Here is a 115,343-nt window from a genome sequence, read left to right on the forward strand (position 1 = left end):
CAGAGCATCGTCGGGCAATTGTGGCTTCAGAAAGTCTGTCGTGATCCACGGTGCCAGAAACTGCTCTTCGCGCGTCACGGCGTGAATTCTGCGAGCCTCGGGCGGAACGACCGCTTCACCTGCGTCGGGAAGAAGCGTCACCGGGCAGCAGAAATACAGCTCCAGAAATTCGGCGCTGAGTTCCACGATTTGGCGTTCTGCGGGTGCAAAATCACCAAGCGGTTGCACGTAGATCACGTTCCGGCCTGCAGTGGGACGGATCGGATCAGACAAAGCGTACTGAGCCAAGCTTTGACCAGGCTCAACGACCGTTGCACGCCAGTCACCGGCCTGCGGATCGCCGGCCGGCTGGTGAAGCGATGCCAGGCATTCCGTTGCACATCGGACGGCGCGATCCTCTGCCGAAAGTCGATAGCGTGAAATGACCCGGTCAACGCCGGACAGCATGACTACAACACGGTCCGCAATCGCCGGCGCAAACGGAATCATTGCCATCAACAGCAAAAGTCGCAGATTGCGCATGGAATCAGCCTCCGGTGGGGGTTGAGTTCCAAGCCTATGTCACGCGGGTCGGGGTGAGTTCGGAAATCTCACGAAGACGATTCTGCAGCGAATGTCCTTCAGGCGCGCTGCGCGACCGGCGCTGATCCAGCGCTCCGCGTGCCGTCGCGGAAACTGTCGGCAGACAGTTTTCCCAATGGCAAATTCATCTCGCGGGACAGGCGTCTGCTTGTCTACACGCGCACGAACCAGCGGTTGCGATACAGCCAGAACGCGATCAGCCAGAACACGACAAACGTCGCCGTCGGCAGCGTGACTCGCCCGAACACGTCGTGATCCAGGATCCCCGGACCAAACACGCTTTCCAGAAATCCGGCACAGTGAGTTTCGACGATGTGGCGACCGGTCCACGGACGAAGCATTTCTCCCAGCAGGTACATCACCAGGGAATTCATCCCCACAACGACCAGCGGAAACGCCAGTTTCTTCAGCGGCAAAACGTCAAACAGCAGAAAGAACCCGGCCAGCATCCAGATCACGTAGCCGCCGCTGAACAGAACCCAGGACGGAGTCCAGATACGTTTTACAATCGGGCAGACGGTGTGATGCGCCAGAATTCCAAGGCCAAGGCACAGCGCACCCGCAACGATCAGAATTAGCAGCTTGCGGCCCGACGTGCCGTTGGTCAGCAGCAACTGGCCGCACAGGATTCCCAGCACAGCCGTGCCGATCGACGGGATGAAATTCAGCGTCGTATAGCCGCCGCGGTTGTAGGTATACGGTTCCGGGTTGGAAAAGAACCATTGTCTGACAAGACCCGGTTTGTCGGCCGGTGCGATGTTGACCTCGTCAGTGGGCGTGTCATCCGACGTCTTTTCATTGTCCCCCGCCGGCGGATCGGTTTTCGGCGTGCGAAGTTGTGGCAGCAGCCACTGATCGAAGCGGAAGGCAATGTTGGCGTTTTTCGACCAGGGAGCGAACCGGCCTTCGAAAATTTCACCTTCATCCGCGCTGGCGCTGTAGGCGGCGTAGTCGTGATCGGCGGGAGGAGGATTCAGAAAAAAGAACAGCCAGTAACCGACAAGAATCGCCGCGAACGCTCCCAACTGAATTCCCAGTCGGCGCCCCAGCAGCAGATAGGCGAAGAAGTATCCAAGGCCGATCTGGGCCAGAACGTTGGGAAAGATCCAGTTCGTGCGAGCGTTGTTCAGCGAATAGAGAAAGACGCCCAGCAGCACCAGAATGACGGCCCGAATCGCCGCGTGCAGCATTCGACCCGCGCGAGATTCGCCCATGGCTTCACGGCGAGCGTAGGAGAACGGCATCGCCACGCCGACCATGAACATGAATGCCGGCTGGATCAGATCCCAGAACGAGACTCCCATCCAGCCAAAGATGCTTTCCCAGGCCGGATGGTCGAAGTGAAATCCCAGAGCGTGAAAGAATTCGTAGTTGCACGTGTTCCACGCGGCGGAATCCGGCGGCAGTTTCGAAAAGTCCGCCAGGCCGAAACCTTCGGCGGCCAGCATCGTCATGATAAAGCCGCGAAATGCGTCCAGCGAAACCAGACGTCCGGCAGGTTTCTTCTTTTCTCGTCCCGAACGGATCGACGCCGAATCCGGAGTCCCGGAGGAAGAACGCGACGGGCCGGAGGGAGGTTGCAGCGGATAAGTGTCGGCCATGAATAACTCCGAAGCGCGGATGTGCGGGTTTCGAAGAGATTCAGACTATCCGATGGACCGTCGCGATAACACGATCGGCGGGCAGGAATTCGACCTTCGAGTTTTCGAAGAGCGGCCCGACAGCGAGAACGCTCCGGATACGCGGCGGGCGGACGCTCCGTTTGCCTCGCGGCGACTGAAAGCAGATTCGGAATTTTGCGTTCATCAACGCACCGGACCCACGAAGACGCTTCCGTCATTCGTGGGTCCGTATGGAGTTCCTGCTTTCGGCCTACCGTCTGCACGACGGGCCGCTTATTCCAAGCATCCGCCGCACGACTGGACGGAAGTTCGGTGACGGGACTATGGACTGGCGATTGCGTCGACCTGCGACTGCAGCGAGGCTGCGCGGGCGTTGGCGTCGTCGGCCGTGTCCTTGGCGTCGATCGCCAGAACGATGCCGGCGATTCCCAGACCGACTCCCAGCAGCGTGCCGAGTCCGGCGCCGCCCATCTGTCCGCGAACGACTTCGCTGTCGGAAACGATCGCCGGATTCTTGAGTGCGGACGGTGGAGCCTGTTCTTCATTCCAGAACCGAAACGCGGCGGCACCGTGAGGCGCAGCGACGACATGCAGTCCGGGTCGCAGTCCGCGAAACCGAACATCGCCGGATTCGTCCGTGACGGCCTTGGCAACAGTCTTGTCGGCGAAACGAACCTGCACCGGCTGATTCGCCTGGGCAACACCCTGGCCGTCAACAATCTTCATTTGCAGCAATCCGTCCGCCTTCAACTGAACATCGCGGACAACCGGTTTCGGGTCAGCGGATGCTTCATCCGCATGACACGACACCATTGACAGTGGTTGTGAAAGCACCAGGGCAGCGGTCAGGGTCAAGCGGACAAGCTTCGTCGGAAGAGGCTGTGTGAGTTTCATTTTGTGAAGTTCCTTCTTCAGGACAGCAGCGGATAGACAACACGCTGCAACGGGCCTCTGATCAGCGTGCCACGTCAGCGTAGTGAAATCTGAAATCGGCGAAAATATGAACCAACGCCTTTTATGACTAATGGTTGACGGGTGATTGCCCACTCATTGAATGATCCGGGGGCTTCTCCGGCAGATACTGCCAGAAGGTACGTCTTCAGCAGTTCACGCGACGCCGGAGAGCCGTTCATCAGGTAGGTAATCCAGGCCCAGCTATCGCGATAGTCGTCGGCGTCCATCTGATCGGCGGACGGAATCTGTTCCAGCCGCTTCAATCCGGGAGTCCAACCCATTCGCGACTTCCATTTGGTTCCCGCCAGGCGCTGGGAGGCAGCTCGGGCGTCCGGGGCTTCTTCGAAATACTCCGCCAAACCCTCATCCATCCACAGCGGAACATAGGGCAGCGCCTGGTGCAGCAGGGCGTGAGTGAATTCGTGCCGCAGATCGGTAATCAGAGCCTGGCTGCGATAAGCGTAGATCTGAAACACATCGCCGTTGCGATAGAAGATGGCTCGCCGCCGGGCACTTTCGGGAATGCTGTTGGCCAGGTGCGTCCGATATCCCCGCGCGGAGGAAAACAGAATGATCTGAATCGGTCTGGCAGGCGGCGGAAGTTCCAGTTTCTGACGGATTTCGTCAGCGACGGACTGCAATTCGGTCAGCACGAAATCCACATCAATGCCGAATTCGGAGAACACCTCAATCTGCCCGCGGCGTTCATGACGTTCCCAATCCGCGTTGGCCGGACCGGCGACGGAAAGCCGGGCAGCGGACACCAGGCTCCAAAGCAGCACATGCCGGATCAGTCGCGACGCTTTTGAAGGCTGTGGTTGAGCGTTCGCCATGATCTCTGTCGCCCGGCGGGCACTTTCGTAAGAAGGTCGGATGTCGATCCGGCGTGTCATCCGGAAAATTTCCGTTCGAATCGAACACCATTCAGCGACACGGTGAATCACGTCGGTGTCTCGGAAGTCGGCGGAGACCGTCAACGTGATTTTGTCCTGCCACAGCAGCCGAAGCAGTGTCGTCAGGCAGCGCGGCGACGGTACTTCGTTGTCAGCCGGGCACTAGTTTTCACCAGCCGGCAGAATACGTTGTCGCAGGTGCGGGCGATCCGGCTCAGCCACGGTCGGGAAATGTGAATTCCGCGGGGAACAATCGTTCGTCCGTTATAGTCGAGGTATCGCATGTCATCGCTGTCCGACTCAGCAAACACCGCCAGACGTGCCGCATTGGTCGGGTCCAGGGCAGGCAGGTCCTGTCCCAGCATGTTCAGAAACTCATCCATCGTTTGCGGATTGTGCGAGACGTTCAACTGGTCATAAAACGACGGTCCCAGGGCGATGACCGGTTTCCTGAGCCAGCACGCTTCGACGGTCACTGTCGAACCGAACGTTACCACCGTGTCGCTCCATTCCAGCAGCGCGTAGGTGTTGGCCGTGTCGGTCGGATAGTAGACAACGGTGTTCGGCAGCGCATCGATGGCGCGAAACGGAGTCGTGATGTCACCGGCGATGTCTGCCTGGTTCGGATGAAACCGAATGCAGAACAGATATTCGGGAAACCGGCGACAGGCAGCTTCGACCACAGTGGCGTAGTCGGGAAACGGCGATCTCCAGTCAGGTCCCAGAGATTCGAATTCGTCCTGGCTGCTGAGAAACACGGAGATCTTCTTTTTGAACCGACCGGCGTCGGGCGGCGAAAATTCGGAAGCGTGCTTCTTGGCATACTTGTTGTGAGCGGGCTGGCGTCGGCGGGCGAAATACGCTTCAGCGGCTTCGACGTCTGCCGGATGGCTCAACACACGTTTCTGAATCGCCCTGCGATCGTGAGCCGTATGGCCACGGAAGATGATGGGCTGTTGCCGCGCCGTGATTTCCAGCGTATTGAACGGCAGCCCGGCGGACCTTGCGGCGATCAGACAGAACCGCGAACAGGCCTGACGACCGTTGAACACTTCCACGCGGTCAGGCTTCCGCTGCTGCAGCACGCGTTTCATGGAGGTCAGCAGACCCAGCGTCGTTTGAAAGTAACGCTTCTTGATGGCACGAATTATGGGATTGCGCGACGTGTCGCCGGGCAGTTGCCGGAACGTAGACGTCACGCCGCTCTGAACACCTTCCGCCAGGTCCCGCAGTTCCGTCCACGACACCGGCGACGCCGATTCCTCAGCGGCCGGCGTCTTCAGCGGAACCGTCGTCAACCCGGCTTCTGCTGCGGACTTTGTGACACAGGAACGGCAAATGAAGCATGTTCCGGGGCTGCCGGCGAAATTCACGGCGCAGGTGCCGCCGCGGCTGTCGCAATACGTCAGTACGACTTCGCTGCCTGCGTCCTGGAGTTCTTTGGCGCGGGCAATGGCCATCAGAATGTGCTTGCGCCACAGCGGATAGGCCGCATGGATCACGACTTTTTCCCTGGTCGCGGTCACGGGCCGGCTGTTGGAGGTTTCCATTCCTTCATCCCTGGTGAACGACTAAGAACCCCTATCAAAACCTGCGAGAGCCGCGACGTTTGTGGTTGCGTTTCAGGCAAGAAGTGAGAAGGAGACGGGAAATCCCGTCGACGCCGAGCGCCGCCGCCGCCTGAGACGCAACCACAAACGTCCCGAAGGGTTGTGACGACAGCAGCCGATCTGCGGCGTCATCACTCCTCGACGACATTTGTCGCCTCGTCATTCTTCCTTGCATCTCGACTACTGTCGCCACAACGCGGCCTCGGAGGTTTTGTTAGGGGTTCTAATTTGTTCCGCCGTGCAATCGCTGCTGGAGAAGTCACGCAATTCGCGGTTTCAAGCTGCGTTCAGCGGCAGTTCAGCAAGAGACTTCGCTGGCGACGGTGATCTTGTGACGCCTGTGATGCGATCGTCGAGTCCGTTGCCGCAGACCGTATGACGAAGCCGCCAGCGCCCGTCGCCATCCTTTCCCCACAGATGTGGTGAACGGAAGCGGTCGGTCAGTTCATGAAATCGTTCCGGCTTCATGCCGATGTAGTCCATGGTTTCGTCGAAGTAGCGATCCGGAAACTCGCCGTCAAAGCGGCTGACAAGAGCCACACCTTCGTCGCGCGTGATGTGTCCGTTGCGGATCTCCTGAGACGCGTCGTAGGTGGCTCGTCCGATGCCGAACTTTGTGTACGTCGTGTAGTAGTGCAGATCGTCGATCTTGTCGTCGATGCTGTTGTACTTGCTGTAGGTACCCTGAGTTCGAAAGGGCCGAGCCCGGAAGCCCGTGTTTTCGACAGCGTAGTAATAGACTTCCTGCGGTGTCCATTTCAGGTAGTAGCCAAGGTAATGAACCTGCACGTCGGTGCGTGTCAGTTCATCAGCCTGAGCCGGCAGGAAAGACATCAGATCGCTGAGCGGAACGTTGTATCGTTCGGTCAATTCCCGAATGGAAACTCCGCCCAGATAGATTTCATCCAGGTTTTGAAATGTGTGCCAGGAGCGGTCTCGCAGACTGGAGGCGGTATCGGCGATCGGATTGCCGTATTCCGCTTCGTTCTCGCCGTAAAACACCAGCGGAATTCCCAGCCGCGCGGCCAGCTTCGGTGCCAGATTTTTCTGTCCCAGAATGAATGTCTGGAACGGATGGAACAGGTTCTCGATCGACAGCCGTGTCAGCAGTTTCATCACTCGCCCGTTGCGAGTGAAACTGATGTTGTCGAAGCCGCCAAGATCCAGCCAGTTCTTCCAGTTCTGATAGCCGTAGTCCGTGTAAAGAATGGGCGGCCAGGTGACCGTCAGCGGATTCATCCCGTACCGGTACTTCAGCATGTGAGACTGAAAGGCGCTGTCCTTTCCTCCGCTGCCCGGAACGATGCAGTCATAGCTGCCGTCTTTGCTGCGGTGCTTTTCCAGCAGTCGCAGCAGTTCCTCTTCGCGCTGATGCCAGTCAATTCGTTCCTTTTGATCGGCCACGCGGCAGGCGTCGCAGACACCGGCACTGTCGAAGGCCAGCGTCGTTTTCCGGGAATGAATCGTGTGCCGAAATTCCACAGCGGAGGTCGGACGCTGATTCGACATCACACAGCGATTACAGAACCTGACGTCAGCCGGAAGGCCATAGTACGTCTCAAGTCCGAGTGCCATTGAAGCGTCCTTTCTTCATTCCGGCGTCGGTGTGTTTCGTTCCAGCGCGGCCGAGCCTCGCGTGCCACAGAACGTCTGTTGCGGCAGCCTCGCCCTCCCAAACGTTCGGTCGCAACATCGCACTCATCTAACGACGCCTGAGAGAGCATTAATGTTTCGCGGGTTGCCGCGAAACCGGTTCTGGTTGGCCCGGAGCGGAACGGTCTGACAATTCGCGAGCCCAGTTTTTCAGAATTCGCAGACCCGCACCGGCACTTTTCTCCGGATGAAACTGGACGCCAAGGATATGGCCTCTCCGCACGGCGGAGCAATACCGAATCGAACCGTACGTCGTCGACGTCAGGACGTCAGCCGAATCCGCGGGCACGGCGCAGTAGGAATGGACGAAGTACATGAACTCGTCGTCCGCAATTCCTTCAAGCACCCGATCGGCGACGCCTGAATTCGAACGAGCGACCGGATTCCAGCCAACGTTCGGGACTCGCAGCCGTCGCCCGGCCAGCGTCTGATCGGGAATTCGGCGAACCGTTCCCGGCAGAATCCCCAGACCTTCGTGCCGCCCGAACTCCTCGCTTTCGTCAAATAGCAACTGCATGCCCAGGCAGATTCCCAGCAGCGGTTTTCCCGAAGCGGCAAAAGTTCGCAGCGACGAAATCAGGTTCAACTCCCGAAGGCTCTCCATGGCGTTTCCGAACGCGCCGACGCCGGGAAGAATAATGCCGTCAACCGAATCAAAACTCTGTGGTGACGATGACACGACGGCGTCGATTCCAATGCGCTGGCAGGCCTGTCGGATGCTGAACAGGTTGCCCAGCCGATAGTCCACAATCTGAATCCGAAGCGTGGTCATGCTGGACTCACTTCACAGCGTACCGAGACTCCGGCAGCAGCCAGTTCGCGTTTGAGCTGCTGCAATGTCGTGGACTGAATCCGTGTTGTTCCGCGACCGCTTTTCAGGAATTCGGTATTGCCTTCACCGGGAACGCAGCCGTCGCGGGCGATGTGCCGCAACGCGTCGTAGTGCAACAGGCTGGCGACGGTGACGGCATCAACATTCGCGGCTCGAATGACTTCGATGACATCCGCCGGTGATCCGGCGCCTCCGTGAGCAATCACGGGAATCGAAACGCGGGCCGCGATGTTTCGAGTCAGTTCCAGATCAAAGCCGTCACCCGTGCCGTCTCTGTCGACGGAGGTCGCCAGAATCTCACCGGCGCCCAGTTGTTCGACGGTGGCTGCCCATTCAATGGCGTCGATGCCGGTGTGCTCGCGGCCGTTGTCCGTGTACGCAAGATACGTCGCGTCCGGCTGACGAATCGCCTCAATGGCGACCACGATGGTCGAAGCCCCGAATCGCCGCGCTGCCTGACGAATCAGCTCCGGATCCCGAATGGCAGCGGTATTGATGGCCACCTTGTCCGCTCCCGCAGCCAGCGCCGCGGAAATGTCGCCCAGAGTTCTCAGGCCGCCGCCGACAGTCAGCGGAACAAAGATCTCCTGCGCTGTACGGGACACAAACTCCAGCAGACTGTTCCGCTGGTACAGGCTGGCGACGACGTCCTGATAGATCAGTTCGTCGGCTCCCGCTTCGTAGTAGTATCTGGCGAAATCTTCGGGCCTGCCGAGCACGCGCAGGCCTTCCAGGTGAATCCCTTTGACAAGATTCGGGCCTTTGATATCGAGCCGCGGAATTACGCGAACAGTGCTCATGGCGGACTCTGAACCGGGGCGGCCGTAGCGCGGTGGAAGGTCAGAACGACCGGCGCTGAGTCCTTCCGATCAATTTGTCGAATGCTGCGGTTCAAGTTCCGTTCCGTATCCGGCAGTTCTGACGGGGACCGTATTTTCAGAGTCATGTTCGGCGGCCACGTCGGTCGCTCGTTCGCGCTGCAGGATCATGTCCTGCAGAGTGTCGTCCAGTTGTTCGGAGAACCGATCGGCCGCGCGTTCGTTCAGGTGAGTGATGTCCGTGTAGTCCGCCATCGTGTAGCCGGAATCGAAGGTGCAGTCGACGACGATCGTGTCGCGGGATTCATAATGCCGCAGAAAGTTCATGAATTCCGCAAGCTGCTGTCGGTCGTAGACCCGCTGTTCTTCCGGACGGATCGGCAGCAGGCACAGGAACACCGTGATATTTCGTTCCCGGCAATGCTGCAGCATTTTTTCGAAGTACTTCACCTGCAGCGGCAGTCGCTCGGTGCTGCGCTGCACGGTGTCGGTGGCAGACGCCGTGCCCGGCATGATGTATTGCCCGTTCGCTTTGAAGAATGGGCGACCTTCCGACGATGCGAACAGGTGCTTCGGATTCAGCCCGCGGAAGAGCCCCGGTCGCACCCACCTTCGTTTGTGCCAGAACGGAAGTGCAGGAAAGTCAGCCGCGTAGGCGTCGTCCAGCAGCGTCGAGTAAACATAGTTCCTGCGGTCGGAATGAAAACTGAACTGAAAGAAGTCGACGCCGGCAATCAGATAGCGAAACGACTTGCCGTGATCGTCGAGCCATTTCAGCTTGTAGTACATCTGGTTGAACGAATCGTCGTCGTGCGAAAAGTTGCAGGCCGGCATCGAGAAGCGATCGGGGTTGAGTCCGCGGTAGATTCGCGAATTCCCCAGCATCAGCAGTTCGAAGTCACGACTGGCCGCGTTTTCGAACGACATCCGGATCTGCTTTTCGACGCTGGGACCTTTGGCGTTTTCCAGAAGCTGCTGATGAAACAACAGTCCGAACGGCAGCCACGCGATCAGCGGGCAGAAGAAAAATGTCGCGGCTTTTCGAAGAAACCGCGCAATATCCTGAGTTTCCGGATCCCGCATCGAAGTGTATTCAGAAGTTCGCGTTCAGAACTGAAAGTAGATGAACTGCTGCTGTTCGCCGGCCATCGCCGTGATGGCAACGCAGATTCCGTAGTACAGCGCCCAACGCAGCGGGCGCGGCCAGCCGAACCCCAGGTCGGCAATCGCGAACGGCTGTTCGCGGCCGCGCCATTCCAGCAAAACGAAGAGTCCCGTGATGGCAACCACGTCGAGCGGAAACACTTCCGGCCATTCGAAAGCGGCTGGCGTGAAGATTCGGGCGATGTAGCGAATCGCGTGAGTAACGGATTCCGCCCGGAAGAAAATCCATGCAAAGGTTGTCAGACCAAACGTCACACACATCGCGGCGATTTCGCGAACCGCCGGAAACATCCGGCCCGCGGCCACAACATCCGTATGGTGCCGGTTGCGTTTCAGCAGCATCAGCGGCAGAAAATAGAGAGCGTTGAGTGCTCCCCAGGCAAGAAATGTCCAGTTGGCGCCGTGCCACAGGCCGCTGACCAGGAACACGACAAATACGTTCCGGATGGCCATTCCGGTGCCGCAGCGGCTGCCGCCCAGCGGAAAGTAAAGGTAGTCGCGGAACCAGGTCGACAGCGAAATGTGCCAGCGTCGCCAGAACTCCGCGATGTCGCGGGAAAAGTACGGACAGGCAAAGTTCCGCATCAGATCGAATCCAAACAGCTTCGCCGTTCCGATGGCGATGTTGGAATATCCCGCGAAGTCTCCGTACACCTGAAAACTGAAGAACAGCGCTCCGGCAATCAGCGTGCTGCCGCTGTATCCGTCGGAATTATTGAAGACGGCATTCGCGCAGACGGCGCAGTTGTCGGCGATGACGACTTTCGTGAACAGTCCCCACAGGATCTGCCGCAGCCCGTCGACTCCCGTGCCGTAGTCGAAGTTTCGTCGCTGGTAGAACTGCGGCAACAGATGAGTCGCGCGTTCAATCGGCCCGGCCACAAGCTGCGGGAAGAAGCTGACAAACGCGGCAAATGCCAGGAAATCGCGAGTGGGCTCCAGTTTCCGGCGGTACACGTCAATTGTGTAGCTCAGTGTCTGCAGCGTGTAGAAGCTGATGCCGACAGGCAGCACAACGTTCAGGGCCGGCGTGTGGATCTCGCGACCGAAAAACGCGAAGGCTCCCGCAAAGGAGTCGACAAAGAAGTTGAAGTACTTGAAAAAACCCAGCAGACTCAGATTGACAAGCACGCTGATCCACAGCAGCAGCGCCCGGCGGCGCGGCGAATCCGTCTGTGCCAGTCGCAGCCCGACCACGTAGTCAACCAGCGTACTGAAGGCGATCAGCGCCAGAAAGCGGTAGTCCCACCATCCGTAAAACAGATAGCTGGCGGCGGTGACGAAGAAATTATGAGCCTGCAGATGCCGCCGGATCGGGCTCCAGTACACCAGAAAGACGATCGGCAGGAAGATGGCAAAGTCGACGGAATTGAACAACATCTCAGCGATCTCATCCTTGAAACCGGCTCGTCGGACGCGGTGCAGCGTAGGACGTGCGGCAGATGCGGATCAAGATCAAGTGCAAAACGCAGTGAAGCGAGACTCGGTCCTTGAACGCGTACCCGGCGGTGTTTCGTACGATGGCGTTCCAAGGCCGTCGCCACCGCACAGACGGCCTTGGAACGCCATCGCACAGGTAGCTTCTCATCTTCCGCTCGCCTTGGGTCGGTTCCGGCCCGGGCTCGAAGATCGACTTCACGATCAGCAGACGTAAGAATCATCTGGTCGCGCCACTGCAAACGCATTGGCCCGCAGCAGGGAAGGGTTGTTGCAGTTGACGACTCGCCATGCACCTTTGTGCCAGGACGGACTCGATGTTTCTCAGATCATGCAGGCACTTGCGGTGTGATCACCTCGCGGCAGTGACGCTGCTGGTGATTCATGCCGGATTGCTTGCCTGGTCCGCGACAAAGCACTCGCCGACTGCTCAGGAACCGCAGTCTCTCGTCGCCGGACTCAGCCACTGGGAACTCGGCGACTTTCAACTGTTTCGAGTGAATCCGCCGCTGGTCAGAATGGTGGCGGCTCTGCCTGTGATCGCCGCTGGCTACGAAAGCGACTGGAGCAAGCTCAAACCGGGAATCGGCGATCGGCCCGGCTTTGATGTCGGCAACGACTTTGCCGCTGCGAACGGTGAACGGACTTTTTGGCTGATCACGATCGCGCGCTGGGCCTGCATTCCATTCAGCCTGGCTGGCGGAGTTTCCTGTTTTCTGTGGGCCAAAGAGCTGACCGGTCGGCCGACGGGAGGACTGATCGCACTGTTCCTGTGGTCGTTCGATCCCAACATTCTGGCCCACGGTGAATTCATCATGACGGACTGCGCGGCGGCGGCGTTCGGCGTTGCGGCCGGGTATGGTTTCTGGAGATGGCTCAGACGACCGAACTGGCAGCGGGCGGTTGTCGCAGGCATCCTGCTCGGACTGGCGCAACTGACGAAAACCAGTTGGATTCTCCTGTACGCGTTGTGGCCGGCGGTCTGGCTTTGCTGGTCGAGGTTCGGCCGCCACCGAGAGCTTCCGCAATCCGACGGGGCATTTCCGGGCTTTCGGATTCAGTCAGGTCAACTGGCGGTGATTCTGCTGATCTCCGTCTACCTGCTGAATCTGATCTACGGCTTCGACGGAACACTGACTCCGCTGCGCGAGTTCCATTTCGTCAGCCGGGCACTTAATGGCGCAGACCAGACGGGACAGGTCGGAAATCGATTTCGGGATTCTGTTCTGGGACATATCCCGGTGCCGCTGCCGCTTCCCTACGTGGAGGGGATCGACATCCAGAAAAGCGATTTCGAAAAGCCCTGGCGATCTTTTCTCCGCGGCGAATGGAAACCTGGCGGATGGTGGTACTACTACCTCTACGGATTCTGCGTCAAGACGCCACACGGAACGCAGCTTCTGTTTGTCATTGCCGTGTTGACGACTCTGGTGGGATTGTGCCGGCGAAAGTCTGCCGCCCGGTCGCATGCCGCGGTGCCAGCGTCTGATCTGGCAGTCGTGCTGTTGCCGCCGATCGCACTGATAGCGCTGGTCAGTTCGCAGCTCGCGATGAACCTTCACTTTCGCTACGTCCTGCCGTCAACGGGTTTTCTGTTTGTCTTCATTGCCGCAACGTTTGTTGGTTTGCTGCCAAAACGGATCGAAGCCGAACCGCCGGGTCGGTGCTGAACGCAGCCGCGGTGGAAAATGGCGAATATGGCCGGCAGCAAAGTGCTGCAACTTACGTTTTCGATTGACTTCCAGAGTCAGAATCCGATTCGGCTAAATATTTTGGAATCTCTCTCCTGACTCTTGACGAATTAGGCACGATTGCTAGTGTGTGAAAGGGCGGCAATCACTCGTACGGACAGCAGGACAGCAGGACAGCAGGACAGCCTGCTATTAAGGCATCAACCGTCGCTCTCCACATGAAAAAGCCTTCAGGATGGTGCGGCTTGCTCAAATCACGCTCGTTGCAGCCCTGGCAGCGAACCTGCTGTCGACGCTGAGCGTCTATCCGCATCAACTGGCGTACTTCAACGAACTTTCGGGCGGTCCGGAAAACGGACCCGCTCATCTGCGCCACAGCAGCGTAAACTGGGGTCAGGATCTACTGAGTGTTCGTGAATGGATGGCAAGCAACGGGATTCGTGACGACGAGGTCTACATCAGCACTGGCTGGCCCGGGCATATCGAAGCGCTCATTCCCGGGGCCGACAGAATCTCTGATGACAAAATTTCCTGGGTGATCGTGCCGGCCGGGACTGGGTTCCACAACATACAGTGGGGCGACAGAGCGGTGAATGACGGCGCGACGCAAATCGGCGGCGCGACGCTGGCCTTTCCGCGTGACACATTCGAGGCGATTCGGAATCGTCCGGCAGATTCGGATTCTCAATAGAGGTGGATTCAAAATCGGGACTGGCTCCCGTCGGGCGCGAGACACATCTGCAAGTTCCAGGGTGCCTGTCCCGGTTTTAAAATCTGCGTGCCTGCGAAATCACTGACTGGCATAAGCTGTAAGGAGGAACCTGTGAGTTGCCGCCTTCGCTGTATCCGGCTGTCCCTTCGCTTTTCCTGTGCGGCAGGCTTCATCATCGGTCTTTCCGCCATCACAGGATGTGAGGGGCAAAGCACCGTTGTGTCGGATCTGCCAGGTCTCAGACAAGCCCGCCTTGAAGCCTCGCAACTTTCGTTTGGCGAAGTCGATGCCACGCGAGACTTTGAATGGACAGTTCGACTGGCGAATCCGTCTGATAGCCCCATTGCCGCAAAGTTGAGAACGACCTGCGGATGTGTTTCCGTGGAACCCGAATCGATTCTCGTGGCTCCGCATGATCACGTGGATGTCGTCATGACGCTTAACCTGACGCCACGCGATGCCGCAACAGTCAACGTCCCGCAGTGGGATTTCAGTGCGGTGCTGTTTGCAGACGATGAGGCGCGCCCGGGTTCGGCCGCCGGCCGCTGGGAAATCAGGGGCACTGTCAACAATCCACTGCAGTTCGACGATCCGAATCCGCATTTCGTGGTCCAGACAGACGAACCAGCCTCTGCTGCACGTCAGAGCGGCCTTGGCACATTCGCTTTTCGTTCGCACGCAGCTCTGGAACGGGTCGAAGTCATGCAGACAGCAGGCGAGACGGGCCTGTATTCGGCTGAGGCCATCATGAAGTCGGCGAGCGATGGCACGGTGCGGCTCACGTTCCGCGACGACGCAGACCTGCCGATCGGAGAATTCCCGACGGACGTGCGGCTGAACTGCTTTCCGGCAGACGGCGGAACAGTCATCGAACGCACCGTGCCGATTCACGTGACCGTCCGTGGCAGATTCGAGATCACTCCTCGTAACATTGTCATCGGTTCGCAGCAGGCCGGCTCTGACGCAGGCACAACGGTCGTCGTGACGCCGCGCGAGAGCTTCAACTACGAAATCGTTTCACTGACTTGTGCAGATGAGTCCATCGCCGCGGAGGCCGTGCCTCGCTCCGACTCGCGACAACCGACGACTGTGGTCGTCCGGTATGGCGAGCCGCCGGAAACGGACAATGGTGCGGTCGGAAAAACGTACCTGAATGTGGTGTTGGTGCTGGAAAACGGGACGACGGAGGCACGTGCCATTCCGGTGATCGTCCTGCCATCAGCCCGGAAAAAGGCGGTACCCGTGTCAAACGAATCCGGAGCGGTGAACAGCGGCGGACGTTCGTTCGTGCACTTGTGAGTTGATGAAGCATGGTGAAGTGGTTTCGCCGTGCAATTGTTTGTGGTTACTGCAGAAGGAGCAGTCTGATGCGACGACAGTTTCTCAGTCCCCGTTCGATGAAGTTCTGGTGTTCTGCCGTGGTGGTGGCGACTTTGGGCGTGCTCGGCGCATCCAATGCCTTCACAGATTGCAACGACCAGACGTGCATTGAAGCATGCAAGGCGCATCCCACTTGGTGCTGGAATACAGGCGTCATGGGGGGCGGGACGTCCGGAGTAAAGTTCTTTACAGACAATACCTTTACCGTAGTGCAAAAAGTCGCCTTGGTGAAATGTGTTGAAAACGGCGATCACGAGGATGGAACTCCAGCCACACAACGCGCAGTGTGGTACAAAGCCTACTCGTCGTGTAGCTTGGATTGTCCGAATAATGCAGCGACCAAATGGACGACCGGGTCTGTCGGAGCGACAGTGCCATTCGGCGATGACAACGGAAATTGGACTATCGAGTGTGAAATCTGAACGCCACCGGAACATTTGGTGTGCCGTACGCTCCATGACATGCTGCACACCTTGCAGTTGTGGCAGATACCCGTTGCGATCCAGCCACGTCCGAACATGATTCCGTGCAGATGGTGACCCGCCAACTCTAACAACTTGCCAACCGCGGCGGGTTATGTGTGCTATGCTCGCGAGCTTGCCTCATATCCACCGCGGTCGGATTGTGTTCCAGATTCAACCGGGCGAAAATCGCGGTCGTGCAGCGTAACCGTCTCAGCCGGCATCTGCAGCGGCGACCTTGTCGGTGAACACCCGAAGGCCCGCGAATCAACTCTTGCCCTGGATTTTAACGTGAACGATTCCAGAACACAGCCCTGCGAAGCCAGACGGGAGTCCGGCGACGCGGGCTTCTTGTGTCTGTCGATCGGCATATTGCACGATTCGAAAGGTGTGACTGGCGACATTCGTGCGATCCGCTGATTGTCGTGTCAGTGAGCCTTCGCAATCGCCTGGAGGATACCCATGTCGACTTACGAAACACCGAAGCAAATTCCAATGACAGCTATCGCTTCCATGCCTGGACGAGTTCGCCGGTCCGCAGTTGTAACGGCACTGGTGTTGCCGCCCGCGGGCAACTTCCGAAGGAATCCCCCACTTGCCGGCATTCTGTGGGGCGTACTCGCCGGTATCTATCTTACCATGCAAAGCCCGCTCTGCGCTGCAACAGAGATCGACGACATCCTGGCTGCCTGGGACGCACGTGCGGAGAGCGTCAGCTCCGTACATCTTAAATGGACGTCGATAGTGACAGATTTGTATTTTCCGGACGGTCCGATTCGGTGTCCGGGAGAATATGCATTTGACCGGGAGGGTCGCTATCGGTTCGATTTGGATAACTTATCCTCGGACGTTCGCGACATGACGCGCGTTTACGTTAAGAATTCCAAAAGAGTTTATGATGGGCGTCGCAGTGTCGTCTTGTTTGGGCGTTCGGGCAGACCAGATAATTACTTTCCCACCGCTTTTATCGGAGAAGCGAGCCCCAGTTTCGAAGGCGATTTCCGGATTTGGCCCGTCCTATTGCTATATCAACCGCTTGATAAAGATCATGGCATCTTCCAGCGAAGCCAACTTCGGTTGAAGGACAGCGAAGTTGTGGACGGCGATACAAGGTGCCTGGTTCTTACCGCTGGCCTGCTTGAGCTGTGGGTGACAGCCGATGAACACTATCTTCCTGTGAGATGCGTGCAGAAGCAGAGTAAAACAAGTGACTCTGCTTCACTGGAAGCACGAGTCAGCTACTTGAGAGATGTCAACGAGTCGTGGTATCCCGGCAGTTGGGTGCTTCTCCGTTATGGAGGCGACGGCGAAACGGTTATACACTCATCAGACGCCATTGTGGAAAGCGTCGCGATCAATGAGACACTGCCGGAGGAACTGTTTCAGATCACCGAATTCGAAGACGGAACATGGATCAGTGAAAGCGTCAATGGTGAAAGGACTGTCCAGATCGTCCGCGACGGACGTCCCAACAGACGTGTACGACGGCGAGTTTACCGGCGACAATTACGAGTATCTCTACAACAGCGAACCACCGGAGCATCTCGTCAGACATGCTGAGGCAGTTGCCCCACCGTCGTCGATTCGAAGCTGGCTGATGATTGGGATCAACGTCCTGCTGGTGCTGGGCATTGCTGCCTTCTTTCTCCGACGCCGGCACCGGCCGTCCGGAATCGGCAACGAATGAGCCGCCCGCGCGCCACGGACGTTCGTTCGTGCGGTGGTGAGTTGATGAAGCATGGTGAAGTGGTTTCGCCATGCACGTGTTTCTGGTTCCTCCAGAAGGAGCAGTCTGATGCGACGACCGTTTCTCAGTACCCGTTCGGCGAAGTTCTGGTGTTCCGCGCTGATCGTGCTGACCTTGGCGATGTTCGGTGCAACAAGTGCGTTCACGGCATGCAACGACACAAGCTGCACAGAAGGCTGCAGGGTCTATCACGTATGGTGCATGAATTCCGGCACACAGGGGGTCTCGATCGGATACAAGTACTTTACAAACGACACCTTTGCCACAACGAAAGCAGTCGCCCGACAAGCGGGTGTGTGCGTTGAAAATGGTACCGAAGAGCCAGGGTCACCAGGGATGTCTGTCGAGGTGTGGCGTCGAAAGTACGATGAATGTACGTTGGACTGCACAAATGGTATTCTTACTATGACTACCGGTTCTGTGGGTGCGGCAGAGGAAGTCGAGGAGACGAATTTGAGTATGGCTACCAAATGTGAGATCTGATCTTTGCCGGGCCATGTCGTGCGAGACACGATGAATGACACCTTGCTCATCCGCCCGTTATACGACATGCCCGTTGCGATCTCGGCAAGTAGGAACTTAATGCAGTGCAGATGCTGAGTCTCTAGCTCAAACAGTGTGACGACCGCGGCGGGCTACTCTTGGCATCGTCGCGCTGTGAAATGACATCTACGCCGACCGCTTTGTCGTTCAGATTTAAAGCGGGCACTAACCGTGACAGTGCCGCGATACCGTGTCAGCTATCATCTGCAGAGGCGAACTTGCCGTGAACGTGAGTAAGGCGGCAGCTCAGCGCTTGCAGTTGAATTGGCAGTGACCGCGCTCTCAGAATACTGCCCCGCGAGTCTGGCGACGCGGGCATTCTGCACGTGTCGAATTGCTTCCTCCTCGGTTCCGAAGGCGCGTTCGCCGTGGTCGCTGCCGGCGCTGAACGGTTTTTCATCCGGCCTGTTCATTTGCATGGAGCCTGTTCATGTGGATTCACGGAACATCGAAGCCACTGCGAGTCGCAAACATCGCTTCTTGGCTTCGACGACTTTGCGGAGGCATCAGGCAGATGGTTTGCGCTATCACGGGTCGTGCGAGCCCCGTCCGATTCTTGTGTGCCACAATCGCCGGTGTGTATCTCGTCATTCACGGTTCGCTCGTTGTTGCAGCAGACATCGAAGAGGTTTTGGCTGTTTGGGACGCACGTGTGGAAAGTATCAGATCACTGCATATCACATGGACATCGATGGCGACACATAATGAGTTTCCGGACGGGCCGATTCGTTCTCCGGGAGAATATGCGTTTGACCGGGAGGATGGCCGATATCGTTGCGATTTGGTCGGCGTAGTCGGGTCTGACTCCGACCCCGACGACATGTCAGGTGCTTTCGTACAGAATTCCAAGCTTGTCTTTGACGGGCGTCGCAGCGTCGTCCTGTTTGGTCGCTCAGACAGAGCAAATGACTACTTTCCCACGGCGTTCATCGGAGAGGCGAGTCCGGGAGTGGGCCCCAATTTCTGGATTTCACCTCTCCGTATGCTGTATCATCCTTTTGATGAGGAGATGGGCGTTTGCCAGCGCAGCGAACTTCGGTTGAAGGACGGCGAAGTTCTGGACGGTGACAAGAGGTGCCTGATCCTGACCGCAGGCCGACGTGAGCTGTGGGTGACGGCCGATGAACACTATCTGCCTGTAAGACTTGCGAAGAAACGGCAGAATAGTGACTTCACTTCACTTGAAGCACGAGTCAGCTACACCAGAGACGCAAATCAGACGTGGTATCCCAACCGTTGGATGCTTCTGCGATATGGCGGTGATGGTGAAACGATCCTTCAGTCTTCCGAGGCAACTGTTGAGAATGTCGCGATCAATGAGAATCTGCCGGATGAGCTGTTTCAGATCACTGAATTCGAAGACGGAACATGGATCAGCGAAAGCATCAATGGTGAAAGGACGGTCCAGATCGTCCGCGACGGACGTCCCAACCGACGTGTGTACGAGGGCGAATATACCGGCGACAACTACCAGTATCTCTACAACAGTGAACCGCCGGAGCATCTCGTCAGACATGCTGAGGCGGCTGCCCCACCGTCGTCCACTCGAAGCCGTCTGATGATTGGCGTCAACGTCCTGCTGGTTCTGGGAATTGTCGCCTTCTTTCTCCGACGCCGGCACCGGCTGTCCGGAATCGGCAACGAGTGAGCCGCCCGGGGACCGGAAGGACCTGTCTGGCATTCGATCACGGCCGCCTGCCACTGTATAGATCCGTATCGAGCTTCATTCCCGCTCGTCATTGACGAGCGGATGGATCTCGAACCGCCGTTCGTCGAAGACGTAGACTTGGCGGTCAGGAAATTCCTTTGCAATCTGTTGCTCGTCCAGGTCCGCGTAGTGCCGACCGAACAGGACTCGGTTGCGGAGCTGCGGATCGTTGACGACGTAGTCGACGTGGAGATTCAGCGGGGGTTCCGGGACCAGTACCAGAGCCCGAACAGTGCCGGTGTGTTGCTGTACGAGATCTGCGAACGCCGTATGACGATTTCGGAACGACCGAAATCCGTCCGAGGCGTCACGATAACCTCCCGTCCCGTACGCTCCGTAAGCCTCGGCCAGCCCGAGCATTGTGGTTCCGAGGAACAGTATTTTGAGTGCTGCACCACCGCCACCGTTCCTGCGAGATGCAGCATCCGCCGCACATGCGAAAAGAATGGCCCAGCAGCCGGTCGCTTCGGCCACATAGTGGCACTGGAAGACACCGGCAAACCAGTAGAAGGAATAGGCAAGGTGCAGGCAGGCTGCCGAGGACAACAGCGCGAGACTGGCCTCGTCGAGCCGACGGAGTCCGGTGGCGAACACCAGCGCGGCCAGTGACAGCGGCACGATGCCAACGATCAGCGTCCAGCTGCTGACCATGCGTCGCCGTGCGTTTCGGAAAGCAAGATCAGGGGTCAGATTGTCTGCAAAGTCGTTATAGTCCCGGTCGATTCTCGGGCCTGTATCCAAAGTCACGTTGTTGAAGCCGTAGCGATGACTGGGTGTATAGACAGAGTTGTACTGCTGCCAGGGCGAGATCCAGCCGCTGCCGGTGATTTGCTGATTGTACAGGAACAACGCCAGCAGCCCGCAGAGAACAGGTGCGGCGAGAGGAATCAACAGTCGTCGTCGTGACTGGTCGCGGATGCTTTCGGCGAGGCACCACAACCCGAAGGGGAATGCCAGAGCTGCCGCGGTCAGCGGACGGCAGAGCATGGCGAATGTCAGTCCGAATCCCGCCAAAATGGCGAACCATGCGCTGCCGGTTCGCCTCATTCGCAGAAACGCACACAGGAACAGACTCATTCCCAGCAGAGTCGGCTGGCTGGCGGTCATGAAGTTTCCGAGCAGCAGCACGAGCGGTGAAACGGCCATCACCAGGCCTGCAACAACCGCGGCGCGCAGACTGGTGATTTGCAGCGTGCTGCCGAAAACCAGCATCGTCGCCAGACTGCCGGCCAGCCACTGTCCGGCCAAAGGAAATCCCATCGCAAGAAACGGAGCCAGCCAAAGTCCCGTTCCCGGGAAGTACCGACTCGCAAACTTCCCTTCGTTCAGCACGTGAATCTGATCGAACAGCCTGGGGAGCGTCGGGTGGCCGGGATGCCAGAGTCTTCCCGCCAGAAACGTCTTCGCCTGAAACAAATAGCTGAATTCATCGTGGATCGCGGGTTGCCAGGCTCGCTGGTCTTCCCCTGTCAACCAGTGCCCGTTGAAGGAAAGCATTCCAAGGGCGACAGCAATCACCCAAAACACGGCGGTCGAGGCATTCTGTTCGGCCAGTGATCCGCGGTCCGCGTGGTGATCGCTGGCGACGGCGTTCCGTGAAGTGCGCCAACGCAATCGCTGCCAAAGGCCGGCGACCGCAGCGACCGCGACCAGAACGGCATGACTCCACAGAACTGTCGATTCGGCGTGCCAAAGCCACCACGCCAGCATCGCGATCGCGAGTGCGGCGAGTGCGATCCGGACTGTTACCAGAGCAACACATCTCATGGCCCCGCCGTGCCGCCGGAAAAGCGGCCTTAGAAATCGCCGTCGGAAAGAACGGGTTGCGCGAGCGGCCCCTTCAGGCGACTGCCCTGCGGACTGACCAGTGCGGCGTAGACTCCACCGTCTATCGATTCATTCAGAAACCGCACGCTGCCGTCTGCGAAGGCCGCGTTGATGCCGCCGGGATGGTACGAGGACGGCCACGGGGCCTCACCTTCCGCCAGCGTGAGCGACGCGTTGATTCGATGGGCACCGGCATTGGCCCGGCGATAATCAACATTCCCGGCAACACACGTCGCATCCCGGCAGATAGTCGGACTCAGGAAGAAGGAATTACGCAGGGCCTGCGACGATGACCAGTTGGAGTGTGGATCATTCGGGTCGTAACCGACGCGTACGTTTTCCGTCACCATCAGCGTGTTTGTCGTCCCGTCGTGCACGCTGTCCGGGCGATGGGACCGTTGCGTGAACCGATCCAGTCTGGGCTGAGCATCTGTGGCCTTCCAGTTTTCCAGAAAGAACAGTCCGGTCATTTCAAAAATCTGCCGATCCGTGAGCATCCCTGATGTTGCTGAATCGTCGTCGCAGATCTCACCGTTACCATTCAGATCCAGTGGTGTTTTATCAGCACCGACGGGGCAGTCTTCCGCAGACTCGTGAATCGTGGTCCAGCCAAAGCCTCCATTGACAACGTAGCTCAGACCACCGCCGCTGACGTTGGTGATGTCGGACGGGCACAGCAGGACTTCCACGTGGGTCTGAGCGAGTTGAGAATTGTGCGGATCATTGCGGGGCAGTTGCCGATTCCAGGCGGCGAAGAGGTTTCCCTGGTCGAGATGAGGCAGGATTGAGACAACCCAGTTGTGATATTCCACAACCGCGCCGCTCGTGTTTTCACCCCAGTGGCCGGACGCAGGAAAGCGCTGGTCCGTGACAGTTTCGCTAAGAATCGCGGTGGCAACATTCTTCAGGTGATTGGCACACGCGACACGCCGTGACGATTCCCTTGCCCGCTGCACCGCGGGCAGAATCAGCGCCAGGAGGACGCCCAGCACCGTGATTACAACGAGCACTTCGACCACGGTAAATGCAGATCGGCCAAAACGGCTCGCGGAGTGCTTCCGACGGATGGCAATCATCAGACACCTCAGCAAAGCAGGCCAGTGGTTCTCCCCAAGAAGTGTACAGGCTGCCCGTCAGTTTGCCACAGGAGTTCTCCGGGGATCGGCGGCGCGTGACGAAGCCGACGTCGTGGCGACGTCGGCTTCTGCGTTGTGGCTGTTCGGGTTCGTTCGGCGGTTCTGGTGCGCGTTACTCGGCGTTGCGTTCCGCTTCGTACTTGCGCAGAGCTTCCACCTGATTGGTCAGCTTGAATTCCGGACCGGTCGGATGGTACTGGACGTCATCCGTCAGGTAGTCGGGAGACGGCAGCGTCTGGCCTCCGATTGTCGTCTGACATCCGGTGAGGACTGCACTTGAGGCTACTGCTGCCAGAAGTGACAACAAGAATCTGTTTCGCCCTGGAGCTTCCTTCACGGGTCTGCACCTTCATCAGAACTCGGTTTATTCGACACTTGCCGGACGGCGGTCGCGCCACACTGTGGCGTCAACGGTCCCGGTGACCATATCATCATTCCTTCAGATCGGTTGTTGTGACCGGGTGAATTCGCAAAACCGTCACAATCGTCAGATCTTTCAGAGACCGGCAAATGCAGCGCCGCGCAAACGCGCAGAATCTGCCGGTCGCCACAGAAGTTGACGCTTGTCATTCGCGGGTGAACACCTTCAAATTGTGGCCTCGCCGATCACGCCCGCCTGATTCGCATGTCTGCCGAAAGCCCTCATCATGTCTGATAACGATTCGGATCCGCAGGAGCCGCCGCATGGATTTGAACCTCCGCCGACGCGCCGCAAACTGCTGGAAGTCGTCACCGCGGGACTTAGCTTTCTGTTGATGGCGGTTCCCGCTTCTCTGGGAGGCCTGTTCTTTCTGGATCCCCTGCTGCGAAGACGCGGAGCGACGTCCGACGGAAATTCCGGCGGCGCGACGGCCGGTTTCATCCGTCTTGGCATCACGCGTGACGCGATCCCGCAGGACGGAACTCCCGTTGCCGTGACCGTGATTACCGACCTGGACGACGCCTGGAACCGTTTTCGGAACGTACCCGTCGGCAGTGTCTGGGTCCGGAAGAATCCTGACGCCGAAATTATTGTGCTGAATTCGATTTGCCCGCATCTGGGCTGTTCGGTCGACTATCGCCGCAGCAACGGCGATTTCTTCTGCCCGTGCCACACCAGTTCGTTTGCTCCGGACGGCACCCGGACGAACGAAATTCCGCCGCGAAACATGGATTCGCTGGAGGTTCTGATCGCAAAAGACGGCGAACCGAATCCGGAAGGCAATGAGATCTGGATCCGGTTTCAGAACTTTCGGCGTGCCACGAAAGAGAAGATTCCGGTGTGATGGCACGGACGGAGCCGGATGATTCTGACGGAACTCAATTCACCGGACCGGCGCGCCGTTCCGTTCGCGGAGTTCCCGTCGGTTCGGTGACTCGTGTCGCGGCACTCCCGGTTTGACAAACGCCGGCCGATTCGATTATTCCGTCCGGCGACCAGATAGAAACCTGCTGACTCATGAATTCGCTGATCCAATGGCTGGATGATCGCACGGGCATCAGAGGGCTGATGCACGAAGCTCTTTTCGAACGTGTTCCCGGCGGCGCGCGATGGCGATACGTCTGGGGCAGCACGCTGGTGTTCACGTTCGTGCTGCAGATCGTGACGGGGCTGATGCTGTGGACCGCGTACAGCCCCAGCACTCGAACGGCGTGGAAAGCGTCTACTACATTCAGCACGAAATGACGCTGGGCTACGTGATCCGCGGCATCCATCACTATGCCGCGTCGGCGATGGTCGTGCTGATGGGCATTCATCTGATTCAGGTCGTGATTGACGGAGCCTACAAAGCGCCTCGCGAAGTCAATTTCTGGCTGGGAATCGTGCTGCTGCAGATTGTTCTGGGCTTGTCTCTGACAGGCTATCTGCTTCCGTGGGACCAGAAGGGCTACTACGCAACTCAGGTGACGACAAACATCATGAGCGCGACTCCGCTTGTCGGCGGCGAAGTGCAGCAGCTAGCTCAGGGCGGCAGTCAGTACGGCCATCTGACGCTGACGCGCTTTTTCGCGATGCACGCAGGAGTGCTGCCCATGCTGCTGGTCGGATTCCTGGCGCTGCACATCTATGTCTTCCGGCGGCATGGCCTGACAGCTTGCGACACAAAGCGGGGCGCGGACGCCATGTTCTGGCCCGATCAGGTGTTGAAGGATGCGGTGGCGTGTCTGGCCGTGCTGGCGGTGGTCCTGCTGGCGGCCGTCTTCAAGGGAGCCGAATTGAATGCTCCCGCCGACCCGGCCGTCAAGTTCGACGCCGCGCGGCCGGAATGGTACTTCCTGTTTCTGTTTCGCCTGCTGCGATTCGAAGTGATTGACGAATTGGGCACGACGGTGGGAGCCATCGTGATTCCCGGAATCATCATGGGCATCATCGCCGTGATGCCGCTGACCGCCAGGTTTCTTGGCGAAGCCGGTCATAAGCTGAACAAGGCTTTCATCTGGCTGCTGACCGCGGGGATTCTGGTGCTGACCGTGATGGCGATCGTCGAAGATAATGCCAACGTGGGCCATCAGGCAGCGATCGCCGAAGCTCACCGGGACGCCGCTCGGGCACTGGAACTTGCGTCCGGCCCGGATCGGATTCCCGTCGATGGAGCGGTCTCTTTGCTGCGACGAGATCCGTTCACTCGCGGACCGCGCCTGTTCGCTCAGCATTGCTCGGCCTGTCATCGCTACAACGGGCACGACGGACGCGGAATGCTGGTCATGGAAAATCAACAGGTGGCTCCGCCCACAGCCGCTGATCTGGGAAATTTCGCCAGCCGCGAATGGATGAAAAACGTCGTCGTCGATTTTCCGGGACACTTCGCCGCGCTAAAGAATGCCACGTGGTACCGGGACGCAAAGGATGCCGAAGCGAAGGGCGAAGAAGTCGCCTACATCGATCCGGACACGTCGGTTATGGCTGACTGGTCGGACAACACCGCGGCACTAAAGTCAGCCGAAAACGCCCAGGACCTGGACGCTCTGGCGGAATTCCTGATTTCCGAAGCCGGACATGCCGGGATCGATGTCGACGAAACCAGGGCCGCGCGAGGCCGCGAATTGGCGATCGATGGTGCCTGGCAGGGAACTCTGGATGGCGCGTCGTGCCTGAACTGTCACACGTCCATCGGCAATGATTTCTCGCCGATTTCTGATGAGGACGCCGATGATGCTCCGACGCTGGCGAAGTACGGTTCGCAGGCATGGCTGAAGGATTTCATTCGCCACCCAAACGCCGCTCGCCACTACGGCGCGAGGAACCGTATGAAGGCGTACAGCCCGGAACAGTTGTCCGATGAAGACCTGAACCTGCTTGTCCGCTGGATGACGGGAGACTACCTGCCGACGAAAGTTGACGACTATCCGTCCGCCGTCACTGGCGCCGCCGAGGAATAGCACTGCCCGGCAGGCGTCCGGTTTTTTCGTCCGTCCCGGACCGGATCTGAGGAACGATTCACCGTGGCAGGCGACGCGCTGGTGTGCTTTGTGCTTTGTCGACACCGAATCGATGAGTTGTGTGGCACTGGCTGTGACAGTGCTTTCCGCAGCGCTGAACCACTGGAACAGCCAGTGCCACACGTCAAGACACGTCGGCCAGGGCAGTCGGCGCTGCCGTGTCAGCGGACACTCTCAGCGGACACCCTCAGCGGAAAGCAGTGCCGCTTCGTCCAGCCGGCCGGACTGTTGCAGATGGGAAATGGCTTCAGCAAGCGACTTCTGCGTCAGGTCTGGATCGACGGGCGACATCAGCGGCATCCACAGAAAGGCACGCGAAGCGTCATCGTGGTTGTGCAGCGCCGCGAGCGCCTTTCCCAGCAAATACTGTGGTCCCGGCCGAAGTTCCGTCGGCAGGACATTGATCCGTCGCTGAAATCCTCTCACGTCAGCCACGCCGGATCGTGACAGATCCCGCAGCCGAAGCCGCCACAACTGAGTTTCGGCCAGATCGCTGATTCCTCCGCTGCGGTGGCGCTTCAGATCCTCCAGCACCTTTTCGGCCAGGGCGCTGTGCTGCTCGTTGTCCAGAAACACGGAACCTGCGGCCAGTCGCTCGACGGCGGAGTCGCTGGTCAGCCAGGCCGCGTCGACCGACAACCGCTGATCCGGGGAAAGCCGTTCTTCCCAGACCAGCGGCAGCAAACCCAGGTGGCGAGTCTTCGGGTCTTCGTCGAAAATGACACGAATCTGTTCGACGGCGTCGCGGCGCTGCCTGAGCCGGATGGAATTGCGAGCCAGCGCGGCCCGGATTTCGCGTCGTACCCACGGCTGCTGTTCGGATTTCAGAGCCGTCGTCAGAATCTTCGAAGCCGAAGCATGGTCGCCCTGCTGCATCAGCCGCAGACCGGCCTCAAAGTCAGCACTCTTCGCGAACTCAATCCGCATGACGTCGGGAATCCGCAGAACCTGAATCGCTCCGTCCCGGTTACTGCGAAACGTCAGACGATTGCCTTCCAGGTCCTCAACGCGGCCGGTCAGTAACGTTTCGCGACCGGATTCGTCGTCCACGACGACAACACGATCGCCTGAGTCGAACGGCAGAATGGAATCGTCGTCCGCTGGCTGAGCGATGGCGGCCGAAGTCGCTGCGATCAATACGACCGCCGACAGCAGGATCGCCGCTAATCGGCAAGACGCCGCCACGCGGTGACGGAGATCACGTCGCCCGTGGCTTCCTGAGTGATCGTGGTTGTCCATTGCATGACGCCGAATGTCAGTTCCGCACAGTACAGCACATCACACCGCTGCCAGCATCGGCCGAATTGCGGATGATCGAAGGCAACGCGCGACGCGGCCCGGTCACATTCCAGAGCGATTGCCGCCTCGTCAAACGGTCGCTGGTACTTCTTTCCGCCCGCATTATACGGGCGAGCCGCCGGCATTCCTCGCAGCAGCGTCAGAATCCAGTCGTCGGCGGGCTCGACCTGAGCCGACGTCAGCCGCGCTTCGGTGTTGGTGGCCGGATCGCGAACCTGTCGCAGCCAGTCGGCGATGTCGCTGCCGGATTCAAACGGCTGAATCAGAATCACCAGCACGTGTTCCGGCGACGTCTTCGCGGAACGATCCGGGTCCGTCGCCGGGGAACGCTGTTCGCGTGATCCGTCCGACAGGTTAAGGCGAACCGCCACGGCAGGGTGATCGTCGACGCTGACCGGACCGATCGTCGTCAGCGTCAGTGTCTGTGTTGCCGCACCATTCGCGCTGCTCCACGACGCGCGGCGACCCGGGCCGTCCGGGACCGATGAGATCACCGAATACCTCGGCGTGCTGAACGGTTCGGCGGGTGTGTGGTAGTTGATCCAGCCCGCCTGCTCCATCACCGAATACAGCCACGACGGTTTCCACGGCTTCGACAATGACCAGGACGCCGTGAAAACCGACATCGCCAGCAGCATTCCGATCACTACCGACAACGCCGCCCGCTGCGACGGCCGCTGCGACGGCCGCCCGTCCGTAATCCACACCACAGCGGGAATCATGCCGTACCACCAGAACGGAACCAGCCAGAGCATCCATCGAAGAGACGACGAATTGCCGCCGTAGTTGTAGTTGGCAGTTTTTGTCAGATAGAAGCCGAGCACCGCCAGTGACAGTCCGGCACCCGTCAGCAACACAAACTTCAGCGATCTCCATTCCTGCCGCACGGCACCCATCCACCAGCCGGCAAGCGTCAGCAGGAAAACGGGAGTCAGCGACAGGATGCCGTGGTGCCCGATCAGACAATGAAACAGGTACACGGGAGTCGATTCCTGATTGGCGTCCAGGTCCTTCGGATTGCTCCAGTAGCTGGGAACTCCTTCGTGGACATAAACGTATTGCTCCTGCCCGTAGTACGCATAAAAGGGCTTGATGCCTCCGGTGGCCAGCCAGTTCGTGACGAAGAATGCTGCCAGCGGAATCACTGCCGCGGGAACAAAGCAGGTCAGCGAGCGGCTAACGTCGACCCTGACCGCAAACAGAAAGGCCACGATTCCAAACAGCGCCGCAGGCAGTTCAAAGCAGCACGTCAAAGCCGCCGTCAGGCCCATGATCCAAAAATCGCGTCCCGCCTGATCACCGGTGCTGGCATGGCCGAGCCGAATGATGGCGGACAGGCAGATCAACAGACAGACCGCGGCGGGAGTATGATTGTTCAGCGTTGTCAGAAACGGGTTCAGCATGGAACCCAGCCCGGCCGCCAGCAGCACAAAGCGAAACGCGGTCGGCGGAATCTTCAGCAGTTGCAGCGTTCGTCGAAGCGAAAACAGTGCGACGGCCATTGGTACGACATTCACCAGCAACAGCAGCAGCCGCGACACAAACTCCGTGTCATGGAACAGCCCGCGTCCGAGCACCTGCCGTTCGATCCAGTACAGCCCGGCGACGATCGTCGACAACAGCGGCGGCTTGGACGAATAAAAGTGCCACGGTTCGTCGTCCGTCACGCGGTGCCGGACTTTATCGATCGATGACCAGTTTTCGTACTGGTCGATTTCGTCGATCTGATACGTGCCGCGTTCCACCAGCGACCAGACGGTACTCCAGCGGGACCGGTCGTTCGCGCTCTGCAGCGGCTGGCTGGTCAGAACCGCGGCGGTGATGACCGCCAGCGACGTCAGAATGATGAACATTCCGACGGGCCGGTGCGATTCCGGAACGTCCGGTCGCGGATCCTGCGAACTGGGCATGAAGCAGTCTCAAAACAAAAACACCGCGTGATGACACGCGGTGTTTTTATCCGGCTAAGGATCGACAGGAAAGCGGAACGCCTATTCAGCCTCTGCTTCGGCAGCATTGTAATTGAAGCACATCCGGATCAGATGCGCCACGTTGTCGGCTCGCATCTTGTCGTTGATGCGCGAACGATGAGCTTCCACCGTCTTGGTGCTGACTCCCAGAACATCCGCAATTTCGCGGCTGGAAAGTCCGTCCACGACGTGGTCCAGAACTTCCCGTTCACGACTCGTCAGGCGGTTAAGGCTGTCTTCTGTCTCGTCCAGCTCATCGTCCATGTCCATGTCGAGCTGGTAGTAGAAGTGATACGCTCGCGAAACGGCGGAAATCAGGTCGTCGACTTTCACCGGCTTCGCAAGGAAATCATACGCTCCGTTCTTCATGGCCTTCACGGCCAGGGGAACGTCGGCATGTCCGGAGATCATCACGACCGGCAGCGGAAATTCCTCCGCTTCCAGCTTTTCCTGCAGCTCAATTCCCGTCATGCCGGGCAGGCGAATGTCCAGAACCAGAACACCTGGCACCGGTTCCCGATAGTCGCGATAGAACTCCATCGCGGTCATGTAACCCTCAACCTTGATCCCTTCTCCTTCAAGTGCTTCCTTAAGCGTTTCGCGGATTGACTCATCGTCCTCCACCAGAAACACGGTGAACGCCTTCCGTTTCCTGGCGTTATCGAATTCAGTCGGCGGCGGTGCCTGCTTTGGCTTTCGCCGCCGGCTGATACGAACACGATTCTGCAACATTGGAGAAAATCCCCTTTCTCAGTAAGGTGTGGAAATCGCACTCATTCCTGCTGTTCAACTTTGCCCACTTTAATCAGCGCCGCCGTTGAATTCAAACCGCCCGCCGCATGGCCCGCCTCAGGAGCCATTCTGCCTGAAAGCATTCCCGTGATCGAGATTCAGGGTGTACCACTGCACGTCCCCTGCGGATGAATGCGCCGACGAGCGATTGGCATGCGCCGGATCGATCAGCGCGCACGTCATAATGATTCATGTCGTTCAGCGCGATGCAATCGTTCTCTTCGCTGATTCCGCTGATGAACTGGCGTTCCCCACCCACGGTGCTGGGTAGTTTCCCGTAGTTTTCGCGGGTCAGCATTGGCGTAGCCGAATGCCGGCCGCCGCCGACCGGATTTCAGGGCCGGATGGACATCGGGCGCTCCCGGCGCGGTGACCAACACACCGGCGAAGCGTTTACCGTCGGAGCGGCAAAAAGTTCCGATTGCCGCATTTTTTTGACCCTGTTAGACTCGCCGCAGAAATGGATTTTCTAATAGCCGCACGCTCACAGCGGCAAAGTTTCGTCCGCAGCATGGAAGCACGGAAGATTCAGCATGAAGGTTGTCATTCTTGCCGGTGGACTGGGCACCAGACTGCAGGAGGAAACCGTCACCCGGCCCAAGCCTATGGTGGAGATCGGCGGACGTCCCATCCTGTGGCATATCATGAAGCATTTCGCCCACTTCGGACGAAATGAGTTCTTCGTCGCCTGTGGGTACATGGGCGACTTCATCAAGCGATATTTCCTCGATCAGTACAATCTCGCCGGCGACCTGCAGATTGATTTCGGCCGCGGAAACATTCAGCGCGCCGACGCGGAATTCGAAGCCTGGTCCGTCAATCTGGTCGACACCGGGCTGCACACCATGACCGGCGGCAGACTGCTGCGGCTTCGCAAATCGCTCGATCGCGGCACCTTCATGCTGACCTACGGCGACGGCGTCAGCGATGTGAATATCGACGAGCTGCTGGCGTTCCACCGCTCTCACGGCCGCGTGGCCACGGTCACCGCCGTTCGGCCGCCGGCAAGGTTTGGCGGGCTTGTGATGGACGGCGACACGGTCTGCCATTTCACGGAAAAACCTGTGTCCGGCGAAGGCTGGATCAACGGCGGGTTTTTGGTGTTTGAACCGGGAATATTCGACTATCTGAAATCCGATTCCTGCAGTCTGGAAGCCAATGCGATGGAGCAGGTGGCCAAAGACGGCCAGCTTGCCGCGTATCGGCATCACGGATTCTGGCAGTGCATGGACACGCTGCGAGACAAGAACTACCTGGAACGACTGTGGGAATCCGGCGAAGCACCCTGGTGTACCTGGCACGGCGATGCCGCCGGACAGCGGCTGAGGCTGCTGCCGGCTCAGCGAGCGGCCTGACCGCCATCACGGCAAATACACTTTTCGGAAACGTCTGACGTGGCAACAGACTGCAGGACAACTCAGCAATTCTGGACGGACCGCCGGGTTCTGGTCACCGGTGCGACGGGGCTTGTCGGCGGCTGGCTGGTCCGGAGACTGCTGAACGCCGGTGCCGACGTCGTGTGCCTGGTCCGCGACTGGACGCCGCACGCGATGCTGTTTCGGGAAGAACTGCAGAACCACGTCACCATCGTTCGCGGTGATATCTGCGATCAGGAATGCCTGGAACGTACGCTTGGCGAGTTTGAAATCGAGACAGTGATTCATCTTGCGGCGCAGACCATCGTCGGAATCGCAAACCGTAATCCGGTCTCGACGTTCGAAGCCAATATCGGCGGAACCTGGAAGCTTCTGGAAGCCTGTCGTCGCAGTCCGATGGTCAGGCAAATTGTGATGGCTTCGTCGGACAAGGCCTATGGTGACGCGGAACAGTTGCCCTATACCGAAAAAACGCCGCTGGCGGGAATGCACCCGTACGACGTCAGCAAGTCGTGCGGCGACCTCATCGCACAAACCTACGCCAACACTTATGGGCTGCCCGTCTGCGTCACTCGCTGCGGAAACTTCTACGGCGGCGGAGACCTGAACTGGAATCGCATCATTCCCGGCACGATTCGAAGTGTCCTGCGCGGCAATGCGCCGGTGATCCGGTCCGACGGATCGCTGATCCGGGACTACTTCTACGTCGAAGACGGTGCCGCCGCCTACATGCACCTCGCTCAGCAGATGCAAGCACACCCGGAACTGGCCGGAGAAGCCTTCAACCTGTCCACCGGCATTCAGGTTTCGGTGCTGGATGTTGTACGCCGGATACTTGACGAGCTGCAGAGTCCACTGCAGCCGGTCGTCATGAACGAGGCCGTTCACGAGATCAGGCATCAATACCTGGATGCAACCAAAGCGCGGGAAGTGCTGGGCTGGCAGCCGCTATTTACTTTTGAACAGGGACTCAGCAGGACAATTCAATGGTACTCACACTTTCTGCACAGCAGCAGTCAGACGCCTGCCGCTGCCGGTCGTGCGGGCATCGCGGCCTGATCCCCGTTCTGTCGCTGGGCACCACGCCGCTTGCCAATGCGCTGATTGCCGAAGATCAGCTAGATGACCCCGAAGCGTGCTGGCCGCTGGACCTGGTGCGCTGCGGCCATTGCTCCCTGGTACAAATCACCGCCACTGTGCCGCCGGAACAGCTCTTTTCGCAGTACTCCTATTTTTCATCCTTCTCCGACACCATGGTGTCACACGCACAACACCTTGTCGGCCGGCTGATCGACGAACGGCAACTGTCCGCCGACAGCCTGGCTGTTGAAATCGCAAGCAACGACGGATACTTGCTGCAGTGGTATCAGCGTCACGGAGTTCCGGTCCTGGGCATCGAACCGGCCGCAAATATCGCCGACGTCGCGGTTCGCGATCGAGGCGTCAGGACCATCGCGGAATTCTTTGGCCCGCAACTCGCCACAACGCTGGCCGCTGACGGCGGCAAAGCCGACGTGATTCACGCCAACAACGTCCTGGCACACGTTGCCGACCTGAATGGAGTCGTCGCAGGTATTGCCACACTGCTGAAACCGGAAGGATGCGCTGTTATTGAAGTACCTTATCTGGGGTCACTGATCTGCCATACAGAATTTGACACGATCTATCATGAGCACCTGTGCTATTTCTCGCTGACCGCGCTGTGTCGGCTGTTTGCACGTCACGAACTGCAGATTTCGGACGTCGAACGCCTGGACATCCACGGCGGTTCACTGCGGATCTTTGCAACGCATTTCGGAGACCGCGAACCGTCCGCCGAGGTCACATCGCTGCTGCGTGAAGAATCGTTCTGGATCTTCAGTGACATGCACTACGCGCGCTTCGGCGACCGGGTTGCGGCCCTCCGGCGCTCGCTGACTCATGAACTTGCCACGCTGAAACAAAACGGACATCGAATCGCTGCCTACGGAGCTTCCGCGAAGGGAAGCACCCTGCTGAACTTCTTCGGAATCGGAGCCGAGACCATTGAATTTGTTGTCGATCGCAGTCCCTATAAGCAGGGACGCTACACGCCAGGTACCCGACTGAAGATCTATGCTCCGGAGCATTTGACAGAAAATCATCCCGACTACTGCCTGCTGCTGACCTGGAATTTCGCCGAGGAAATCATGCGCCAGCAGAAAGCCTACAGCGATCACGGCGGAAGGTTTATTATTCCGATCCCGGATGTCCGTGTTGCCTGAGACCCGTGATGAGATTTGTTCCCACCAGATTTGAAGGAGCATGGCTGCTGGAACCGGTGCGGCATGCGGACAATCGCGGCTGGTTCGCCAGGACGTGGTGCCACAACGAATTTCAGGACCACGGACTGCCGACGTCGTTCGTCCAGTGCAGCGTCTCGTTCAATGTTCTGCGGGGAACGCTTCGGGGAATGCACTTTCAGTCGGCTCCGCATGAAGAAGCCAAACTGGTGCGATGTACCAGGGGAGTCATCTTTGACGTGATCGTCGATATTCGGCCACAGTCACCGGTGTATGGTCAGTGGCAGGCTTTTGAACTGACCGCCGATAACGGCCATGCCGTCTATATTCCCGGAGGATTTGCTCACGGCTTTCAGACACTTACCGACAACAGCGAAGTCAGCTACCAGATGACGGAATTCTACCATCCGCAGTCAGCAGCGGGCTTCCACCATGCCGATTCGTCAGTGCAGATTCACTGGCCGTGTGAGGTGACCCGGATTTCTGAGGCCGATCAGTCACTTCCTCTGTTGAACTCGCGGCGGGTGGCAGCATGAATCAAAAAGAAACGCAGGGCAGGTTTTCCACCCAACTACGTACGGCCCTGATCTGGGGAGGTCGAGGTCACGCGAAAGTCCTGCACGAATTCCTGGATGCTGTCGGATTCGCCGTCAAAGCAGTTTATGACAATGACGATCAGGTGGATTCTCCTCTTCCCGGAATTCCCGTCTACCACGGAACCAGCAGACTGGAAACCTGGGCGCAATCTTTCGGAAACACGGAAAGGCCGGCCGGATTCATTGCGATCGGCGGCTCCGCCGGGAAGGCGCGCCTGGAGATTCTGGCGCTGCTGGCGGCCAGCGGCATCGATGCTCCGACGGTGTTTCATCCCGCATCGTTCGTAGCCCGCGACGCGAAGTTCGGAAGCGCGTGCCAGGTTCTGGCAAGTGCCGCGGTGTGCGCTGACACCTCATTCGGAAACGCCTGCATCGTCAATACCGCGGCCAGCGTCGACCACGAATGCCGAGTAGGTGACGGAGTCCACATTGCTCCCAATGCAACCGTGGCGGGCTGTGTCGAAATCGATGACCGAGCATTCATCGGTGCCGGTGCCGTAGTGCTGCCTCGCATCTCCATCGGACACGATGCGATCGTCGGCGCAGGAGCCGTTGTGACCCGAAACATCCCGGCCGGGGCCGTCGCATATGGCAATCCCGCCAGAGTCATGCGATCCAACAATGACATTCCTGACATTAGCCGTGCGTGTCATGCCGCATAGCCAGCCAGGAACTGTTCAATGCCGCATCGTGTTATGATTTGATCTTCCAGTCCCCATCAAAACCGAACGCGAGTCTGCCAGCCGACGTCATGGATAAACACGACCCCAAAGACAAGGCCCGCATTGAGGCGATGGGAGGTGATGCAGAGCTGCGGAACCTGACGCGTCAGGTCTTCAACCGGGCTTGTGACCATCGCTACTCCTACAACTTCAAATGGCTGGGTCGTCCGATTATCCAGTTCCCGGAAGACATCGTGGCGATGCAGGAAGTCATCTGGGATGTTCGGCCGGAACTGATTATTGAAACCGGCATCGCGCATGGAGGATCGCTGATCCTGTCAGCTTCTCTGCTGCACCTGCTGGGAGGAAACGGGCGGGTCCTGGGCATCGACATCGATATCCGACCGCACAACCGTGACGCCATTGAAGCACATCCCCTGGCCGACCGGATCGATATGATCCAGGGTTCGTCAGTCGATGAGTCCGTCGCCGCACGGGTTCGTTCTGCCGCAGAGGGAAAGTCGCCGGTGATGGTGATACTGGATTCCAATCACACTCATGATCATGTCCAGCGCGAACTTCAGCTTTACTCGCCGCTGGTAACGAAGGGCAGCTGGCTGCTGGTATTTGACACGGTGGTTGAATATATGGATCCGCAGGCATTTCCCGACCGGCCGTGGGGAATCGGAAACAACCCGCTGACGGCCGTGCGCGAGTTTCTGAAGACGACCGACCGGTTCGTGCCGGAAACCGAGATTGATAACAAACTACTGCTCAGCGTCGCCCCCGGCGGCTGGCTGAGATGTATCGCGGACTGACGTCACCAGGGTTCACCGGAGTTTCAGCATGGAACGGATTCCTGTGGCAGGGCCATCAATTTCCAGTCTGGAAATTGAATATGTGACTCGAGCGGTGAGTGAATGCTGGTACGGCAATGCCAACGCCTGCAACGAACGCTTCGAGACGGCCTTCGCGCACTACATCGGCCGTCGTTTTGCAGTGTCGCTGCCGTCCTGCACGTCTGCGATACATCTTTCACTGGCCGCTCTGGGAATCGGCCCGGGCGACGAAGTGATCGTCCCTGACGTCACGTGGATCGCTTCGGCGGCTCCCATTTCCTATGTGGGGGCAACCACTGTGTTCGCCGACATTGACCCGGCGACCTGGTGTCTTTCGGCTGAATCGCTGGAAGCCTGCATCACCGAACGAACCAGGGCTGTTATTGTCGTGGAACTCTACGGCAATATGCCACGGATGTCGGAGATCGTGGAAGTGGCTCGCCGACACGGGATCGCAGTGATCGAAGACGCTGCCGAGGCATTCGGCTCCAGCTTTCAGACTCAGAAGGCCGGTAGCTTCGGTGATACCGGAGTTTTCAGCTTTCATGGATCCAAAACCATGACAACCGGTGAAGGCGGTATGTTTGTCACTGATCGACAGGATCTTTTCGACCGAGTCTGTGTCCTGCGTGACCATGGCCGCCGACCGGGAGACGTGACGTTCTTCAATTCCGAAGTCGCCTATAAATACAAGATGAGCAGCCTGCAGGCAGCGCTGGGATTGGCGCAGCTTGAGCGCGCGGATGAACTGGTGGCGAAGAAGAAGCAAATCTATCAGTGGTACTCGGAAGCTCTGGCGGACAATCCGATGGTCGCACTGAATCCGGTGCGGCCCGACGTCGACGCGTGCTTCTGGATGACAACCGCTGTGTTTGATCCGCCCTGCGGTCTGACGACGGCAACAGTACAGTCAGAACTCGCCGCTGTCGGCATCGACAGCCGCCCCTTCTTCCACCCGCTCAGTTCCCTGCCGGCGTTTGCGGACGCTCACGACATGGCACGGGCCCGCTTCACAAATCATGTTGCCTATGACATCTCCAGCCGCGGCGTGAATCTGCCTTCGCATTTGAACCTGACGCGCGACGACGTTGTTCGCGTTGCGCGGGAAGTCGAAGAAATCACCCGACGACAGCGTCCCGTCCGGCTTCGGACATCAGCCTGATCAGCGCGATTCCCATGAGCCAGTACACCATCCTGACGCCGACTCACAACCGACCCGCTTTTCTGAGCCGGATGCTGCATTTTTTCAGCCGCATTCACGTGGATGCCGAAGTTCTGATCGTTGATTCCAGCCGCACAGCCGAGGCGCTGGCGAATCAGGATCTCGTGGCGGAATACGGCGATGTTCTGCGTCTGCAATATGTTCACCATGACCTGGGCCTGATGGAAAAATGCTGCGCAGGACTTGCCGCGGTCCGCACGCCGTTCGTGACATTCTGCGCTGATGACGACTTTCTGTTTCCCGCCGTCATCAACGACTGCGTACAGTTTTTGAAAACACACGCCGATTATACGACCGCGCAGGGGCGTGTGATTCACGTGACGAACTCACAGCGACACAAAAAGACCGTGTACGACTGCCATCTGCTGAACGCGCGCGATATCGCCGACGGTGACCCCCGACAAAGATTCTCCGAACTGGCAACGCGGCCCTATTCGACATTCTATGCCGTCTATCACACATCTGTGGTGAAACGGAGCTTTGACGTCACGCGGCAGTATACCGACTATCAGGCGGCCCGCGTCTTCACAGAAGCTATGCTGATCGGCCTGAGTGCCATCGCTGGGAAGATCCGGGTTCTGCCAGGCATCCATTACATCCAGGAAACGCACGGCGAAAATGAAAGCCGCGTGCTTCCCAGAATTGCGGATCGGAATAGAAGGCAGGAGTTATATCTGAGTTACAAAGACGGACTCGTCCGGGAGTTCGTCGCTGCGGGTGTCAGCGAAATCGAGGCGGCACAGCTTGTGGACGACCACGTCAATGTGACTCCCGGAATGCCCGGTGCCAGGCGACTGGGAGCACTGAAATGGCAGCAAAAGTGTCTGCGCGAACTGCGGAGAATCGGAAACAAGACAGCCCGGCTCGCGGAACCCTTCCTGCGCCGCAATGAACGATTTGCGGTCGATGAACGACCCGTGGAAATTCGTCATACTGAGATCTTTCCGGACCGGACGGAATACCAGATCGCGCGCGATCTTCTGGTGCAATATCCTTTGGGAATGAGCCTGCCCGGAATCTCGAATCAAACACGAAAGTCCGCCTGAGGCAGGCGACGCTGGCTGTTGAGTTCGGGCTTTGGAAAACAACAATGAAAGGAATCGATGATGCCAATGCATTCTCTGAGCGCTTCGGAAATCACCATACTGCAGGAAGAACGAACGTCACTGTGGCACGATATTGAACCACAGGTTTCTCTGAATGGGTTCTCCGCGCTTGTGGAAGAAAACCACCTTCAGAATTTCTGTCTCTGGCACGAAGAAGACATCGCTCGCCGGGACGACCTGGGGGCGGAACGGGTGCGGCAGGCCAAACGCGCGATTGACCGTTACAACCAGCGGCGGAACGACCTGATTGAAGCTATAGATGCGTACCTGGTGAAGGAGCTGCAGCCGCCGACGCACAACTGCCCGTTCAATTCGGAAACTCCCGGGATGATGATTGATCGACTTTCGATTCTGGCGCTGAAGGCATTTCATATGTCCGAAGAAACACAGCGGCAGGATGCATCGGACGAGCATCGCCGCCGCTGCGACACAAAGCTTCAGGTGATTCGGCGGCAAATTCAGGATCTGTCGCTGGCGCTGACGGAACTCTGTCAGCAGGTGCGAGACAAATCGCGGAGCTTCCGCGTCTATTATCAATTCAAGATGTACAACGATGCTGACCTGAATCCCGAACTGCGCAAGGCATCGTAGTTTGGCGATCCGTTGAAAGTTACGAACGACAATTCCTGAAATCCCCGAAAGCATTACCGAAACGACCCCCCCTTATGACTTCACGCAAGATACGCGACCATGTATTTCAACAATGTCGAGACCATATTCTGGCAGCCGTGAACGACTGTGAAGTGGCGGACGATCCTTTTCCTCACTTCATGATTCGCGGCTTCTTTCCCGAAGATGTCTACGCCGACATTCTTCAACGCCTGCCGGAACGAAGGCAATATGCCGGTTTCAGCTATTCATCCGGAAACCCCGATGCCGAAGGCGTACGGTGGCGTTTTGATCTTTCCGATCAGGCAACAGAAGCGCTGGACACTGATGCGCGCGAGTTCTGGCTTGGAATTCGAGACGCTCTCGGATGTGTCGCGCTGAAAGAAGCCGTTTTTGGAAAACTGTGTCGCGGACTCGCGTATCGCTATTCGGTCAGTGACTGCCAGGCGGCGGCTCTTCCGGGCTATCCGTTGCCGGCACTGTTCCGTGAGGAAGTCGGATATCGGATCAAGCCACATCCGGACACTCGCAAGAAAATGGTCACGATGCAGATCGCACTGCCAGCGGACGATAGTCAGTGTGACATCGGAACTCAGTTTTACCGCCGGAGTCTGAATCCGCGGTCGCTGACTCGCGAACCTCGCGGCTTTGAAGTCGCTAAGACGGCACCGTTTGTCCCCAATGCAGCCTATGCGTTTGTCGTCCTGAACACTCTGCGATGCAAGAGCTGGCATGGACGGACGACTCTGGCGGAATCGCACGGCGTCAGAAACACGATACTGAATATCTGGCACGAAAAGCCGGCGCACGGGCATTCAGACGTCGTCCGGGAACACTATTCCGACGCTGAGTTCTGCAAGAAAGCCGCGTGACCGACAGCCGCCGTTTCGAATTGACGACTGGCCTGAACAGCGGCGACGCTGGCTGAAATCGCGGCGGCCCGCAGCCGCAGCAGGATTGAGACACTGCATGAGAATTCTGATCATCAAGCCAAGTTCTCTGGGCGACATCATCTACTCGCTGCCTGTCGCGCAGTCTATTCGCGAACAGATTCCTGACGCTCGGATTTCGTGGGTCGTCAAGAAACGCTTCGAGGATATCGTGCGGCGCTGCCCGACGGTAAACGGTGATGTGATCGTCTTCGATCATGCTCCGGGAGTTCGTGGGGCCGCCGGAATGCTGCGAACCGTTCGTGAGCTTCACCGGCATTCCTATGATGCCGTCCTGGACTTTCAGGGACTGCTGCGTTCCGGTTTGATGACTTTGGCCGCCAGGGCGCCGCTGAAGGTGGGGCACGAGTTTGGTCGCGAAGGCAGCCGCTGGTTCTGCGACAGGGTTGTTCCCTATCCGCCGCGCGGAGTGAACTCGCACGTTGTCGAGAAGCTGTTGCAGTTCCTGCCAGCCATCGGTTTGGCGCCGGAACTCCGGTCACCGATCCGCATTGAAGGCGACTCACCGGATACGGTCGACAGCCGTCTGCGAAACGCAGCGCCGGTAGTACTGTTCCCGAACAGCCGCTGCCGGGATCGTGAATGGCAGGGGTTTGACGAATTAACAAAGCAACTGATCGCCGCGGACAGCAGCCTGCTGGTTGCCTGGGACAGCCACATTCGGCGGGAAGAAACGGCGGTCCGTGATCCGGGACGACTGGTCAATCTCACGTCGCGGACGTCGCTGATGCAACTTGTTGAGTTGATTCGCCGTGCCCGACTGGTCATTGCCAATGACAGCGGCCCGCTGCACATGGCGGCGGCATTCGGCGTACCGACACTCGGACTGTACGGACCGACGTCACCGGAACACACCGGGCCATATCCGCTGACCGCGCGACGAACAATGTCCTGCGAGCCCCCGAAGGAAACCTGTCGCTGCTGTCACCGACAGTCGTTGCGGAACGCGCGTTGGCGATCCTGAATACTGAGCCGGCGGCTCGCGCGGCATAGACGTGATGGTCCACCGTTGCGAATCCGGTGAGTTCGGGTCGTTACACAAGTCACGGAGCTGCAACCGTTGCATACACCCCATCGGGACTTCATTGCTGGCGCTGACGATACCGCCGGCACGGACTCGGCCGCGCAGTTGCCCCGGTTTCTGCGGACGTGCGCGCTGTTTGCCGCGCCGATTGTTGTGCTGGTGGCACCCGCGCTGACGGTGCTGGCAATTTCCGGAGAGTGCTTCGTCAGCATGGATGACATCGCACACCGTGCCCGGCGGCAGCCGGTGCTTGTCGGCTTCGCTTATGACGAAAAGAACTACGGCTACCTGAAATACCGCCAACTGACGTCGCTTCCCAGGCAATCGGTGATTGCCGTTGGTTCGTCCCGCGTGCTGGGGTTTCGCCGGGAGATGTTCACTTCCAGATTCTACAACGCGGGCTACACTGTTGTGACTGCCTGGGATTTTCGCAAGTTTCTGGCGGAAGTGCCCGAAACGCACCGTCCGGATATTGTCATCCTGGGACTCGATCAATTCCTGTTCAACTCAGAATACAACGAGGCTGCGAAGGGACATGACGCGTCGGACTGGCACACGGCGTCCGATGCTGATCTGCAGGCGGCTCTGAAGGTTGTTCCCGACGTTTACAAAGACGTGCTTCGAGGTCGCCTGAAGATCGGCAGCCCGCTTTCAGCCTTACGACAGCCGGCCGAATCTGACGGGGTCGCGGCGTTTGGCCTGAATGCTGTGGTGAACCGAACCGGTTTCCGCAACGACGGATCGTATTCCTACGGAGCACAGGTCGACCGACTGCTGACCTCGGATCCCAGTGCCAGAGACTTTGGGTTCGCAGAGACGCTGGATCGTGTTCGCCGGGGGAATCGCCGGTTTCAGCACGGCGCGGCACTCGACGGCGATGTGGTCAGGGAAATTTCCGAACTGCTGGAGTTCTGCAGTCACCGCAAAATGCATGTCGTCGCCTATCTGCCTCCATACGCTGACGCAGTCTGGCAGGCGATGGAAGCTTCGGGCGAGTTTGCCTACGCGACACAGATCGAGGCCGCGCTGCGTCCGCACTTTGATCGGCACGGATTCGAGCTGTATGCGTTTCAGTGCATGAGCGACTGTGATGCGTCTGACGAAGAAGCCATCGACGGATTTCATGCTGGTGAAAAGACGTACCTGAAAATGCTGATTCGAATGCTGGAACGCGGGTCCGCGCTGAATCGATTCGCCAGCCTGCAGACGCTGCGGCGCGACGCACTTCAGGTCGTCAACCGGTATGTCGCGTACCCGGACGTTGCGCCGCCTGTTCAAATCGCAGCGGGCGGCGTTCCGACAATGCGATAACGGCAACCGATCGCGGACGTTTCAGCGCTTGATCGTCGGACGCCGGCACCGGGCTGCGGGGTGTTCAGCCGGGATTCTTTTTCGCTGCACCGCGAGTCAGCTTGCCGCTCTGCAGTTCTTCAACAACGCGAGCCAGCACGGCGGCGTCCCGAGACTCAATCACGTGCTGAATCCGTGACGGAGGGAGGTTCATGCGGGTCATGATTTCTTCGGCGGTGACCCACATTTTGGCTCGCTTTTTGTCGGACGTTTCCAGGTAAAGATTCGTCACAAGTTCCGCCAGTCGCTGATCGTCGATGGCTTCGCGATTGTCGTAGAACCGCTTGATGATTTTCTGCTGATGAGCGGTATAGTCGCGTTTTGCCATTTTGTCCCGTGCGTCCTGCGAGAAAGGTAGACTGGGCGAGTCAGTTGGTTCGCGACTGGGTTCCCGCCTGCGCGGGAATGACGGTGTCGGGGAACTGACAGCCTGCATGAGAAAGACCGTCGTCAGGTCGCCGGTCAGGAACTTCATTCGGCGCTGGTCAGGACGGCTCGTGTGTATTCGCGGTTCAGGCGGGCGATGTTGCTGACGGAGATCTCCGCCGGACAGGCGGCTTCACATTCATACGTGTTGGTACAGGATCCAAAACCTTCTTCATCCATCTGTGCGACCATGCTGAGGACTCGCTGCTTTCGTTCAGGCTGGCCCTGCGGCAGTACTGCCAGTTGGGAAACTTTGGCGGAGACGAACAGCATGGCGGAAGCGTTCTTGCAGGCGGCCACGCAGGCGCCGCAGCCGATGCACGCGGCGGCATCCATTGCGGTTTCCTGACGGTGACCGGGAACCAGGATGGCGTTGCCGTCGGGAGCATTACCGGTACTGACGGAAACATAGCCGCCGGCCCTGATGATGCGATCAAACGCGGAGCGATCCACCACCAGGTCTCGCAGCACCGGAAAAGCGGTCGCTCGCCAGGGTTCGATGGTGATGGTGTCGCCGTTGCGGAATCGCCGCATGTGAAGCTGGCAGGTGGCGGTTCCGCGATCGGGTCCGTGAGCCTGACCGTTGATCATCAGGCTGCACATGCCGCAGATGCCTTCGCGGCAGTCATGATCAAACGCGACAGGCTGTTCACCGCTTTCGATCAGTTGCTCGTTCAGCACATCCAGCATTTCCAGGAACGACATGTGGGTGCTGACGCCGGACAACTGGTATTCATGAAACTGACCGCGAGCATCGGGGCCGGCCTGTCTCCAGACTCGCAGGTTCAGATTCAGCAGCTCAGAACTCATCTACTTGTAGCTCCTTGTCGAAGGATGCACGTATTCGAATGTCAGCGGTTCGCGGTGAAGCACCGGTTCTGCGCCCACACCCTGAAAATCCCATGCGGCGACGTAGCTGAAGTCGCTGTCGTTGCGTTTGGCTTCGCCGTCTTCGTGCTGATATTCCTCACGGAAGTGACCGCCGCAGGATTCTTCGCGATGCAGCGCGTCGACGGCCAGCAATTCGGAGAATTCCATGAAGTCGGCCACTCGACCGGCCTTCTCCAGACTCTGATTCAGAGAATCGCCGGACCCGAGGACTCGCACGTCCTTCCAGAAATCGTCCCGCAAATCGCGAATCCGACTGACCGCTTCCTGCAGGCCGCCGCGTGTGCGAGCCATGCCGCAGTGTTCCCACATGATATGGCCGAGCGACCGATGGAACGAATCGACCGTGCGTGATCCTCTGACGGACAGCAGCCGTCTGATGCGTTCGTCAGCCGCCTGCACGGCTTCCAGACACGCGGGATGATCGTCCGGCACCGGTGGCAGTTTGGTCGTGGCCAGATGATCGCCGATCGTGTAAGGGATCACGAAATAGCCGTCGGAAAGTCCCTGCATCAGAGCACTGGCTCCCAGACGGTTGGCTCCGTGGTCGGAGAAGTTCGCTTCTCCCAGCACGAACAGTCCCGGAACGTTGCTCATCAAATTGTAGTCGACCCACAGTCCGCCCATCGTGTAGTGGACGGCCGGGTAGATCTGCATCGGCACCTCGTACGGATTGTCGGCCGTGATCTTCTGATACATATGAAACAGGTTACCGTATTTCCTGCGGACGGTGTCTTCTCCGTCGCGAACGATGGCATCCCGAAAATCAAGATACACGGCCTTGCCGGTTTCTCCGACGCCATATCCGGCATCGCAGCGTTCCTTGGCGGCCCGGGAAGCGACATCGCGCGGCACAAGATTTCCGAACGACGGATAGCGGCGTTCCAGGAAATAGTCGCGTTCTTCACCAGGAATCTGCGACGGAGGACGCTGGTCTTTCGCCGCTTTCGGCACCCAGACTCGACCGTCGTTGCGAAGGCTTTCGCTCATCAGCGTCAGTTTGGACTGATAGTCGCCGCTGACAGGGATGCAGGTGGGGTGAATCTGAGTGTAGCACGGGTTCGCAAAGTAGGCTCCGCGTCGATGGCAGCGCCACGCGGCGGTGACATTACAACCCTTGGCGTTTGTGGACAGGTAATAGGCATTTCCATAGCCGCCGGTACACAACACCACGGCGTGAGCCAGATGCGTTTCCAACTGGCCGGTCGTCAGATTTCGAACAACGATTCCGCGGGCAACTCCGTCGACGACGATCAGTTCCAGCATCTCCCGACGGGCAAACAATTCGACTTTGCCGGTATGGACCTGCCTCATCATCGCCTGATAACAGCCCAGCAGCAGTTGCTGACCGGTCTGGCCGCGGCAGTAGAATGTTCGGGACACCTGTGCCCCGCCGAACGACCGATTGGCCAGCGTTCCGCCGTATTCGCGAGCGAACGGCACTCCCTGAGCGACGCATTGATCGATGATGCTGTTGCTGATCTGAGCCAGCCGATAGACGTTGGCTTCGCGAGCCCGGTAGTCGCCGCCCTTGACAGTGTCGTAGAACAATCGCCAGATACTGTCGCCGTCGTTGGGATAGTTCTTCGCCGCGTTGATGCCACCCTGAGCCGCGATGCTGTGCGCGCGACGGGGACTGTCCTGAAAACAGAACGACTTCACGTGGTACCCGAGTTCACCGAGCGCCGCGGCGGCCGCTCCGCCGGCGAGTCCCGTTCCGACGACAATGATGCTGAACTTCCGCTTATTGGCCGGGTTTACCAGCTTCATGTTGAAGCGATGCTTGTCCCATTTCGATTCGATGGGGCCTTCAGGCACTCGACCGTCTAAGGTTTCATTCGCCACGGAAAACATAGGAAACCTCGATTGAGGAAATTGTACGTGCGACGCGGCCGGCGATTCGCCGCCGCAGCCGGTACACGGCGGGTGGCCGGCACGAAAACAACAGCGACCGACTCCGTCACAACCGGGATCTGCCACCGAAGCACCCCGGGGATTCAGGATGCTTCAAAAAAATACGGGACTGACTCCTGCAATTGTCCTGATTACGCCGACGCTCTGGCTGATCCTGACCGGCGCCGATCCCGACTTCCCAGGTACTCTCTATTTCAGAAACAGGCCCCACGCAACACACGACAGGAAGCCGAGCGCAATCACCCAGGCAAAGATCCGGCCGGCGCAGCGAATGATGGGGTTCCACTTTGGATGCGACAGACCCAGCGTCTGAAACGCACTGGCGACAGCGTGAAACAAATGGATCCCCAGGAACAAACACCCAAGGGAATAGACGGCTGCGTGCAGCGGATTCTGCAGCACAAGCCGAGCGACCCCGAAGGGATCCGTATGACCATCGTGAGTGACCGAGTCGTAGTCGAGATCAGGGCTTGTGTGCCAGGTCAGGTCCGAAAGATGAACCAACAGAAATCCGAGGACGACAAGTCCGGTCACCATCATCCAGGTGGAGGCGCCGCCACCCGGCAGCGCGAACACACCCTGCTTCGATTCCTTCATCGAATACGTCACCCGCCGCGCCTGGCGATTCATGGCCGCCGTGGAAAACGCCAGGCCGATATGCAGCACGAACAGCGTGAACAAGCCGATTTCCGCGATCTTCAGCAAGCCTTCCTTGCTGTGAAGTGCGTGAGCGTAGTCGTTGTAGGCGGTTTCGCCGGCGAACAGCAAAAAGTTACCGGCCAGGTGGACAACCAGAAAACCGCACAGCAGCAGCCCCGTCATCGCCATCAGGACTTTCTGCCCGACCGACGTCGAGCACGCTCTGACAAACGGAGCACAGGCCGGCACCCGCGACAACCAGACGGCCGGAAGGCTGATAATTCGACTCAAGGCATTCAAGACCCCGCTCCCTAAAGCGTGGGAAGTGCGAAAATCGGTCAACGGGACTGCGGATCCGGCGAAAGTCGCCGCAGTCAGGCGGCGGATTATAGGACCGCAGTTGTGATGTGCAACGACGCGTGCGCTCGTGTCCACGGAAGAGAAGCTGCGGCGTCATTCCCGCGAATTTCGGAACGCGGAGGAATCGTCCCGCGCGGCGGGAACCTGCGAACACGCGCCGCGGAACCGGCGACAGTTGACGGCCGTATCGACGATCGGAACGTTGCACGAACCACAGATGACACAGATACACAGATGTCACAGATACAGGAAACGACGCACGCAGCTTCCGGATGGAACAACGGCGCTGGCATCCGGCGTTGTGTGCGTCGGTGATGTCGCTCGGGACCGGTCGGTGCATTGACGAATGCCGACACAGCGGGCACGATGAAGCCCTGCCAGCCCGGTTTTCCCTCCCTTCTCTCGAAAGGCTCCGTCGATGTCTCCCGCCAACGACTCAAAATCCGGTTCCCCGGCCTCAGCGGTTTCGCGTCGCGCGTTCGTTGGAACGTCGGCTGTCGCCGCGGCCGCGATCTCCTCGCTGCATCCTGCCTCCGCGGCATACGTCAGCAACCGGCAGGACAACGTCGTCGTCGGACTCATGGGACTCAGCCGCGGCATGTCGCTGGCGGAAACGTTCGCGGCGACTCCCGGAGTGACGATCAAGTACCTGTGCGAAGTCGACAGCAACCGGCTGCAGGCCGCGGTTCAGTCGCTGAAAAGCAAGGTCGACAACGAGATTCAGACGACAGGAAACTTTCGCGAGATCCTGAATGATCCGGACGTCGACGCTCTGGTCTGCGCGGCTCCGAATCACTGGCACGCGCCGGCATCCATACTGGCCTGCAACGCCGGCAAGCACGTGTATGTGGAAAAACCGTGCAGCCACAATCCGTGGGAAGGAGAAATGCTGGTCAAAGCCGCTCGAAAGAACAACCGCTGCGTGCAGATGGGCAACCAGCGTCGCAGCGCGGAAAAGATCATGGCCGCCATCAAAATGCTGCACGAAGGCCGCATTGGAGAAGTCCACTACAGCCGAAGCTGGTACGCCAACCTGCGAGGTTCCATCGGCAGGGGAACTCCCGCCGACGTGCCGCCGCATATCGACTATGACCTGTGGCAGGGCCCCGCTCCGCGGCTGCCGTACACGTCCAACCGGCTTCACTACAACTGGCACTGGGGCTGGCATTTCGGCAACGGAGAACTCGGTAACAACGGAGTTCATTCCATCGACCTTTCGCGCTGGGGCCTGAACGTCGACTTTCCCGTTCGAGCCGTATCCTCCGGAGGACGCTACTTCTTTGACGACGACCAGCAGACTCCCGACACGCATCTGGTGTCGTTCGAATTCGAAGGCGGCAAGCAGATCATGTGGGAAGGTCTGAGCTGCAATCGGATGGGAATTGACGGCGAATCGTTCGGGACATCCTTCCACGGCGACAACGGCAGCCTGAAACTGTCGAGCTGGGGTTATGCCGTCTACGATCAGAAGGGAAAGGAACTGGAAAAGGACGATGCCGGTGCCGCCGACGCTGCTCACGTCGCCAACTTCATCGAAGCCATCCGCGCCGACGACCCGACGCTGCTGCATTCCGAGATTGCCGAAGGCCACAAGTCGACGCTGCTCTGCCACCTGGGCAACATCGCTCAGCGGACCGGAGACGCTCTGACCTGCGATCCTGCAAACGGCCACATCATCGGAAACGACGAAGCCGCGAAGCTGTGGAAGCGAGAATACGCCGAAGGCTGGGAACCCACCGTCTGAACCCGCGGCGACTCCGGGCGACACGGTCGCCGTTCCCTTGAATTGATGCCGTCTCCGTGTTCCGCAGCGCAAACCGGGCAGTCCTCTTTAGGTGACGGAAGGTTTGCCAGCAGATGAACACAGAATGCGCCGTTCAGGCTGGCGGAACGGTGTCCGGCCTGGCACAGGACGTCGCTGCCCACGGCTGCCAGAACGGCGGCCTCCATTGCGATCGCCGTCTGTAACCGCTTCGAGCACAGCCGGTTTCACGGATCAACGACTCGTCATGAATGAATCCCAGCTTCGATTCTGAATCCGGAGGCCGTGGAGCTCCGGATACATCGAAGACCGTCGACGAATGCAGCGGATATCTTCATTGGACTCGAGGAGCCGGAGAAACATGGGCCGGAGAATTCGTTCTGCACACAAGTCATCCCCGGTGCGACTACGATGCAACAATGCGGCTCCTGAAGATTCGCTGCTGAACAATAGGCAGACGCCACCATGTCAGCCAAAGAACTGCTCCGGGGAAGAGCAAGTGGGCAACGCCTGCCTGCGTCTCGTCCGTTGGTCGTTGATCGGATCGGATTCGCTGGCGGCATTCGGGCTGAAGAGTCCGGGCAGTCGATTGCGTGTTGCGGACTTCCACTGCGGCGTTACACGCACAGGGCGATCAACTCGATCCCGAACGATGCCGGTGTCGCAGCGAACGCAGGACGGGTTAACCCCGATGCGATTTCTGCCAGGGACGCACGACAAGTCGGCAGCGGACCCGAACCCAGCACGGTACTTCAATCCCAGCTTCTCGCACTTCGTGGCCTGGCAGAGGCGGTCTCGATGACGTGTGGGACGGGAAAGAGGGAAGGCCCTGTATTGAGTCAACCACGGGAATGTCGTGGTGCTGGGACAGCTGTAAGACCTGCGGACCGCTGAAGACGGGGCGAAATGCAAACTTTGTCGACGGGCGGCTGACGAGCGAGAGTTGCTCGTCGACCGGTCCGCCGTCCCTGAGCGGGCGGCTGGCGACGTGTTCTGACGGCACGGCGGTTGGCTTCGGTCACTCGGGGCGAATGATCCGTGATGGATTGGGCAGCGCACTGTGAACATGAAATTGTCAAGTTGCGGTGAAGATCGGTCAGGCCGGTCTTTTCAAAACGCCATAGGCGGGCTATACCGCGCTTGGTGAATCGTCAGACCGCGATGTTTCGCGGCAGGGATGATTCGTCGATCACCGCAATCCTCATCAGGGCAGGGAGCCTGACGATGAAGCGCAGCATGGAAGTCGTTACCGCCGGTATCGTTTTGTTCGCCGGCGGATCTCTGGCTGGCCGGTTCATTCAGCCGCAGCCGGCTGCTTCGTCAGCGCCGGAGGTTGCATCAGCCCTCGAAGCTGGCACACCGAAATCGCTGCCGACAGACGCATTCGAGCCGCAACCAGGCGCGATCCCCGAAGCCTTCACAGAGTTCAGTGACGCCAGCGACGACTTCGTGACTCACGAGCGGGCCGGAGTTGTCAGGACAGTGAGCGCGACCGGAGTGCCGCATAGGAACGACGATCGAATCCGTGAGTTGGTCCGGCAGCACTTTCCCGACGCGGATGCTCAGACGATCGAGATCTGGTGTGAGGAATATGCCGGTATTCCCGTCGCTGATGCGGAATTCCTGCTACAGCAGCAAAAGCAGTTTCGGTCTTCGCTGGAAGTTTCTTCCGGCGACCTATTTCGTGCGGACGACGGCCTTGACGTCGAAGCGAGCGATCCGGCTTCCCCGGCGGACGAAAGCCTGACATCGGCGGCGATGATTCAGCAGCCCGACCGGCGCGTTCAGATCCGGCGGGACAACGAAGCAAATCGGACGACGATCGGATTCCGGCAGCGCGAGCTGATTACGCTGCCGGCAGCTCTTCGTCGATTTAGTGGCGGTGAATCCAGTGGCGACGGCACTGCCGTCTTCGATTTCCGTGCCGGGCGACTGATCTGCACCGGTCGGCCACTGGATGTTGCCATCGATGGACGTCCGGAACTGATGTTTGCCCTGGGCTCCGGCGATATGTTCACGCGTTGCGGCGCGCTGGAACGGCTGGATGACGGTCGGCTGGGCTTCCGGACACCGTCGGGAGAACTGGCCCTGGTCGACAGCCCGGTCATTCCGGAAAACGCCGCGGCGATCACGGTGGATGAAGCGGGGTGCGTGACCTGCGAAGTCGATGGTGAGCACCACGACGTCGGCTGCATTCGCCTGGCGCGACTTGCGGATCTGAGTCGGCTGGCAAGCGATGACGGTGTGCTGTTTTCGATGTCTGGTGCGTCAGGCGAGTTCGAACTCGTGGAAGCAGCCGGCGCGGTGAAATCGGGAATGCTGGAGTTGTCCAACGGCAGCAGCGACGAAGAATGAGTCTTCGCCGGTCCGGCCGGGATGATGAACCTCGACGCGTCGTTCACCGTTTTGTGAGCAGCCGTTCGCGCTGTGTCGAGGGCAAATGTGGTGATTGGGCGGGTGCGGACGAATTCGTTCGATGCGTTCGTGGCTTTGCGGGACCGGGGACTCGACATCGCTGGATTTCAGCGGTAGCATCGCAAGCCTCCCCCCGCCGGATTCCCGCCTATGAATCACGACTTTCGCATTCCCGTCCTGCCGTTCGCCGCGTGGCTGCTGATCTGCACTTCGACGGCCAGCAGTCAGCCTCCCAAGGGCGATCCTCCGCCGGCTCCCGTCAGCGTGGCCGACGTGGTTGAACAGCAGATCAGCGAAACGTACACGGTCGTCGGCACGGTGATGCCGGCTCGGCGAAGCGTCGTCGGCAGCGCGGTTGACGGGCGCGTGATCGAATTTCCCGTCGTGAATGGCGACGCGGTGAAGGCCGGAGACACGCTGGCTCGTGCCCGGACGGAGATGCTGGAACTGCAGCTTGCCGCGGCCGAAGCGGAACTTGTTGTCCGGCAGCAGGAACTGGCCGAACTGCAGAACGGCACCGAACCGGAAACCATCGCCAATCTGGGTGCTCAGATGCGAGCAGCCTCGGCGCTGCGCGATTTCACAAAGGCCGAATACGACCGCATTGCCAGCCTGTTCCAGCAGAACAAGGCAGCAACGCAAAGCGACGTTGATGCCAAGCTGTCTGCGTCGCTGGCCGCCGATCAGGACTATCTTGCGGCCCGGGCTCTGTACGAACAGGCCGTGAAGGGGCCGCGGGAGGAACGAATTGCTCAGGCACAGGCGCGGGTGGCGATTCAGGAGGCCGTTGTCGGCGAATTAAAGGAGCAGATTGACCGGCACACGTTCGTGGCTCCGTTTGACGGTTTCGTCGTGACCGAACATACGGAAGTCGGCCAGTGGGTGGCTCGCGGCGATCCCATCGCTGAAGTCATTCAGCTAAGTGAAGTCGATGTGCAGGTGTTTACGCTGGAAGAACAGATTCGCGACATGCGCGTCGGTTCCGATGTCCGAGTTGAAGTTCCCGCCGCCCGAGAATCCGAATGGAACGGCAAAGTCCACCGCATCATTCCTCAGGCGGACGTCCGTTCGCGAACGCTGCCGGTGGAAATTCGCATCACAAATCACATTCAGGACGGAATCCCCGCTCTGAAGTCCGGCGCGTTCGCTCGCGTGCATCTGCCGACGGGACAGCAACAACTGGTGATGCTGGTTCCCAAGGACGCTCTGGTACTAGGCGGCGAAGAACCACTGGTCTACGTTCTGGAACCGGCCGAAGAAGGCAAGCCGGCCAGCGTGCGGGAGGCCGTGGTGACGCTGGGCATCAGCAAGGGCAACAGTATCCAGGTGACGGGACCGATCCGGGCCGGAGACCGCGTGGTCGTGCGGGGCAACGAACGGTTGAAGAATGGCCAGACCGTGACTGTGCTGGAATAACGCAGAACGCGGCGTGTCGGCGGGAGATCGGCCGAAGAGTCGTCGTCCCGGCTGGCGCGCGTCTTCGGGCAGATCGGGCGACAGATCTGGCGGACCGGATGGTCAATTCGTTTCAAGAGGCACACAACCAAGATGTCACTCGTCGAATCATTCGTAAGAAACCCGGTCAAGGTGGCCGTCGGCGTATTGATCGTTGCTCTGTTCGGCACCGTGTCATTCATCAACATGCCGAAGCAACTGACTCCGCGAGTGCTGCGGCAGGTGCTGTCCATCGAAACCGCGTGGCCCGGAGCCAGCCCGCAGGAAGTTGAACGCGAGATCGTGCTGGAACAGGAGGAGCAGCTTCAAAGCGTTGAAGGTGTGGTGAAGCTGACTTCCACGTGCAGCGATTCCAACGGACGGATTCTGATGGAGTTCGTCGTCGGCACGGACATGCACGAAGCGCTGCTGCAGGTCAGCACCGCTTTGCAGCAGGTTCGCGAATATCCGCCGGACGCACGCGAGCCGCGGATTCGACTGTCCGATTCGTCGGATTCGCCCATTGCCCGGTACTTCCTGAGCCCGATTCCTCCCGGAGCGGACGCGATCAGAGCCGTTCAGGAAGCGTACCCGGAACTGCGGGAGCCTCTGGAACCGGTCCGGCTGACGAACAACCCCGGCCTGGCACTGCTGCGGCTGGACCGGCTGGTTCGCGAATATGGTGATAGGTATCCGGAACTGGTCGAGCTGCAGCCGCCGCCGGTCGACCTGTCAAAGATGCAGCGGTTTGTGGAAGACAATGTCGCGACCCGCCTGGCGCGTGTTCCCGGAGTCGCCGACGCATACGTCTATGGAGGAGCCGAAGAGGAACTGCAGGTCATCGTCGATCCGGAACAACTGGCGTCGCGGCAACTGACGATCGCTCAGGTTCGCGATGCCCTGCAACGGCAGAACAAGGACACGTCCGGCGGAGAATTCTGGGAAGAAAAGCGGCAGTACGGCGTCCGGATTCTCGGCCAGTTTCGCAGCACCGACGATGTCAAAAGTCAGTTGCTGGCCGTTCAGGATGGTCAGCCGGTGTACGTGGGCGACGTCGCGGAAGTGAAACTCGGTTTCAAAAAGCCGGATAGTTTTTCGCGACGTTATGGAACTCGCAGCATCGGCGTCGGCATCCAGCGCACCGCGGAAGCCAACGTATTGGAAGTCATGGACGAACTGCGGATCGCGGCGGCCGAAATCAACGAAACGGTCCTGAAGCCGCGCGGCCTGGAACTGTTTCAGCAGTACGACGAAACCGAATACATTCACTCGGCCATCGGCCTGGTTCAGCAGAACATCTTCATCGGCGGAGCCCTGACGATGATTGTGCTGATGCTGTTCCTGAACCGCAGTTCCCTTGCGATCATCGCGACGCCATTCATCGCGGGAACGGCACTGGCGGCAGCGTACGTGTCTCCGTGGTACTTCATCGCCACGCTGGCCATCATCATCGTGGTCGGCTTCCATTCCGCTCGCGGAGCCCTGGTTGTCGGACTGGCGATCCCTACCAGCATCATCGGAACGTTTCTGATGATGGGACTGCTGGGCCGGTCTCTGAACGTCATCAGCCTGGCGGGAATGGCGTTCGCCGTCGGGATGCTGGTGGACAGCGCTGTCGTGGTTCTGGAGAACATCTTTCGTCGGCACGAAAACGGCGAACGCCCGTTTGTCGCGGCCGTTCGCGGAACGGAAGAAGTCTGGGGCGCTGTTGTCGCGTCGACTCTGACAACCATCGCCGTTTTCCTGCCGGTCCTGTTCGTGGAAGATGTTGCGGGCCAGTTGTTTCGAGACATCGCACTGGCCATCAGCTGCGCGATCGGGCTGTCGATGGTGATTTCGTTCACGCTGATACCGGCACTGTCAGCAAGGCTGTTTCGTGAACAGCCCGTTCCATCTGGCGCGGATCCGGGCGGGCGATCTTCGATTCACGCGTCAGGAAAAGCGGGATCGGCCAACGGTGCCGGCGCGCATGCCGGCAAGCACGCTTCAACAGCCGGCGTGGCGTCCCGTGCGAATCCGCTGATGAAGCTGTTGAAATGGATGGGGCACGGTTTCATCAACGGCGTCGTCGGCGTCAACGAATGGGTTCTGCGGGGCACAGTGCGGTCGCTGGCCGTGATCACACTCATTGTCGGCGCGGCGGTGGGATTGTCGTACATCATGTGGCCGGACGTGGATTACCTGCCGACCGGCAATCGAAACATGATCATCGGCAACATGTCGTTTCCGCCGGGCTACAACGTCGACGAGATGATGCACATCGGAGACACACTGGACGAAGAACTGCGGCCGTACTGGGACACGATGCCGGGAACTCCGGAAGCGGCCGCTCTGGATGCCCCGGTGATTGACGACTACTTCTTCTTCGGTCGCCGCGGTTCGATCTTTCTGGGACTGCGATCTGCCGACAGTGATCGTGTGAACGATCTGATTCCGGTGGTGCGGCGGCTGAGCGAAAAGATCCCGGGCGCGCAGGTGCGAGCATCGCCGACCAGCCTGTTCGAACGCGGGCTCAGCGGCGGCCGGTCGATCGACATCGAAATCGCCGGTCCAAACCTGAAGCGACTGGTCGAACTGGGCCGTCGGATTCTTGGTGACGTGAATCGTGTGATGCCGGAGGCTCAGGCCATGCCTCAGCCCAGCCTGGATCTTTCCAGTCCGGAGATTCACGTCAAACCGCTGCTGGTTCAGACCGCGGAAATGGGCTTAAATTCCACGGACCTGGGATACACGGTGGATTCGCTGCTGGACGGCGCCTACGCGGGCGACTACTTCGTCGGCGGCGACAAGGTCGACCTGACCATCAAGGGCACCGAAAAGTCCGCTCAGGTCACTCAGGATATCGAGATCCTTCCCGTCGCGACGCCGTCCGGTCAGCTTGTTCCACTGGCAGCTCTGGCCCGAGTTTCGCTCGAAAGCGGCCCCGAACAGATCATGCGCCGCGAACGCCAGCGAGCCATCACGATCAGCGTGTCTCCGCCGGCGGAAGTTCCGCTGGAAGAAGCCATGACGGCCATCACGGAACAGATTCTCGCTCCCCTTCGAGCCGAAGACGCGCTTCGCGGCGGATACACGATTTACCTGTCCGGAACCGCCGACCAGTTGCGGCAGTCCTGGGAATCACTGAAGTGGAATCTGATCCTGGCTCTGGCGATCACTTACCTGCTGATGGCCGCGCTGTTTGAATCGTGGCTGTATCCGTTTGTGATCATTTTCACCGTTCCGCTGGGAGCGGTTGGCGGACTGCTGGGACTGAAGATCCTGAACCTGTTCATGTTCCAGGCTCTGGACGTGCTGACGATGCTGGGATTCGTGATTCTGATCGGTACGGTCGTAAACAACGCGATTCTGATCGTGCATCAGTCGCTGATCCACATGCGTGAGGAAGGGATGGCTCCCGACCTTGCGATTCCCACGGCCGTTCGCAGCCGAATTCGGCCAATCTTCATTACCACAGGGACCACTGTTCTGGGACTGCTGCCGCTGGTGATCTTTCCCGGCGAAGGCAGCGAACTTTATCGCGGTCTGGGAAGTGTGGTTCTGGGCGGACTGGTCGCGTCGACAATGTTCACGCTGGTTCTGGTGCCGACGGTGTTTGCGATTACACTTCGTGCCCGCAGTTGGCTGTTTGGCGCGGAAACCGCCGGGTTGTTCAGCCATGCACACGTCGATCCGTCGGACGCGGCAACACGCGGATTCGATGCCGTCGGCTCAGAAATCGATGACGTCGATTCCGAAACCGAAGCGGAAGTTGAAGAAGAAGCACTCGCGACGTAGCGCGCCGGACCACGCGATTCCGCGATATTCCGGCCGGCAGGAAAATGGCCCGACGCCAGCCGCCGCAGCGCCGCCCCAGGCTTCCTGTTCTTCCGGCTCCTCAGTCGCCGCCGCGGTACACGCGGTTGACCGAATATTCATCTCACGATTCCAGTCCCCTATCCCTTCAGGCATCCTCTCATGCCGAAATCCACGATCGTTCGAATCGGCCTGATCCAGATGTCCTGCGGCAGTGAACCCGCCGACAACCTGGATCGTTCGATCGCGCAGATTCGGTCCGTCGCGGAACAGGGTGCTCAGGTCATCTGCCTGCAGGAAGTCTTCAATACGCAGTATCCCTGCCAGTCAGAAGATCACGGCAACTTTGAACTCGCTGAACCCATTCCCGGTCCGACGACGGCGGCGATGTCAAAGATCGCTGCAGAACTGGGCGTTGTGATCGTAGTGCCGATCTTTGAACGCCGGGCTCACGGGCTGTACCACAATTCCGCCGTCGTGATCGACGCGGACGGCAGCACCGCGGGGCTGTATCGCAAGATGCACATTCCCGACGATCCGCTGTACTATGAAAAGTTTTATTTTACGCCTGGAGATCTGGGCTTCCTTGCGTTTGAAACGAAGTTCGCCAGAGTCGGCGTTTGCATCTGCTGGGACCAGTGGTATCCGGAGGCCGCTCGACTGACTGCGATGAAAGGTGCTGAATTGCTGTTCTATCCAACTGCCATCGGCTGGATTCCGGGAGAACGCGAGCAATACGGCGAGAGTCAGTATTCGGCATGGCAGACGATCATCCGAAGCCATGCGATCGCCAACGGCCTGTTCGTCGGAGCGCCCAATCGTGTCGGAACCGAAGGACAGATTCAGTTCTGGGGCGGATCATTTATGGCTGACCCGTACGGCAAGGTCGTCGATCAGGCGTCTCACGATCAGCCGCAGAATCTTGTCACGGAATGTGATTTGTCACTGATCAACACGGCTCGCACGCACTGGCCATTCTTCCGCGACCGACGTATCGATGCCTTCGGTGACCTGCAGCAGCGCTGGCTGGACGGCGGATCATGACCGTCACTTCCGTCCGTCGACGGAGCCGCTGGGCGAAATCTCACGCGGCAGTTAACGTTGAGCAGCGTTCCGGAGACTGATGCGTGATGCGTTGTTCGTGCGGCAATGTTGTGTTGGTGAAGGACCTGCACGACAAGAAGTGCGGTGGTACCGTTCGTTGTTTCGCTTCCCGTAGCATTACGTCACTCCTGTCGAATGACTCTGCAACAAGACGCTGGCTGAGAGGCTTCTGACATTGGCAACTCCGACTGAGCTTTCCGAATTCACAACGATCACAACGCTGCCCGTGCAGTGGGGCGACATGGACGCCTTCGGGCACGTCAATAACGTCGTGTATTTTCGCTGGTTCGAATCGGCTCGCATCGAGCTGCTGGACCACTTCAATTCCGACGTCACGATGGAGACCGGAGGACTCGGGCCGATTCTGGCTTCGATCAAGTGCGACTATCGCCGACAGCTTCATTTTCCGGACACCATCCACGTCGGTTCCCGAGTCGGGCGACTCGGCAGCACCAGCGCGGAAATCGTGCACGCCGTCTATAGTCAGAAGCAGTCCGCGATCGTGGCGGAGGGGACGTCGGTGATTGTCATCTTTGACTATGCCGCGAATCGCCCGGTCAGGATTCCCGAAGCACTGCGACAGCGATTTCAGCAAACCGGCGAGTGAGCCGCGGGCTCGTTTATGGTGCGACGAGTCCCGTTTTGCAGGATGGCGGAGTCGCGCGATCCAGGAAGGATGCCGGAGTCGGCCTGTGTTCCAGGCCGACTCCGGGTACCGCTACGAGTTTCCGGCAGCCGCGGCTTCGCGGGACGATGACTGAGCCGCGGTGACTCGATCGCTGTCCGCTTTGTTCAGCGCCTGCAGGTAGGCGTTCGCCGCCGCGTCGATGATGTCCGTGCTGACACCCTTGCCGGCGTAGTGTCGACCATTGACGTTGATCGTAACGCGAACTTCGCCCAGGGCATCCTTGCCTTCCGAGACACTGCGAACGCTGAAATCTTCCAGCCGCGCGGTCAGTTCCATGATGCGTTCCATAGCGCGAAACACGGCGTCGATCGGGCCGTCTCCCGTTGCCGCGTCGCACAGCACGGGCTGATCTTCGCACTGCAGCTCAATCGTGGCGGTGGGAATCGCCGACGTGCCGGCCGACGTGTGAAAGCTGACCAGTTTCCAGCGTTCCGGAGCGTCCACCATCCGGTTCTCGACCAGCGCGACAATGTCCGAGTCGTAAACTTCCTTCTTCTTATCAGCCAGCGCGATGAAGTCGTCGAACGCCTTCTGAATGGCCGCGTCGTCCAGATCGAACCCCAACTGAACGACACGATCACGAAACGCGTGACGTCCGCTGTGTTTGCCCAGCACCAGATTCTGTCCGACGTAGCCGACATCTTCCGGACGCATGATTTCGTAGGTCGTCCGTTCCTGCAGCATTCCGTGCTGATGAATGCCCGCTTCGTGAGCGAACGCGTTCTGTCCGACGATCGCCTTGTTGCGCTGCACTTTCATGCCGGTAATCGACGAAACCAGATGGCTGGTCGGATACAGCTTTTCGGTCCTGATGCCTGTCGTGACTCCGTAAAAATCACGGCGCGTCTTCAGCGCCATGACAACTTCTTCCAGAGCCGCATTGCCCGCTCGTTCGCCCAGACCGTTGATCGTGCATTCGATCTGCCGCGCGCCGGCTTCGACAGCGGCCAGGCTGTTGGCGACGGCCAGTCCCAGGTCGTTATGACAATGAGTGCTGATGACGGCCTGTTCGATGTTGGGAACATTCTGCTTCAGATGCGAAATGACCTTGAAGAAGTGATTCGGCGTGGCGTATCCGACGGTGTCCGGAATGTTCACCGTGGTGGCTCCGGCGGCGATCGTCTTTTCAACGACTTCGCACAGAAAATCCAGCTCCGTGCGAGCGGCGTCTTCGGGCGAGAACTCGACGTCGTCGCAGAATTCCTTCGCCGACTTCACCGAAGTAACAGCGCGTTCGATGATTTGAGCCTTGTCCATCTTCAGTTTGAATTCACGATGAATCGCGCTGGTGGCCAGAAACACGTGAATCCGTCGCTTTTGTGCTCCGGCCAGAGCCTCCTTGACGCGCTGAATGTCGTCTTCCCGGCAGCGAGCCAGCCCGCAGATTGTGGTGCGATCACCAAACCGGGCGGCGATCTGCTGGACGGCTTCAAAGTCGCCGGGAGACGCGATCGGAAAACCGGCTTCAATGACGTCGACGCCCAGTTCCACAAGCGCCCTGGCAACTTCCAGCTTTTCACGCGTGTTCATGCTGCAGCCAGGTGACTGCTCGCCGTCACGCAGTGTCGTGTCAAAAATGATGATGCGGTCGCCGGACATCAGTGGGACTCCGATGGTAATGGGCCAAACAAAAAACCCTGAGGCAAAGACCTCAGGGTTGGGACATTTTCGTCTGCTGCAAACGTACCTGAGGCGGGCTTCACAACGGAAGCAGAAGGAGGCTCAGGCTAAGTCGTGGAATGCTCATAGCAAAATCGGGACACAGAGCAGGAACAACAGGTTCGCAGGATGGAAATGTAATTGTCATCTCTTCCGACTTCAAGCCGGGAATCGAGCGAACCACTGGTTCGCTGGTTCGCGAAACCACCGGTTCGGTGGCATCCCGATCAAAGTATGGTTCGGCGGCGTGGTCGTGTTTCGCCGAGGCACGCTCTCCCGCCGCGACTCTTGAAGAATTGGCTCATCCGGAAATGGTGGTGTTGATTCAGCAGCGTTTTCAGGCCCGGCGGGCCGACACAATCTGTGCCGGTGACGTGAGCCATCGGTCAGATGCCGAATTCCTGCCCAAAACCCCGGAAGGGCGATCCATGCTTAAACGCAGTGAATGTGTCGGCCGTTCAGGCCTGCGGACGCGGAGGCACCAGCTTCCGGAGCCTGTCGGCTCCGGCTGACGTTGTACCTGCCCTCCGGGCATCAACAACCGGAAACGCGAGGTTGTCGGCTCGCAACGTCAGATGCGTTCGAAGTATCCGCAGGAATGTCGGCGAACATCAGCAAACCTTCATCGACCGATCCTTCCGCAACACCCCCATTCCCCGGAACAGCCGAAAAAATCGCGAGGTTCCGTTTCGGGCGCGGCAGGACAGGTGCTGCAATCTCGGTGAGACTGAGGTACAAATCCAGACGATCGAAATCACGGTCGCGGCAGTGCCCGATCAAGGCCGCTGATCTCAGAAGACGGGTGTTTTCATGGCGTTGTGTCCCGATGGAAGTTCCTGGCAGCGCATGCTGGACGGAACGGCGACCGCGCAGGAGCGGTCATCATTCCGGTCGCATCTGGACGAGTGCGGCGACTGTCGCCGGCGATTTGAAACATTCGCCGATCAGGAGACTCTTGACGGCCATTCGCAGTCAGGCGCCGAGCGCGATCATGCTCGTTCGCAAACGCTGATGCCTGCCAGTGACACACCGGTCACGCAGCGGGGCATCGCGGCAACTTCCGCGCGCGAAGACCGTGTTTCCGGAGTTTTCGGGAACTACGTTCTGCTGAACGAAATCGCTCGCGGCGGAATGGGTGTCGTCTATCGAGCGCGGCAGACGACTCTGAATCGCGTCGTCGCCCTGAAGATGATCAGTTGCGGCGAACTGGCGTCTCGTGAGGAAGTCGAACGATTTCTCGGAGAAGCTCGTGCGGCGGCGAATCTGCAGCACCCGAATATCGTTGCGATCCACGAGATCGGCGAACAGGACGGCCGGCACTATTTCTCGATGGACTTCGTCGAAGGTGCCAGTCTCGCGGAACGAATTCAGGAAGCTCCGCTGCCCGCTATGACGGCTGCACGCTACATGGCCACCGTCGCCGAGGCGATGCACTTCGCTCATTCGAAGAACATCATTCACCGCGATCTCAAGCCGTCGAACATTCTGATCGACCGGTCCGACCAGCCGCGAGTCACGGATTTCGGACTCGCAAAACGGCTGGATACGGATTCTGAACTGACCGGCGTCGGCGTGGTGATTGGCAGCCCGAGTTATATGTCTCCGGAGCAGGCGTCCGGTGGTCAGCGGAAAGTGTCGGCGGCCAGCGACATCTACTCGATGGGCGCGACGCTGTACGCATTGCTGACGGGCAGGCCTCCGTTCCGCGCGGAGTCCGCTGTCCAGACTCTGATTCAGGTCACGCATTCTGAGTGCGTTCCGCCGCGGCTGCTGAATCCGGCGATCCCGCGTTCTCTGGAAGTGATCTGCCTGAAGTGTCTGGAGAAGGATGCCGAACGACGCTATCGAACGGCCGGGGATCTGGCGGAGGACCTGCGACGGTTTCTGGCCCATCAGCCCATTCTGGCGCGGCCCGCGAGCTGGTTCGAGCGAGCGGGAAAGTGGTGCCGGCGCAAGCCTGCTCTGGCGGCCGTTCTGGCGATGCTGTTTCTTTCTGTGACGCTGGGCGCCGCCGGTGTCGTGACGCAATGGCGCCGCGCGGAGTCCGCGCTTGTCGAAGCCCGCCAGCAGCGCGACAGAGCGCGCGAAAGCGTTGTTGAAGCAATCCGCGCGCGGAATATCTCCGAAACGGATCTTCAGCACGCCATGGATGCGATCGATGAATACTTCGTTCGCATCAGTCAGAACGACCTTCTGAACGTTGCCGGCATGATGCCGCTGCGCAGGGAACTGCTGACCGAGTCCACGGTTCTGTACGAGAAACTCTATTCGGCGCACCAGGAGGTTCACGTCGCGAATCACCTGTCGCACGTGTACCAGTATCTGGCCAACATCAACACGGATCTGGGGCTTCCCGAACAGGCACTGGCGGCGAATCTGCGCAGTCTGGAACTTCGGCAGGTGTCCGCCGCCGCGCTGCCTGACAGTCACGCTCAGCTTTCGGCGCTTGCCGTCAGTTATCGCAACACGGGTCAGTCGCTGGAACGCATGGGTCGGTCGGAAGAAGCGGCGACGATGTTTCAGGAAGGAGATCTGCTGGCAAAGCGGCTGCTCAGAGATCATCCGGAGGTGCTGAAGTATCACGTCTATTCGGTTATCAGCGACGAACTCACGGCGGGCATGTTCGCGCGGCAGGGCGATCTGACGACGGCCGTACTGCGCTGCCGCTCCGGGATCGCGCAGCTTGAAGCCTTCGCGGAGGCTCATCCGGATCCGGCCGTCTTCGATCACAATCTGCGGCATGATTACGCGATCGCACACAACATCTACGTGACGCTGGCCGATCTGCAGATTCAAGTTGAACGAACCGGCTGCGATCGACACGCTGCTGATGGCCGCGGACAATTGGCGGCGGCTTCAGTCGGTCAACCCCGCAGAGTTCGATCTTTCGCAATCGATGGCGGAAACGCAGAATCGAATCGGCCGATGGTACCGGGTCTCCGGGCGACTCAGCGAAGCACGCGACGCTCTGGAATCCGCGCGGTCGCTGATGGAAGACGTGGCTCGCGACAACCCGGACGTTCCCGGATACGCAGCCGTCTTGGCGGCCACACAAGCGGAACTTCTGTTGCTGGACAGCTCAGAAGATCCGTCGCGCGAACCCCGCTGATTGGTCAACCGCGACGATCGGCGGGCGACGGCTGAAGAGCGTCGGCTGAAGGGCGTCGGAACGACCCCGATTGCTCTCAGCGGCCACGCTCGTCAACGCTGCTATTCAGCCGGATTTCATTCGGAGGAACCCGACAGTTGATGCGAAAAGTCTTTCCCGCATTGAACTCGAATCGGCGGCTTCATCGTTCAGCCGGAGTTCCGACAGGTTTGCGTTGCAGAATGTGCATCCCAGCGTTTCGACGTGAAATCGCACGAAGTCAGCCCACTCCGGCGGCAGAATTCCCAGAATCGATTTGCCAAGTGTCGTGCGCTTCGGACAGGTGGGTCGCTGCGATTCCCAGACAGACGTCAGCAGGCCCGTCGTCGCAGCATCTGAGAAGTGATCATCAGCGGAACCTCCGGCATCGCGCACGAACCGTGCCAGGCGTTCGATCAGGCGGTGTCTTGTGACGGCGACTTCGTTTTCCGTAAGCCTCAGGACGTCCGCCAGCTCCTTGTTGCGGCAGCCGGCGTAAAACAGTCCTTCAGCAATCTTGAGATCGCGGAATTTTTCCGATCGCTGCAGACTGGCCGCGAGTTCACGGATCGCGGCCGCGAGGACACCAAAGTCGCGGTGCAGGGCTTCGTCCCGGCGAGCGTACCAGCTTGCGTGCATGTCGGGAGCGGCCGCGTGCTGAAACGGGTCGCCGGAATCCGCTGTCGTCCCCTGAAAAGCGCACACGGGCACTTCCCGGTTTCGTCCCTGACGCCGGTAGTGATCGACAATTCGGCGCCGGAGAATTCGAAACAGGAATGACTCCAGTTCGCATTGTTCACGGAACTCATCCATCGCCTTCAGGAATGCGATGAACGTTTCCTGAACCAGATCTTCAGCGGTCGCAGTCTGATCCACCTGCTGCCGGGCGAACGCCATCAGTCGCTTTTCGAAGCGCGCAACGAGTGAATTCCAGCCGTCGTGATCGCCGGCTCGAACGAGCTCCAAAAGGTGCGTGTCCGCTTCGTTCATTCAACTCATCAACGTCAGCGCGCCGACTCCCAGGACCGCTGCGCCGCAGATCAGCAGGCGTCTGCGGTAATAGCCCTGAGTCAGCAGGTTCAGGCTGATGCACAGCAGCACTGTCACAGCGAAAAGCACGGCCAGACTGACGCCAACCGAAAAACGCCGCTGTTCACTGACACTTGCGACGTGCCGAGCCTGAGCAAGGGCAGGTGCGATGCGGGAAGCAGAAACATCCAGCAGCACCGCTTCCCGCCAGACATCGCCGTACGGACGAGACAGTTTCTGCGCAAACCGGTCGACGACAAGCGATTCGTCAACGGTGATCGAATCTCCGCCGGGAACGGCCAGCCGGCACTTGTGTTGGGCGTCCAGCATGGCCAGCCGGCGCGCGTCTTCTTCCGATGACACCAATTGCCCGGAATAGCCAACCACGAAGCGCTGCTGCGGACGAGCCGAAACAAACGCATCGAATTCCTCAACCCACGGTTTCTGAATGTAGTTGACGCTCACCTGAGCCGATCCGTTTGTCGTTTCAATGTGACAAATCAGTTCGCCTCTGATCTGTTCCGACGGCTCGTCGCCTTCAGCCGTTTGAATGTGTTCGTCGACAGAATGCAGAGACAGCCGGACGGCGCCACGTTCGACCGTCGGTGCTGATTCCCGTCGGCCGAGCGAGTTTCCGGATACTCGCACTTCGCTCACGGGGAACTCGGCTCGCAACTGTTCCGCGAACCGCTGCAGCACGTCATTTCCGGCGGAAGCGTCATACACCATGAGGTAAGCGGGAGATGTCAGCCGGATATCTGCCGGCCCGCTGTGTTCGTTGTCGGCGATGCCCGCATCTTCAGTGGAAGCGTCACTTTCGACGGCCTGTGCATCGTCAGCAGCGATGGCTTCCGGACGCGCCGTGGAACTTGCCAGCAACTGATTGGCGTCGAGAGCGGCGCGGAGCTTTCCGGCCAGCGGTTTGGCTGCCGCGATTCGGCCTGGATAGTTGTTTGCGTCAAACGGCTGCTGATCGAGGTTGGCCCAGACATCCGGTTGATTCATCATCTCTCGACCAGCGGCAAACGACGGCACTGAGGCGGCTCGTGCATCGATACCCATCGGAACCACAACCGGTTCCCTCGGCTGCGAAGTCGAGCCCGCTCGCTGCATCGTCACTGCCGGCGAGTTCACGGAATGAGAACTCCGCGCAAAAAACAGCAGACCGAAAAATACCGGTACGCCCAGCAGCAGCAGGCTGCAAATGACGAAGATGCCGACCACAGTGGCCGGATCTCGCTTCGACCTGAGACGAACGACTGCGACATACACGGTGACGATCAGGAACAGCAGCAGGAAGACGGCAAGTGGTACGGCAATCAGCATCAGCGAATCTCCTGCATTTCCCTATTGACCGGATCGGCGTCCTGGACCTTCTGGTCTCGTTCCGTCGCGGGAGCCGACACAGCGTATTCTTCATAGCGTCGCGACAGCCGAAATCTCAGAGCCACAATCCCGACGACGAACGCCGCCGCACCGAGGACAAACAGGTCGTCATCCCCTTCAATGATCAGGCCTGCGACGGTGACGATACACGCACCCGTCAGAAGCTCCAGCAGGATGGAAATCGTGTCGAACCTCAGACGGCTTTGCGTGCGAGCGATCGGCGAATTGTTCTGCGGCTGATCGGCATGACGCAGCAGGTACCGCCGTCTCCTGACACGAAGACGGAACGCCAGAAACGCGATCACGACAGCCGCAATTCCGCCGGGGATGAAGTCGTCGTCCTGCCAGTACACGAAGAGGCACAGCAGAGCGATGGCGCCGATGATGACTGCTTCCAGAAACACGGAAAGCTTGTCGAGTTTCGGCAGATCTCCTTCATTTTCGTGCAGCCGAGAACGCAGCGTGCGCGGCTGGATTTCCGCCTGCCCGGGAATGACGGAATCCGTGTAGCTGTCCTGAATTTTCGCGATCATGTCGTCGCGCCGCGCCAGCCGAAGGCGCAACGCCACAAAGCCAACGACGGCTGCGACAACGGCGAACCCAATCAGGTCGCCGTAGCCGGAACCGATCGTACCGATGATGACCATCGCGGCCGCCCCCGCGAGCAACTCCAGCACAATGGCCGTCTTGTCAAACCGCAACCTACCTTCCCCTGCACGTCGCGGCATTGGTGCCGGACGCTTCAGCGCCGGAGCATCCGCGGCGGCGCGTCTCACGGGAGCCACCAACTGCACAGTCAATGCAACGGCGATCGCCAGCGCTGACGTCAGCGTCGTCAGACTTACGTACCCGTCACACAGGAAGTGAACGAAAGCTGCGGTCACGCCGACCAGTACCGTCGGCAGCAGCATGATGCGGGATTCTCGGTGGACCGCCGTGAAGCACCGCCAGTCAAAGACGACCGCGCAGACGATCAGGCTGAACAGCAGCGGGGCGCCAACATCGGGGCCGATCCTGGTTGCGTTGGCTGCGAACAGAATTGACACGCCGGCTGGTGCCGCCCAGATGAGTCGCGACGCCAGTGGCCACCAGCCTTCAGCGCGATCGGGAATCCACCACGCGAAAGCGGCGGCGGTCAAACCATAGATCGCGACTGTGAACTGGGTCAGAGGCAACAATTCGTCGCCCGGCCAGAACGGGATACCGACCGTTCGAAAACCGAAGAACAACAGCGCGATCGCTGCCATACCTGCCAGCAGCAATCTTGTCTGCCAGGTCACCGAGTCGGGCATCTGGTGCAATCGTTCCGGCGGCCGGTAATGAAGAGCACACCGCTGCAGGATCATTGACACCGCGGACGGAGCAACCGGTTCGTTCGTTTCCGGCTGGCTGAAAGTTTCCTGGACCGCCGTTGGAGCGGTCGAATGATCTTCCACGGCCGGCACGTTGTCCCGCCGTCGGCTGGATTTCGTCTGGCGTGCCTTCTCACCGATCATGGACAGCGTGGCGGGATTGAAGTCTGCGGGAACCGGATTCGCTGCGTCTGTGGTCGTGATTGCTGCGACCATTTCTTCCGCGGTCTGAAAACGATGTGCCGGGTCGCGCTGCATCGCCTTCCGCACCGCTGACGCAAACGGCTCCGGAAGCGAACTGACGTCCGGATCGCTGCTGAGATGCTTCATCAGCACTTCACCCATGCTCTCCCCGACGTAGGGCGGCCGGCCGGTCAGCATTTCGTACAGCATCACACCCAGAGCGTAGATGTCGACCGTCTTGTCGTACCGGCCGAGGCTGATTTCCGGTGCCATGTAATGCACGCTGCCAACAGTCATCGTGTTGCCGCTGCGATGGCTGGCGGTGATGACTTTGCTCAGGCTGTAGTCGCCGATTTTGACGATGCCGTCTTCGAAGAACACGTTGTGAGGTTTCAGATCGCGATGAACGACTCCCGCTTCATGCAGATAGCTGATGCCTTTGGCCAGTTCCCGAAAGAAGAACGTCGCCTGCTCGACACTCAGCCCGTCAGGCGATTCGTCCAGAATCTCCCGCAGCGACGCACCGGCGACGTACTCCATGATGACCCAGGGAATTCCGTCGGCCGAGCGTTTGATGTCGAAGATCATCACCAGGTGAGGCGACTTCAGATTCATGCAGTGACCGATGCCGCGCAGTTCGATGTCTTCGAAATTCTGCACAGCCTTCAATGCCACTTCGCGGCCGGAATCGCTGACCGCGAAATAGACTTCGCCGAACCCGCCTTTCCCCAGCGCATACTGAATCGTGTAACCGTCCAGAGGCTGGTCGCCGGGTTGATAGCGGTAGGCTGCCATGAGATTCGTTGGATTCGGGGATTTCAGCAGTTGACCAGCGCGAAACGCGTTTCATTCATGACCACGGCATTGCCCGGTCGCAGAGCAGTCGACGGGGCGCGAAGATCGCCGTTTGTCTGCAGTTGCCGAAGAGCAAAGCCTTCGTGATTTCCGAACAGCACAATCGGTGCGTCGGCTGACGGCAGACGGAAGTGAGCCCCCGCCGGACCGAACAGAAGCGAATCTGACATCAGTACAATGTTGCGAATGTCGCGTCGGGGAAGTCGCGACCCGGTGATCTGCAGCACCGCCGAACCACTCGCGGCCACGGGTTTCGAAAACCGCAATCGTCCGCGCGAACCGATGGCGATCGTGTCGCCGGATGCCAGCAGCCGGCGCGTCATCTTCTCGCCGTTGACGAAAAACGGTGCGGCCGATTCGACAAAGTAGTCATCACCGTCGCGCCGTACGATGACCGGAACACCGGATCCTTCCGTCATCAGCGACACGTCCACCGACGACGACGCGGCAGCGGACGAGCCGATGCGAACGACGTCCTTCGTCAGCAGCAGCAATCCACCCATCCCGTCCACAGTCAGGACACACCGCGCGGGAAGCCCCTCGAAATCATGCGGCTGCCCGTCACGCTGCGGTGAAGGATTCACGGCATTCTTCGCGGCCGCCGGTGATTCCGATGACTGTCGTGTTACATCGGACAACAGTCCCAGCGGTCCTGTCGTGACGGAATTCAACTGCGTGACGGCCTCCGAAACGGCAAGTTTCGCGGCAGTAATCCAGTCGCTGCCGCCAACCAGTTGATTCAAAACGGCCAGTTCGCTCTCCGCCTCAGAAAGTCGCGAGGATTGCAGGTGATCCTGAATCCTGAAGCACCGCGTCAGGCTGTGGTGCAGTTGTTCAACCGTCGCGGAACTCGCGATGACCGGGTAGATCAAACGATCAATTATCGCGGCACGGTCCGGTCGGCCGGCTGCCAGCTCGGCCAGACCGCGTTCCGCCAGCGGTTCAGCAACCTTCGGCACCAGTCCGGAAATCACCGCGGTGGCTCGCTGATCCGGCTGCAGCGTTGCAATCACTACGACCGCCTGTTCGTAGTTTCCCGCGTCAATGCACGATTGAATTCTGGCCGCGGCGGCGGTGACGATTTCCCGCTTCGCTTCGATCGACCGAGCCAGTTGCTCGGAAGCGGCCGCTCCCGCCGCGGACTGATCGGTGTCGAGTGCCGTCAGCAGTGATTTTCCGACGGAGTAGGCACCGGTGTGAACCTGCTGCTGTGCGGCCGCCAGCACTTCCCTGCGCTGTTGCTGTCGATTCCTGCGAGCGTCTTCGGCGGCCGCCACCCGTCGCAGCAGCTCCGTCACTTCCGGCTTGTGCCCCGCCAGTTGCAGTGCACACTGGCCATCGTGTCGGGCCTCGTCAATGCGACCATCGGCCAGATGGTGCAGCGCCCGATCGACAAAGGCGGTCGCCAGACGATCGATCAGGCGCTGCGCGTCGCGGTGACCGCGTTCGGGCGAAGTCTGCAAAGTCCGCAGCGCTTCGTCCAGTCGACCACTGCGAATCGCAACGTCTGCTCGTTTAAGATCGAGGAAGAACACCGGACGATTCTTTCTGAAAAGGTCGCAGCGGAACGGAGCCTTCCGATTCGGAGGTCCGGCAGAACGTCAGCCGGCCGAAGAAACAACGGAGCTGGTAACCTGAGATGTTGTCACCGTCCGTTCGTTCCGACAACTGTGGCTTCGCTGTCCGCCAAAGTCGAATCCTGTCCGAAGTATTCGTCCAGTTCCGTCAGCAACTGTTCCTCGCTGATCCGTTCATCCGTGCCGGAGACCGCGAACAGGTCCTGTTGGTGCGCCAGGATTCGCTGAGCGACCGACAGGCGCGTTTCGATTCTGTCCAGCAACTGCCCCGCTTCGGCCAATCGGCTGCCATCGATCAGCGTTCCCGATTCGATTTGGGACGCCTGCACCAGCCGATATCTGGCGGCAAGCGTTTCGACCTTTTGTTCCAGTTCGGCCTTCCGATGACGCATCTTGTCGAGCATCGCCAGCGCGGCATTCAACCCGTCGCGACGTTTCTCCAGCAGCTTGTGTTTGCTTGTCAGAGCGAGTTCTCCCTGCTTGAAGCGTTCGAACCGCTGATGCACCTGTTCCGTCAGTTGTTCGCGATTCATGTTGCGACCATTGACCGTATACGAAACCTGAACCGGCCGCATGGTCTCGCGCAGCGACGTCAGAATCGCCTGTTCGGCGTTCAGACGCTGCTGCGTTTCTTTGATGTCGGTTTCCAGCGCGGCGATTTCGACTTCTTCCTGAGCAATCATGCGCACCTGCGACTGCAGGTCAGGAAGAATGGCCTCGATCATGTCGCTGGCCCGCCGCAGTTCGAACTCCACCGGCACGGCTTCCTGAACGGCTTCCTGAGCAGCTTTGGTTGACGTGTGGATGTAGCTCCCCAGATTGGATCCCAGCAGCAGAAATCCGGCAACACCCAGAATCACAGCAGTCCCGGCCCCGTATTTGATCCAGCGCAACATGGTGACGAATACTCCTCAAACGCCGGACGGCAACCCGGTCCGGTCTGGCAGAAAGTCCCGCAATTCCCTGCAAATTGCGGCGGTTGATGAGGCAGTCGCCACCGGAGAACGAATGTTGCAAGAAAAATCGGGATGTCTTCCGGAGAATCGGCGTATCGCCGAACGTCGGATCTCTGGTGTCCCGCCGATATCTGCCAGGATCGGCGCTGATGGTTCGAAAAGACCTTCGGCAGCGAGCAAACAGCGGGGCGCCGTGTCTGGTTCTCCGCGTTCGTCGTGCGTTGTCCTCTCGCCCGCGAAGTCGTCGACGGAGAACTTTCTGCGCTCAGCAGAAGAATCGGGAAGAGGCCGAGAGCGCGCGTCGCGCGACGCAACCGCTTTGGGCGGACGCCGCTGCGCCGCGTCAAAGCGGTTGAGCACCGCTGGGGCAGCGTTCGGAGTTACCGCGGGCTTTGATCATTCCGGTGAATGTCCGGAATCAGCCTGCCGCGCCCATCGTCCGGCGCAATTGCCTTCATCGCTGGATGAACAACGCAGCGACGATCCAAAGGAAACCGTGACGCGGCGTTGACAGCCTCATCAGCGATCCGAATACACGGTCACGGATTCGGAAACGACCAGTGGTTCCTGCATCTGCTTGTAGCGAACCATGGCCTTCACGGCACCATTTTGCACGGGTCGCTGACCCTGCAGCCGCAGCTCGAAGCTTTCCTGCTGGCCTGGCGGAATTCGCACCACGGTTTCAAACCGCGCGGAGTTGTTCTGGCCGGGAAACGCGGGCTTGTCGGGACTGCCGGCTCCCACGATCTTGATTTCCGGCGGAACCTGAACGATCAGTTCCACGTCGGTGGCGTCCGCTGTGCCTCGATTGTCGATGCTGATGGAAAAGCCGAATGTTTCACCGATGGCCATCGGACCGTCAAGACGGCTGATGTCGGCGCTGACATTGTGCAGATCCTGGACGGAAGTGATCTGATCGGCCTGACTTCGAAAGCCCGCGTTTTCGATGACGGTCACGACGGAACGCTGTTCTCCTGCCATCAGCGGCGCGAGTTCGATCTGCAGCAGCTTCTGCTTGCCGGCCTTCAGTTCGGCGATCTTCCACACCACGGTTCGGTCCTGCGGATTGTACAGCCCGTTGTCGCTGGCGGAGACGAACTTCATGCCGTCGGGAATCTGTTCAATGACTTCAGCATCAAAGGCATCGAATGTGGTTTCGTTCTGGATGACGTTTTCATAGGTCGCGGGACGCCCGACAAATCGCCGGCTGGCTCCGCGGCGTTCCAGCTGCAACTGCTTGCCGATGACGGTGACGGGGGAAACGGCCTGAGCCTTCGCGCCGCCCAGGGCGGTGGCTTCGGCGACGGTTCGGTACTGTCCGGGATCGGCGGCAACCACGGACAGCACGATTTCCCGCTGTTCATCCGGCCGCATCAGCGGGATTTCGTATTCCAGGTCTCCGCCTTCGGGATGCCGCAGCGACGGCGGCAGGACGGTGCGAACGTAGACGTCGCGAGCCTCACCGCTGCCGCGATTGGTGATGACGTAGTGATAGTCCACTTTGTCCCCAATCCGGACTTCGGCCGGGCCAGTCATCTGCAGCTCCAGTTTGGGAGCACGAATGACCGTAGTTGCCTTGACCTGCGCCTTGAACTGCACCGTGGCGACTCCGTCCAGCGTTCCTTCGCCTGTAGGGACAATCGTGACCTGAAGTTCGCGTTCTTCGTTCGGCGGCAGGCTTTCAAACGACCAGCTCATCTTGCGCGTTCTCTGGTCGAACTCCGCGTTGGGCCGCGTTCCTTCCAGAGTCGCCGCGGCCGGCAGTTCATCTTCCACCACAACGTCGTATGCCACCGACTGGCCTTCGTTGCGAACAACAATCGTGTAGGGCACAGGGACGCCGACGGTTGCGTTTTCCGGAGCATTCTTGCGCACGGTCAGATGCGGCCGCATGACTGCCGAAACGGGCCGAACCGCCGGATCGGAAATCACAGGGCGAGTGTTGAAATCGCTGAGTCCGCCGGCCGGTGTTCGAGAAGCTGGCTGTCCTGCGGAACCGTTGGGTGTTTCAGATTCAAACGGCGCCGCATTGCGCGGCGCCGCGGGATTGCGCGGAGCCGCTCCGCGATCGTCGAAACGGAAATCGCGGGAATCGGCGTCGTCGAACGGATCGGCGTCGTCGAAGTCCGGAGCGGACCTTGTCCCGGAAGGCGGCGGTGTCGACCGCAGATTGCCGGCGCCGGATCCGAGTTCCGGGATCGTCAGCGGTGAATCGTTGTTGCGTCGCGGCGAACCGAAATCAATCGTGTCCGGTGTTTCGCCTGATGCCAGATCTTCCGCGAACGGCAGCGCGTCCTCGTCGTCCGCATCACTGAACGCACCGCCCTGAGGATTCGATCCGCGGGGGCTGGCGGCCAACGGCGGATCGTCGTCGTCACCGAAAAATCCATTCGTGGGAACATCCGCTGCCGCAGGGCGGGCTGCCGGCGCGGGCGTTCGTTCAGAGCCATTTCCGTGCGGCGTTGTTCGCGACGGCTGAACCGGCGTCGGCTCGGCATCGAAATCGAACGGCGACGGTTCCAGGTCAGGCTCCGTTTCCGCGGGGACCGGTATACTGCGGCGGTTGTCTGTGTCGGTGTCGCCGGCGTCAAATCCGCCGAATGGATTGTCCGATTCCGGATCGGAGTCAGACAATGATCGCGGGTCCTGGTCGTCGGAGAAATTGGTGCGACCACTTCCGGTGTTTGGCGGGTTGTTGCCGATCGGCGCGTCGCGTTCGTCATCACCAAAGAACAGCAGCGGTGAACTTTCCTCGGCGGAACGCGCTGACGGCGGAGTCTGTGTCCGCACGTCGCGAGGAATCGGGACGGCGTGGTCATCCTGGTCACGGCTGAATGCCGCGATGCCGGCATTGTCCGGTTGCCGGGAAGGCTGTGGTTCGGCAGTCGCGGAATCGTCGTCAAACGAAAACGGATCGGCTTCCGCGGACTCGCTCGTGTTCGCGTTGGCTGCGGTCGTGACAGCGTCGTCGCCAAACGGATCCTCTTCGCTGAATCCGACCGGCTGAACAGCGACGGTCGTGGCCGCGGCAGGAACGCGGAACTCCACCGGATCATTGTCCGCATGTGCGGCGGTGTGAATGTGCGAATCCGGTTCCGGTGCGGCGTGAGCGTCGGCGGAATCCGATCGTTCGAAGGCTTCAAACGGGTTGCCGCCCGATGCCAGCTGCTCGCGCCGCACGTTTGTGTCGATGGGAACCGAACGCTCCGTCACCCCCTGTCCGGAACCGTAGAACGCAGCCGCTGAGTGCGACGAATCGTCACCAAACGCCATCCGGGAAGAGTCATTGGCAGCAACGGCAGGTTCGTTCAGTTCGAACGAGCGGTTCGAAGCATCTTCCCCGGCGAAGCGCTGCTCGAACTCTGACAGAGTCAGTTTGGCATCAGAAGTCTGGTCGCCGCTGGATTCTGCTGTTGCTTCGTCTTCGGTTGTCGCGGACTCATCCTGCGATTGGCCCGCGAGCGGCAGGTTTGGAAGGCGATTCTGAACTTCGACAACGACCAGACCGCCGATGCCGATGACACCAAGAATCGAAACCAGTTTCCAGATTGAATTTTGCATGGGAATCCGTTCCCGTCGACGATGCCAGTGCGCCGCACAATGAGCCCCCGCAGCGCATGAATCCTTCCCTGGAGGCCGTTACAAACGGCGTCCGGCGGTGTCTTAGCAGAATCTGAAAACTGCCGGAAGAGGACTTTGTCCGGCGAATTCTGCCGCTGCCATTCTGGCGATCACGAGGCCGCCGAAGGCTTCGGCGACAGCGGTGAACGCTTGCGGCATTCGTCGGCCTGGACAACTGCACCAAACCTGCTGTGCTGTCAAACACCGTTGTGATGTGTGGCACTGGCTTTTCCAGTGGCTTTAGTTTCGCAGACGCACTGGCAAAGCCAGTGCCACGCAACTCATCCGCTTCAGTGCTGACGAAGCGCGGCGACGAGCGGCGCGTTCCGATTCGACTCATGCCGTGTGACGAATGGCGCGTGAGTGTTCGGCGGTCGAAGGCGGCACGACCGGGAATTCGATGATCTGAAGTGGTGCCTGCAGGATCGCCGGTTTCGGAAAATGGCGGCGTCCAACTGCCTTCTGCAGCAGAACCGAGGCCGTGTGCAGGATGACCAGCAGGTCTCTTAATGCCGTGCGGTGCTGCAGATGATGCAGTTCCAGAGCCATCTTTTCCGGCAACAGTCGCGTGACGTACAGGTCTTCCGCGTCGACATTCGAGTCCGAAAGGATCTGTTCGCCGTGAGTGTAATAGTAGACGCTTCCCGGGCCGGTCAGTCCGGGCCGCACTTGCAGCGTCTTTTGGTATTCAAAGTTGTAGTAGTGTTCGACAATGTCGACGGCCTCCGGTCGCGGTCCGACAATGGCCATGTCGCCTTTCAGAATGTTCCAAAACTGCGGCAGTTCGTCGATTTTCAGCAGTCGCAACACGCGTCCGACAAAGAACACTCGCGGATCGTGAGCAGCCGTGATGGAACTGCCGACGACCTCGCGGCAGTGCATCGTTCGCAATTTGTACATGGCAAACCGGTGGCCATCCTTTCCAACCCGGGACGCCTCATAGAACGCAGGCCCCTTGCTGGACAGCCGAACACACAGCCCAGCCAGCAGAATGACGGGCGCGAACAGCAACAGCGCGATGGCTGAAACAATGATGTCAAACGCGCGTGTTGTCATTTCAGCAGGTCCGACTCAGAACCAGTCACAATCCGCGGTTCAGCGGGAAATCCGTGAACCGGCACGTCGATCTCAGCCGCGTCCCCATTCTCGATGACGCGGCCGGTCTGTTGTCCCGAAATTCTCTTTTTGGACCGCCCGCCGTTGGAAACGCGGGAAATTGAACGCAACCGGATCTCCGGCGGCAGTTTCAGCAACTCATACGATCGGAACCGCTTCCGGAAGGAATTGGCAACTTCGGCGGGAGGCTATCGCTGAGGCGCAATTTGGGTCAATACAAATGCCTGCATGGTGGAAATTGCCGGTGCCGCACCCCAGAATGTACGCGATTCGTCTCAGGAATTACCTCACGCTGCCGTGACACTGCATTGGGGAATGCACTCACGGCCGAAGAAAACGATAGGTCGGCGGCTCTCTGTGACCTGTAGGCAAGATCTTCCGGCAACAGGATTCCGGAATCAGCGCCAGTGCTGCACAGGTCGATCTAGGGGTTAGCCACGCGGTTACGCGCAGTTTCTGCGGTTCGTGTTACTGGTCCGGCAACTCCTGCAGCAAGAAATCACCCACCAGCTTATGAATTCATCAAACACTTCCAAAGCAGTGCGGAATTCTCAGGGCGGATTCCTGATTTGGAATGGCATGAAGCTGTCCGGGGTCGCAAGGCTGCTGACTTCGCGGCCGTCGATGCATGTCAGTCGGTTGCATCGCATTTTGCCGCTGCCGCTGTTCGGAGCCTACAACTCCACGATGGCTGCGATTGAAGACCTGATCTACGGCCGAGCGGTTGCCGAAACCAGGATCGAACAGCCGCCGCTGTTTGTTCTGGGGTACTGGCGAAGCGGAACGACGCTGCTGCAGACGCTGTTGGCACACGACAGGAACTTTCAATATCTGAACCTGTACCAGGCTCTGTTTCCGTGGCACTTTCTGCTGACGGAAAAGGTGACCACAAAGCTGACCGCGCGGTTCGTCCCGAAAGCCCGCCCGATGGACAACATGCAGGTGTCCTGGGATTCGCCGCAGGAAGACGACATGGCGTCGTGCGTGATGAGCGGCATCTCGCCCTGCTCGGTGGTGTCGCATCCTCACGACTATCGGCACTTCTGGAAGGCTCTCAGCTTCGACACGCTGTCCGAAACGGAACTGAACCGCTGGAAGTCGTGTTTTCTGACACTGCTGAAGAAGCTGACCTACCGGTCAAACAAGCGCGTGCTGCTGAAGTCGCCTTACCACACATTTCATATTCCGACGCTGCTGGAGATGTTTCCGGAAGCGAAATTCGTTTACATCCATCGCCACCCGTACCACGTGTTCCGCTCCGCCTGCCACCTGCGGCACCGCATGATTGCTGAAAACACGCTGGGAAGGGATCTGTTTATCAACACCGAGGAAGAGGTGATCCGCAGCTACCGCCGCGGGTTTGAGCTCTACGAACGCGATCGGCTGTTGATACCCGACGGCAATCTTTGCGAAGTGTCGTTCGAGCAACTGGAATGCGACCCGTTGTCGGAACTCGAACGCGTCTATGCATCGCTGAACCTTCCCGGATTCGACGATGTGGCCGAATCTGTCACCAGAGAACTTCCGAGTCTGCAGCGATACCGCAAGAACAAGTTTCCAAACGATCCCGAATGGGCCGCTGTCGTCTACGAACAACTGCGTGACGCGTTTGAACGCTTCTGCTACGAAGCTCCGGAAACTTCCGACCTGCACGCGATGCCCGCGGCATAGTGGTGCTGCACAAAGGCCGGTATTGGGTTCTGGACATCACTGAAGCCCCGGAGGAACGGCCGGGCTGAAGGTAGTCGGCATCAATCTCCGGCCCTGCGGCACCAGACACCGTGGCCACTGGTTCAGCAACGTGCGGAATAGTCCGTCGCTGACGGCATTGTGATCGATGGAAACCGGCACGGGCGAGCGGGCGAGCCCAGGGAAACGATTGCGGTCGGTAAAACAAGTTGCAAGACTCTGCCTCGCTTGCAGGTTCTCCCGGTACTCGTTCAGAAAGCAGGAACCCCGAAACATGGCAACGGCATCAGCTCGCCATATACTCGTCGATGACGAAACCCGATGCGAAGAGTTGAAACAGCAGATTGAGTGCGGAGCGGACTTCGCCGAGCTGGCCAGAGCGCACAGTGCCTGCCCGTCCGGTGCTCGCGGCGGCGATCTGGGAACATTTGAAAAGGGCCAGATGGTCCCGGAATTTGACAGCGTCGTGTTCAGCGACGCTCTCAACAAGGTCCTGGGTCCGGTCAGGACTCAGTTCGGCTTCCACCTGCTCGAAATCACAGCCCGGTGCGACTAGTCGGGTCTGAATACAGGCTCGCATTACGGCGTGGGAGAATTGAATCTGATCCCATGCCTGTCGATCGAACAAAGAACCTCCCGCATATGCGCGCGGGAGGTTTTTTTGTTGACGTCGGAAGATACAAGGCCTGCGGCAGAAGAGATGTACCCTCCCGTTGAAACGGGAGGGTGAAGCAACTGCTGTTATGCATTGGCCAATTCCAATCTGCCGATCGTCAAAAATATCGTGTGCCGTTCTGCGCTATTCGACGTCGACGGTCACAAATCGGGAAACGCTGTCTTCGCCCTGAGTAATCCGGACAAGCAACAGGACTTTGCCTGTCGCTGCTGCGGCGTTCATGGCATTGGCGGCATCGTCCACGGTCCGAATCGGCTGGCTGCCGATCCGAGTGATGACCATGCCGGGATTGAGTCCCGCACGAGCGCCGGTGCCGCGGCGGTCGACCGACGTGATGACGACACCGCTGGAATCTGGCAGACCGAGCTGTTGAGCGAGTTCATTGGTCAGGTTCTGAACGGCCACTCCGATGCCAGCCAGTTCCGCGGCTCCGTCGCCACCGTTGTCGTTATCGTCGCGGGTTTCGGGACTCGTGGCCCGCGCCGGGCTTTGCGGTCGTTTGGAGACGGTGATTCGCAGAACGCGTTCCTGTCCGTTTCGCAGAATTCGGATATCGTGAGGCTGACCGATTTCCAGACGCTCGACCGCACCCAGCATGCTGCGGTCGCTGGTGATCGCTTTTCCGGCAACATCCAGTATTACGTCACCGACCGCGAAGCCGGCCTTTTCTGCGGGTGAGTCCTGCACGACTCCCGTGACCACAATTCCGCGCGGAATTGTCAGGTTGAATGCTTTGGCCAGTTCGGCGTCGATCTCCTGCATCTCGATGCCCACGAAAGCGCGTTCGACGGTGCCGTCGGCGAGCAACTGTTCGGCAACCCATTTCGCAAGACTGACGGGAACGGCGAATCCGACGCCGTCGTATCCGCCGGCCCGCGTGGAAATCGCCGTGTTGATGCCGATGACTTCGCCCCGCAGATTCACCAGCGGTCCGCCGCTGTTGCCGGGGTTGATCGCCGCGTCGGTCTGAATGAATTCCTGAGCCATGCGGTCATCCCGAACGGCTCGCGACTTGGCGCTGATGATGCCCTGCGTCACCGTGCGGTCCAGGCCGAACGGACTTCCGAAGGCCAGCACCCAGTCACCGATTTCCGATTCGCTTTCGTCGCCGAGCGGCAGAAACGGCAACTGTTCATCGATGCGGATCCTGACCACAGCGACGTCCGATCGTTCGTCGGCCCGGATATCGGTCGCGGTGAATTCCCGGCCGTCACTGAGCCGCACGATGACTTCTTCGGCATCAGCGACGACGTGATTATTCGTCATGACAATGCCGTCCGGAGATACAATGAAACCGGAACCCTGGCCGTCCGGCAGTCGTTGTTCAAATTCGCGAGGCTGCTGGTTGCGAAACTGGCGGAACCGCGGATCGTTGCCGAAGAACCGCTGAAAGAACGGATCATTGAACGGTGAGGACGGATCGTCGAATGGCGATGACTGGTCGACCGAGCGCTTGACGACTCGGCCTGTCGTTTTAATGGAAACCACGGCCGGCAAAGCCGCGCGGGAAACCGACCGAAAGGCGCCGGAAAGCTGATCGGCGTGTTCCGCGCCCGGAACCGGACGGCCGCGTTCAACAACCGGCAACGGCGGAAGTGCATCCTTTCGCGGAGCTTCTGCAGTCTGCGACAAGGCCTGCGCGGTCCACGGAAACTGTGACTGATGAAAAACTCCCGCAGCCAGCAAACCGAGCAACATTCCCGTGATCAGGGTTGGCCATCGGAACTTGTTCATGGTGCCATTTCTCCTCTTTTCATTCGATCAACATTCAAACTTGACCATCAGCGATTCTGCCGGTTTCGCGGCGACCCGGAAGCAAGGTGGAACCCGAATCTGCCAGCGCGGCAGAATGCCGACATTGCAAACAAAAATGATGCCAAACGTCCCGTCGCGGGCGGAATCCGCGGCGCCTGTCGCCACGCGTTTCGTGTCGCGCGGACTGATCTGGCGAAAAACCGGGGAAAAATTATACCCTGCCGCATCAGTCCGTCATCAAGGCAAGGAAGCCATTCATGCGAGACAAATTTCTGCCGTTCGCTCCACCGCTGGTCGGTGAAGAAGAAATCTCCGAGGTCATCGATACTCTGAAATCCGGCTGGCTGACGACCGGCCCGAAGACTCGCACGTTCGCAGAACGATTCTCCGAATACACGAACGCTCCGGCCGCGCTGCCCGTCAGTTCCTGCACGGCCGCACTGCACCTGGCACTGCTGACATCGGGTGTCGGCCCCGGCGATGAAGTGATTACCACGCCGCTGACGTTCGCCGCGTCGGTCAACACGATCGAACACGCCGGAGCCCGTCCGGTTCTGGTTGATGTCGAACCAGACACGCTGAACATTGATCCCGAGAAGATCGAAGCGGCGATCACGCCGAAGACAAAGGCAGTCGTTGCGGTCCACTACGCCGGTCATCCCGTGGAGCTGGATGCGATCCGGACAATCACCGACAACCACGGCCTGACGCTGATCGAAGACGCGGCACACTCCATCGGAGCGGCCTGGCGAGGACAGCCCGTCGGTTCCGGGACCAACCCGGCGTGCTTCAGCTTTTACGCCACGAAGAACCTGACGACCGGCGAAGGAGGAATGCTGACGGGAACATCCGAACGCATTGAAGATGCCCGCATACTGAGTCTGCACGGCATGAGTCGCGAAGCATGGAGCCGCTATGCCGCCGGAGGCAAGTGGGCTTACGACATCGTCGCTCCCGGCTTCAAGTACAACATGACCGACATCCAGGCAGCCTTGGGGCTGCAGCAACTGCGGCGATTTGAAGCCATGCAGCAGCGCCGCCGTGAAATCGTCGCCCGGTATCAGTCAGCATTCGGGAACAATGCCGCGTTCCAGATGCCCGTCCATCGCAGCCACGTGACTCACGCCTGGCACCTGTTCGTGCTCAGAATCCGCGAATCCGAACTTGCAATCGATCGCAGCCGGTTCATCGAGGAACTGACGGCGAGAAACATCGGTACTTCAGTGCACTTCATTCCGATTCACCTGCATTCCTACTATCGGAACAAGTACGGGCTGCGGGATGCCGATCTGCCAGTCGCATTCGACAACTACCAGCGCATGCTGAGTCTTCCGCTGTCCGCCGCGATGAGCGATCAGGACGTCGCCGACGTCATTGAAGCCGTACTGGATGTCGCGGCCGGATTTCGGCGAAAGCGCGCAGCGGCCTGATGTCTGGTCAGCCGAGTATCGATGGACCACGCTCAAGCGCGCGACAATCGGGGCTGGCGCCCTGCCGGGGTCGCACAACCCGGGAACCACATTTTCGCAGAAGTTGTGCGGCACCGAGGGAAAGCCTTTTGCAGCGTCCTGCTGCAATCGTGTGCCGCGTGTCCGAACAGCGTCGGTCAGCGGTTTCCGATCGCTGTGTCACACTCCTTCTGCGAAGACGCGCTGCCTGGCTCGGAGGGCAGAGCCGTGACCACCATGTATTCCCGAGATGCCGGGGCCGCACCGACGCGTCGGCATTTCTTCCAACGATCGAGTTTACCGAATTCGTAATATGTAAAGTCCGGTGATTTTCCATGGCACGTGAACTCATCACTCGACTACACTCTCCGGATTGTCCGGAAACTTCCATCCAGGGTGTTCGTCCGTGAAACCGCTGACTCAGGCAACCGCAGTATTTAGCCGAATCGCCGCCCTGGCTGCGATTCTGGTCAGCGGTTTCGGACAGACGGTTCACATTCACCAGGAATGCGGACAGCACGGATGCGCAAGTCACTGCCAGGTCTCGGGTTCCGCGACCGATTCGCCAGGACATGCGGACACGCATCACTGCTGCTCGCACGGGCACGCTGCCGCCCCGCAGGATTCTGAAGTTCCGGCGAACAGCCATGTACCGCAACCGGGACACGATGACAGCCACTGTGCCGTCTGTTCTGTCCTGGCGCAGGCCCCGCAGGCGCCCGACATTGCGGGGCTGCCGGACGTCGTCGAAACCGTAGGCATCGTCCGCGAAGCCAGACGCGTTGTCGTCGTCAGCCGGGTTGCCTTCGTCGTGCAGACGCGCGGACCGCCAGCCTGCGCCGCTGATCCCGCTGCCTGAGACTCGCACGGACGACGATCCACTGCGAGCTTACCTGCCTGAGTGCAGGCGCCGGTCGTAGCGAACGGCCGTGCCGGCAGCCGGGTCAATTCCCGATGTGTGATCCCGTGTCTCTGAACGCTGCGCCACGAATTGCCGCGCGATCGAACGCCGGATCGGCCTTCATTCATCGATCTTCCCCGCACGCACTGAAGCTGTGTGCGCGTTGCAAAGGCTGCTCGTCATGAAACTCACGATACCAAACCGAAGCCGCGTTCGCGGTTTCACTCTGATCGAACTGCTGGTCGTCATCGCCATCATTGCCGTGTTGATCGCGCTGCTGCTGCCCGCCGTCCAGCAGGCGCGCGAAGCCGCGCGGCGGACTCAATGCCGCAACAACCTGAAGCAAATCGGCCTGGCGCTGCACAACTACCACGACGTTCACCGCACCCTGCCGTCCGGCTGGATTGCCGTGCTGAACGGGCAACCCAGCCCGCACGACGGACTGTCCGGCTTCGGATGGGCCACGATGATTCTTCCTTATCTGGACCAGCAGAACCTTTACAACCAGCTTGATCTCAACCTGGCAGTGAACGACCACCGCAACGAACCGTTCATTCGAAAGAGAATCACGGCCTACGTGTGTCCGTCGGATCCTCAACCGGAAACGTGGTGGATTCACGAAGCCGATCACAGTCACGGTCATGTCGCACCGGCGACGATGCAGCAGGACCATGTCGATCTGGCCGAACTGGCAACCGCCAACTACGCGGGAGTCTTCGGAACTCAGGACCTGCATCTTTGTGAACACGTCAGCGGCGCGTGTCTCAGCGACGGAACGTTCTACCACAACAGCAGTGTCCGGCTGCGAGATCTGACGGACGGAACTTCAAGCACGCTGATTGTCGGAGAACGACTGACGAAGCCCGAGCTGGAGTGGTTTACGACCTGGTCGGGAATGGTGCCGGAAGGCGAAGAGGCGTTTTCGCGAATCCTGGGATCCACCGACCACACTCCGAATAGTCGTGCCCTGCATCTCGACGATTTCAGCAGTCACCACACAGGCGGAGCACTGTTTTGTCTCGGCGACGGTTCGGTGCATTTCATCAGCGAAAACATCGACCACGGCGTGTACCAGAAGCTGGCGACGATCGCCGGCGGTGAGGCCGTTGGTGAGTTTTGACGGCAGACCGGAAACCGCGAAGTTCGGGAAATCTTCGCGTCACCGGCCTGTCGTCGACTGAGAAACGCGGCGATGGCGTGTGACATTTGGCAGGCCATTCGACGCGTTACCATTTCCAGTCCGTTACGCCCTTCAGGTTCTGGATGCGTTCGGCCGGCCACTTGCCGCCGTGTAGTTGAATGAACGTGTCGGCGGCCATGGCGTAAGTATCGTCGTGAGATTCCTGGTCCATGCCGGCAACGTGACCGCTGAGGATGACGTTCGACAACTGCAGCAACGGGCTGGAAGTCGGCAGCGGTTCCGTTTCGAACACGTCGAGCCCGGCGGCCCGCAGTTTTCCGGTCTGAAGCGCGTCAACCAGCGCCGGTTCATCGACCAGCGGACCTCGCGATGTGTTGATCAGCACCGCCGTCGGCTTCATCTTCGCGATCGTATCGGCGTTGATCATATGCCGCGTTTCCGGGACGACCGGAGCGTGCAGCGATACATAGTCGGATTCCGACAGCAACTGATCGAAGGACACCAGCCGAATACCGTGTTCATTGACAAATTCCGGGGCCGCGAACGGATCCGCGGCAATCACCGTCATTCCCAGGCCAATCGCGCGCGTGGCCGTGGCCCGCCCGATGCGGCCCAGACCGACCAGTCCCAGGGTGCTGCCCATCACTCGGGGCAGCGCGATGCGAGTCCATTCGCCGCGGCGGACTTCCTGGTCCAGCCGGGGAAACCCGCGCGCGAGCGCCATCAGCATCGCGATGGCATGTTCGGCCACGGAGTGATGGTTGACTCCGGGAGTCGTCGCGACGACGACACCGCGACGGTCGCTTTCCGGCAGATCGACGGCATCGAAGCCAACGCCAGCGCGACAGATGACGCGCAGATCGGGGCTGTTGGCAATCACGCCGGCCGTGATCGGCTCCGAACCGGCCAGGATTCCGTGGTAGCCCTGGACAGCATTCGTCAGGACGTCTTCGTTCCACAGGTTCAGATTGCGGGGCACAACGTCGCATTCGAACCCGGCGGCTTTCAGTGTGTCGAAATGAGGTCCGGTTTCGGCGTTGAGCGCCGTGCAGAGGATTCGTGGCATGTTCGGTTTCGTCACCTTTGGTCGGTAAATTGGCGGGAATGGCCGATGCCGGAGTTCGGCACCAGGCGCGGATGTTAAGCGACGCCGCTGCGCTTCGCTCGGCCGCGACGAAAAATCGCCGCACTTCCGTCGCCGACTTGCCGTCCCGGCGCCTCAACGCTGAACCCGGAAAGAAATGCACGACGGATTGGCGATTCGGTCGAACAGACGTCCCGCCGCAGCGTGAGTTCCCGGCAGCGGCTGGCTTCGGCACAGCGCTGGAATCCTTTTTCACCGGCAGCGGACTTCCCAGCGGAATGGTTTTTTCCGTAAGATCTTGCTGTGAAAGCCGCAGGGAAGTATCAATTGCTGAGTATTCCTGCATATTACTGGTTGGGAATCCGCTGAAGTCGATTCCCGCCAATCCACTGTTCCCAGAGAAGGAGGAAACTATTAAACGCTCTCGTCCCACCGCGGCTCCCCAGGTAAACACTCCGCGGATGAATGAACGCATTCGCATTTCTCCGATTCGCGTCGTCAACGCCGAAGGAGAAATGCTTGGGGAAATGGAAACGGAAGAAGCTCTCAGAATGGCGATGGATCAGGGGCTGGACCTTGTGGAAGTCAGTCCGGACGCCCGCCCGCCGGTTTGCCGCATCATGAATTACGGCAAAGTGATCTATGAGCGCCAAAAGAAGTCCAGCGGGCCCAAACAGCATCGCACGCAGTTGAAGCAGCTGCGGTTGCGGGCAAAGACCGGGGCTCACGACATTGAAGTCAAAGTCAACAAGGCTCGGGAGTTTCTGGGCCGGCGTGACAAGGTGAAGATCAACGTGATGTTCCGCGGTCGCGAGAACGCTCACCACGACCGCGGTCGGGAGATGCTGGAAGAAATCGTCGAATCGCTGAAGGACGTGGCCACCGTCGAACAGTCGCCGCGGATGGAAAGCGGCCGGATGATGTCCGTCCTGCTGTCTCCGCATGCCAAGTGACCGGCATCGCCTGTGCGGGATAGAAACGCATAGCCGATTCCTCACCGGCGGACACCGCGCTTCGGGTCACGGTGTTTCAGTAAGCGCGGTTCACCAACTGTTTCAGGGCGCAATCCGGTGAGAATCACGCCCCTGCTATTCGTCCTGCTTTGTACGCTGACGCGACCGGCCACGGCTGTGGATCGGCCGAATGTCGTGTGGCTGGTGTCGGAAGACAACTCCGTTCACTACCTGAAGCTTTACGATCCGCACGGAGCGGAGACACCGCGCGTTGCCGAACTCGCGGAACACGGTCTGGTCTTTGACCACGCGTTTTCAAACGCTCCCGTTTGCAGTGTCGCCCGGACAACTCTGGCCACGGGCTGCTACGCACCGCGGATCGGCACTCAGTTCCACCGCAAATCCGTGGCCGTGCCGATGCCGGACGGGCTGGCGATGTTTCCGGAGATCCTGCGAAACGCCGGCTACTACACCGCCAACAACAACAAGACCGACTACAACGCCATCCCCGGTGGCCGCGTCTGGGATGATTCGTCCCGGTCCGCGACGTGGAACGGCCGACGAACCGGGCAACCGTTCTTTTACATGCAGAGCTTTCCCGTCTGCCACGAAAGCTCGCTGCATTTCAACGAACAGCAGATGCTCAGCGAGTCGACGACAGCCGACCCGGACTCCGCGTTTGTTGCTCCGTATCACCCCGACACACCCGTCTTTCGATACACCGCCGCCCGGTATCACGACCGGATCGCTCAGATGGATCAGCAGATTGGAGCCGTCGTCGATCAGCTGACGGCCGACGGTTTGCTGGAAGAGACATTCATCTTCTATTTTGGCGATCACGGTGGAGTTCTGCCGGGAAGCAAGGGGTACGCTCGCGAATGCGGCCTGCACGTGCCGCTGGTCATTCGTGTGCCGGACAAGTGGGCTCATCTGGTTGACGCCGGCGTCGGATCACGGCAAACCGGCTTCGTCAGCTTCATCGACTTCGCGCCGACCGTGCTGAATCTGGCGGGAATCTCCGTGCCCGATCAAATGGATGGACGACCGTTCGTGGGTTCCGGCATCACTCAGGCGGAACTGAACGCCCGCGACGAAGCATTCGGCAGCGCGGACCGTTTCGACGAAAAGTACGATCAGGTGCGCAGTCTTCGGCGGGGACGATACGAGTACATTCGCAACTACCAGCCGTTCAATTTCGACGGCCTGCAAAACAATTATCGCTACCGGATGCTGGCGTGGCAGGAATGGCGGCAGATGTTTCTGGCCGGCACCCTGAACGATGCTCAGCGCCGGTTCTTCCTTCCGCGACCGGCCGAACAGCTCTTCGACGTGGAAGCGGATCCGCATGAAGTCAATGACCTGGCAGACGACCCACAGCATGAGCACGTCCTGGCGGAGCTTCGGCAGCGGATGACGGAATGGACGAAGTCGCTGCCGGACCTGAGCTTCTATCCGGAAAGTGTCCTTGCCGAATCGGCCTTTTCCGATCCGACTACCTTCGGACAGGAGAACCGTCAGGCGATCGCCGCGTACGTTGACATCGCGGATCTGCAGCTAATTCCGTTCGCGCAGGCGGAACAGCGCATTGAGGCGGCACTACAGTCGGACGATCCATGGCAGCGTTATTGGGGACTGATCACCTGCAGCGTTCACGGTCTCCAGGCAGCGAAATTCGCGAAAACAGCCGGACATCTTGCCGAGAATGATCCGGAAGGGCTGGTGCGTGTGCGCGCCGCCGAGTTCCTGGGACTGATTTCCGCGACGGACCCGCAGGCCGTGATTCTCAACGCATTAACAGAATCTGATTCGGCGCTGGAGGTCGGACTGATGCTGAATTCCGTTGTGCTGCTGCGCGATGGCCGACCGGGTTACGAATTTCGTGTTTCACCGGAGCTGTTTTCGCCGACGGTTAGAAACGACGACACGGTTGCCCGCCGGCTGGAGTACCTGGTTCCATAGCGAATTCGGGGAAGCATCGCGTTGCAGAACGCACGTTGATGTGACGCGCGGCGGACAACATCGTACGATGATACCCCGAGCGGGGCGATTTGAGGTATTCTGGCTCGCGGCATGAAGAAGTGCGAAAAGTATCAGAGTTCGCCGCGGCCAGTATGATTGCTCTGACCGTTTCGATTCCCCAAGTGCCGGAATTTCCCAATGCGATTGCCCCGACTGCTCCTGCTGCTGACCCTCACGCTGTCCTGCGCCGCTGACTGTTCCAGTGCCGATGACAGGCTGGTGTTCGATGCAAAAAACGCGGAAGGCAAGCCGCCGCACGTGGTCCTGATTGCCGGCGACGACGAGTATCGGACGGAAGAATCGATGCCGATGCTGGCGAAGATCCTCAGTCAGAAACACGGCTTCCAATGCACCGTTCTGTTTGCCTTCGGGCCGGACTCAGCCGACTACATCGATGCCAACAACCACCAGGGGCTTCGCGGCCTGGACGCACTGGATGACGCCGATCTGATGATTATCGGAACGCGCTATCGGCAGCCGGATGCCGCCGGAGCAAAGCATGTGACGGACTTTCTGAATGCCGGCAAGCCAATCATCGGCATTCGCACTTCAACGCATGCGTTCAACGGTGACGGCAGCTTCGGAGGCATCGGGTACGCAGAATTCGGTCGGAAAGTGCTGGGCGAGGAATGGGTCAGCCACCACGGCAGGCACAAGGTGGAAGGCGCTCGAGGAGTCATCACGGAAGACTTCGCCGACCACCCGATTCTGAACGGAGTCACCGACGTGTTCGCTCCCAGCGATGTTTACGGCGTCATCCATCTGACGGACGACGATCAAATCCTGATGAAGGGAGCGGTGACGGAAAGTCTTGACCCCGGCTCAGCCATCGTCGATGGCCCGGTGAACGATCCCATGCAGCCATTCGCGTGGCTGCACACCTACGAAAGTCCGGACAGGAAGAAGACAGGCCGTTCGTTCTGCACGACCGCCGGCGCGTCGGTTGATTTGGTGAACGAAGATCTGCGGCGGATGCTTGTCAACGCGGCCTTTTTCTTGCTCAACAAAGACGTTCCGGAACACGCGGATGTCGACTTTGTGGACCCGTTTTATCCCAGCTTCTACGGCTTCATCACCGATAAGTCGTACTGGAAGAACGCGAATCTGAAACCCGCTGATCTGGGACTGGGCAAGAGCCCGCGACTGCCCGATCCGCCGGGAAGTCCCGAGTGGAATTTCCGTCCGGTTCCGCCGCAGTAGCGCTACTCGCGGGATTCGCCCTGCTGTCGCCACTCAACAAAAAAGCCCCGCAATCCGATCAGGCTGCGGGGCTTCGTTCGTTGTTGCCGGAGCCGGCTATTTCTGAGGCATGCCGCCGGCGGAAGGCAGTCCATCCTTCGATGGTCCTCCGCCGGGAGGCCCCGCAGTGGGATTCTCCGGAATCACCGGATCATTGGAACCGCCGCAGCCAATCATGCAGCTTGACAGAAACAACCCGAACAGCACTGAACGCACAATTCTCATTGCAAACTGTTCCGCAAGAACAAGGGTGATGCCACAGCCCGGATTCCCGACGAAGTGTGGCGAAGCTCAACTGATCGTCTTCAAACCTTGATGCCGCATGGCAGCCGACTTGTGCCGGACCCCGCCCGGAAGCAGCGATCCGGCAGCCGACGGCCCTGACAGGGAACATCAGAATTCACTGACGGGATTCCCTTCGCTCATCGATGCCAGACTGTGCAGAACTCCGTTGATCCATGTGGCGTCGATGTTTTCTGAAAGGAATCGAACGGAACCATCGCCCATCAGCACCTGAATTCCCCCGATGTGAAAGCTGTTCAGCTGATTGTAGTCGTCGCCAAACCCCCATCCGGTCGGGAACGCACCATTGTCGATCCACATAAAGCCGTATTGAGGCCCGCCGGTGACTTCCACAAACGCCAGCGTGTTGGACGAACCGTCAAGCATGTCACGGAAGCGAGTTTTCGTCCCGCTGCCGAACAGACCCTTGTAGCGCGAAAAACCGTTTTCCAGGTGTCCGCCGATCGGGCCGCCCATCGGAAGGTAGTTCGTCAACTGAATTTCCGGGACGGACCCGAACCAGTATTCCGTTCCCCAGGTGCCGCTGCTGCCAGGAGCACATCCGCCACCGGAACCATCGGCGTCGGTACACCATGAGTGCAGTCCGGGAAGTGCTCCGGAACCGGTGATTTGCGGATCAGACGGGCAAAGGTACATGGGCAGCTTGATCTGCGCGTCGTCCCAGTCCAGATCCCACCAGTACTGCCGACGACCCTGTGGATCCGGGTACGGCAGAATGTCGTATCCCTTCCACGACTGGATCTGGTTGTACAGATTGCCCTGTTCCATATAGGGCAGCAGCAGTGCATGAGCACTTAAAACGTCATTCTGGCGTGTGACAGCCAGATCCCAGGACCCCAGCCGGGCCGGGCTGGGGCTGTCTTCGAAGGACACCTTGGCTGGCGGAAAATGACCGTACGTGTCGTGGTGATTGTGAAGCGCCAGCCCGATCTGCTTCAGGTTGTTCTTGCACTGAGTGCGTCGTGCGGCTTCGCGAGCCTGCTGGACGGCCGGCAGCAGCAGCGCGATCAGGATTGCGATGATCGCGATGACCACCAGCAATTCAATCAGCGTAAACCCGCCGCGAAGTTCCGGCTTCGTCCTTCGTGTCAAGTGTCTGCAATTGTGCATTCAAGGTCCTCCAAGTGGGAAATCTGAAAAATTAACACCAGTGAAAATCCCGGCTGCCATGCAGATTAGGCACTATTCATGCCAAACGTAACTCCGGGGGACGAAAAAGTGGGCCAATGTGCACATCCACGGTCTCTCGCAATGGCAGCGAAACTGCTTAACCGCAGGTTCAGATTACCGAGGATACCTCTTGACGCAACGACGGAAATTCAGGGAAGCCGGACGGCGGCGCCGCTGTGTTCGCGGAAATACCGTTCGTTTGGGCGGCACTGGTGCTGACATATCGTTCATCGTTGCTCGGAACCGCCACGCCGCCGCAACAGCCGTTGCCAGCCCGTGCGTGCATCGCGGAAAAATCCGAAATTGATCAATGAGCGGTGGCGCGAGGGACATCTGTACCGGATGTGTACAATTGTGCTGACGTGTTTTGCAAAGGCGTCGTGTTATTCCGCGCCGGGATTGTTGCTGCGGACGGTACGATGAAGGGCACTGTCGGCCGGAGAATGCCGCGTCGGACATGCGACGATGACCACGATCAGCCGGTGGTTGTGCGCCACCGTCATCCGCATGAGAACAGGTGAGCGTGATGGACAGCGAGAACCCGTATCTCGTCTCAAGTGAATGTGCGGGCGACGTCGCCGAGTTGCCGGATTTCTCCGAACCAACCGAATTCATGATCGTCGGAGATCTGCTCGTGTGTGGTCCGGAACTGGACCTCCCTGCCGTTTGCGTGATGACAGGTGCGACAGAATCGCTTGCCAGTGTATGGGAGGCGACTCAGCTTCCGTCGTTCAAGGTCACCGTGATTCCGAGGCAGTGTCATGTGAGATACTACCTATCGGAAGGGCTCAGCCGGCGTCGAAGTCGCTATGTGTGGCTCTTGTGCGCGACGTTGCTGCTGGCATTGACGATGTTGGCCGGTGCGCACCTGCGGCTGACAACTTTGAACCCGATTTTCATGGCCGTCATGATGATCCTGGTTGTCGCGTCGCTGATTCTTCTGCACCGGAGCTCGGTCTCTCTACAGGTCATCCGCTTCGAGGCGCCTGGCAGGTATTGGATTCGCGGCTTTCCGCCGGAGTACCTGCAACGGATTGCCCCGTGGGCACGGCACTGAACTCGTTTCAATCCGCGGCGCGGAACGCGTTCCGCCGAGACGACTGCTGTCGGCACTAACCCGGATTATTCACGGGTTTGTACGACGGGACTCCGATCCCGTCGAATTGCAGCAACGGGATCGGAGTCCCGTCGTAAAGTGTGCATTTCGCCGATTCGAGATCACTTCCGTTTCCAGGACGCTTTACGTCAGGAATTGCTGATCGCGTGAATCATCCGGGCTAGCGCCGCCGATGATCGGCGACGCCGGTACTCACGACGATTGTTTCGTCGGCCGGGTATTGTTGGATCGCCCAGGCTCGGCCAGGGTCCAACATTGATCACATTACGCCTGCCAGACCACTCGTGGCTGCCAATCCGCGAGGTTTCGGATCACCGTTCTTCTGCCGACGCCCGGGCCAGTTCGCGGAAATACATGCGTATCAGCGCCGCGTATTCGCCGTCGATGGCTTCGTTTGAGCCGCTCAGAACTTCGGTGTCGAGTGCTTCGTTCAGACCGCCCCAGTTTCGATCACCGGCTCCTGCGCGACTTGCCTGCAGACTGTTTCCGTCCCACGGCGCGGCATTACCCGTGGCCTGTTTTGACGGCGGCCCGCTGGGTTCGCCTTCCGAAAGGCGCCCCGGGGAAAACTGCCGCGGCAGGCTGCCATTCGCGGCTTGAGCCAAAGCCTGAGCAGCCTGATTCAGCATCGGCGTCCCGTCACCCGGTTCTCCCGGCTGTGGACGATCATCGGACGGCTGACCGTCGGCGGGTTGTCCCTGACCGGGTTCCGTCTGCCCGGAAGCAGGCTCTTCCGGTGACGGTTGTCCGTCCTGTCCGTCTGACGGCGAATCATTCTCGGACGAATTCGGTGAAGCACTTTCCTGCGACGATTCGGCGTCTGATGCGGTTCCGGCATCGGAGGAATCGGCCGCGGCGGACTCGGACGACTGCTGTTCTGCCGGAGCGGATCGCTGCAGACTTCGTAATGCCTCGGCCACACTGTCACCGACTTCCGACGGCACCAGAGCATCCTGACTCTGCGGATTTCCGGCGGCCTGCTGCGCCATCTGAGCCACCTGGTTCAACTGGGCGGCGGACTGTTGTCCCGATTCTGCAGATTGCTGAAATGACCCCTGCTGGATTTGTTCCGCTGCGTTGTCGCTGGATTCCGCGGCCTGTTGAGCGGCGTCCTGAGCGACCTGCGTTTGTCGCGCCTGCTGCTGCATACCCAGCGCGGGAAGACTCAGTTTTTCCGACAGATCGGCAAGCTGCTGTGGAAGTTCGGAAACCTGCTCAGCCATCTGCTGTTGTGCCTGCTGCTGCGCGGCTACCTGAGCGGAGTCGCTGGGCTGAAGCATCTGCGCGGCGTCCGCGAGCTGTGAGAACTGCCGACTAAGTCCCTGCAGTTGATTCTGTCGGTCCTGCTGCTGAGGATCGCTAAGCTGACCGGCGGCCTGTTCGGCTGCCTGCGCCGCCTGTCGCATGTCCTCCGCCGCGCGGGCGAATTGACCTGCCTGAGCCTGCTCCGCCCCCTTCTTTCCCTGGTCCGCGGCGACTTTGGAAACGCGAGTCGCCTCGTTCATGGCGGGATTCTGAGCCTGCGGGTTCTGCTGGCTGTTTTCCTGCTGCAAACCGTCACTGACTTGTTCCGCGGCCTCGGCTAGCTCCTGACTGCGCCGCACCAATTCGCGCGCAGCGTTCTGCATGCGCTGGCTTTCGGTGTCCGGGGCGGGATCGTCCGCCGGCAATGACGGTTGTGCAGCGTTTCGCTGTTCGCGGAGCTGCTGCAACTGCTGATTGATGTCCTGCAGCCTGTCCGCCAGCTCCGCCGACCGATCCGCGAACTGTTCGTTCTGTTCACGCTGTTGCTGTTGTTGACGCTTTTCTTGTTGTTGACGCTGTGGTTCGGCAGGAGCCTCACCCTCCCCGGCAGCAGCGTCCCGGGCAGCGTTCCCGGCAGCGTTCTCATCCTCTATGGCAGGATTCTCCAGGGCGGCGTCTCGCAAACGTTCGGCCGCATCCTGAAGATCCTGCTGAGTCTGCTGAACGGCTTGTTGCGGTTCCGCGAGATTTCCCTGCCTGAGTTCTCGGACGGCTTCATCCAGCGGCGATGCCGGAGGAGCCTCGACCTTTGATTCGGCGTTCTTCATTTCGTCCGACAATCGCTGCATGTCGTTGCGTGCCTGCTGCAACTGATTGGCGATCTCCTGCGCATCGCGGGCAGCGTCGCGAGCTTCCTGATTGACGCCGTTGGCAAGCTGCTGCTGCTGCCGAGCCAGTTCGCGAGCCTGCAGCGCCAGTTCCTGAAGTTTCTCCTGCTGGGCTCGCTGAGCCGAGTCGAGAAGTTCCTGTTGCCGCTGCAGCAGATCATTGACCTCGGCATCCAGTTGCTGATGGTCCTGGTCAAGCTGCTGCTGTCGCTGCTCAAGCTGCTGCTGGAATTCCTCGCGACTGGTATCCGGGGGAAGGTCTTCGTCGGCTCGCTGGCGGTCGGCGTCGAGCTGTTCAGCATCGGCAGCCAGTTGTTCCGCATCCAGAGCCAGCCGGTTGAGTTCCGCCAGTTCGGCTTCCAGCATGCCGATCTTTTCGATCTCAGAAATCACGTCGCCAAGTTCGCGGCGCGCGTTGTCGAGATCCTGAGCGGACTGCTGCAACTGTTCCGCGGCCTGAGGTTTCTGCGCTTCGACAGCGGCTGCCAGTTTCTCCGGAATCTGTTCGCGAACGTTTTCACCGATGGCCTGAAGAGACTGAGCCTGTTTCTTCATCAGCGGATGGGCGGCGGCGTCATCGGCCAGTTCGGCCAGTTCGCGTCCCTGCTGTTGTTGTTTTTCGCTAAGCGCCGCGGCCTGCCGGCGATCAGCTTCGTTCCAATCCTGCCAGACTTTGTTCTTCAGTTCGTACGCCGTGTCCCGGTCCTGCTGAAGCTGCTGCTGAATTTCCTTCAGCGCTTCAACCAGGCGGCGAACATCTTCGTTCAGGGCATCGGCGCCGACGGCGGCTGCGTCATCCGAGATGCGAATCGAAAACGTCTTCGACCAGACTTCGTGCGGCCGCGGAACGGGCCGTTCATCGCTGGCGCGAACTCGCAGCGATACCACGTCACCGGATTGAACTTCAAGGTCGGCCAGAATCAGACGAAACGCATGCTGCACGGCCTGCGCGCCGCGAGCCAGGTTCTGTGGAGTGTCGATGCGAATGACCTGATCGTTCTTCTGATAATGCAGTTCCAGACTGCCGACGCCGATGTCGTCCGTCACAGCGCAGTCGACGGGAACGATGTCGTCGGGGCGAAAATCGTCGTCATCACGGATTCCCAGGACCTCCAGAGTCGGCGGCTGATCGTAGATGACCAGCAGCGTCCGATTCGGTTCGCTGTTGTTGTGGACGCCGAATTCGTCGGTGATATCGAAGGCAAAGCTGCCGCCGACGTCCGCCTGGAATTCGAACACTGCGGCGGTGCCATCAGCGTTCAGAGTTCCCGGTACGGTCTGTGCCAGTTCCACCGGCGGCGGCGGGTTCTGGTCCTGGCCCTCGCTCACGTTGGCGAATCTTCGGTCTTCGATCTGAGATTCGGTTTCGGGAATCGGGTCGCGGCGCAGCCAGACCAGAGACGCGTCCACGACGGGCTTGCTGAACTGCATAACGATCTCCAGACGACTGCGGTCGAAGACTTCCATGTCACCGACAACCCCGTCGAACGATTCGATGGCTCGACCGGTGTACGGCGGCGGAGTCGCTGTCATGGCGGCCGCCCGGATCTGCGGCGCGTCCACGACTCGCAGCAGGAATTCTTCGGACTCCGCGCCGCCTCCGGAAACCGTGTAGCGAAAGCCTTCCTGAATACGTTCGATCGTCACGGCGAACCGGCCGGCCACTTCATCAAACGTCATCGGTAACTCTTCGACGCGACCGTTGTCGGCCGTCATGGTCAGCACAACGATTTCCGGCCGCGGCTCATCAGTTGTGGTGCGCCACATTGGAACAGCGGCGAACGTCACGTCGGTTCCTCGTGCCACGGTGCGGTTCGCGTCCGGCACGTCGAAGTACAAATTGGTTGCGGTGGCCCAGTTCTTCCACGGCATCAGAAAGCGCTGAGCCAGCAGTCCGGTACTGGACGGCCAGACAATCGACGGCAGCACCAGCAGCGCCGTCAGTCCGATGGCCAGCCCGGCGCGCCGCAGGGTGGCCTGACTGCTGACAACATCGGGCTCATGAACGGTCTGCAGCCGCGACCAGACCTGCTGCTGCAGTCGCTTTCGCATCACCGCGGAACCGGCCTCACTGACAGTCGCCGTCGGCTGTTCGATCGACACCAGAGTCGCCAGGCTTTCGCGCAGTTCCGGACAGGAAAGGTCAACGGCGGCTCCAAGTTCTTCGTCGGGAACAACCAGCCGCAGCGGAAGGATCAGGTGCTTCCAGACAGACCAGCCCGTTGCGGCAACGGCTGTCGCCAGCAGAACTGTGCGAACGGCCGGCCCCAGTGCCAGCAGGTAGTCCAGCGCGAATGCCACCAGAATCGCCGCGACCAGAGTGATCACAACAACCGCCGTTCCCCGCAGGAAAGCGTGGTGCAGCAACTGCCGCCGGCAACTGCCAAGAATCGAACGAATGCCGTCTGTCTGTGTCAGAGTCCCCGCGGACATACCGTGCTCCGTGAAATCGCGTCACCACCACCGGACCTGTCAGGTGTTCGTCGCTGCCCGGCGGGCAGCTTCGTGCTTCGCATTCTACCGTCGTCGGCGCCGGGAGATACGAATTCCGCCGAGACGTCCGTGCAAGATTGAGAATTCTCAAAACGCCGCGAATCATGTGTTTTCGCAAGCGGGGATTGAAGGTATCAGTGCGGTCGCCAATACTCTCGAAGCTTTTTTCCGTTGTCCGATCCGCTTTCTGAAATCCGCCGATGACCGATACCCGACTGCCGCTTCAGGACGTCAACATCCTGAGCACGACTCCTCTGACGTCACCCGCGTCGCTGAAACGTGAAGTACCGCTGACGGAACAGACCGCTCAGTTCGTTTGCGAATGGCGTGAAACGGTCAAGGCCATTCTGAAGGGAACCGACCGGCGGATCATCGCCATCGTCGGACCGTGCTCAATCCACAGCGAACAGATTGCTCTGGAGTACGCCGGCAGGCTGGCTCGACTGGCCGATGAAGTCAAAGACCGCATCTTTGTTGTCATGCGAGTCTACTTTGAAAAGCCGCGAACGACCGTGGGCTGGAAGGGCCTCATCAACGATCCTCATCTGAACGATACGTTTGACATGGCCGCCGGACTAAAGCTCGCCCGGCAGATCCTGTGCCGCGTCAACGAAGCCGGAATTCCCGCGGCGACGGAAGTGCTGGAACCCATCACGCCGCAGTACATCGCCGACCTGATTACGCTGGCGTCCATCGGCGCGCGGACCACGGAATCGCCCACTCATCGGCAGATTGCCAGCGGCCTGTCGATGCCCGTCGGATTCAAGAACAGTACGGAAGGCAGCCTGGAAGTCGCGATGAACGCCATGAAGGCCGCTCGCGCAGAACATTCCTTTCTGGGAATCGATCACGACGGAAACACCTGTGTCGTCAATACACGCGGAAACGACATGGGACATCTGATTCTGCGCGGAGGCAGAAACGGGCCGAATTACCGGGAAGAGAATCTTGCGGAAGCGGTCTGGCTGCTGAAGGAAGCCGGACTGCCGCCCCGCTTCGTTGTCGACTGCAGCCACGCAAATTCCGAAAAGGACTACACTCGGCAATCCGTGGTCTGGAACGACGTCATTCGCCAGCGAACCGCAGGCAACGACACGATCGTGGGACTGATGCTGGAAAGCAATCTGAAAGCCGGGCAGCAGTCTCTCGGTTCGGACCCGTCAACGCTGGATTACGGAGTGTCGATCACGGACGGCTGTATCAGCTTTGAGGAAACCGAACACCTGCTGCGTTCGGCCTACGAAGCTCTGGCGGCAACCACGGCCGCGGCCGTGTAATCAGCGTCCCGCGCGCACCGCAGTTCGCACCGGCGAAAAAACGCGGCAAGGAGGCATCAGCGCGCGGCGTGCGACCGTTCGAACGGACGACGGATTGTCAGTTGGTCTGCCGTGTAACGAAGGCTATGTTCCCCCGCCATGACATCGGACATGCAACGACCACTGCTGGCAGTCACTCATTTCGGAAACCTTCGCCGCTGGCTGGAAATGGAAGGGGAGGCGGAGCTGGAGCGCCTGGAGGCACGGCGAAATGTGCAGTCCTCCGCCGACGCGGAACGCAGCGGCGAGACCCTTCTGCATCTGATGATTCGTTCTCACACGTCGGGACTGGGAGGGCGATATCTGCTGACGCTGGCGAAACGCAAGTCGGCCGATCGCATGCCGTGGCACCGGTTCAAAGTCGGCAGCCCCGTCATTCTGTCCGAAGACGGTGACGGCAGCGGACGATCGATGAGCGGCGTTGTCAGTCAGCGAACCGCCGATTCCGTAGAAGTCGCCGTCGACGAATGGCCTGACGGTGACCGCTTTCGACTCGATTTGTCGCCGGACGAAGTGACTCGCAAACGGCAACTCGCGGCGCTGGACATCTGCGAAAAGGCAACCGGGCGGCTCGGCCAGTTGCGTGACCTGTTTCTGTACGACCGCGAACCGTCGTTCCGTTCCGGGGACGATTGCGAGGTTTCCGCGGCGCTGAATCCGTCACAGCAGGCGGCCGTGCAGTTTGCCATGTCGGCCAACGACCTGGCCATCATTCACGGGCCTCCGGGAACCGGCAAGACGACAACCGTGGTGGAAGTCATCCGCCAGGCCGTTGCCCGCGGCGAACGTGTCCTGGCGTGTGCTCCCAGCAACACTGCCGTCGACAACCTGCTGGAACGGCTGGTCAACACCGGCGAATCGGCCGTGCGGCTCGGGCATCCCGCGCGAGTCCTGGAAGTCGTGCGAACGCACACGCTGGACGCGCTGGTTGAACAGCATGACGCCATGGAACTGATTCGTGACATGCGTCGGGAAGCGGAGCAACTGGAACGCAGGGCCAGCCGCTATACTCGGGCACGCCCGGCTCCCGGCCAGCGATTTCAGCAGCGCCAGGAAATCCGTGACCTGAAGAAACAGGCGCGAATGCTGGAACGCCAGGCGATCAATGAAGTGCTGCGGGAAGCTCGCGTGATTTGTGCCACCGTCAGCTTTGATTTTGATGTGCTGCAGGATCACGAGTTCGATCTGCTGGTCATCGACGAAGCCTGCCAGAGCGTCGAGCCGGGTTGCTGGGTTCCGCTGAAGTTCGCCGAGCGCGTGGTCCTGGCAGGAGATCACTGCCAGCTTCCGCCCACGATTCTTTCCAAAGGAGCCGCCAACGAAGGCTTTGATATCAGCCTGATGCAGCGGCTGGTGGAACGCTATGGGCCGTCGATCACCCGGCAGTTGACGCTGCAATACCGAATGCACGAACAGATCATGCAGTTTTCGTCGGAACAGTTTTACGAGGGAACTCTGGAAGCTGATGCGTCGGTGAAAACACACACTCTGGCTGACCTTCCGCAGATTCACGCCGCGGATCTGGATACGTCCCCGGTTGTGTTCATCGACACGGCGGGAGCCGGCTGGGACGAACAGCAGGAATCCGACGGACTCAGCCGACTGAACCCCGATGAAGGCCGGCTGGTTCTGGATCAAGTAAACGCGCTGTGCCGCGCGGGACTCAATCCGCGAGACATCGCCGTGATCGCGCCGTATGCCGCTCAGGTGCGCTGGCTTCGGCAGAACAGCGAATTCGCCAATCTGGAAGTCGATACCGTCGACGGTTTTCAGGGCCGCGAAAAGGAAGCCGTTGTGATGTCGCTGGTCCGATCGAACACCGCCGGAGAAATCGGATTTCTGTCGGACGCTCGCCGCATGAACGTCGCCCTCACACGCGCCCGACGGAAGCTGATCGTGATCGGAGACAGCGCGACTCTGGGGGGCGATGAATTCTTCGCCCGGCTGATCGCCTGGTTCGAAAGAATCGGCGCTTACCGGTCGGTCTGGGAACTGACGACGGTGGATTAGCCTGTCGCGGCGTCAGTCGGCCAGAGCAAACGCCTTTTGCATGGCCTTCGACGTGGCTGCGAGCGCTTCGGCGTCGTCCATCTCGTTCAGCACCGCATTGAACGGTTCGGCTCGAACAGGACCGTCGTAGCCGATTTCGGCCAGCGTTGTCAGAAACGCTTTCAGGTCAATGACGCCGGTTGCCGCGGGAAGTTCCCGCTTGTTGTCGATCTGCTCGTCAATCGGAATCCCGGCGGGAGCGTCGTTCAGGTCGCAGGCGATGATGTCGGCATTCGTCAGCGACTTCAGATCGTCGACTGTTTCATGCGCCGTGTACCAGTGCCAACTGTCCAGCACGACTCCCACGTTGTCGAGACCGATCTCCGCGATCAAATCACGCGTTTCTGCCAGCGAATGAATGAATGGATGCCGGCCGCTGGCCCACAGCGTTTTCGGGCCGACGTATTCCATGCCGAACCGCAGCCCGTGGTCACCAAGAATCCTGACGCATTCCCGCAGGCGGTTCGCGTGCTGCCGGAAGTTGGCAACGTACGTCAGTTCGTCATGACGCGGTGACAGCCAGGTTCCCACGCGAGTTACTCCCGCACGCTGCAACCCTTTTGACTGTCCGGGAAGCTTCTTCAGCGAATCCTGAAACGTCTGCTGATCGCCCGGAAGTCCACCGGCAGCCCCGCCGCGCCCTTAGACCAGGTTCTTCTGCTTCAGTCCTGCCAGCAGTTCATCAAGCTGCCCGTCCGACAGACTGGCCAGAAAATCGGCGTCCGCGCCCACGGATTCGAAGCCAAACTGGTGAGCGAAATCGATGGCCTGTTTCTGGCCGGGCGCTGACTCCGATCGATCCGCAAGCGCAGGTCCAGCGTGAACTTCCGTTTCGCAGCGGTCGTGTTCGCGGCGGAAACGGTCACGGCGGAATTGAGTGACAACGCTGCGGCTGCCGTGAGAGCTCCCGTTCGAAGCAGTTCACGGCGACTGACCGGCGGCGAATTCGGCGCGGCCGCTGAGTTCGTGAAAGCGTGCTGACAAATGGTGTCGACGAAACGGTTCATGCGGAAGGCTCCTGGAGAAACAGCCGGAATCAGGCAGTGATTAACGTCCGACAAGAGTACCAACATATTCCTTCACAATCATGGAAGTCGTATCCAGCGGCCCGGATTGCGGAATGAGGGAATGGACGATTTCGGCCGTTGTTCGCGGAATGTCGCTCGGCTTTGACAAGAAGTCGGCCGGCAGCGGATCAGGTTCGAATCCATTGCGTTTCGCCAGAGCCAATGCGCGTGGCAGATGCCACGCCGACGTCAGCAGCCCGACTCGCTGATCGGTACCGTTAAACCGCTTGCCAAGTTCCGTCATCTCTTCCGAAGTATTACGGCCGCCGAAGCGTTCGATGGCGGCCTCCGGAACTCCCAGAGCCATCAGGATCTCGGCGGATCGCTGCGACGGGTCGGCGTCGATGTTGGTCATTTCGCCGATCTTTCTGCCGGTGCAGATGAACTTCCGGGTCAGTCCCTGGTGGTAAAGTTCGGCGGCCAGAATCAGGCGGTCGCCGGAACCGTTACCCTGGCTGCGATAGTTCATTCCCGTCGACGCTCCGCCTCCCAGCACAACGACGACGTCCAACCGCTGCTCGCTGAGCGGCTGGATATCAGCAAACCGGCCCTCGCGAGTTCTTACCAGCCACTCGGCAAAGACGTCATTGCCCGCGATGGTCAGTAACAACAGCGGACACGCGGCGACCACAATCAGTTCTCGTCGACGAGAATTCACAGCCATCGACATGCAGCCGATCAACAGCAGCCACAGCAATCCGCATGGCTGCACCAGCGCGGTCACGACTTTCTCAACCACCGTCTGTCCGAGTGCCACCCGGTGCCGACCAGAAAAGCCAGGGTTCCCACACAGACTCGGACAAAGGTTTTCGTCACCGTTAACTCAGACATAATCTTTCAATGTCGAAACAAGATTCTTCGAGCCCCGGAGTAACACTCACGCCAACATTCAAAGTGAAAAGACCGATGCTGTTTCCGGCTCAGCGGTCATTTCGACAACGCCCGGTCATGCCGCATGAGATCGACGATGATTCGGTATTGTGTCGCGGTGGACGGCCGATGTCGATTCCTCGCCGGCGAACCACGATTCGACGTCGGCGATCCTTCCAACGCGGAGCCAGCTCCGGCAGGGCTTGTGGGTGCACCGTCGGATCCTGTCAGGCGTGCGGCAGATGAGAATCTACTTGCCAGCCGCCGGGCAGGTAACGACTCATCTGCCGCTCGCCTAAGAGGGACGATCGCCGGGCTGACCGTCGAGCAACCGTGACCTGCCGTCGGCAGACTTCGCCCGATTTGCATAACCGCCACCTCCGCCGTCGCCGTAACAGAGCGTGAAACCGGCAGTCAGAAACCGGCAGATTTCACCGGCCGGGGAATTCAACTGGTGAATTGTGCCGTTCCCGGCCGATCACCCTCAAGGCGTCTCGCGCGCTCTGGTGTGAACCGTTCATTTCAAAACCGGGAGCCGAACCAGGCATGATCATGCGGATCTCAGACACTGACGATGACAGCTTCTTCGGCGAAGGCGTGGAGCCGCCGGACGAAATGAACGAACTGTTTCGCCCTGAGATCAGCAACTGGCGATTCGCCATCGTGGATCCGGAGGTGCGAATGCTGCGATCAGACGCACCGGAAGCCATCGTGCCCGTGCCTCACCTGCGGACAATCCCGAAGCGGCACGCTGCGGCCATTGATGACTTCAACGAGTCACTTTACTTCGGATAGGCGGGGCAGCGGATAAGCGGGGCGGCGCACTTCCGAACGCCAGGCGAATGACCGACTCTGCGCGAACGATGCCGATTCCCTGATATCGGCCTCATTCGCCCGCGGAATCTGTTGCCGCAGCGGAGTCTGACTCTGCCGGCGTCTCCGTCCCTGCCGGTGCCGTCTCCTCGACGGTAGAATTTTCGGGCGGCGGGGCGACCGAACGGTAATCACTGCAACCGCTCAGCGACCATGCTGCCGCGGCGAAGACCAGCGCCGGGGTGAATCTCAGCGACATCCGCATCACACTTCGCATCCGGTGTTGTCCCTTTCTCGTCGGATCCACGAATTCATGCCGCGAATCGTGGCGAATCGAAATTCATTCGACAATTGACTCCCGGAATTCTGATCCCGGCCGATCGGGCGGATATACTTCGCCGTGTTTTGCGGTCAGTTGACTGCATCTACTCGCGTTCGCGGAAGACTGCATTCCGTCCGGCGAGTCGCCTGACCGTTGTGTCGAATGAGTTCATACGTGCCGGATCTGATTCCCAATAGCGACCGGATGCCGACGCCGCGCCCCGAACTGCTGGCTCCCGCAGGCGACCGCGACTGCGCGCGAGCCGCCGTGGAAAACGGAGCGGATGCGATCTACTTCGGTCTGGACTGCGGATTCAACGCTCGCGCGCGGGCCACGAACTTTCATCTCGATAACTTGCCGGAACTGATGGACTTTCTGCATCGTCGCGGCGTTCGTGGTTATGTGACGCTGAATACGCTTGCGTTTTCGGACGAACTGCCGGCGATCGAAGCCACCGGCCGAAGGCTTGCTGACGCCGCTGTCGACGCCGTGCTGGTTCAGGACATTGGGGTCGCCCGGCTGCTGAAGGATGTGTGCCCGGACCTGGCGCTCCACGCGTCAACGCAGATGACGTTGACCAGCGCTGAATGCATCGCCGTCGCTGAAGAGCTGGGGATTGAGCGCGTCGTGCTGGCCCGTGAACTGTCGATCGATGAAATCCGCCGGATCCGCAGTCAAACGTCGATGCCGCTGGAAGTGTTTGTTCACGGCGCGCTGTGCGTGGCGTATTCCGGGCAGTGCCTGACCAGTGAATCTCTCGGCGGACGCAGTGCGAATCGTGGTCAGTGTGCTCAGGCCTGCCGGCTGGCATACGATCTGATCTGCGACGATCAACACATGGAACTCGGCGATCAGAAGTATTTGCTCAGCCCGCAGGATCTGGCGGCGTTTGCACTGGTTGATGATCTGCTGAAAGCCGGTGTCAGCTCGCTGAAGATTGAAGGACGGCTGAAGACGCCGGAGTACGTCGCCAACACGGTTCAGCACTACCGTCGGGCAATCGATGCCGCCGTTGAGGGACGTTCCGCGAACTTTACTCGCACAGACGTTCGCGAACTGGAGCAGTCGTTTTCGCGAGGATTCTCGCCGGGCTGGCTGAACGGCTGCGATCACAAGATGCTGGTGCCCGCGACCAGTTCCGCCAAGCGCGGCGTGTTGCTGGGCCACGTTGTCGGCGTGTTGCCGGATCAGATTGCGGTGCAGTTGCAGGGTGAAGTTGCTCCCGGCGATGGGGTGGTCTTCGAAGGCGATCGTGAACACGGCAACGAACAGGGCGGACGCGTGTACCACGTGTTCAATGACCGCGGTCTGCAAATCGAATCCGCTGACCGCGGCATCGTCCAACTGGCGTTCCGTCACCACGCCATGGATTTCGCCAAACTGACGGCGGGCCTGAAAGTGTGGAAGACGGACGACCCGAGGCTGAATCAGAGGTTGCGAAAATCCTTCGAAGGCCCGGACGTGAACCGGCGCGTCGACGTAAGCCTGTCGGTCATCGCCAGAACAGGTGAGTGCCTGACGATCGTGGCTGAAACCGCCACCGGCATTCGCTGCGAAATTGCGTCGGAACAACCGCTGGAAGCCGCTCGCAAACATCCCATCTCTCGTGAGATTCTGGAACAGCAGTTTTCGCGGCTTGGCGGTACGATTTTTCGACTGGCCAAACTCGACGCCGTGATTGAAAACGCACCGATGATTCCGCTCAGCGTCCTCGGACAACTGCGGCGCCAAATGATCGAACTACTCGACGTCGCGCCGCCGCGGCCGACATCATCGCCGCGCCGCATCCCTCAAGCCGTTACGACGACCCGGACACAGGCGTTTTCAGCGAACATGAAAGGCGAACAGAATTCCGGCGACCCGCGGCTGGTTGTTCTTTGCCGAACACGGCAGCAGCTTGACTGCGTTCTGCAAAACGGAATCAGCCATGTCTTCGCGGACTTCGCCGACATTCGCGAATACCGGGAAGCCGTCCGGGCAGCTCATCAAGCCGGAGCCGAAATCCTGCTCGCGACGCCGCGCATCCAGAAACCGGGGGAAATGGGGATCTTCCGCACGATGCTCGGACACCAACCGGATGGAATGCTGGTTCGCAATCTTTCCGGCCTGACATTTTTCGTCGAACATCGGATACCGGTTGTCGCGGACTTCTCGCTAAACGCCACCAATGAACGGACCGTCGAATGGCTCATCCGCAAAGGCGCGGAACGAGTCACCGCGTCGTACGACATGAACCGCGATCAGTTGCTTGAGCTGCTGAATCGTGTGCCCTGCCAGTGGCTGGAAATTGTGATTCATCAGCACATGCCGTTATTTCACATGGAGCACTGTGTGTTCTGCTCCGTTTTGTCGCCGGGGACTAACCGGCACAATTGCGGCCGTCCGTGCGACGTTCACCGCGTGGAACTGCGGGACCGCATCGGCATGAAACATCCACTGACCGCTGACGTCGGCTGCCGCAACACACTGTTTAACGCCGTACCGCAAAGCTCGGCGGAAGTCGTTGCGACACTTCTGGAACGCGGAGTCCGCACGTTTCGTATTGAACTGCTGAACGACGACGATGCCCGCATTCACCGAATCATCAGCCTTTATCGTGACCTGCTGAATGGTACGATCCGAGGCAGCGAAGTCTGGAAGCAGCTCCGGGCCGGAAACCGAGTCGGAGTCACTCGCGGCACTCTGGAAGAACGCCGCAACCCGCTTGCGATCCTGTAGCTGTTGACTCCGAATCCGGGTTGTCCGGTCTCAACACGTCCGATCCGTGCATCCGCATCCTCGAAGTTCTATTCCCCAATTCCCGATTTTCCATTCCTGCATCGTTCAACAATGTCCGCTCGCATCATTGACGGAAAAGCCATTTCAGCGGCCGTGCGACAGCAGATTTCCGACGACGTCGCCGCGTTTTCGCAACAATCCAAAGTCATTCCTCATCTGGCCGCCGTGCTGGTGGGAGACGATCCTGCCAGCCAGGTCTATGTTCGCAACAAGGAACGAGCGTGCGAGAAGTGCGGTCTGAGAAGTACGCTGCATCGACTGTCAGCCGACACGACTCAGCAGCAGTTGCTGGACCTGATCGAGCAACTGAACGCGGACGATTCGGTGCATGGAATCCTGGTGCAACTGCCGCTTCCAAAGCAGCTTGACGCGACGCAGATTCTGGATGCGGTTTCACCGCTGAAGGACGTTGACTGTTTTCATCCGGAAAACGTCGGATTGCTGCTGCAGGGTCGGCCGAGATTTCAGCCGTGTACTCCCGCCGGAGTCATGCAGATGCTGAAGCACGAAGACATCCCCACGGCGGGTGCTCACGCGGTGGTCATCGGCCGCAGCGATATCGTGGGCAAACCAATGGCCGCGCTGCTGGTGCAGAAGGGAATCGACGCGACGGCAACCATCTGCCACAGTCGGACCCGCGAGATCGCATCGATCATTCGTCAGGCCGACATTCTGGTTGCCGCGGTCGGGATTCCCGAGTTCGTCAAAGGTGACATGGTGAAGCCGGGGGCCGTCGTGATCGACGTCGGCATCAACCGTGTCGACGATAAACTGGTGGGCGATGTTGACTTTGCAGCTGCATCGCGTGTCGCTGCGGCGATTACTCCGGTCCCCGGCGGAGTCGGCCCAATGACAATCGCAATGCTGCTGCGAAACACACTGACAGCCGCCGAATGCTGGTCGCGCCGGGAATAAGCCCCTCGTCACATGGCATCTGTTACGCGGTGTCTTGACGAATCGGCCGGACGGAATTGCGCGGCAGCGAATGAGAGTGATCGGTCTTCGCCGGCGAGCCGACAAGCTTTCCGCTGCCGCTGGGATCGGGACGGACGGGCTGATCGCAGCATTGGGCCAGGGAGAGTGAACTCCAACATCATCCGCGGACACGTACCGCCCGCCGCTGGTTTCTCATGTCGAGGTTCCGTGGTGACGATGACTTTCGGGATTTGCGATTCCGCCAGGCGGTCAGCCGATACAATGAAGAACGATCCGCCAGGAACGCCTGATCGAACGATTTGCCGGATTCCCTGCCGACGCGGTCATTATCATGAAAACTGCACGAACCATTCTTTCCTGCCTGACCGGACTTCTGCTGCTGTCGATCTGGGCGGAACCGAGTCATGCTCAGTTGTTTGGGCCCCGGAACATCGGCCGAAATGCGCGAGGCCGGCAACTGTCGACTTCGAATTCGGTCGGAACCGTGACTTCCGACCGTCGCTTCGTGCGCGGCCAGCGGCGCGCCGATGACTTCGTGGGAACAGACCGCAGCGATGCGGCCGGTTTTGTCGGAAGCACGCAGACAATCAACGACGGACAAGTGACATCCTCGGTGACCGGTTTGCGTGAACAGCCGACTCGGCGAGTCAACCGCAATCGAACGATCTCGCGCAGCGGCCTCTATCCGGAACGTCTGACGCCGGCGTTTTCGGTACCTGACACTCCGCGTGCCGCAGCTCGACACGTCGCCGGTGACGACTCCGTGCAGTTACCGGCGCTGGAAACGATTGCGAATCGCCGCGGGTTTCGCGTCAGTCGCGTTCCCACGGAGCGGTCCGTGGTTCTGAGCGGTACCGTTCCGACAGAGCGTGATCGACGGATCGCTGAGATTCTCGCGAGTTTCGAACCCGGTGTCGAAACCGTAACGAGCGATCTTGAGGTGGCGGGCTCGTCAGCTCCGTAAATTGCCCGTCACTCGACGCGCCGGCGGGAACGGATCGGTCGACGCTTCCGCTTGCAAAACCGCCGGCTCCCGGCTGTGGAACATGACCGAAGTTGGACGGCGGTTCCGATCCGTTCAGCAGATCGTCGCCACTGAATGCCTGCACCGCTGCTCCGTTCAGATTTCGCTGAAGGAAACCGGACGTCAGCGGGATCTCCGACGTCTGCAGCCTGCCGACCGAATGCGGCGCGGCCTGCGACGTACCCGCTGCGGGCAACGGTTCACTGACCTGGTGCGACACGCGCTGAATGTCGCGGCTGGATTCGTCGTCATCGTTCAAAACAGCGTCTGGCAGTTCGACGGCTCCCGGAAGGATGACATTCGCCGCGGTCGATGTGACTTCTGAACTATCGCGGCCGATGAACCGGGCGACAACGGTCAGTACGGTTCGCCGGCCACCGGCTTCATCCCAGGGAATCCAGAAGCTGTAAGAATCTCCGACTTTGGATTTGCTGTAATGCCTCTGCAGTTCGTCCGCGCGAAACACATATTTGCGGTCGGGCTTCCTGTCAGGACTGGACCTGGAATCGTCCCAGACGTACACGATCAGCGAACCGTCAACCCGCACGGACCTTTTACCTTCCGCGGAATAGAACATGATCCTTCCGCCGCATCCGCGAAGTCCCGGCTGACCGGCCTGATGCAGGACTGTGTCCGTCCACACAGGAATCAACTGATGCGGCGTGACAAATTCGGGCTTCTTTTCGAACCATTCCGTTGGCGGTGTCAGCATCGTCGCGCAGCCCGTCAGAGGCATCGCAAACGCGGCAAGCACGAGAGCTCGGCGAACCTTTCGGCGAAGTTTCCGTAATCGCGCTGTCATCGACCGGTCCTCCAGGGCCAGCCAAAGAATCGGGACTCCTTCGACCTCGGAGCATCATCGCGGGTTTTTGCCGCAGCCTCCTTTTTGAATGACGCCGGAGTCACGGTGCCGGGTTTTATCGGACCGGTGGTCGTTGCCCCGGAACCTTCGGGGACGAACGGCAGTGCCGGCAGTTCGGGGTCGGAATCCGGAACAGTTCCGCGCGAAGGATCCGAGTGGCCCGGCTGCGGAATGGGAGCAAGCTCGACCTCCGGCGGCTGAATGTACGGCGATTCGTCAGGGAAACAGATGGGTACTCCGCTGTCGTCCATCATTCCCGCGCCGGTCGCGCCGGTGCCGATCCAGTCGAAGATATCGCCGGATACCCAGGACATCCGTGACATTTCCACCTGCTTCAGATACTCCGCTTCGCTTTCGCCGCGGATTACGTGCGGCGTCAGAATGATCAGCAGTTCCTTGCGGCGGTTCGTGTAGCCGTCGTAGCGAAACAGGTTTCCCAGAAGCGGCAGGTCTCCCAGCCAGGGAACACGGCGGCTGAGCGACTTGTTGCTGTTGCTGATCAGTCCGCCGATGACAATCGTCTGACCGCTGGCCGCGCTGACGGTTGTCTGGGCGCTGGTCACATTCACGCGCGGCGAACGGATGACGCTGCCGTCGACCGAAACCGAAATCGGAATCCCGTCGCGTTCCGGGCCGACCTCCGATTTTTCGGCGTCGATTTCCATGACGACGTTACCTTCCGGGCTGATGCGAGGCGTGACGCCCAGCAGCAGTCCGACGTCTTCCAGCGCCAAACTGTTGATCTGTCCCAGTTGCGTGAGCTGGCTGCTGACAATTCTGGGAACTCGCTGCCCCACCTGAATAAACGCCTGCTGGTTGTCCAGCGTCATCACCTGCGGACGGCTGAGCACTTCCATGCTGCCCGTTTCGTTCAGCGCCCGCAGCAACACGCTGACGTTTTCGCTGCTGGCCGATAACACCAGCCCGCCATAGTCCAGACCGTTGCTGACACGACCCAGACTGAAGCTTGACAGAGCCTGTCCGCCGATGTCGCCGGCTCCTCGTCGAGCCAGCGCGCTGCCGCTGTTGCCCAGCGGATTGTTGTTGAAATCAAAACCCGGCGTATTTGTCGCTCCGATAATCGTGTCCGAAGTTGTGGTGACGACTCCCGCCGGCGTCGACGTGGAATTCGTCACCGTTGTCGTCAGCAGTTCGCCCAGCAGACTGCGGTCGAACAACAGGCTGTCCTGCAGTCCCAGTTCCACGCCGAATTCATGAAAGTTGTCCAGATCCACTTCGGCCAGAATCACCTGAATCATCACCTGCGGCGGCTGGTCGTCCAGATCTTCCACCAGCTCCAGAATCTGGTCGAAGTAGCGCGGCGTCGCACTGATAATCAGGGAGTTGCGAAGCGGTTCCGGAACAACAATGACTTCCTGTTCGATCTGTTCGAACGGATTTTGTCTGCCGGGAGCCGCCTGGCTGACGATTCGTTCGCTGCGCAGGAAGTCATTCACGGCTCTGGCGACGTCGGTGGCCGGTGAGTTCTTCAGCCGGAAGACGCGATTGATGCGCTCCTGGCTTTCCGTTTGGTCGAGCCGCAGCAGCAGAGCTTCCATGATTTCCAGGTCACCGGCGGTGCCTGTCGCGATGATTGTGTTTGTCCGCACGTCGACGGAAAACCGGACGGGAACCAGCGACGTTTCTCCTTCCGCCGTGGCCAGTTGCGGGACCGTTGATGTCGTGGCGGATTCCGGAAACAGCGATCTCAGCACGGTGACCAGTTCTGCGGCATCGCTGTTGACCACCTGAAATACCTTGATCTGTGCCGATGCCGCCGGCGACCGATCGAGTTGCTCAATCAACGCCTCAATCAGCGGCAGGCTTTCTTCCGGTCCGGTGATGAAGATCGTATTCGTCCGCGTGTCTGGCGTCAGTTTCACACTGTCCAGCAGTCCGGCCGACACGACTTGCTGCCCGTTCGGCTGCATCAACAGCATCTGCAGGGCGGCCGAACGCCCGTCGCCGCTGCCACCGCGCGCGGCGGTGATTGCCTGAGTGATCGTCTGCGAAACGTCGTCGGCCAAGCGTTCTTCAGTCGAATCAGTTTCGCCTGATTCACGGCGGCTGACGAATCAACATCCAGTCGCCGGATCAGCAGCGTGACTTCGTCCATGTCCCGAGGCGACGCATTCACGATCAGGCTGTTCGTTCGCAGGTCGGTTGCGACGTTGATGTTCGGACCCAGGCCGCCTCGACCATTGAGGAATTGTTCAATCGTCCGGCTGATGGTTGCCGCCGACGCGTACTTCAGCGGAAACACCTGCATTTGAGTTTCGGCAGCAATCGGCCGATCGAGTCTGGCGATCAGTTTCTTCGCGGCATTCACGGCTTCCCCCCAGCCGATCAGCAGCAGCGCGTTCGGCTTGACCAGCGGTGTGATGGAGACACGTCCCTGCAGCGGTCCGGTCAGTTCGTCGAGCACCTGCTGAATCAGTTCGTCCAGAGCCTCCCCCTGCGTGTGCCGCAGCGGATAGATTTCGATTTCGGGAGCCGTTTCGTCACTGAGTCGTTCGATCTCCTGGATAATCCGCAGCAGCTCGTCGACGTCCGGATCGCGGCCGCGCAAAATCAGAACATCCAGATCCGGCAGCGGCTGAATCGTGACGTCGCTGGACGGCCGCCGCAAATCCTGATTCACGCTGTTTTCCTGAGGCTGGCCGTTGGTCTGTGGTAATCCGTTGTCCGGCACTGTCTCCGCCGGTTGTTCGTCGGCCGTTTCCTGAGTGAATCCGACGGGCCGTACCGGCGTTCGTTCGAACAAGCGGCCCTGCGACGTGTCGGACGAACGCTGGCGGCTTTCGGCTTCCTTCCAGGTGCGAATCGCCCGTTCCACAACTTCCGGACGCGTCTTTCGCAGCGGAATGAAGCGAAACGTCTCGTCCTGTCGACCCGACTGTGAATCTTCGAACGACTGAATCAGAACGGAAACCTGTTCGACGACTCGGGCGTCGCCGGTCACGGTGCACGTCCGCGAATCGTTTTGAAATTCCAGGCTGACGTTCGAACCGTCGGCAGTCGACCACAGAAGTTCGCCGTTGCGGCCTTCCGAAATGTTGTCCGCCAGCAGTCGCCGAAGCGCCTGACGGCACTGAGTCGGCGTGATGTTGCGCAGGCGAAACTGCGCCGATCGCGTGCCGGGAACCAGCGTGCTCTGCAGACTCGGAGGAAACAGCGTATTCGCGCCGGAGCTGCTTGTGGCGGGTACAGTGTTCACGAACGGCGCAACATCCGGCCTCGCGAACGGGCGAAACGGCTGCGGTTCGCGCGACGACAGCATCTGGTCCAGCAGAACGTGGTCCGCCGCGGCGGCGGCCACGATCAACTGGCTGCGGTCACGATCGACAGCGATCCTGACGCGCGTTCCCAACTGAGTCTGCAGCCTGCGCACCTGCTGATCAAGTTCCGACGGCGGAACGAAGTATGTCTTCACTTCCCTTGCCGTATTCATCGTTACGTCCGCTGCCGGAGGACGGTCGACCTGTCGCACAAGCTGATCGGCAAGCTGCTGCACGGATGCCGGCCCTGTCACAACCAACTGCCGCTGCTGGTCGTCGGCAAAGATTCGGGCACCGCCGGAGTTCTCGCCGAGCAGCTCCGTCAGCATCCGCCGCACGTCTGACGGCTGCGTGTGCTGCAGGTTCCAGGAACGCAGTCCGTCCGCCGTCGTCTGCCCGCACACGGGAACGGCGCTCGCCAGCGCGCTAAGCAGAAACCAGAAGGTGAATGTACGAAGTCGTGTCATTCGAGAATCAGCGCGTTCCGGAAGCCGGGCTGACACCACAGCGGGATGAAAGAGCGCTGAAATTAGAACCTGCGCCGCTGCAACGCAACGTGCGAACGGGTCTCGCGGTGACGGGATGCCGACAGAGCCGCGGGCCTTCAAATTCGTTCGGCATTTCCTGCCGGGTACCGTCGGAAACAGTCAGTTCCGCCACCCTGCGGCGACAGCGTACGCGCACGAATTGCGCGAAGTTCGCTGTCGCTCCAAATGTCATTTTCGCAGCCACCGGGGAATGTTCAGGAACTCTGTGTCGAGAATCGCGCGGCAATTCGGCGCTGGATTGATCAGCGCCCCGCGACAGACGGGCCAACGCTGGCTGGCGAAATTCCCGGCACCATCGGGGATCACTCGACAACTGCCGCAGCTTACCGTCGAATGCGTGGCAGCGAGTTTCAGGTTCCCTGCAAGAATTCCCTCCACCGTAGGCATGTCTATGGAAACAGCGGCCAATCCACCTGGCGGCATTGACGATTACATCGCCGGCTTTCCGCTGGACGTTCAGGACATTCTGCAGCGAATTCGAGCCCTCATCGCCAAAGAAGCTCCCGATGCCCAGGAGGCCATGAAGTACAGGATTCCAACGTTCGTCCTGAACGGAAACCTTGTCCACTTCGCGGCGTTCGCGAAGCACATCGGCTTCTATCCCACGCCGTCCGGCATCGAGCATTTCCGCGAAGAACTTTCCGGCTATCCGAGTTCGAAGGGCGCCATTCAGTTTCCGCTCGACGGAAAAATCCCCTTCACGCTGATCCGAAAGATCGTGAAGTTCCGGTCAGCGAAGCGCGGAGAAGTCTTCGAAGAAGAAGAAATGAACGCGTCTCACAAGCGCTGAACCGGCATGTCGCGACGCGGCCGATCGATGTGCGGTGCCATTCAGAGCGATCAAATCTGCCGGGAGATGTGCTGCGCGGAAAACGGCAGCTCTGGATTATACCCCAAGCGGGGCAGATTGAGGTATTCTGGCTCGCGGCATGAAGAAGTGCGAAAAGTATCAGCGCTCGCCGCGGCCAGTATAACTCCGTCAGCTTCGCAGTTCGCGCAGCATCTTGCGGAGATCTTCCAGAATCTGGTCGTCGTCGGCCAGCTTTGGAAACTGCGTGTTGGGCAGTTCGGCCTGGAACCACAAATCATCGCTGCCACCGGGATTCTTCAAGCGTTCGGCAAGCAGTGAAGCGATCGTGTTGCGCTGTTCTTCCGGCCGGTCAAAAAGCACGGAATCGACAAGCCGCCGGATGCGGCGCACAACGTCCGCTCCGGATGTCGCTTTCGAGCCCTCCGCGACAACGTTGTCGCGAGCTGCCGCGTCTGCTCGAACGGTATCGCCGAGCAGGATGGTCATCACGCCCGACCACTGTTCGCCGGCGGCGGCGATGGCGTCGGTGCCGTCGCGATGCAGTTTCCGCAGCAGATTGATCTGATTCTGAAGTCGTTCCAGCCGTTCCGAAGACTGACCAGCCAGTGAGTCGCCGTGAAGTTCACCAACCACGTAGACCGCATTCTCATCGGGCCCGAGATTGCGAACCCACTGCGGATGCGCAGCGCGGTAGTTCATCAGCGCCGTCACTGTTTCCTGGCGTCCCGGAACCGACACAGCGTTGTTCGTGCGCGCTCGAATGCGCCGTCCTGCAAGCACGTCATTCATGTGAATCTGAAACGGACGCAACTGCGACAGTTCTCGAACCAGCATCACGACGTCGCCCGGTTCGGGAGAAAAGTCGCGAGCTTTCCGCGACACACTGTACGACCCGAACGCTTCTTCGATTACCAGTGTTCCCACCGGCTGGAAGTAGCCGTCCACCGGGCGAAAAACGGCGACGACATCACGCTCGGACATCGTGTGGACGCTTCCCAGATCAAAGACGGGAGAACCATGGTCGACGCGATTGATCGTGCCGACAAAGTAGACGATTCCCGTTCCTTCTCCGTCGCCGACTTCGGACGGTTCCGCCTGCGCAGAAGCGATGCCCGGCGAACAGGCAAATACCATTGCGGCACACATCAGAATTCCGGGACACAGTTGGCGCATGAGTTCTGTCCTCGGTCGGCCCATCAACAGGCGGATGCCGACAAAACGGAAGGTCGTGGAATCGAACGCGGTGGTCGGGAGCGCGGCGATGTCCGCAGGAAGTTCACCGATCGCGCCGCTTTCGGAAGATCGTACGCGAGTCGCTTACCGGATTCACACACATTTCCCGCCGCCCTGGCCGCCCGATCCGCGATTGTCACTGCCGACAGCCGCCGATCGCGATAAACCGAAGATGCCTCGTCAATGCCGCAGTTTCACTTGCCGGCCATGGCGCCGTACGCCGGTATTGTGCGGACCGCAGAACGAACACATTCCGGTCGGATCATCCGGAACAACCCGAACGTTCGGAAGAATTCTACTCAGCGATCACGCGTCGCGCGCGGCAGGCGGAAGCAGGTCTATCGCCGCAGAGACCGTTCACCGTTGCCATCACTTTCCGCCTGCGATGACGACTGGACGGTGCCTGACCGGCAATGCGTCCGCTTTTCGTGCCTTGCGGCTGCGGGGAAAACGAGCGAATATCAATCCACGCGCCGGGAAGTCTTCGATCGACTCCTGCCACACGCTCCAATGATCGGACACCGCACGTCCCCGACAGTCTTCGGGAGCTAACCGGAATGACGGAGTGCATTCGCAACACGTCCCTGAAGCCGCCGGACTCGTGCGCTGCGACACGACCGCGCGCGATGGGTCCTGCTTCAGAGTGCCCGGAACCGCTGCGACGTCGATTGGCATACCACCGGCTGATGTGCTTCTCAGCGATTGTTGTTCTGGCTTTGGCGCTGGTGCTTCAGGTGCGGCCGGACCAGCGGGTCGCGCTTGTGTTTCTGCCGAACGTCCCGTTGCCGGAGATCTGCTTCAGCCGGAGCATGATCGGAGTCGTCTGCCCCGCATGCGGACTGACCCGCAGTTTCATCCGGCTCGCCCACGGACAATTCACTGCGTCGCTTCGCGAGAACCGAATTGGCTGGCTTCCGGCAGCAGCGGTTCTGTTCCAGATTCCGTATCGCCTGTACATGCTGCGACAACTGATACGTCGCGGTCATCCGGAACTCAGCCGGCACCTGTCGGCGACGGTTGTCTGGAGCCTGCTGGTCGCAGCGGTGATCGTCAACTGGGTGTTGACGCTGGCGGGGCTGTGAACCTGCGCTTCATGCGGACGAACGGACCAACCGGCATGGCTGATTCAACGGTTGCCACAAGTCGTCGCTGCTAAGACAGGACTGATCCGCGGGCGAAGTGTGCCACCGCGGCGCATTCGGGTGAACCCGTGCCGGATGGTTCCCGATATGAAGCTTTACAACGCCATCGCGGCGTTCGTTCAGTTCACGCGGCATTGCGATCCGCCATGGAAGGAGAATCAATCCCGCCGGCTGCGACCTGCCACAATCAGTGCGGCACAAAAAACACCGATTCCTTCAGGCCCGGTAACAACACCCATGTCGATTGAAGAACTGCTTCAACAGATGGAGGAGTATCGATTACGCAGGGAACAGCGAGACCACAGGCCGGACTGGCTGAAAGACTTCATCCGACAGGCCGCGGAACTTTTCGAACCGCTGACAAATGTGGGTCGCGTTGGTTACGAATGTCACGGTGACGAACACGGCTGGACGGTCTGCATGTACCTTGGCACGACCGAAATCATCGGCGGACCCCGCGACGGACAAGTTGATCACGCCTGTTTTCAAGTCGATCTGACCAGACTCAGCCGGCTGATGGAATCGACCACACGGTTCGAATGGTATTCCGTGACGGACCCGCTGGCGGAAGTAGCCCATCAGGAAATCCGATCGCTGATTTCGATACACGGGACCATTCCCGGTGGCCATGACGTGAAGCTGGAACTGCTGGCCAGACCTCCCAGACACATCGGCCCCGGCCTTCAACTGGAAGGTGCCGGCGGTTTCCGCGAGTAATAGCAAACAACGCAGATCGGGTCGGGTTGCGGCACTTCGGCGACGTGGTTCCTTCGTCGACGAAGTGCCGCTCCTTTTTGCGCGAGTCAGCTATGCGGGCCGTTCCGTCGGTACTGACTCCAATTCTGCGCCGTCGCGCGAGAGATCCGCACGAGTCGGTCCGACGACTTCCCTTCTGCCTTGCCGAAACGACCGCATTGATGGCGATGACGGCCTCAGTTTGCTGACAGCGCTTCGCGAAGAACGGGCTCGAAGGCGTTGGCCTGTCGCCAGAAACCGAGATCGTTCGGGTGCGAACCATCGGTCGTGTCTTCGCGATCGGCCAGCAACAGCTTTTCCCCTTCCAAATAGAAAAGCTTTTGCACACCGCGGTCCTGCAGTCGCTGGTATTCCGCCCGGAACGCGGCTCGGCTGGTGTCGTTGCGTTCCTGAGTTGCCGGCCGAATCCAGGCGTTCGCGTAGGTCCGGTCTTCCACAAGCACAATCGGGACGTCCGGATGAGCGCTGCGCAGCTGATCGACCATGGGCTGAGTGCGAGCCGTCACTTCGTCGGCGGTCATGTTCGGCAGGCAGTCCAGCACGTAAACCGCGGGATTGAGTTCGATCAAAAACTGACCGACTTCCGGTTCCAGCCGACCATTGCCGCTGAATCCCAGGTTGATCACCGGCCGGTTCAAACGTCGTCCCAGAATCGCCGGATGAGGCATTCCCGGCCGCGACGCGCAGGCTCCGTGCGTGATCGACGTTCCATAGAAGACGATCGGCTTTTCGTCACGCGGCGGAATGGGTTCGAATGCAGAACCGCCCGCCACGCCGATGCTGAGCCGTTCCGTTCCGTTGTACAGCGGCAGATAGATGGAATAGTCGCGCAGGCCGGGTCGCAGTCCGCTGATGATCGAGTTCTTTGTTTCCCGACCGGCGGGTT

Annotated in this window: 85 protein-coding genes (2 of these 85 only partly in view); 45 read left to right on the plus strand and 40 right to left on the minus strand. The window is 59.6% G+C overall.

Annotated elements, in window-relative coordinates:
* The 10 genes from R3C19_08000 to R3C19_08045 form a co-directional block, all read right to left on the minus strand.
* Positions 1 to 522, minus strand: the 5' portion of a protein-coding gene (locus R3C19_08000) for an archaemetzincin (GenBank protein MEZ6060286.1). It extends 450 nt beyond the left edge of the window; the window shows 522 of its 972 coding nt (coding positions 1-522); its start codon is at positions 520 to 522; its stop codon lies beyond the left edge, outside the window.
* Positions 523 to 734: 212 nt separating this feature from the next.
* Positions 735 to 2,183 (minus strand): hypothetical protein, encoded by a 1,449-nt coding sequence (locus R3C19_08005; protein ID MEZ6060287.1) that lies wholly within the window; start codon positions 2,181 to 2,183, stop codon positions 735 to 737.
* Positions 2,184 to 2,525: 342 nt separating this feature from the next.
* Positions 2,526 to 3,098, minus strand: a complete 573-nt coding sequence (locus R3C19_08010) for a hypothetical protein (GenBank protein MEZ6060288.1) — start codon at positions 3,096 to 3,098, stop codon at positions 2,526 to 2,528.
* A 74-nt stretch (positions 3,099 to 3,172) separates the two neighbouring features.
* A complete protein-coding gene (locus tag R3C19_08015; GenBank protein MEZ6060289.1) occupies positions 3,173 to 4,051 on the minus strand; it encodes a hypothetical protein in 879 nt (292 codons plus the stop codon).
* Positions 4,052 to 4,173: 122 nt separating this feature from the next.
* Positions 4,174 to 5,601, minus strand: coding sequence for a hypothetical protein (locus tag R3C19_08020; GenBank protein MEZ6060290.1), 1,428 nt, complete (start codon positions 5,599 to 5,601; stop codon positions 4,174 to 4,176).
* A gap of 336 nt (positions 5,602 to 5,937) precedes the next feature.
* Positions 5,938 to 7,236, minus strand: coding sequence for an N-acetyl sugar amidotransferase (locus R3C19_08025; protein MEZ6060291.1), 1,299 nt, complete (start codon positions 7,234 to 7,236; stop codon positions 5,938 to 5,940).
* Positions 7,237 to 7,384: 148 nt separating this feature from the next.
* On the minus strand, positions 7,385 to 8,086 hold the full coding sequence (hisH, locus tag R3C19_08030) for an imidazole glycerol phosphate synthase subunit HisH (protein MEZ6060292.1): 702 nt from the start codon (positions 8,084 to 8,086) through the stop codon (positions 7,385 to 7,387).
* Positions 8,083 to 8,946 carry an imidazole glycerol phosphate synthase cyclase subunit gene (locus tag R3C19_08035; GenBank protein ID MEZ6060293.1) on the minus strand — a complete coding sequence of 288 codons (864 nt, stop codon included), beginning with the start codon at positions 8,944 to 8,946 and terminating at the stop codon, positions 8,083 to 8,085. The genes hisH and R3C19_08035 overlap by 4 nt, the downstream gene beginning before the upstream one ends.
* 69 nt (positions 8,947 to 9,015) lie before the next feature.
* Positions 9,016 to 10,047, minus strand: a complete 1,032-nt coding sequence (locus tag R3C19_08040) for a hypothetical protein (protein ID MEZ6060294.1) — start codon at positions 10,045 to 10,047, stop codon at positions 9,016 to 9,018.
* A 24-nt stretch (positions 10,048 to 10,071) separates the two neighbouring features.
* Positions 10,072 to 11,508, minus strand: coding sequence for an MBOAT family O-acyltransferase (locus tag R3C19_08045; GenBank protein MEZ6060295.1), 1,437 nt, complete (start codon positions 11,506 to 11,508; stop codon positions 10,072 to 10,074).
* A 398-nt stretch (positions 11,509 to 11,906) separates the two neighbouring features.
* Here R3C19_08045 and R3C19_08050 point away from each other — a divergent pair, with 398 nt between their 5' ends.
* The 6 genes from R3C19_08050 to R3C19_08075 all read left to right on the plus strand — a co-directional run bounded on the left by R3C19_08050 (position 11,907) and on the right by R3C19_08075 (position 19,747).
* The gene (locus tag R3C19_08050; protein MEZ6060296.1) at positions 11,907 to 13,235 is read left to right on the plus strand and encodes a phospholipid carrier-dependent glycosyltransferase; all 1,329 of its coding nucleotides are present in this window, start codon (positions 11,907 to 11,909) and stop codon (positions 13,233 to 13,235) included.
* A 256-nt stretch (positions 13,236 to 13,491) separates the two neighbouring features.
* On the plus strand, positions 13,492 to 13,947 hold the full coding sequence (locus tag R3C19_08055) for a hypothetical protein (GenBank protein MEZ6060297.1): 456 nt from the start codon (positions 13,492 to 13,494) through the stop codon (positions 13,945 to 13,947).
* A 402-nt stretch (positions 13,948 to 14,349) separates the two neighbouring features.
* Positions 14,350 to 15,267: a hypothetical protein gene (locus R3C19_08060; protein ID MEZ6060298.1), complete on the plus strand. Its 918-nt coding sequence runs from the start codon at positions 14,350 to 14,352 to the stop codon at positions 15,265 to 15,267.
* 68 nt (positions 15,268 to 15,335) lie between these two features.
* Positions 15,336 to 15,770 carry a hypothetical protein gene (locus R3C19_08065; GenBank protein MEZ6060299.1) on the plus strand — a complete coding sequence of 145 codons (435 nt, stop codon included), beginning with the start codon at positions 15,336 to 15,338 and terminating at the stop codon, positions 15,768 to 15,770.
* Between the two features lie 501 nt (positions 15,771 to 16,271).
* Complete coding sequence (locus R3C19_08070; GenBank protein ID MEZ6060300.1) at positions 16,272 to 17,369, plus strand: hypothetical protein; 1,098 nt, start codon at positions 16,272 to 16,274, stop codon at positions 17,367 to 17,369.
* A gap of 1,712 nt (positions 17,370 to 19,081) precedes the next feature.
* Positions 19,082 to 19,747 (plus strand): hypothetical protein, encoded by a 666-nt coding sequence (locus R3C19_08075; GenBank protein MEZ6060301.1) that lies wholly within the window; start codon positions 19,082 to 19,084, stop codon positions 19,745 to 19,747.
* 75 nt (positions 19,748 to 19,822) lie between these two features.
* On the opposite strand, the gene R3C19_08080 is transcribed toward R3C19_08075, so the two are convergent.
* From R3C19_08080 to R3C19_08090, 3 genes are all read right to left on the minus strand, one after another.
* Entirely contained in the window at positions 19,823 to 21,574 is a 1,752-nt protein-coding gene (locus R3C19_08080) for a glycosyltransferase family 39 protein (GenBank protein ID MEZ6060302.1), read from the minus strand.
* Positions 21,575 to 21,603: 29 nt separating this feature from the next.
* Positions 21,604 to 22,710: a DUF1559 domain-containing protein gene (locus tag R3C19_08085; protein MEZ6060303.1), complete on the minus strand. Its 1,107-nt coding sequence runs from the start codon at positions 22,708 to 22,710 to the stop codon at positions 21,604 to 21,606.
* A gap of 172 nt (positions 22,711 to 22,882) precedes the next feature.
* A complete protein-coding gene (locus R3C19_08090) occupies positions 22,883 to 23,107 on the minus strand; it encodes a hypothetical protein (GenBank protein ID MEZ6060304.1) in 225 nt (74 codons plus the stop codon).
* Positions 23,108 to 23,417: 310 nt separating this feature from the next.
* Between R3C19_08090 and R3C19_08095 the strand changes: the two genes are divergently transcribed.
* The 3 genes from R3C19_08095 (at position 23,418) to R3C19_08105 (ending at position 26,130) form a co-directional block, all read left to right on the plus strand.
* Positions 23,418 to 24,035 carry a Rieske (2Fe-2S) protein gene (locus R3C19_08095; protein MEZ6060305.1) on the plus strand — a complete coding sequence of 206 codons (618 nt, stop codon included), beginning with the start codon at positions 23,418 to 23,420 and terminating at the stop codon, positions 24,033 to 24,035.
* Between the two features lie 173 nt (positions 24,036 to 24,208).
* Entirely contained in the window at positions 24,209 to 24,436 is a 228-nt protein-coding gene (locus R3C19_08100; protein ID MEZ6060306.1) for a hypothetical protein, read from the plus strand.
* The gene (locus R3C19_08105; protein ID MEZ6060307.1) at positions 24,403 to 26,130 is read left to right on the plus strand and encodes a cytochrome b N-terminal domain-containing protein; all 1,728 of its coding nucleotides are present in this window, start codon (positions 24,403 to 24,405) and stop codon (positions 26,128 to 26,130) included. Before R3C19_08100 ends, R3C19_08105 begins: the two co-directional genes overlap by 34 nt.
* A gap of 234 nt (positions 26,131 to 26,364) precedes the next feature.
* Here the strand turns inward: R3C19_08105 and R3C19_08110 are convergent, their stop codons facing one another.
* From R3C19_08110 to R3C19_08120, 3 genes are all read right to left on the minus strand, one after another.
* Positions 26,365 to 27,375 (minus strand): hypothetical protein, encoded by a 1,011-nt coding sequence (locus tag R3C19_08110; protein ID MEZ6060308.1) that lies wholly within the window; start codon positions 27,373 to 27,375, stop codon positions 26,365 to 26,367.
* On the minus strand, positions 27,354 to 29,399 hold the full coding sequence (locus tag R3C19_08115) for a hypothetical protein (protein MEZ6060309.1): 2,046 nt from the start codon (positions 29,397 to 29,399) through the stop codon (positions 27,354 to 27,356). The genes R3C19_08110 and R3C19_08115 overlap by 22 nt, the downstream gene beginning before the upstream one ends.
* 81 nt (positions 29,400 to 29,480) lie before the next feature.
* Complete coding sequence (locus tag R3C19_08120) at positions 29,481 to 30,191, minus strand: response regulator (protein MEZ6060310.1); 711 nt, start codon at positions 30,189 to 30,191, stop codon at positions 29,481 to 29,483.
* A gap of 593 nt (positions 30,192 to 30,784) precedes the next feature.
* On the opposite strand from R3C19_08120, the gene rfbF reads away from it, so the two are divergent.
* The 12 genes from rfbF to R3C19_08180 all read left to right on the plus strand — a co-directional run bounded on the left by rfbF (position 30,785) and on the right by R3C19_08180 (position 42,207).
* The gene (gene rfbF, locus R3C19_08125) at positions 30,785 to 31,606 is read left to right on the plus strand and encodes a glucose-1-phosphate cytidylyltransferase (protein ID MEZ6060311.1); all 822 of its coding nucleotides are present in this window, start codon (positions 30,785 to 30,787) and stop codon (positions 31,604 to 31,606) included.
* Between the two features lie 39 nt (positions 31,607 to 31,645).
* Complete coding sequence (locus R3C19_08130) at positions 31,646 to 32,686, plus strand: GDP-mannose 4,6-dehydratase (protein MEZ6060312.1); 1,041 nt, start codon at positions 31,646 to 31,648, stop codon at positions 32,684 to 32,686.
* Positions 32,614 to 33,870: a class I SAM-dependent methyltransferase gene (locus R3C19_08135; protein MEZ6060313.1), complete on the plus strand. Its 1,257-nt coding sequence runs from the start codon at positions 32,614 to 32,616 to the stop codon at positions 33,868 to 33,870. The genes R3C19_08130 and R3C19_08135 overlap by 73 nt, the downstream gene beginning before the upstream one ends.
* Positions 33,871 to 33,878: 8 nt before the next feature.
* Positions 33,879 to 34,424, plus strand: a complete 546-nt coding sequence (rfbC, locus tag R3C19_08140; protein ID MEZ6060314.1) for a dTDP-4-dehydrorhamnose 3,5-epimerase — start codon at positions 33,879 to 33,881, stop codon at positions 34,422 to 34,424.
* Complete coding sequence (locus R3C19_08145; GenBank protein ID MEZ6060315.1) at positions 34,421 to 35,146, plus strand: acetyltransferase; 726 nt, start codon at positions 34,421 to 34,423, stop codon at positions 35,144 to 35,146. Before rfbC ends, R3C19_08145 begins: the two co-directional genes overlap by 4 nt.
* A gap of 89 nt (positions 35,147 to 35,235) precedes the next feature.
* A complete protein-coding gene (locus R3C19_08150) occupies positions 35,236 to 35,964 on the plus strand; it encodes a cephalosporin hydroxylase family protein (GenBank protein ID MEZ6060316.1) in 729 nt (242 codons plus the stop codon).
* 28 nt (positions 35,965 to 35,992) lie between these two features.
* Positions 35,993 to 37,147, plus strand: a complete 1,155-nt coding sequence (locus R3C19_08155) for a DegT/DnrJ/EryC1/StrS family aminotransferase (protein ID MEZ6060317.1) — start codon at positions 35,993 to 35,995, stop codon at positions 37,145 to 37,147.
* A gap of 14 nt (positions 37,148 to 37,161) precedes the next feature.
* Positions 37,162 to 38,253 carry a TIGR00180 family glycosyltransferase gene (locus R3C19_08160; GenBank protein ID MEZ6060318.1) on the plus strand — a complete coding sequence of 364 codons (1,092 nt, stop codon included), beginning with the start codon at positions 37,162 to 37,164 and terminating at the stop codon, positions 38,251 to 38,253.
* Between the two features lie 66 nt (positions 38,254 to 38,319).
* Positions 38,320 to 38,904, plus strand: a complete 585-nt coding sequence (locus tag R3C19_08165; protein ID MEZ6060319.1) for a DUF4254 domain-containing protein — start codon at positions 38,320 to 38,322, stop codon at positions 38,902 to 38,904.
* Between the two features lie 74 nt (positions 38,905 to 38,978).
* Positions 38,979 to 39,794 (plus strand): hypothetical protein, encoded by an 816-nt coding sequence (locus tag R3C19_08170; GenBank protein MEZ6060320.1) that lies wholly within the window; start codon positions 38,979 to 38,981, stop codon positions 39,792 to 39,794.
* Positions 39,795 to 39,891: 97 nt separating this feature from the next.
* Positions 39,892 to 40,836, plus strand: coding sequence for a glycosyltransferase family 9 protein (locus tag R3C19_08175; GenBank protein ID MEZ6060321.1), 945 nt, complete (start codon positions 39,892 to 39,894; stop codon positions 40,834 to 40,836).
* 96 nt (positions 40,837 to 40,932) lie between these two features.
* Positions 40,933 to 42,207: a hypothetical protein gene (locus R3C19_08180; GenBank protein ID MEZ6060322.1), complete on the plus strand. Its 1,275-nt coding sequence runs from the start codon at positions 40,933 to 40,935 to the stop codon at positions 42,205 to 42,207.
* A gap of 64 nt (positions 42,208 to 42,271) precedes the next feature.
* Here R3C19_08180 and R3C19_08185 read toward each other — a convergent pair whose 3' ends face one another.
* From R3C19_08185 to R3C19_08200, 4 genes are all read right to left on the minus strand, one after another.
* Entirely contained in the window at positions 42,272 to 42,574 is a 303-nt protein-coding gene (locus R3C19_08185) for a hypothetical protein (protein MEZ6060323.1), read from the minus strand.
* A gap of 143 nt (positions 42,575 to 42,717) precedes the next feature.
* Positions 42,718 to 43,482: a succinate dehydrogenase/fumarate reductase iron-sulfur subunit gene (locus tag R3C19_08190; protein ID MEZ6060324.1), complete on the minus strand. Its 765-nt coding sequence runs from the start codon at positions 43,480 to 43,482 to the stop codon at positions 42,718 to 42,720.
* A complete protein-coding gene (locus R3C19_08195) occupies positions 43,483 to 45,414 on the minus strand; it encodes a fumarate reductase/succinate dehydrogenase flavoprotein subunit (protein MEZ6060325.1) in 1,932 nt (643 codons plus the stop codon).
* A gap of 249 nt (positions 45,415 to 45,663) precedes the next feature.
* Positions 45,664 to 46,404, minus strand: a complete 741-nt coding sequence (locus R3C19_08200; protein MEZ6060326.1) for a succinate dehydrogenase cytochrome b subunit — start codon at positions 46,402 to 46,404, stop codon at positions 45,664 to 45,666.
* A gap of 487 nt (positions 46,405 to 46,891) precedes the next feature.
* Here R3C19_08200 and R3C19_08205 point away from each other — a divergent pair, with 487 nt between their 5' ends.
* From R3C19_08205 to R3C19_08230, 6 genes are all read left to right on the plus strand, one after another.
* Positions 46,892 to 48,217: a Gfo/Idh/MocA family oxidoreductase gene (locus R3C19_08205; GenBank protein MEZ6060327.1), complete on the plus strand. Its 1,326-nt coding sequence runs from the start codon at positions 46,892 to 46,894 to the stop codon at positions 48,215 to 48,217.
* A gap of 1,242 nt (positions 48,218 to 49,459) precedes the next feature.
* Positions 49,460 to 50,590, plus strand: coding sequence for a hypothetical protein (locus R3C19_08210; protein ID MEZ6060328.1), 1,131 nt, complete (start codon positions 49,460 to 49,462; stop codon positions 50,588 to 50,590).
* 210 nt (positions 50,591 to 50,800) lie between these two features.
* Positions 50,801 to 52,066 (plus strand): efflux RND transporter periplasmic adaptor subunit, encoded by a 1,266-nt coding sequence (locus R3C19_08215; protein MEZ6060329.1) that lies wholly within the window; start codon positions 50,801 to 50,803, stop codon positions 52,064 to 52,066.
* Positions 52,067 to 52,198: 132 nt separating this feature from the next.
* Positions 52,199 to 55,861, plus strand: coding sequence for an efflux RND transporter permease subunit (locus R3C19_08220; GenBank protein MEZ6060330.1), 3,663 nt, complete (start codon positions 52,199 to 52,201; stop codon positions 55,859 to 55,861).
* A 180-nt stretch (positions 55,862 to 56,041) separates the two neighbouring features.
* The gene (locus tag R3C19_08225; protein ID MEZ6060331.1) at positions 56,042 to 56,923 is read left to right on the plus strand and encodes a carbon-nitrogen hydrolase; all 882 of its coding nucleotides are present in this window, start codon (positions 56,042 to 56,044) and stop codon (positions 56,921 to 56,923) included.
* 235 nt (positions 56,924 to 57,158) lie between these two features.
* Positions 57,159 to 57,590, plus strand: coding sequence for a thioesterase family protein (locus R3C19_08230; GenBank protein MEZ6060332.1), 432 nt, complete (start codon positions 57,159 to 57,161; stop codon positions 57,588 to 57,590).
* Between the two features lie 111 nt (positions 57,591 to 57,701).
* Here the strand turns inward: R3C19_08230 and R3C19_08235 are convergent, their stop codons facing one another.
* Entirely contained in the window at positions 57,702 to 59,270 is a 1,569-nt protein-coding gene (locus R3C19_08235; GenBank protein MEZ6060333.1) for a 2-isopropylmalate synthase, read from the minus strand.
* 870 nt (positions 59,271 to 60,140) lie between these two features.
* On the opposite strand from R3C19_08235, the gene R3C19_08240 reads away from it, so the two are divergent.
* Positions 60,141 to 62,474 carry a protein kinase gene (locus tag R3C19_08240; protein MEZ6060334.1) on the plus strand — a complete coding sequence of 778 codons (2,334 nt, stop codon included), beginning with the start codon at positions 60,141 to 60,143 and terminating at the stop codon, positions 62,472 to 62,474.
* A 70-nt stretch (positions 62,475 to 62,544) separates the two neighbouring features.
* Here R3C19_08240 and R3C19_08245 read toward each other — a convergent pair whose 3' ends face one another.
* The 7 genes from R3C19_08245 to R3C19_08275 all read right to left on the minus strand — a co-directional run bounded on the left by R3C19_08245 (position 62,545) and on the right by R3C19_08275 (position 74,472).
* The gene (locus R3C19_08245; GenBank protein MEZ6060335.1) at positions 62,545 to 63,423 is read right to left on the minus strand and encodes a sigma-70 family RNA polymerase sigma factor; all 879 of its coding nucleotides are present in this window, start codon (positions 63,421 to 63,423) and stop codon (positions 62,545 to 62,547) included.
* A 24-nt stretch (positions 63,424 to 63,447) separates the two neighbouring features.
* Entirely contained in the window at positions 63,448 to 64,812 is a 1,365-nt protein-coding gene (locus R3C19_08250; protein MEZ6060336.1) for a hypothetical protein, read from the minus strand.
* Entirely contained in the window at positions 64,812 to 67,202 is a 2,391-nt protein-coding gene (locus R3C19_08255; protein MEZ6060337.1) for a protein kinase, read from the minus strand. Before R3C19_08255 ends, R3C19_08250 begins: the two co-directional genes overlap by 1 nt.
* A 23-nt stretch (positions 67,203 to 67,225) precedes the next feature.
* A complete protein-coding gene (locus R3C19_08260) occupies positions 67,226 to 68,797 on the minus strand; it encodes a hypothetical protein (protein MEZ6060338.1) in 1,572 nt (523 codons plus the stop codon).
* 110 nt (positions 68,798 to 68,907) lie between these two features.
* Entirely contained in the window at positions 68,908 to 69,735 is an 828-nt protein-coding gene (locus tag R3C19_08265) for a hypothetical protein (protein ID MEZ6060339.1), read from the minus strand.
* 579 nt (positions 69,736 to 70,314) lie between these two features.
* Positions 70,315 to 73,356 (minus strand): hypothetical protein, encoded by a 3,042-nt coding sequence (locus tag R3C19_08270; protein MEZ6060340.1) that lies wholly within the window; start codon positions 73,354 to 73,356, stop codon positions 70,315 to 70,317.
* Positions 73,357 to 73,752: 396 nt separating this feature from the next.
* Positions 73,753 to 74,472 carry a sugar transferase gene (locus R3C19_08275; protein MEZ6060341.1) on the minus strand — a complete coding sequence of 240 codons (720 nt, stop codon included), beginning with the start codon at positions 74,470 to 74,472 and terminating at the stop codon, positions 73,753 to 73,755.
* Positions 74,473 to 75,111: 639 nt separating this feature from the next.
* On the opposite strand from R3C19_08275, the gene R3C19_08280 reads away from it, so the two are divergent.
* Together R3C19_08280 and R3C19_08285 are read left to right on the plus strand one after the other, a co-directional pair.
* The gene (locus R3C19_08280) at positions 75,112 to 76,203 is read left to right on the plus strand and encodes a sulfotransferase (GenBank protein ID MEZ6060342.1); all 1,092 of its coding nucleotides are present in this window, start codon (positions 75,112 to 75,114) and stop codon (positions 76,201 to 76,203) included.
* Between the two features lie 292 nt (positions 76,204 to 76,495).
* Positions 76,496 to 76,777 (plus strand): peptidylprolyl isomerase, encoded by a 282-nt coding sequence (locus R3C19_08285; protein ID MEZ6060343.1) that lies wholly within the window; start codon positions 76,496 to 76,498, stop codon positions 76,775 to 76,777.
* A 243-nt stretch (positions 76,778 to 77,020) separates the two neighbouring features.
* Here the strand turns inward: R3C19_08285 and R3C19_08290 are convergent, their stop codons facing one another.
* Entirely contained in the window at positions 77,021 to 78,631 is a 1,611-nt protein-coding gene (locus tag R3C19_08290) for a Do family serine endopeptidase (GenBank protein MEZ6060344.1), read from the minus strand.
* A 278-nt stretch (positions 78,632 to 78,909) separates the two neighbouring features.
* Between R3C19_08290 and R3C19_08295 the strand changes: the two genes are divergently transcribed.
* From R3C19_08295 to R3C19_08305, 3 genes are all read left to right on the plus strand, one after another.
* Complete coding sequence (locus R3C19_08295; protein ID MEZ6060345.1) at positions 78,910 to 80,082, plus strand: DegT/DnrJ/EryC1/StrS aminotransferase family protein; 1,173 nt, start codon at positions 78,910 to 78,912, stop codon at positions 80,080 to 80,082.
* Between the two features lie 424 nt (positions 80,083 to 80,506).
* Positions 80,507 to 80,959 carry a hypothetical protein gene (locus R3C19_08300; protein ID MEZ6060346.1) on the plus strand — a complete coding sequence of 151 codons (453 nt, stop codon included), beginning with the start codon at positions 80,507 to 80,509 and terminating at the stop codon, positions 80,957 to 80,959.
* 223 nt (positions 80,960 to 81,182) lie between these two features.
* Positions 81,183 to 82,121, plus strand: a complete 939-nt coding sequence (locus R3C19_08305; GenBank protein ID MEZ6060347.1) for a DUF1559 domain-containing protein — start codon at positions 81,183 to 81,185, stop codon at positions 82,119 to 82,121.
* Between the two features lie 106 nt (positions 82,122 to 82,227).
* On the opposite strand, the gene R3C19_08310 is transcribed toward R3C19_08305, so the two are convergent.
* Entirely contained in the window at positions 82,228 to 83,208 is a 981-nt protein-coding gene (locus R3C19_08310; protein MEZ6060348.1) for a phosphoglycerate dehydrogenase, read from the minus strand.
* Between the two features lie 479 nt (positions 83,209 to 83,687).
* On the opposite strand from R3C19_08310, the gene infC reads away from it, so the two are divergent.
* The 3 genes from infC (at position 83,688) to R3C19_08325 (ending at position 87,398) form a co-directional block, all read left to right on the plus strand.
* Positions 83,688 to 84,179, plus strand: a complete 492-nt coding sequence (gene infC, locus R3C19_08315) for a translation initiation factor IF-3 (GenBank protein ID MEZ6060349.1) — start codon at positions 83,688 to 83,690, stop codon at positions 84,177 to 84,179.
* Positions 84,180 to 84,296: 117 nt separating this feature from the next.
* Entirely contained in the window at positions 84,297 to 86,138 is a 1,842-nt protein-coding gene (locus tag R3C19_08320) for a sulfatase (protein ID MEZ6060350.1), read from the plus strand.
* 198 nt (positions 86,139 to 86,336) lie between these two features.
* Complete coding sequence (locus R3C19_08325; GenBank protein ID MEZ6060351.1) at positions 86,337 to 87,398, plus strand: ThuA domain-containing protein; 1,062 nt, start codon at positions 86,337 to 86,339, stop codon at positions 87,396 to 87,398.
* A 96-nt stretch (positions 87,399 to 87,494) separates the two neighbouring features.
* Here R3C19_08325 and R3C19_08330 read toward each other — a convergent pair whose 3' ends face one another.
* Together R3C19_08330 and R3C19_08335 are read right to left on the minus strand one after the other, a co-directional pair.
* A complete protein-coding gene (locus R3C19_08330; GenBank protein ID MEZ6060352.1) occupies positions 87,495 to 87,662 on the minus strand; it encodes a hypothetical protein in 168 nt (55 codons plus the stop codon).
* 168 nt (positions 87,663 to 87,830) lie between these two features.
* Positions 87,831 to 88,832, minus strand: coding sequence for a DUF1559 domain-containing protein (locus tag R3C19_08335; protein ID MEZ6060353.1), 1,002 nt, complete (start codon positions 88,830 to 88,832; stop codon positions 87,831 to 87,833).
* Positions 88,833 to 89,436: 604 nt separating this feature from the next.
* Here R3C19_08335 and R3C19_08340 point away from each other — a divergent pair.
* A complete protein-coding gene (locus R3C19_08340) occupies positions 89,437 to 89,967 on the plus strand; it encodes a hypothetical protein (GenBank protein ID MEZ6060354.1) in 531 nt (176 codons plus the stop codon).
* A 371-nt stretch (positions 89,968 to 90,338) separates the two neighbouring features.
* On the opposite strand, the gene R3C19_08345 is transcribed toward R3C19_08340, so the two are convergent.
* The gene (locus R3C19_08345; GenBank protein MEZ6060355.1) at positions 90,339 to 94,592 is read right to left on the minus strand and encodes a hypothetical protein; all 4,254 of its coding nucleotides are present in this window, start codon (positions 94,590 to 94,592) and stop codon (positions 90,339 to 90,341) included.
* A 260-nt stretch (positions 94,593 to 94,852) separates the two neighbouring features.
* Here R3C19_08345 and R3C19_08350 point away from each other — a divergent pair, with 260 nt between their 5' ends.
* Positions 94,853 to 95,929, plus strand: a complete 1,077-nt coding sequence (locus tag R3C19_08350; GenBank protein MEZ6060356.1) for a 3-deoxy-7-phosphoheptulonate synthase — start codon at positions 94,853 to 94,855, stop codon at positions 95,927 to 95,929.
* A 150-nt stretch (positions 95,930 to 96,079) separates the two neighbouring features.
* A complete protein-coding gene (locus R3C19_08355) occupies positions 96,080 to 97,978 on the plus strand; it encodes an IGHMBP2 family helicase (protein MEZ6060357.1) in 1,899 nt (632 codons plus the stop codon).
* Positions 97,979 to 97,990: 12 nt separating this feature from the next.
* On the opposite strand, the gene R3C19_08360 is transcribed toward R3C19_08355, so the two are convergent.
* The gene (locus R3C19_08360) at positions 97,991 to 98,548 is read right to left on the minus strand and encodes a TIM barrel protein (GenBank protein ID MEZ6060358.1); all 558 of its coding nucleotides are present in this window, start codon (positions 98,546 to 98,548) and stop codon (positions 97,991 to 97,993) included.
* Between the two features lie 516 nt (positions 98,549 to 99,064).
* Positions 99,065 to 99,841 carry a YdcF family protein gene (locus tag R3C19_08365; GenBank protein ID MEZ6060359.1) on the minus strand — a complete coding sequence of 259 codons (777 nt, stop codon included), beginning with the start codon at positions 99,839 to 99,841 and terminating at the stop codon, positions 99,065 to 99,067.
* Between the two features lie 665 nt (positions 99,842 to 100,506).
* On the opposite strand from R3C19_08365, the gene R3C19_08370 reads away from it, so the two are divergent.
* From R3C19_08370 to folD, 3 genes are all read left to right on the plus strand, one after another.
* Positions 100,507 to 100,749 (plus strand): hypothetical protein, encoded by a 243-nt coding sequence (locus R3C19_08370; protein MEZ6060360.1) that lies wholly within the window; start codon positions 100,507 to 100,509, stop codon positions 100,747 to 100,749.
* A gap of 502 nt (positions 100,750 to 101,251) precedes the next feature.
* Positions 101,252 to 103,807, plus strand: a complete 2,556-nt coding sequence (locus R3C19_08375; protein ID MEZ6060361.1) for a DUF3656 domain-containing protein — start codon at positions 101,252 to 101,254, stop codon at positions 103,805 to 103,807.
* Positions 103,808 to 103,918: 111 nt separating this feature from the next.
* Positions 103,919 to 104,782: a bifunctional methylenetetrahydrofolate dehydrogenase/methenyltetrahydrofolate cyclohydrolase FolD gene (gene folD, locus R3C19_08380; protein MEZ6060362.1), complete on the plus strand. Its 864-nt coding sequence runs from the start codon at positions 103,919 to 103,921 to the stop codon at positions 104,780 to 104,782.
* Between the two features lie 833 nt (positions 104,783 to 105,615).
* On the opposite strand, the gene R3C19_08385 is transcribed toward folD, so the two are convergent.
* From R3C19_08385 to R3C19_08395, 3 genes are read right to left on the minus strand one after another with little or no spacing between them, the layout of a single operon-like run.
* Entirely contained in the window at positions 105,616 to 106,629 is a 1,014-nt protein-coding gene (locus R3C19_08385; protein ID MEZ6060363.1) for a hypothetical protein, read from the minus strand.
* Positions 106,626 to 108,716 (minus strand): secretin N-terminal domain-containing protein, encoded by a 2,091-nt coding sequence (locus R3C19_08390; protein MEZ6060364.1) that lies wholly within the window; start codon positions 108,714 to 108,716, stop codon positions 106,626 to 106,628. The genes R3C19_08385 and R3C19_08390 overlap by 4 nt, the downstream gene beginning before the upstream one ends.
* On the minus strand, positions 108,620 to 110,434 hold the full coding sequence (locus tag R3C19_08395; GenBank protein ID MEZ6060365.1) for a secretin N-terminal domain-containing protein: 1,815 nt from the start codon (positions 110,432 to 110,434) through the stop codon (positions 108,620 to 108,622). Before R3C19_08395 ends, R3C19_08390 begins: the two co-directional genes overlap by 97 nt.
* 466 nt (positions 110,435 to 110,900) lie before the next feature.
* On the opposite strand from R3C19_08395, the gene R3C19_08400 reads away from it, so the two are divergent.
* Positions 110,901 to 111,305, plus strand: a complete 405-nt coding sequence (locus R3C19_08400; protein MEZ6060366.1) for a DUF1801 domain-containing protein — start codon at positions 110,901 to 110,903, stop codon at positions 111,303 to 111,305.
* A 189-nt stretch (positions 111,306 to 111,494) separates the two neighbouring features.
* On the opposite strand, the gene R3C19_08405 is transcribed toward R3C19_08400, so the two are convergent.
* A complete protein-coding gene (locus tag R3C19_08405; GenBank protein ID MEZ6060367.1) occupies positions 111,495 to 112,499 on the minus strand; it encodes a hypothetical protein in 1,005 nt (334 codons plus the stop codon).
* Between the two features lie 617 nt (positions 112,500 to 113,116).
* Between R3C19_08405 and R3C19_08410 the strand changes: the two genes are divergently transcribed.
* Positions 113,117 to 113,641: a DUF2752 domain-containing protein gene (locus R3C19_08410; protein MEZ6060368.1), complete on the plus strand. Its 525-nt coding sequence runs from the start codon at positions 113,117 to 113,119 to the stop codon at positions 113,639 to 113,641.
* A 297-nt stretch (positions 113,642 to 113,938) separates the two neighbouring features.
* Positions 113,939 to 114,418 (plus strand): hypothetical protein, encoded by a 480-nt coding sequence (locus R3C19_08415; GenBank protein ID MEZ6060369.1) that lies wholly within the window; start codon positions 113,939 to 113,941, stop codon positions 114,416 to 114,418.
* A 215-nt stretch (positions 114,419 to 114,633) separates the two neighbouring features.
* Here R3C19_08415 and R3C19_08420 read toward each other — a convergent pair whose 3' ends face one another.
* Positions 114,634 to 115,343, minus strand: the 3' portion of a protein-coding gene (locus R3C19_08420; GenBank protein ID MEZ6060370.1) for an SGNH/GDSL hydrolase family protein. The gene runs 391 nt beyond the window's last position; only the last 710 of its 1,101 coding nucleotides appear in the window; the start codon falls outside the window, past its right edge; the stop codon is at positions 114,634 to 114,636.

It is taken from the genome of Planctomycetaceae bacterium (assembly GCA_041398785.1).
Classification (GTDB): Bacteria; Planctomycetota; Planctomycetia; order Planctomycetales; family Planctomycetaceae; genus JAWKUA01.

Coding starts and splice junctions, on each gene's coding strand:
- R3C19_08255 (MEZ6060337.1), bottom strand. CDS start 67,202: ATGGCAGCCTACCGCTATCAACCCGGCGACCAGCCTCTGGACGGTTAC.
- R3C19_08400 (MEZ6060366.1), top strand. CDS start 110,901: ATGTCTATGGAAACAGCGGCCAATCCACCTGGCGGCATTGACGATTAC.
- R3C19_08185 (MEZ6060323.1), bottom strand. CDS start 42,574: ATGGCAAAACGCGACTATACCGCTCATCAGCAGAAAATCATCAAGCGG.
- folD (MEZ6060362.1), top strand. CDS start 103,919: ATGTCCGCTCGCATCATTGACGGAAAAGCCATTTCAGCGGCCGTGCGA.
- R3C19_08205 (MEZ6060327.1), top strand. CDS start 46,892: ATGTCTCCCGCCAACGACTCAAAATCCGGTTCCCCGGCCTCAGCGGTT.
- R3C19_08355 (MEZ6060357.1), top strand. CDS start 96,080: ATGCAACGACCACTGCTGGCAGTCACTCATTTCGGAAACCTTCGCCGC.
- R3C19_08035 (MEZ6060293.1), bottom strand. CDS start 8,946: ATGAGCACTGTTCGCGTAATTCCGCGGCTCGATATCAAAGGCCCGAAT.
- R3C19_08080 (MEZ6060302.1), bottom strand. CDS start 21,574: ATGAGATGTGTTGCTCTGGTAACAGTCCGGATCGCACTCGCCGCACTC.
- hisH (MEZ6060292.1), bottom strand. CDS start 8,086: ATGACCACGCTTCGGATTCAGATTGTGGACTATCGGCTGGGCAACCTG.
- R3C19_08385 (MEZ6060363.1), bottom strand. CDS start 106,629: ATGACAGCGCGATTACGGAAACTTCGCCGAAAGGTTCGCCGAGCTCTC.
- R3C19_08240 (MEZ6060334.1), top strand. CDS start 60,141: ATGGCGTTGTGTCCCGATGGAAGTTCCTGGCAGCGCATGCTGGACGGA.
- infC (MEZ6060349.1), top strand. CDS start 83,688: ATGAATGAACGCATTCGCATTTCTCCGATTCGCGTCGTCAACGCCGAA.
- R3C19_08175 (MEZ6060321.1), top strand. CDS start 39,892: ATGAGAATTCTGATCATCAAGCCAAGTTCTCTGGGCGACATCATCTAC.
- R3C19_08010 (MEZ6060288.1), bottom strand. CDS start 3,098: ATGAAACTCACACAGCCTCTTCCGACGAAGCTTGTCCGCTTGACCCTG.
- R3C19_08020 (MEZ6060290.1), bottom strand. CDS start 5,601: ATGGAAACCTCCAACAGCCGGCCCGTGACCGCGACCAGGGAAAAAGTC.
- R3C19_08375 (MEZ6060361.1), top strand. CDS start 101,252: ATGAGTTCATACGTGCCGGATCTGATTCCCAATAGCGACCGGATGCCG.
- R3C19_08280 (MEZ6060342.1), top strand. CDS start 75,112: ATGAAGCTGTCCGGGGTCGCAAGGCTGCTGACTTCGCGGCCGTCGATG.
- R3C19_08085 (MEZ6060303.1), bottom strand. CDS start 22,710: ATGATTGCCATCCGTCGGAAGCACTCCGCGAGCCGTTTTGGCCGATCT.
- R3C19_08235 (MEZ6060333.1), bottom strand. CDS start 59,270: ATGTCCGGCGACCGCATCATCATTTTTGACACGACACTGCGTGACGGC.
- R3C19_08415 (MEZ6060369.1), top strand. CDS start 113,939: ATGTCGATTGAAGAACTGCTTCAACAGATGGAGGAGTATCGATTACGC.
- R3C19_08135 (MEZ6060313.1), top strand. CDS start 32,614: ATGGTACTCACACTTTCTGCACAGCAGCAGTCAGACGCCTGCCGCTGC.
- R3C19_08170 (MEZ6060320.1), top strand. CDS start 38,979: ATGACTTCACGCAAGATACGCGACCATGTATTTCAACAATGTCGAGAC.
- R3C19_08025 (MEZ6060291.1), bottom strand. CDS start 7,236: ATGGCACTCGGACTTGAGACGTACTATGGCCTTCCGGCTGACGTCAGG.
- R3C19_08295 (MEZ6060345.1), top strand. CDS start 78,910: ATGCGAGACAAATTTCTGCCGTTCGCTCCACCGCTGGTCGGTGAAGAA.
- R3C19_08395 (MEZ6060365.1), bottom strand. CDS start 110,434: ATGACACGACTTCGTACATTCACCTTCTGGTTTCTGCTTAGCGCGCTG.
- R3C19_08165 (MEZ6060319.1), top strand. CDS start 38,320: ATGCATTCTCTGAGCGCTTCGGAAATCACCATACTGCAGGAAGAACGA.
- R3C19_08190 (MEZ6060324.1), bottom strand. CDS start 43,482: ATGAGTTCTGAGCTGCTGAATCTGAACCTGCGAGTCTGGAGACAGGCC.
- R3C19_08055 (MEZ6060297.1), top strand. CDS start 13,492: ATGGTGCGGCTTGCTCAAATCACGCTCGTTGCAGCCCTGGCAGCGAAC.
- R3C19_08040 (MEZ6060294.1), bottom strand. CDS start 10,047: ATGCGGGATCCGGAAACTCAGGATATTGCGCGGTTTCTTCGAAAAGCC.
- R3C19_08150 (MEZ6060316.1), top strand. CDS start 35,236: ATGGATAAACACGACCCCAAAGACAAGGCCCGCATTGAGGCGATGGGA.
- R3C19_08350 (MEZ6060356.1), top strand. CDS start 94,853: ATGACCGATACCCGACTGCCGCTTCAGGACGTCAACATCCTGAGCACG.
- R3C19_08325 (MEZ6060351.1), top strand. CDS start 86,337: ATGCGATTGCCCCGACTGCTCCTGCTGCTGACCCTCACGCTGTCCTGC.
- R3C19_08330 (MEZ6060352.1), bottom strand. CDS start 87,662: ATGAGAATTGTGCGTTCAGTGCTGTTCGGGTTGTTTCTGTCAAGCTGC.
- R3C19_08345 (MEZ6060355.1), bottom strand. CDS start 94,592: ATGTCCGCGGGGACTCTGACACAGACAGACGGCATTCGTTCGATTCTT.
- R3C19_08250 (MEZ6060336.1), bottom strand. CDS start 64,812: ATGCTGATTGCCGTACCACTTGCCGTCTTCCTGCTGCTGTTCCTGATC.
- R3C19_08120 (MEZ6060310.1), bottom strand. CDS start 30,191: ATGTTGCAGAATCGTGTTCGTATCAGCCGGCGGCGAAAGCCAAAGCAG.
- R3C19_08270 (MEZ6060340.1), bottom strand. CDS start 73,356: ATGCAAAATTCAATCTGGAAACTGGTTTCGATTCTTGGTGTCATCGGC.
- R3C19_08210 (MEZ6060328.1), top strand. CDS start 49,460: ATGAAGCGCAGCATGGAAGTCGTTACCGCCGGTATCGTTTTGTTCGCC.
- R3C19_08155 (MEZ6060317.1), top strand. CDS start 35,993: ATGGAACGGATTCCTGTGGCAGGGCCATCAATTTCCAGTCTGGAAATT.
- R3C19_08340 (MEZ6060354.1), top strand. CDS start 89,437: ATGGACAGCGAGAACCCGTATCTCGTCTCAAGTGAATGTGCGGGCGAC.
- R3C19_08305 (MEZ6060347.1), top strand. CDS start 81,183: ATGAAACTCACGATACCAAACCGAAGCCGCGTTCGCGGTTTCACTCTG.
- R3C19_08070 (MEZ6060300.1), top strand. CDS start 16,272: ATGTCGACTTACGAAACACCGAAGCAAATTCCAATGACAGCTATCGCT.
- R3C19_08220 (MEZ6060330.1), top strand. CDS start 52,199: ATGTCACTCGTCGAATCATTCGTAAGAAACCCGGTCAAGGTGGCCGTC.
- R3C19_08195 (MEZ6060325.1), bottom strand. CDS start 45,414: ATGTTTTCCGTGGCGAATGAAACCTTAGACGGTCGAGTGCCTGAAGGC.
- R3C19_08285 (MEZ6060343.1), top strand. CDS start 76,496: ATGGCAACGGCATCAGCTCGCCATATACTCGTCGATGACGAAACCCGA.
- R3C19_08310 (MEZ6060348.1), bottom strand. CDS start 83,208: ATGCCACGAATCCTCTGCACGGCGCTCAACGCCGAAACCGGACCTCAT.
- R3C19_08065 (MEZ6060299.1), top strand. CDS start 15,336: ATGCGACGACAGTTTCTCAGTCCCCGTTCGATGAAGTTCTGGTGTTCT.
- R3C19_08290 (MEZ6060344.1), bottom strand. CDS start 78,631: ATGAACAAGTTCCGATGGCCAACCCTGATCACGGGAATGTTGCTCGGT.
- R3C19_08100 (MEZ6060306.1), top strand. CDS start 24,209: ATGAATTCGCTGATCCAATGGCTGGATGATCGCACGGGCATCAGAGGG.
- R3C19_08370 (MEZ6060360.1), top strand. CDS start 100,507: ATGCGGATCTCAGACACTGACGATGACAGCTTCTTCGGCGAAGGCGTG.
- R3C19_08005 (MEZ6060287.1), bottom strand. CDS start 2,183: ATGGCCGACACTTATCCGCTGCAACCTCCCTCCGGCCCGTCGCGTTCT.
- R3C19_08075 (MEZ6060301.1), top strand. CDS start 19,082: ATGCTGTATCATCCTTTTGATGAGGAGATGGGCGTTTGCCAGCGCAGC.
- rfbC (MEZ6060314.1), top strand. CDS start 33,879: ATGAGATTTGTTCCCACCAGATTTGAAGGAGCATGGCTGCTGGAACCG.
- R3C19_08160 (MEZ6060318.1), top strand. CDS start 37,162: ATGAGCCAGTACACCATCCTGACGCCGACTCACAACCGACCCGCTTTT.
- R3C19_08405 (MEZ6060367.1), bottom strand. CDS start 112,499: ATGCGCCAACTGTGTCCCGGAATTCTGATGTGTGCCGCAATGGTATTT.
- R3C19_08145 (MEZ6060315.1), top strand. CDS start 34,421: ATGAATCAAAAAGAAACGCAGGGCAGGTTTTCCACCCAACTACGTACG.
- rfbF (MEZ6060311.1), top strand. CDS start 30,785: ATGAAGGTTGTCATTCTTGCCGGTGGACTGGGCACCAGACTGCAGGAG.
- R3C19_08115 (MEZ6060309.1), bottom strand. CDS start 29,399: ATGCCCAGTTCGCAGGATCCGCGACCGGACGTTCCGGAATCGCACCGG.
- R3C19_08045 (MEZ6060295.1), bottom strand. CDS start 11,508: ATGTTGTTCAATTCCGTCGACTTTGCCATCTTCCTGCCGATCGTCTTT.
- R3C19_08225 (MEZ6060331.1), top strand. CDS start 56,042: ATGCCGAAATCCACGATCGTTCGAATCGGCCTGATCCAGATGTCCTGC.
- R3C19_08275 (MEZ6060341.1), bottom strand. CDS start 74,472: ATGACAACACGCGCGTTTGACATCATTGTTTCAGCCATCGCGCTGTTG.
- R3C19_08215 (MEZ6060329.1), top strand. CDS start 50,801: ATGAATCACGACTTTCGCATTCCCGTCCTGCCGTTCGCCGCGTGGCTG.
- R3C19_08015 (MEZ6060289.1), bottom strand. CDS start 4,051: ATGACACGCCGGATCGACATCCGACCTTCTTACGAAAGTGCCCGCCGG.
- R3C19_08410 (MEZ6060368.1), top strand. CDS start 113,117: ATGACGGAGTGCATTCGCAACACGTCCCTGAAGCCGCCGGACTCGTGC.
- R3C19_08095 (MEZ6060305.1), top strand. CDS start 23,418: ATGTCTGATAACGATTCGGATCCGCAGGAGCCGCCGCATGGATTTGAA.
- R3C19_08265 (MEZ6060339.1), bottom strand. CDS start 69,735: ATGTTGCGCTGGATCAAATACGGGGCCGGGACTGCTGTGATTCTGGGT.